105 protein-coding genes and 1 pseudogene (1 of these 106 running past the window's edge) are annotated in these 110,230 nt (G+C 72.9%); 59 read left to right on the top strand and 47 right to left on the bottom strand.

The features are described 5' to 3' along the window. The coding region (locus tag ABD331_RS25020) for a transposase (RefSeq protein WP_344479085.1) at positions 1-487 on the bottom strand (487 nt) is incomplete at its 3' end. 156 nt (positions 488-643) lie between these two features. Between ABD331_RS25020 and ABD331_RS25015 the strand changes: the two genes are divergently transcribed. Then, positions 644-4,063, top strand: coding sequence for a BTAD domain-containing putative transcriptional regulator (locus ABD331_RS25015; RefSeq protein ID WP_344479082.1), 3,420 nt, complete (start codon positions 644-646; stop codon positions 4,061-4,063). On the opposite strand, the gene ABD331_RS25010 is transcribed toward ABD331_RS25015, so the two are convergent. From ABD331_RS25010 to ABD331_RS24975, 8 genes are read right to left on the bottom strand one after another with little or no spacing between them, the layout of a single operon-like run. Continuing rightward, complete coding sequence (locus tag ABD331_RS25010; protein ID WP_344479080.1) at positions 4,008-4,283, bottom strand: YciI family protein; 276 nt, start codon at positions 4,281-4,283, stop codon at positions 4,008-4,010. The genes ABD331_RS25015 and ABD331_RS25010 overlap by 56 nt on opposite strands. Before the next feature lies 1 nt (position 4,284). Then, positions 4,285-5,181, bottom strand: a complete 897-nt coding sequence (locus ABD331_RS25005) for an amidohydrolase family protein (protein WP_344479077.1) — start codon at positions 5,179-5,181, stop codon at positions 4,285-4,287. Positions 5,182-5,183: 2 nt separating this feature from the next. Then, on the bottom strand, positions 5,184-6,293 hold the full coding sequence (locus tag ABD331_RS25000; RefSeq protein WP_344479074.1) for a vWA domain-containing protein: 1,110 nt from the start codon (positions 6,291-6,293) through the stop codon (positions 5,184-5,186). Beyond that, entirely contained in the window at positions 6,286-7,143 is an 858-nt protein-coding gene (locus ABD331_RS24995; RefSeq protein ID WP_344479071.1) for an AAA family ATPase, read from the bottom strand. The genes ABD331_RS25000 and ABD331_RS24995 overlap by 8 nt, the downstream gene beginning before the upstream one ends. Then, positions 7,133-8,149 (bottom strand): xanthine dehydrogenase family protein molybdopterin-binding subunit, encoded by a 1,017-nt coding sequence (locus tag ABD331_RS24990; protein WP_344479068.1) that lies wholly within the window; start codon positions 8,147-8,149, stop codon positions 7,133-7,135. Before ABD331_RS24990 ends, ABD331_RS24995 begins: the two co-directional genes overlap by 11 nt. A gap of 3 nt (positions 8,150-8,152) precedes the next feature. Beyond that, complete coding sequence (locus ABD331_RS24985; RefSeq protein WP_344479066.1) at positions 8,153-9,535, bottom strand: xanthine dehydrogenase family protein molybdopterin-binding subunit; 1,383 nt, start codon at positions 9,533-9,535, stop codon at positions 8,153-8,155. Beyond that, on the bottom strand, positions 9,535-10,026 hold the full coding sequence (locus ABD331_RS24980; protein WP_344479063.1) for a (2Fe-2S)-binding protein: 492 nt from the start codon (positions 10,024-10,026) through the stop codon (positions 9,535-9,537). Before ABD331_RS24980 ends, ABD331_RS24985 begins: the two co-directional genes overlap by 1 nt. 11 nt (positions 10,027-10,037) lie before the next feature. Then, the gene (locus ABD331_RS24975) at positions 10,038-10,901 is read right to left on the bottom strand and encodes an FAD binding domain-containing protein (protein ID WP_344479060.1); all 864 of its coding nucleotides are present in this window, start codon (positions 10,899-10,901) and stop codon (positions 10,038-10,040) included. A gap of 104 nt (positions 10,902-11,005) precedes the next feature. Between ABD331_RS24975 and ABD331_RS24970 the strand changes: the two genes are divergently transcribed. The 3 genes from ABD331_RS24970 (at position 11,006) to ABD331_RS24960 (ending at position 16,969) form a co-directional block, all read left to right on the top strand. Then, positions 11,006-11,692 (top strand): GntR family transcriptional regulator, encoded by a 687-nt coding sequence (locus ABD331_RS24970; RefSeq protein WP_344479057.1) that lies wholly within the window; start codon positions 11,006-11,008, stop codon positions 11,690-11,692. Positions 11,693-11,867: 175 nt separating this feature from the next. Next, positions 11,868-15,698: a Pls/PosA family non-ribosomal peptide synthetase gene (locus tag ABD331_RS24965; RefSeq protein ID WP_344479054.1), complete on the top strand. Its 3,831-nt coding sequence runs from the start codon at positions 11,868-11,870 to the stop codon at positions 15,696-15,698. After that, positions 15,695-16,969 (top strand): M1 family metallopeptidase, encoded by a 1,275-nt coding sequence (locus tag ABD331_RS24960; protein ID WP_344479104.1) that lies wholly within the window; start codon positions 15,695-15,697, stop codon positions 16,967-16,969. Before ABD331_RS24965 ends, ABD331_RS24960 begins: the two co-directional genes overlap by 4 nt. Here the strand turns inward: ABD331_RS24960 and ABD331_RS24955 are convergent. After that, positions 16,962-18,323: an FAD-binding oxidoreductase gene (locus tag ABD331_RS24955; protein ID WP_425566032.1), complete on the bottom strand. Its 1,362-nt coding sequence runs from the start codon at positions 18,321-18,323 to the stop codon at positions 16,962-16,964. The genes ABD331_RS24960 and ABD331_RS24955 overlap by 8 nt on opposite strands. 13 nt (positions 18,324-18,336) lie before the next feature. Beyond that, the gene (locus ABD331_RS24950) at positions 18,337-18,903 is read right to left on the bottom strand and encodes a MarR family winged helix-turn-helix transcriptional regulator (RefSeq protein WP_344479051.1); all 567 of its coding nucleotides are present in this window, start codon (positions 18,901-18,903) and stop codon (positions 18,337-18,339) included. A 151-nt stretch (positions 18,904-19,054) separates the two neighbouring features. Between ABD331_RS24950 and ABD331_RS24945 the strand changes: the two genes are divergently transcribed. Both ABD331_RS24945 and ABD331_RS24940 read left to right on the top strand, forming a co-directional pair. Further along, positions 19,055-19,390, top strand: a complete 336-nt coding sequence (locus tag ABD331_RS24945) for a hypothetical protein (RefSeq protein ID WP_344479049.1) — start codon at positions 19,055-19,057, stop codon at positions 19,388-19,390. Positions 19,391-19,432: 42 nt separating this feature from the next. Continuing rightward, positions 19,433-20,011, top strand: a complete 579-nt coding sequence (locus ABD331_RS24940; RefSeq protein ID WP_344479046.1) for a TOPRIM nucleotidyl transferase/hydrolase domain-containing protein — start codon at positions 19,433-19,435, stop codon at positions 20,009-20,011. Positions 20,012-20,047: 36 nt separating this feature from the next. Here the strand turns inward: ABD331_RS24940 and ABD331_RS24935 are convergent, their stop codons facing one another. From ABD331_RS24935 to ABD331_RS24925, 3 genes are all read right to left on the bottom strand, one after another. Then, positions 20,048-20,209, bottom strand: a complete 162-nt coding sequence (locus ABD331_RS24935; RefSeq protein WP_344479043.1) for a hypothetical protein — start codon at positions 20,207-20,209, stop codon at positions 20,048-20,050. Positions 20,210-20,405: 196 nt separating this feature from the next. Further along, positions 20,406-21,371, bottom strand: a complete 966-nt coding sequence (locus tag ABD331_RS24930; RefSeq protein WP_344479041.1) for a GNAT family N-acetyltransferase — start codon at positions 21,369-21,371, stop codon at positions 20,406-20,408. Beyond that, the gene (locus ABD331_RS24925; protein ID WP_344479038.1) at positions 21,368-22,351 is read right to left on the bottom strand and encodes a DUF2804 domain-containing protein; all 984 of its coding nucleotides are present in this window, start codon (positions 22,349-22,351) and stop codon (positions 21,368-21,370) included. The genes ABD331_RS24930 and ABD331_RS24925 overlap by 4 nt, the downstream gene beginning before the upstream one ends. 101 nt (positions 22,352-22,452) lie before the next feature. Here ABD331_RS24925 and ABD331_RS24920 point away from each other — a divergent pair, with 101 nt between their 5' ends. Beyond that, a complete protein-coding gene (locus ABD331_RS24920; protein ID WP_344479035.1) occupies positions 22,453-22,974 on the top strand; it encodes a SigE family RNA polymerase sigma factor in 522 nt (173 codons plus the stop codon). Then, a complete protein-coding gene (locus ABD331_RS24915; protein WP_344479032.1) occupies positions 22,971-24,053 on the top strand; it encodes an ABC transporter substrate-binding protein in 1,083 nt (360 codons plus the stop codon). The genes ABD331_RS24920 and ABD331_RS24915 overlap by 4 nt, the downstream gene beginning before the upstream one ends. A 9-nt stretch (positions 24,054-24,062) precedes the next feature. Here ABD331_RS24915 and ABD331_RS24910 read toward each other — a convergent pair whose 3' ends face one another. After that, positions 24,063-25,520, bottom strand: a complete 1,458-nt coding sequence (locus ABD331_RS24910; RefSeq protein WP_344479029.1) for an MFS transporter — start codon at positions 25,518-25,520, stop codon at positions 24,063-24,065. Positions 25,521-25,792: 272 nt separating this feature from the next. On the opposite strand from ABD331_RS24910, the gene ABD331_RS24905 reads away from it, so the two are divergent. From ABD331_RS24905 to ABD331_RS24875, 7 genes are all read left to right on the top strand, one after another. Beyond that, the gene (locus ABD331_RS24905; protein WP_344479025.1) at positions 25,793-26,380 is read left to right on the top strand and encodes an RNA polymerase sigma factor; all 588 of its coding nucleotides are present in this window, start codon (positions 25,793-25,795) and stop codon (positions 26,378-26,380) included. Further along, positions 26,373-27,068: a hypothetical protein gene (locus ABD331_RS24900; protein ID WP_344479022.1), complete on the top strand. Its 696-nt coding sequence runs from the start codon at positions 26,373-26,375 to the stop codon at positions 27,066-27,068. Before ABD331_RS24905 ends, ABD331_RS24900 begins: the two co-directional genes overlap by 8 nt. A gap of 78 nt (positions 27,069-27,146) precedes the next feature. Further along, the gene (locus ABD331_RS24895; RefSeq protein ID WP_344479019.1) at positions 27,147-28,031 is read left to right on the top strand and encodes a cation diffusion facilitator family transporter; all 885 of its coding nucleotides are present in this window, start codon (positions 27,147-27,149) and stop codon (positions 28,029-28,031) included. Between the two features lie 125 nt (positions 28,032-28,156). Continuing rightward, positions 28,157-28,546, top strand: a complete 390-nt coding sequence (locus tag ABD331_RS24890; protein WP_344479016.1) for a hypothetical protein — start codon at positions 28,157-28,159, stop codon at positions 28,544-28,546. A 30-nt stretch (positions 28,547-28,576) separates the two neighbouring features. After that, positions 28,577-29,740 (top strand): sensor histidine kinase, encoded by a 1,164-nt coding sequence (locus tag ABD331_RS24885; protein ID WP_344479013.1) that lies wholly within the window; start codon positions 28,577-28,579, stop codon positions 29,738-29,740. Then, positions 29,737-30,414 (top strand): response regulator transcription factor, encoded by a 678-nt coding sequence (locus ABD331_RS24880; RefSeq protein ID WP_344479010.1) that lies wholly within the window; start codon positions 29,737-29,739, stop codon positions 30,412-30,414. Before ABD331_RS24885 ends, ABD331_RS24880 begins: the two co-directional genes overlap by 4 nt. A 119-nt stretch (positions 30,415-30,533) precedes the next feature. Further along, positions 30,534-33,350: a helix-turn-helix transcriptional regulator gene (locus ABD331_RS24875; RefSeq protein ID WP_344479007.1), complete on the top strand. Its 2,817-nt coding sequence runs from the start codon at positions 30,534-30,536 to the stop codon at positions 33,348-33,350. On the opposite strand, the gene ABD331_RS24870 is transcribed toward ABD331_RS24875, so the two are convergent. After that, on the bottom strand, positions 33,317-34,147 hold the full coding sequence (locus tag ABD331_RS24870) for a helix-turn-helix transcriptional regulator (RefSeq protein WP_344479004.1): 831 nt from the start codon (positions 34,145-34,147) through the stop codon (positions 33,317-33,319). The two genes, ABD331_RS24875 and ABD331_RS24870, sit on opposite strands and share 34 nt — an antisense overlap. 84 nt (positions 34,148-34,231) lie before the next feature. Between ABD331_RS24870 and ABD331_RS24865 the strand changes: the two genes are divergently transcribed. The 4 genes from ABD331_RS24865 to ABD331_RS24850 all read left to right on the top strand — a co-directional run bounded on the left by ABD331_RS24865 (position 34,232) and on the right by ABD331_RS24850 (position 38,154). Continuing rightward, positions 34,232-35,230, top strand: a complete 999-nt coding sequence (locus ABD331_RS24865; protein ID WP_344479000.1) for an ABC transporter substrate-binding protein — start codon at positions 34,232-34,234, stop codon at positions 35,228-35,230. Further along, positions 35,227-36,045, top strand: coding sequence for a siderophore-interacting protein (locus ABD331_RS24860; RefSeq protein WP_344478997.1), 819 nt, complete (start codon positions 35,227-35,229; stop codon positions 36,043-36,045). The genes ABD331_RS24865 and ABD331_RS24860 overlap by 4 nt, the downstream gene beginning before the upstream one ends. Positions 36,046-36,160: 115 nt before the next feature. Further along, positions 36,161-37,129, top strand: coding sequence for a FecCD family ABC transporter permease (locus ABD331_RS24855; RefSeq protein ID WP_344478994.1), 969 nt, complete (start codon positions 36,161-36,163; stop codon positions 37,127-37,129). Next, positions 37,126-38,154 (top strand): FecCD family ABC transporter permease, encoded by a 1,029-nt coding sequence (locus ABD331_RS24850; protein ID WP_344478992.1) that lies wholly within the window; start codon positions 37,126-37,128, stop codon positions 38,152-38,154. The genes ABD331_RS24855 and ABD331_RS24850 overlap by 4 nt, the downstream gene beginning before the upstream one ends. 209 nt (positions 38,155-38,363) lie before the next feature. Here ABD331_RS24850 and ABD331_RS24845 read toward each other — a convergent pair whose 3' ends face one another. Next, positions 38,364-41,159, bottom strand: coding sequence for a DUF7824 domain-containing protein (locus tag ABD331_RS24845; protein WP_344478989.1), 2,796 nt, complete (start codon positions 41,157-41,159; stop codon positions 38,364-38,366). Positions 41,160-41,411: 252 nt separating this feature from the next. Between ABD331_RS24845 and ABD331_RS24840 the strand changes: the two genes are divergently transcribed. Genes ABD331_RS24840 through ABD331_RS24825 form a run of 4 tightly spaced genes read left to right on the top strand, consistent with a single transcriptional unit; the run spans position 41,412 to position 44,746 of the window. Then, a complete protein-coding gene (locus ABD331_RS24840) occupies positions 41,412-42,380 on the top strand; it encodes an ABC transporter substrate-binding protein (RefSeq protein ID WP_344478987.1) in 969 nt (322 codons plus the stop codon). Beyond that, a complete protein-coding gene (locus ABD331_RS24835) occupies positions 42,377-43,147 on the top strand; it encodes an ABC transporter permease (RefSeq protein ID WP_344478985.1) in 771 nt (256 codons plus the stop codon). The genes ABD331_RS24840 and ABD331_RS24835 overlap by 4 nt, the downstream gene beginning before the upstream one ends. Beyond that, positions 43,144-43,917, top strand: a complete 774-nt coding sequence (locus ABD331_RS24830; protein WP_344478981.1) for an ABC transporter permease — start codon at positions 43,144-43,146, stop codon at positions 43,915-43,917. The genes ABD331_RS24835 and ABD331_RS24830 overlap by 4 nt, the downstream gene beginning before the upstream one ends. A gap of 22 nt (positions 43,918-43,939) precedes the next feature. Further along, complete coding sequence (locus tag ABD331_RS24825; RefSeq protein WP_344479098.1) at positions 43,940-44,746, top strand: ABC transporter ATP-binding protein; 807 nt, start codon at positions 43,940-43,942, stop codon at positions 44,744-44,746. 63 nt (positions 44,747-44,809) lie between these two features. Here the strand turns inward: ABD331_RS24825 and ABD331_RS24820 are convergent, their stop codons facing one another. Beyond that, entirely contained in the window at positions 44,810-45,985 is a 1,176-nt protein-coding gene (locus ABD331_RS24820) for a multidrug effflux MFS transporter (protein WP_344478978.1), read from the bottom strand. Between ABD331_RS24820 and ABD331_RS24815 the strand changes: the two genes are divergently transcribed. Next, positions 45,963-46,454: a MarR family winged helix-turn-helix transcriptional regulator gene (locus ABD331_RS24815; RefSeq protein WP_344478975.1), complete on the top strand. Its 492-nt coding sequence runs from the start codon at positions 45,963-45,965 to the stop codon at positions 46,452-46,454. The two genes, ABD331_RS24820 and ABD331_RS24815, sit on opposite strands and share 23 nt — an antisense overlap. On the opposite strand, the gene ABD331_RS24810 is transcribed toward ABD331_RS24815, so the two are convergent. Continuing rightward, positions 46,428-47,366, bottom strand: a complete 939-nt coding sequence (locus ABD331_RS24810; RefSeq protein WP_344478972.1) for a helix-turn-helix transcriptional regulator — start codon at positions 47,364-47,366, stop codon at positions 46,428-46,430. The two genes, ABD331_RS24815 and ABD331_RS24810, sit on opposite strands and share 27 nt — an antisense overlap. A 132-nt stretch (positions 47,367-47,498) precedes the next feature. On the opposite strand from ABD331_RS24810, the gene ABD331_RS24805 reads away from it, so the two are divergent. Then, positions 47,499-48,116, top strand: coding sequence for a short chain dehydrogenase (locus ABD331_RS24805; RefSeq protein ID WP_344478970.1), 618 nt, complete (start codon positions 47,499-47,501; stop codon positions 48,114-48,116). Here the strand turns inward: ABD331_RS24805 and phnE are convergent. From phnE to ABD331_RS24785, 4 genes are all read right to left on the bottom strand, one after another. Next, positions 48,109-48,951: a phosphonate ABC transporter, permease protein PhnE gene (phnE, locus tag ABD331_RS24800; RefSeq protein ID WP_344478968.1), complete on the bottom strand. Its 843-nt coding sequence runs from the start codon at positions 48,949-48,951 to the stop codon at positions 48,109-48,111. The two genes, ABD331_RS24805 and phnE, sit on opposite strands and share 8 nt — an antisense overlap. Beyond that, positions 48,951-49,796 (bottom strand): phosphonate ABC transporter ATP-binding protein, encoded by an 846-nt coding sequence (locus ABD331_RS24795; protein ID WP_344478964.1) that lies wholly within the window; start codon positions 49,794-49,796, stop codon positions 48,951-48,953. Before ABD331_RS24795 ends, phnE begins: the two co-directional genes overlap by 1 nt. Continuing rightward, positions 49,793-50,653 (bottom strand): phosphate/phosphite/phosphonate ABC transporter substrate-binding protein, encoded by an 861-nt coding sequence (locus ABD331_RS24790; RefSeq protein ID WP_344479095.1) that lies wholly within the window; start codon positions 50,651-50,653, stop codon positions 49,793-49,795. Before ABD331_RS24790 ends, ABD331_RS24795 begins: the two co-directional genes overlap by 4 nt. A gap of 74 nt (positions 50,654-50,727) precedes the next feature. Next, positions 50,728-51,861, bottom strand: coding sequence for a TIGR03364 family FAD-dependent oxidoreductase (locus tag ABD331_RS24785; RefSeq protein ID WP_344478961.1), 1,134 nt, complete (start codon positions 51,859-51,861; stop codon positions 50,728-50,730). Between the two features lie 155 nt (positions 51,862-52,016). Here ABD331_RS24785 and ABD331_RS24780 point away from each other — a divergent pair, with 155 nt between their 5' ends. From ABD331_RS24780 to ABD331_RS24765, 4 genes and pseudogenes are all read left to right on the top strand, one after another. Continuing rightward, entirely contained in the window at positions 52,017-52,796 is a 780-nt protein-coding gene (locus ABD331_RS24780) for a GntR family transcriptional regulator (RefSeq protein WP_344478958.1), read from the top strand. Continuing rightward, complete coding sequence (locus ABD331_RS24775; RefSeq protein ID WP_344478955.1) at positions 52,793-53,587, top strand: HAD family hydrolase; 795 nt, start codon at positions 52,793-52,795, stop codon at positions 53,585-53,587. Before ABD331_RS24780 ends, ABD331_RS24775 begins: the two co-directional genes overlap by 4 nt. Before the next feature lie 274 nt (positions 53,588-53,861). Continuing rightward, positions 53,862-54,444, top strand: a pseudogene (locus ABD331_RS24770) (IS607 family transposase). Beyond that, the gene (locus ABD331_RS24765; RefSeq protein WP_344478953.1) at positions 54,441-55,661 is read left to right on the top strand and encodes an RNA-guided endonuclease InsQ/TnpB family protein; all 1,221 of its coding nucleotides are present in this window, start codon (positions 54,441-54,443) and stop codon (positions 55,659-55,661) included. The pseudogene ABD331_RS24770 and the gene ABD331_RS24765 overlap by 4 nt, the downstream one beginning before the upstream one ends. Positions 55,662-56,137: 476 nt before the next feature. Here the strand turns inward: ABD331_RS24765 and ABD331_RS24760 are convergent, their stop codons facing one another. Beyond that, the gene (locus ABD331_RS24760) at positions 56,138-57,136 is read right to left on the bottom strand and encodes a nucleoside hydrolase (protein WP_344478951.1); all 999 of its coding nucleotides are present in this window, start codon (positions 57,134-57,136) and stop codon (positions 56,138-56,140) included. A 120-nt stretch (positions 57,137-57,256) separates the two neighbouring features. On the opposite strand from ABD331_RS24760, the gene ABD331_RS24755 reads away from it, so the two are divergent. Then, the gene (locus ABD331_RS24755; protein ID WP_344478948.1) at positions 57,257-57,808 is read left to right on the top strand and encodes a CGNR zinc finger domain-containing protein; all 552 of its coding nucleotides are present in this window, start codon (positions 57,257-57,259) and stop codon (positions 57,806-57,808) included. Positions 57,809-57,811: 3 nt separating this feature from the next. Here the strand turns inward: ABD331_RS24755 and ABD331_RS24750 are convergent, their stop codons facing one another. Together ABD331_RS24750 and ABD331_RS24745 are read right to left on the bottom strand one after the other, a co-directional pair. Beyond that, complete coding sequence (locus ABD331_RS24750) at positions 57,812-58,081, bottom strand: hypothetical protein (protein ID WP_344478945.1); 270 nt, start codon at positions 58,079-58,081, stop codon at positions 57,812-57,814. A gap of 73 nt (positions 58,082-58,154) precedes the next feature. Next, on the bottom strand, positions 58,155-58,919 hold the full coding sequence (locus ABD331_RS24745) for an IclR family transcriptional regulator (RefSeq protein WP_344478943.1): 765 nt from the start codon (positions 58,917-58,919) through the stop codon (positions 58,155-58,157). Between the two features lie 75 nt (positions 58,920-58,994). On the opposite strand from ABD331_RS24745, the gene ABD331_RS24740 reads away from it, so the two are divergent. Genes ABD331_RS24740 through ABD331_RS24725 form a run of 4 tightly spaced genes read left to right on the top strand, consistent with a single transcriptional unit; the run spans position 58,995 to position 62,976 of the window. Further along, positions 58,995-60,143 (top strand): cupin domain-containing protein, encoded by a 1,149-nt coding sequence (locus ABD331_RS24740; RefSeq protein ID WP_344478939.1) that lies wholly within the window; start codon positions 58,995-58,997, stop codon positions 60,141-60,143. Then, positions 60,140-61,012 carry a fumarylacetoacetate hydrolase family protein gene (locus ABD331_RS24735; RefSeq protein WP_344478936.1) on the top strand — a complete coding sequence of 291 codons (873 nt, stop codon included), beginning with the start codon at positions 60,140-60,142 and terminating at the stop codon, positions 61,010-61,012. The genes ABD331_RS24740 and ABD331_RS24735 overlap by 4 nt, the downstream gene beginning before the upstream one ends. Continuing rightward, positions 61,012-61,734, top strand: a complete 723-nt coding sequence (locus ABD331_RS24730; RefSeq protein WP_344478933.1) for a maleylpyruvate isomerase family mycothiol-dependent enzyme — start codon at positions 61,012-61,014, stop codon at positions 61,732-61,734. Before ABD331_RS24735 ends, ABD331_RS24730 begins: the two co-directional genes overlap by 1 nt. Positions 61,735-61,773: 39 nt before the next feature. After that, on the top strand, positions 61,774-62,976 hold the full coding sequence (locus ABD331_RS24725; protein WP_344478930.1) for an FAD-dependent oxidoreductase: 1,203 nt from the start codon (positions 61,774-61,776) through the stop codon (positions 62,974-62,976). Positions 62,977-62,996: 20 nt separating this feature from the next. Here ABD331_RS24725 and ABD331_RS24720 read toward each other — a convergent pair whose 3' ends face one another. The 5 genes from ABD331_RS24720 to ABD331_RS24700 form a co-directional block, all read right to left on the bottom strand. Continuing rightward, positions 62,997-64,166, bottom strand: a complete 1,170-nt coding sequence (locus ABD331_RS24720; protein WP_344478927.1) for a glycosyltransferase family 4 protein — start codon at positions 64,164-64,166, stop codon at positions 62,997-62,999. Continuing rightward, positions 64,163-64,861: a sulfotransferase family protein gene (locus ABD331_RS24715; RefSeq protein WP_344478924.1), complete on the bottom strand. Its 699-nt coding sequence runs from the start codon at positions 64,859-64,861 to the stop codon at positions 64,163-64,165. Before ABD331_RS24715 ends, ABD331_RS24720 begins: the two co-directional genes overlap by 4 nt. 235 nt (positions 64,862-65,096) lie before the next feature. After that, a complete protein-coding gene (locus tag ABD331_RS24710) occupies positions 65,097-66,698 on the bottom strand; it encodes a CocE/NonD family hydrolase (RefSeq protein ID WP_344478922.1) in 1,602 nt (533 codons plus the stop codon). A gap of 21 nt (positions 66,699-66,719) precedes the next feature. Beyond that, positions 66,720-67,172, bottom strand: coding sequence for a DUF3237 domain-containing protein (locus tag ABD331_RS24705; RefSeq protein WP_344478919.1), 453 nt, complete (start codon positions 67,170-67,172; stop codon positions 66,720-66,722). Beyond that, positions 67,169-68,338 carry a flavin-dependent oxidoreductase gene (locus tag ABD331_RS24700; RefSeq protein WP_344478917.1) on the bottom strand — a complete coding sequence of 390 codons (1,170 nt, stop codon included), beginning with the start codon at positions 68,336-68,338 and terminating at the stop codon, positions 67,169-67,171. Before ABD331_RS24700 ends, ABD331_RS24705 begins: the two co-directional genes overlap by 4 nt. A 72-nt stretch (positions 68,339-68,410) precedes the next feature. Between ABD331_RS24700 and ABD331_RS24695 the strand changes: the two genes are divergently transcribed. Continuing rightward, positions 68,411-69,013, top strand: a complete 603-nt coding sequence (locus ABD331_RS24695) for a MarR family winged helix-turn-helix transcriptional regulator (protein WP_344478914.1) — start codon at positions 68,411-68,413, stop codon at positions 69,011-69,013. On the opposite strand, the gene ABD331_RS24690 is transcribed toward ABD331_RS24695, so the two are convergent. The 3 genes from ABD331_RS24690 to argG form a co-directional block, all read right to left on the bottom strand. After that, a complete protein-coding gene (locus ABD331_RS24690) occupies positions 68,997-69,425 on the bottom strand; it encodes an ATP-binding protein (protein ID WP_344478911.1) in 429 nt (142 codons plus the stop codon). The two genes, ABD331_RS24695 and ABD331_RS24690, sit on opposite strands and share 17 nt — an antisense overlap. An 84-nt stretch (positions 69,426-69,509) precedes the next feature. After that, the gene (locus tag ABD331_RS24685; RefSeq protein ID WP_344478908.1) at positions 69,510-70,316 is read right to left on the bottom strand and encodes an SAM-dependent methyltransferase; all 807 of its coding nucleotides are present in this window, start codon (positions 70,314-70,316) and stop codon (positions 69,510-69,512) included. Positions 70,317-70,596: 280 nt separating this feature from the next. Next, positions 70,597-72,048 carry an argininosuccinate synthase gene (argG, locus tag ABD331_RS24680; protein WP_344478905.1) on the bottom strand — a complete coding sequence of 484 codons (1,452 nt, stop codon included), beginning with the start codon at positions 72,046-72,048 and terminating at the stop codon, positions 70,597-70,599. 184 nt (positions 72,049-72,232) lie between these two features. Here argG and ABD331_RS24675 point away from each other — a divergent pair, with 184 nt between their 5' ends. From ABD331_RS24675 to ABD331_RS24665, 3 genes are read left to right on the top strand one after another with little or no spacing between them, the layout of a single operon-like run. Beyond that, positions 72,233-72,433 carry a ferredoxin gene (locus ABD331_RS24675; RefSeq protein ID WP_344478902.1) on the top strand — a complete coding sequence of 67 codons (201 nt, stop codon included), beginning with the start codon at positions 72,233-72,235 and terminating at the stop codon, positions 72,431-72,433. After that, positions 72,430-73,626 (top strand): cytochrome P450, encoded by a 1,197-nt coding sequence (locus ABD331_RS24670; RefSeq protein ID WP_344478899.1) that lies wholly within the window; start codon positions 72,430-72,432, stop codon positions 73,624-73,626. The genes ABD331_RS24675 and ABD331_RS24670 overlap by 4 nt, the downstream gene beginning before the upstream one ends. Positions 73,627-73,678: 52 nt before the next feature. Continuing rightward, positions 73,679-74,401 (top strand): nucleoside/nucleotide kinase family protein, encoded by a 723-nt coding sequence (locus tag ABD331_RS24665; RefSeq protein WP_344478897.1) that lies wholly within the window; start codon positions 73,679-73,681, stop codon positions 74,399-74,401. A gap of 16 nt (positions 74,402-74,417) precedes the next feature. Here the strand turns inward: ABD331_RS24665 and ABD331_RS24660 are convergent, their stop codons facing one another. After that, positions 74,418-74,846 carry a hypothetical protein gene (locus ABD331_RS24660; RefSeq protein ID WP_344478896.1) on the bottom strand — a complete coding sequence of 143 codons (429 nt, stop codon included), beginning with the start codon at positions 74,844-74,846 and terminating at the stop codon, positions 74,418-74,420. Positions 74,847-75,134: 288 nt separating this feature from the next. Between ABD331_RS24660 and ABD331_RS24655 the strand changes: the two genes are divergently transcribed. Genes ABD331_RS24655 through ABD331_RS24630 form a run of 6 tightly spaced genes read left to right on the top strand, consistent with a single transcriptional unit; the run spans position 75,135 to position 79,896 of the window. Continuing rightward, positions 75,135-76,112, top strand: coding sequence for a PstS family phosphate ABC transporter substrate-binding protein (locus tag ABD331_RS24655; protein ID WP_344478893.1), 978 nt, complete (start codon positions 75,135-75,137; stop codon positions 76,110-76,112). Further along, on the top strand, positions 76,109-77,059 hold the full coding sequence (pstC, locus tag ABD331_RS24650) for a phosphate ABC transporter permease subunit PstC (RefSeq protein WP_344478891.1): 951 nt from the start codon (positions 76,109-76,111) through the stop codon (positions 77,057-77,059). Before ABD331_RS24655 ends, pstC begins: the two co-directional genes overlap by 4 nt. Next, positions 77,056-77,934: a phosphate ABC transporter permease PstA gene (gene pstA / locus ABD331_RS24645; protein WP_344478890.1), complete on the top strand. Its 879-nt coding sequence runs from the start codon at positions 77,056-77,058 to the stop codon at positions 77,932-77,934. The genes pstC and pstA overlap by 4 nt, the downstream gene beginning before the upstream one ends. Before the next feature lie 44 nt (positions 77,935-77,978). Then, positions 77,979-78,782, top strand: a complete 804-nt coding sequence (gene pstB, locus ABD331_RS24640; protein ID WP_344478889.1) for a phosphate ABC transporter ATP-binding protein PstB — start codon at positions 77,979-77,981, stop codon at positions 78,780-78,782. Between the two features lie 22 nt (positions 78,783-78,804). Then, complete coding sequence (locus ABD331_RS24635) at positions 78,805-79,548, top strand: response regulator transcription factor (protein ID WP_344478888.1); 744 nt, start codon at positions 78,805-78,807, stop codon at positions 79,546-79,548. Positions 79,549-79,557: 9 nt separating this feature from the next. Then, entirely contained in the window at positions 79,558-79,896 is a 339-nt protein-coding gene (locus tag ABD331_RS24630; RefSeq protein WP_344478887.1) for an ArsR/SmtB family transcription factor, read from the top strand. Between the two features lie 313 nt (positions 79,897-80,209). Here ABD331_RS24630 and ABD331_RS24625 read toward each other — a convergent pair whose 3' ends face one another. Together ABD331_RS24625 and ABD331_RS24620 are read right to left on the bottom strand one after the other, a co-directional pair. Next, positions 80,210-81,706, bottom strand: coding sequence for an alkaline phosphatase PhoX (locus tag ABD331_RS24625; RefSeq protein ID WP_344478885.1), 1,497 nt, complete (start codon positions 81,704-81,706; stop codon positions 80,210-80,212). A gap of 167 nt (positions 81,707-81,873) precedes the next feature. After that, a complete protein-coding gene (locus ABD331_RS24620) occupies positions 81,874-82,521 on the bottom strand; it encodes a hypothetical protein (protein WP_344478884.1) in 648 nt (215 codons plus the stop codon). A gap of 162 nt (positions 82,522-82,683) precedes the next feature. Between ABD331_RS24620 and ABD331_RS24615 the strand changes: the two genes are divergently transcribed. Both ABD331_RS24615 and ABD331_RS24610 read left to right on the top strand, forming a co-directional pair. Next, positions 82,684-83,916 carry a sensor histidine kinase gene (locus tag ABD331_RS24615; RefSeq protein WP_344478883.1) on the top strand — a complete coding sequence of 411 codons (1,233 nt, stop codon included), beginning with the start codon at positions 82,684-82,686 and terminating at the stop codon, positions 83,914-83,916. Between the two features lie 87 nt (positions 83,917-84,003). Further along, complete coding sequence (locus ABD331_RS24610) at positions 84,004-84,723, top strand: response regulator (RefSeq protein WP_344478881.1); 720 nt, start codon at positions 84,004-84,006, stop codon at positions 84,721-84,723. Here the strand turns inward: ABD331_RS24610 and ABD331_RS24605 are convergent. Then, entirely contained in the window at positions 84,712-85,464 is a 753-nt protein-coding gene (locus tag ABD331_RS24605; RefSeq protein ID WP_344478878.1) for a GNAT family N-acetyltransferase, read from the bottom strand. The two genes, ABD331_RS24610 and ABD331_RS24605, sit on opposite strands and share 12 nt — an antisense overlap. 139 nt (positions 85,465-85,603) lie before the next feature. Between ABD331_RS24605 and ABD331_RS24600 the strand changes: the two genes are divergently transcribed. From ABD331_RS24600 to ABD331_RS24570, 7 genes are all read left to right on the top strand, one after another. After that, on the top strand, positions 85,604-86,329 hold the full coding sequence (locus ABD331_RS24600) for a class I SAM-dependent methyltransferase (RefSeq protein ID WP_344478875.1): 726 nt from the start codon (positions 85,604-85,606) through the stop codon (positions 86,327-86,329). 67 nt (positions 86,330-86,396) lie between these two features. After that, the gene (locus ABD331_RS24595) at positions 86,397-86,936 is read left to right on the top strand and encodes a dihydrofolate reductase family protein (protein ID WP_344478871.1); all 540 of its coding nucleotides are present in this window, start codon (positions 86,397-86,399) and stop codon (positions 86,934-86,936) included. Between the two features lie 234 nt (positions 86,937-87,170). Continuing rightward, a complete protein-coding gene (locus tag ABD331_RS24590; protein WP_344478869.1) occupies positions 87,171-88,472 on the top strand; it encodes a BtrH N-terminal domain-containing protein in 1,302 nt (433 codons plus the stop codon). A gap of 41 nt (positions 88,473-88,513) precedes the next feature. Beyond that, positions 88,514-88,882, top strand: coding sequence for a hypothetical protein (locus tag ABD331_RS24585; protein WP_344478866.1), 369 nt, complete (start codon positions 88,514-88,516; stop codon positions 88,880-88,882). A 98-nt stretch (positions 88,883-88,980) separates the two neighbouring features. Then, complete coding sequence (gene secD / locus ABD331_RS24580; protein ID WP_344478862.1) at positions 88,981-91,170, top strand: protein translocase subunit SecD; 2,190 nt, start codon at positions 88,981-88,983, stop codon at positions 91,168-91,170. A 166-nt stretch (positions 91,171-91,336) separates the two neighbouring features. Next, positions 91,337-91,723, top strand: a complete 387-nt coding sequence (locus tag ABD331_RS24575; protein WP_344478859.1) for a VOC family protein — start codon at positions 91,337-91,339, stop codon at positions 91,721-91,723. A gap of 66 nt (positions 91,724-91,789) precedes the next feature. Next, entirely contained in the window at positions 91,790-92,482 is a 693-nt protein-coding gene (locus ABD331_RS24570; protein WP_344478856.1) for a response regulator transcription factor, read from the top strand. Here the strand turns inward: ABD331_RS24570 and ABD331_RS24565 are convergent. Next, positions 92,463-94,571 carry a GAF domain-containing SpoIIE family protein phosphatase gene (locus tag ABD331_RS24565; protein ID WP_344478854.1) on the bottom strand — a complete coding sequence of 703 codons (2,109 nt, stop codon included), beginning with the start codon at positions 94,569-94,571 and terminating at the stop codon, positions 92,463-92,465. The genes ABD331_RS24570 and ABD331_RS24565 overlap by 20 nt on opposite strands. Before the next feature lie 57 nt (positions 94,572-94,628). Beyond that, the gene (locus ABD331_RS24560) at positions 94,629-95,255 is read right to left on the bottom strand and encodes a TetR/AcrR family transcriptional regulator (RefSeq protein WP_344478852.1); all 627 of its coding nucleotides are present in this window, start codon (positions 95,253-95,255) and stop codon (positions 94,629-94,631) included. 143 nt (positions 95,256-95,398) lie between these two features. Between ABD331_RS24560 and ABD331_RS24555 the strand changes: the two genes are divergently transcribed. Continuing rightward, positions 95,399-96,586, top strand: coding sequence for an SGNH/GDSL hydrolase family protein (locus tag ABD331_RS24555; protein ID WP_344478849.1), 1,188 nt, complete (start codon positions 95,399-95,401; stop codon positions 96,584-96,586). 10 nt (positions 96,587-96,596) lie between these two features. Here the strand turns inward: ABD331_RS24555 and ABD331_RS24550 are convergent, their stop codons facing one another. The 3 genes from ABD331_RS24550 to ABD331_RS24540 all read right to left on the bottom strand — a co-directional run bounded on the left by ABD331_RS24550 (position 96,597) and on the right by ABD331_RS24540 (position 99,054). Then, positions 96,597-97,094 carry a beta-class carbonic anhydrase gene (locus ABD331_RS24550; protein WP_344478846.1) on the bottom strand — a complete coding sequence of 166 codons (498 nt, stop codon included), beginning with the start codon at positions 97,092-97,094 and terminating at the stop codon, positions 96,597-96,599. A gap of 200 nt (positions 97,095-97,294) precedes the next feature. Continuing rightward, on the bottom strand, positions 97,295-98,770 hold the full coding sequence (locus ABD331_RS24545; RefSeq protein WP_344478844.1) for a S8 family serine peptidase: 1,476 nt from the start codon (positions 98,768-98,770) through the stop codon (positions 97,295-97,297). Positions 98,771-98,805: 35 nt separating this feature from the next. Further along, positions 98,806-99,054, bottom strand: coding sequence for a hypothetical protein (locus ABD331_RS24540; RefSeq protein WP_344478842.1), 249 nt, complete (start codon positions 99,052-99,054; stop codon positions 98,806-98,808). Between the two features lie 114 nt (positions 99,055-99,168). On the opposite strand from ABD331_RS24540, the gene ABD331_RS24535 reads away from it, so the two are divergent. Further along, positions 99,169-100,953: a glycoside hydrolase family 15 protein gene (locus tag ABD331_RS24535; protein ID WP_344478840.1), complete on the top strand. Its 1,785-nt coding sequence runs from the start codon at positions 99,169-99,171 to the stop codon at positions 100,951-100,953. A 143-nt stretch (positions 100,954-101,096) separates the two neighbouring features. Next, the gene (locus ABD331_RS24530) at positions 101,097-102,425 is read left to right on the top strand and encodes a GH39 family glycosyl hydrolase (RefSeq protein ID WP_344478838.1); all 1,329 of its coding nucleotides are present in this window, start codon (positions 101,097-101,099) and stop codon (positions 102,423-102,425) included. Positions 102,426-102,475: 50 nt separating this feature from the next. Here the strand turns inward: ABD331_RS24530 and ABD331_RS24525 are convergent, their stop codons facing one another. The 3 genes from ABD331_RS24525 to ABD331_RS24515 are packed head-to-tail and all read right to left on the bottom strand — an operon-like array spanning position 102,476 to position 105,849. Next, entirely contained in the window at positions 102,476-103,612 is a 1,137-nt protein-coding gene (locus tag ABD331_RS24525; RefSeq protein ID WP_344478836.1) for a mandelate racemase/muconate lactonizing enzyme family protein, read from the bottom strand. Continuing rightward, on the bottom strand, positions 103,609-104,514 hold the full coding sequence (locus ABD331_RS24520) for a dihydrodipicolinate synthase family protein (protein ID WP_344478833.1): 906 nt from the start codon (positions 104,512-104,514) through the stop codon (positions 103,609-103,611). The genes ABD331_RS24525 and ABD331_RS24520 overlap by 4 nt, the downstream gene beginning before the upstream one ends. 3 nt (positions 104,515-104,517) lie before the next feature. Further along, the gene (locus ABD331_RS24515) at positions 104,518-105,849 is read right to left on the bottom strand and encodes an MFS transporter (protein ID WP_344478831.1); all 1,332 of its coding nucleotides are present in this window, start codon (positions 105,847-105,849) and stop codon (positions 104,518-104,520) included. A 278-nt stretch (positions 105,850-106,127) separates the two neighbouring features. Between ABD331_RS24515 and ABD331_RS24510 the strand changes: the two genes are divergently transcribed. From ABD331_RS24510 to ABD331_RS24500, 3 genes are all read left to right on the top strand, one after another. Then, complete coding sequence (locus ABD331_RS24510; RefSeq protein WP_344478828.1) at positions 106,128-106,796, top strand: GntR family transcriptional regulator; 669 nt, start codon at positions 106,128-106,130, stop codon at positions 106,794-106,796. Positions 106,797-106,878: 82 nt separating this feature from the next. Continuing rightward, positions 106,879-107,673 (top strand): ion transporter, encoded by a 795-nt coding sequence (locus tag ABD331_RS24505; protein WP_344478826.1) that lies wholly within the window; start codon positions 106,879-106,881, stop codon positions 107,671-107,673. Positions 107,674-107,723: 50 nt separating this feature from the next. Beyond that, positions 107,724-108,692: a sporulation protein gene (locus tag ABD331_RS24500; protein WP_344478824.1), complete on the top strand. Its 969-nt coding sequence runs from the start codon at positions 107,724-107,726 to the stop codon at positions 108,690-108,692. A gap of 138 nt (positions 108,693-108,830) precedes the next feature. Here ABD331_RS24500 and ABD331_RS24495 read toward each other — a convergent pair whose 3' ends face one another. Next, positions 108,831-110,230, bottom strand: the 3' portion of a protein-coding gene (locus ABD331_RS24495; protein ID WP_344478821.1) for a DUF2264 domain-containing protein. It continues 400 nt past the right edge of the window; only the last 1,400 of its 1,800 coding nucleotides appear in the window; its start codon lies off the right edge, out of view; the stop codon is at positions 108,831-108,833.

Genomic DNA, 110,230 nt, shown 5'->3' with positions numbered 1-110,230 from the left:
TCAGCGTGATGGTGTCCTGGGTGGCCACCGCGTCATAGATCGGCGCCGAGTCCAGCACCCGCCGCCGCCCGATCAACCCGGCCTGCCCGGCCACCTCCACCGTCCGCTCGAAGATCCGATCCGGCCGGTCGGAGGCGGCCAGCCGGGCCCGCATGTCCACCAGCACGGTGTGCACGAACCCGGGATGGTCGAAGTCCAGCCCGCCGGCGGCGTACTTCCACCGCACATCGAAGGCGAACCGATCCACCGCCTCGCGATCCGACAACCCCTCCAGCCGTTGCAGCACCATCACCACCGCCACGATCATCGGCGGCACCGACCTGCGGCCGTCCTCGGCGAACAGGTCGGCGAACATTCCATCCGGGAACAGGTTCCGGCATTCACGGTGCAGCACCGCGTAGATCGAGTTCGGCGCAATCCGCCCCTCGACAAAACTCACCGTGGAGGACAGCAACCCCGGCTGCATCGGAGTCTGGCCCACTGCCATCGCTTGATCTCTCCCCACGCCCGGTGACCAACACCGATCACCCTGGCACAAGAGGACAGACCAGCGTGAGAGAGATCAAAAAACACCAGTCACCTAGGATCGTCAGGTGCCCAGAAGGTCGCGGATCAGCAGTCTGGTCATCCGGCGCAGGTACGAGTGACGGAGGCAAGCTTCGGCGGGCTGCTCCGCGCCCATCGCCGCCGCACCGGCCTGACGCAACGGCAGCTCGCCGACCGGGCGGGCGTGAGCGCGGGCGCGATCCGCGACCTGGAACAGGGCAGGACGAGAAGCCCGAAGCGCGACTCGGTGCAGGCCATCGCCGCCGCGCTCGGGCTGAGCGGGCCCGACGCCGAGCGCCTGCACGCCGCCGCACAGACCCAGCGGGCGGAGCGCGCCGAAGCCGGGCCGGTGCGTGGCGGGCCGTTGCGCGTCCGCGTGCTCGGGCCGATCGAGGTCTGGCACGGCGACGTCCAGGCGTCCCTCGGGTCCGACCTGCAGCGGACGCTCCTCGCGCGCCTCGCGCTCGGGGCGGGGGCGGCGGTCGGTCAGGACGAGCTGGTCGAGCTGCTGTGGCGGCGCGGCGAGACGCGCAATCCGGTGAGCCTGCTGCACACGCACGTCGCCAGGCTGCGGCGGCTGCTGGACTCCGGCCCGGGTAACGGCGGCGTGCTGCCCGGCGGTCAGGACGGGTACCGGCTCGTCGTCGCCACCGATCAGCTCGACCTGCTGATGCTGCGCGATCTCACCGCGCGGGCGGCGTACGACGCGCCGGAGGAGGCGCTGACCCGGCTCGCAGGGGCCGTGGCGCTGTGGCGGGGTGAGATCGGCGCGGAACGGGTGGCGTCGAGCCCGCTCTACACCGCGGTGGTCACCGAGTACGCCACCACCGTCCAGACGTTCGCCGCTCTGGCGCGCGACCTCGGCAAGCCTGAGCGGGCGCTGACACCGCTGCGGGAGCTGGCGGGCCGGCGTGAGCTGGACGAGCCGCTGCACGTGGAGCTGATTCTCACCCTGGCCGCGAGCGGGCGGCAGGCGGAGGCGCTCGCGGCGTACGACCGGATCCGGTCCGCGCTCGCCGAACAGCTCGGCATCGATCCCGGCGAGGGGCTGCGCGCCGCCCAGCTCGCGGTGCTGCGGCAGCGGGAGCGCCACACCCGGCGGGCGACGGGACGGACCGCGATCCAGCAGGCGCCCGCCGCGCCGCCGGACTTCGTGGGCAGGATGGACGAGCTGGCCAGGATCGAGGCAGCACTCAACAGGACGGGCCAGGAGCCGGGGCCGGGCCGGCCCCGGACGGGCGAGGGGCCGGGATCGGTCTCGTCCGGGGCGGGCGAGGGGCCGGTCTCGTTCGGGGCGGGCGAGGGGCCGGGGCCGGTCTCGTCCAGGATCGTGTTGATCGACGGCATCGCCGGAGTCGGCAAGACCGCGCTCGCGCTCGCTGCCGCGCACCGCCTGCGCGCACGCTACCCCGACGGCCAGCTCTACGCCGACCTGCGCGGCACCACCGCGACCGCGCAGGAGCCGATGCGGGTGCTCGGCCGGTTCCTGCGCGCGCTGGGCGTGCCCGGCAGGCGGATCGGCACCGACGAGAGCGAGGCGGCCGCGTTGTTCCGCAGCGAGCTGGCCGACCGGCGGATGCTGGTGCTGCTGGACAACGCGCAGGACGCCGACCAAGTCCGGCCGCTGCTGCCGGGCGCGGGCGGCGGCGACCTGATCGTGACCAGCCGGCGCAGGATGCCCGGCCTGGCCGGGGCGAGCGCCGTCCACCTCGAACCGCTCGACAGGGAGGAGTCGATCACGCTGATCGCCGCGACCGCCGGGGCGCACCGGATCGACGCCGACCCCGGGGCGGCCGGCGCGCTGGCGGAGGCGTGCGCGCGGCTGCCGCTCGCGCTGCGCATCGCCAGCGCGCGGCTGGCCACCCGGCAGGCCTGGACGATCGGCGACCTGACCGACCGGCTGCGGGACGACAACCGCAGGCTCACCGAGCTGTCCACCGGCGAGTCGAGCGTGCTCACCAGCTTCCAGCTCGGCTACGCCGACCTCAGCGCCACGGCGCGGCGCGCGTTCCGGCTGTGCAGCCTGCACCCCGGCGACGACTTCGGCGCCGGAAGCACCGCCGTCCTGCTGGGGATGCCGGTGGCCGAGGTCGAGCGGGTGCTGGAGGACCTGCTTGAGGCGAACATGCTGATGCAGTACGCGACGGACCGCTACCGCTTCCACGACCTGCTCGGCCTGTACGCGCGGCGGCTGCTCGCCGAGGACGCCGAGCACGAGACCGCCCGCTCCCGGCTGTTCACGTGGTACGCCGACGCGGTGACGGCCGCGATGGAGTGGGTGTATCCGCAGCTCGTACGGCTCGCCACGCACGCGGGGCGGGACACCTTCTTCGCGGGGGAAGCCGAGGCGCTCGCCTGGCTGGACGCCGAGCTGCCCGCGCTGGTCGCCGTCGTCAGGCACGCGGCCGGGCAGGCGGCCGGGCGCGCTGACGACGCGCTGCCGGAGTCGGCCGGCGACCGGCTCCGCGCCGAGCGTGCGCTGGCGTGGCGGATCACCGACCAGCTTCGCGGCTACTTCCTGATCCGGCGGCACGTGGACGGCTGGCTGCCCGCCGCGCAGGCGGGCCTGGACGCGGCCGTCGGCGCGGGCGACGACGTGGCGCGGACCGCGATGCTGATCAGCCGCGGCCAGGCCCTGTGGTCGGTGGGCCGGGACGAGGAGGCGCTGTCCGACTGCCTGGCCGGCGAGCAGCTCGCCGTCACCATCGGCTGGACGACCGCCGCCGCCTACCTGTCGCACCACATCGGCTGGCTCTACCTGGAGCAGGGCAAGATCGCCGACGCGGACGAGTGGCTGCACCGCGCGCTGGAGCTGACCGGCGACGATCCGCTCGGCCACGTGCGGGCGGTCGCGCTCAACGGGCTCGGGGTGCTGCGGCTGGGCCAGGGCGAGCTGCGGGACGCCCGCGAGCTGCTCACCGCGGCGCTGGAGATCAACGAGGCCACCGGCAGGGAGACGTCGGCGCTGGCCAACCGGGGCAACCTGGCGAGCGCGTTACGCCAGCTCGGCGACGAGGAGCGGGCCGCCGCACTGCTCGCCGAGGTGCTCGCGGCGTACCGGAAGGGGGCGAACCTGCGCGGCGAGCTGTCCACGCTGGACGAGCTGAGCCGGCTGCACAGGCAGCGCGGGCACGCCGCCACCGCGCTGGAGGTGGCGGCGCGGGCGCACGACATGGCGATCGAGGTCCGCGACAGGAAGGCCACGGCCCAGACGGCGGCCACCGCGGCGGAGGCGTACCTCGCGCTCGGCGACGCGACGGCCGCCGCCCAGTGGTTCGAGCACTGCGTGACGCTCGCGCGGAGCGCCTACCCGTTCGTGGCGGCGCGGGCGCTGGTCGGCCTGGCCACGGCCCGGCTCGCCGCCGGTGACTCGGCGGCGGCGGGCCGCAGCGCCGAGGAGGCCGTGGCGATCGCCGGGTCCTGCGGGTTCCGCCTGCTCGAACGGCAGGCCGCGGCCGTGCTCAGTCGAGCGAGCCGACCGTCACCCGCCACTCCCGCAGCTCGCGATCCTTGGTGACCTGAAGCTGCGTGTACGGGTCCTGGTCGACGAGCGCCTGCGCCGCCACCTCGTCCTCCGCCCGCAAGACGATCATCCCCGCCGTCAGGTCAGTGAAGGGACCCGCGGCGACGACGCTGCCCTGCTCCCAGAGCTTGTTGAGATGGGCGAGATGATCCTCCCGCCGCTCCGCCCGCAGCGGAGTGTCGTGGTAACCGTAGGTCAGAACGAACAGTGCCATGTCAGCCTCCCAGCCCATAGATACGTCGTGCGGTGCCGGCGAAGACGGCGCGCTGATCGGCCGGCGTCAGGTGTGCCAGCGCGCCCTTCCACGTGTCCACCAGGTGCGGCATGGTGGTCCAGAGCTTCTCGACGGGGAAGTTGGTGCCGAACATGGCCCGGTCTGCGCCGAACCGGCCGATCACCTCACCGGCGACGAAGGAGATGAGATCGGGGTCCACCCGGTGGACGAAGGTGCCCTGCCCCGTGAGCTTGACGACGACGTTCGGGAGTTCGGCCAGCGCGGCCATCCCGGCCCGCCACGGCTCGGTGTACTCGGGGCCGATGAGCATGCCGGCGTGCACCAGGACGAACGTGACGTCGGGGAACGCCGCTACCAGCTCGGCCGCGTCCGCCATCTGCTCGGGGAAGACCTGCAGCTCGAACAGCCAGCCGAGGTCGGCGAGCGCGCCGAGGTTCTTGCGGAAGACCGGGTCGCGCATGCGGTCGGGCGCGTCGGCGTAGCGGAACTCCGGCCGCTCGTGCCAGTGCAGTTGCTGCCGCACGCCCCGGACGAGCGGGGTGAGCGCGGCCTGCCGCCGCATGACGTGCGGGGCGTCGTCGTCGAACAGGTCGGCCGCGCAGACGACGGCCGTCGGCCATCCTGTCTCCTGGTGGACGTCGCGCAGCCAGCGCACCTCGTCCTCGACCCGGTCGAGCGGCCAGTTCGTCTGTACGTAGACCGACTCGGCGATGCCCGAGGCCGTCGCTTCGGTCAGGTACTCGCCGATCAGGTAGTCGCGTTTGATCGGCTCGTACGGCCCGAAGATGCGCGGCACCATCGGGCCGGACAGCCAGGGCAGGTCCCGGGTCCGCCAGATGTGGTGGTGCGCGTCCACGATGTCGCCCGTGTACCTCACGATCACTCCTTGGCCAAGGTCTGGACCTGCTGGTACGCCGTCCGCAGGTCGCGTACGCCCGCGAGGGTGTCCACGTCGCCGAGCACGGCCGCCATGCCGCGGGTGACCGGCCGGTACGCGGGGTCGCAGGCGAGCGGCGTCCACCACAGCAGCCGGTGGCCGAGCAGCGACAACCGCCGGACGGCCGCCCGCATGGGCTCGCAGTCGCCGCGTTCGAGGCCGTCGGAGAGCACGATCACCAGGGCGCCGCGCGCCATGGTGACGTACCGGGCGTTGCCCAGGAACTCCTGGAGGGAGGCGCCGATGCGCGTCCCTCCCTCGGCGTCCAGGACGACCTCGCTCAGCGCCGCGACGGCGGCGTCCACCTCGCGCGCCCGCAGCGGCCCGGTGACGCGGGTCAGCCGGGTGCCGAAGGTGAACACCTCGGCGCGGTCGAGGCAGGCGACGGCGGCGTGGGCGAAGCGCAGGTAGGCGGCGCTGTGCTGCTTCATCGACCCGGACACGTCGATGAGCAGCAGCATCCGGCGCTGCCGCCGGGGACGCTCGCGCCGCCGCAGCGTCACGATCTCGCCGTGGGTGCGCCAGGACTCGCGGCAGACCCTGGCGACGTCGATCCACGGCCCCCGGCGGCCGGGACGGCGGCGGCGGGACCGTACCGTCGGCATCGCGCCGCGCAGCTCACGGCGCAGCAGGGCGAGCACGGCGCGGTCGTCGTCGCCGGCCGGGCCGAACACCGGGCGGCGCTCGCGCTCCGCGGCGCCGGCCGCCAGGCCCGCCTCGCCGCCGGACGCCGCCGCGAAGGGGGCCTCGTCCCTGTTGCCGCCCGGCGCGGGGCTCTCCTCGTCGGGCGTCTCCTGGTCGGGCCGGGCCGTGACCTCTCCGAACCAGCGCTCGAAGACGGGGGCGTAGATCTCCAGGTTCTCGCGGGAGGAGGTGAGCGTGCTCGCGCCGATCCAGTACAGGTGCGCGGCGTCGCGCGGGCCGACGGCCTCGACCGCGCGCAGGAAGAGCCGGTGCTTGGCCACCGGCACGCGCAGCCCTTGATCGCCGAGGTCCCGCAGGAAGCCCCGCACGTGGTCGCGGACGCGTGCGGCGAGGGGCGGCTCAGTCACCGAACACCTCCCTGGCATGGCGGCTGACCAGCGCCAGGTCCTCCTCGTGCTTGACGAGCAGCCCCGCGGCCCTGCGCATCGCCTCAGGACGGCTCGCGCCCTCGCGGGTCAGCGCCTGCACGCCGCGCGCCCACGTGGTGGACTCCGCGATGCCCGGCCGCTTCAGCAGGGCCAGCCCGCGGATGCGGTGCACGGCGGCCACGAGCTGGGCGGCGCTCCGCTCGTCCAGGCCGGGCGCCTGCGCCTGGATGATCGCCTGCTCCCGCTCCGCGTCGGGGAAGGGGATCCAGTGGTACAGGCAGCGGCGCTTGAGCGCGTCGTGCAGCTCGCGGGTCCGGTTCGAGGTGAGGACGACGAACGGCTCGCTCGCCGCCCTGATCGTGCCCAGCTCGGGGACGGTGATCTGGTAGTCGCCGAGGAACTCCAGCAGGAACGCCTCGAACTCGCTGTCCGCCCGGTCGATCTCGTCGATCAGCAGCACCGCGCCGGACGCCGCCCGCAACGCCCTCAGCAGCGGGCGCTGCAGCAGGAACTCCTCGCGGTACAGGTCGCCGACGCCGCGCCCCTCCACCTCGGCGGCCCGCAGCGACAGCAGCTGCTTCGGATAGTCCCACTCGTACAGGGCCTGGGAGGCGTCCAGCCCCTCGTAGCACTGCAGCCGGATCAGCTCGCGGCCGAGCACCCGGGCCAGCACGTTCGCCACCTCCGTCTTGCCGACTCCCGGCTCGCCCTCCAGCAGCAGCGGCAGCCCGAGCACGCCCGCCAGGTGGACGGCGGTGAGCAGGCCCTCGTCGGCCAGGTAGCCCTGCGCGCCCAGCTTCCTGCCGAGCGTCTCCCGGTCAGCCGGCACGGCCGGCCCGCAGCTCGTCGAGGCCGCGCAGCACCTTCTCCGGCGTGAACGGCATGCTGGTCAGCCGGACGCCGACCGCGTCGTACACCGCGTTGGCGATCGCCGGGATCGGCGCGTTCGCCGTCATCTCGCCGATCCCCTTCGCCCCGAACGGCCCGTTCTCCGCCGGCCGTTCGAGGAACGCGCTCGTCTGCTCCGGGAGGTCGGCCGGGCCAGGCATCAGGTACTCGACGAAGTCGACCGGGCCGTGCTCGCGCGAGTGCGGGTAGTACGGCTCGGTCGACTCGAACAGCGCGTGCGACACGCCCATCCAGGCGCCGCCCTCGACCTGCTGCGTCGCCATGGCCGGGTTGAGCGCCCGGCCGACCTCGTAGGTGTTGTAGAGCCGCAGCACCTCGATGACGCCGGTCTCGTCGTCCACCTGGACCTCGGCCACCGTGCACGCGTGCGCCTGGCAGGAGTCGGGGTCCATCTCGCCGGTCTCCGGCACCGGGGCGCTCGGCTCCTTGAGGTAGATGCCGCGGCCGGAGATGGTGCGGCCCTGACGGAAGTGCGCGGCCAGCGCCACGTCGCTGACGTGGATCTTCTTCTCCGCCGAGCCCTTGAGCCGGACGAAGCCCGTCCCATCGGTCTCCAGGTCGTCCGCGTCCACCTCCAGCTCGTCGGCGGCGACCTGGAGCAGCACGTCCCTGGCCTCGCGGGCCGCCATGACGACGGCGTTGCCGATCCGGTGGGTGCCGCGGCTGGCGAACGTCCCCATGCAGTGCGGGCCGGTGTCGGTGTCGGCGGTGTCCACGATGATGTTCTCCATCGGGACGCCGAGGGTTTCCGCCGCGCACTGCGCGACGACCGTCCGCAGGCCCTGGCCGAGGTCCACCGAGGAGAGGGTGACCACGAAGCCGCCCATGGTGGTGGCGTGCACGAGCGCCTGCGACGGGTCGCCGCCGAGGTTCATGCCGGTCGGGTAGTTGACGGCCGCGTATCCGCGCCCCTGCCGCAACGCCATCGCTCACACCTCCGGTCGTTCGGTCGAGGACATCGCCAGGTACTCCGGCGGCAGGTCGTGCCCCACCAGGGCGGCGGCGCTCTGGATCACCTCGACCAGCGCCGTGCCCGACGCGATCTTGCGGTGCGCCTTCATGTCGCCGTCCCGGTAGGCGTTCCTGAGCCGCAGCCGCAGCGGGTCCAGGCCCAGCTCCCTGGCGACGTGGTCCATGTGCGACTCCAGCGCGAAGTCGCCGATCGTGACGCCGAACCCGCGCATCGCGCTGGACGGCGTCCGGTTCGTGTAGACGCAGTAGCAGTCCACGTGCACGTTCGGGATCGTGTACGGGCCCGGCATGTGCGCCGCCGCCTTGGTGGTGCCGTACGGGCTGTGCCGGGAGTAGGCGCCCGCGTCCACGTAGAGGGTGACCTGGCGGGCGACGATCCGGCCGTCGGCCATGACGCCGTCCCTGATGTGGATGCGTTCTGCGGCGCGCGTGGACGACACCTGCATCTCCTCGGAGCGGCTGTAGACGTACTTGGCGGGCCGGCCGGTGAGCATGGCGGCGAGGCAGGCCAGGGGCTCGACGATGACGTCCACCTTGCCGCCGAAGCCGCCTCCTACGGTGCCGCCGACGACGCGCAGGCCGGTGGGCGGGACGCCGAGGATGAGCGCGGTGTTGTCCAGGGTGAAGAAGGCGGCCTGGGTGTTGGAGTGGATCCGCAGCCTGCCGTCGCCCTGGGGGACGACGACGCAACCGGTCGGCTCGGCCGGCGCGTGCTCGATGGGGGAGGAGCTGTAGCGGCCCTCGATGATCCGGTCGGCCTGCGCGAAGCCCCGCTCGACGTCGCCGAAGCGGATGCGGCGGCAGGGGTGCCCCTCGTAGACGAAGTGGTTGGCGCCCGCCTGCTTGATGATCGGCGCGCCCTCGGCCAGCGCCTCCTCCACGTCGAGGACGGCGGGCAGATCGGTGTAGTCGACCACGACCCGGGCCGCGCCCTCGCGGGCGGCCTCCTCGGTCTCGGCGACCACGGCGACGATCGGCTCGCCCCGGTACAGGACCCGGTCCTCGGCCAGCACCGGCTCGTCGTCGGGGCCGACCCCGATCAGGCGCAGCACGACGTACCAGTTGTTCGGCACGTCCTCGTGGGTGATGACGCGCAGCACGCCCGGCACCTCCAGGGCGCCGGAGACGTCCACCCGGTCGATGCGGGCGTGGTGCCGGGCGGACCGGTGGATCTTGACGTGCGTCAGCCCGGGCGGCGTCATGTCCTCGAAGAAGACCGTGCGGCCGGTGACGTGGCCGCGGGCGTCCGAGCGCTGGACAGGGGTGCCGATGACGGAGAAGCCGCCCGCCCGCTCGCCCTTGAAGTAGGCGGTGTCGATCGGCGTGATCCGGCCGCCCATCAGACGTCGGCCTTCGCGGCGGCGCGGCGGCGCTGCGCGGCGGACAGGACGGCGGTGATGATCGGCTCGTACCCGGTGCAGCGGCAGACGTTCCCGCAGATCGCCTCCGTGACGTCCTGGCGGGTCGGATCCGGCTCGCGGTCGAGCAGCGCCGTGGCCGACATGATCATCCCGGGGGTGCAGAAGCCGCATTGCGTGGCGAAGCCGTCGACGAACGCCTGCTGCACGTCGGTGAGCCGGTCGCCGTCGGCCAGGCCCTCGATCGTCTCCACGGCGCAGCCGTCGACGGTCACGACGGGGACGAGGCAGGCGACCACGGGGCGGCCGTCCAGCAGCACCGTGCAACTGCCGCAGCCGCCCTGCCCGCAGCCGCGCTTGGCGCCCATCAGCCCGAACGTCTCGCGCAGGGCGCCCAGCAAGGTCGTCGAGGGGCGGGCGATCAGCTCGCGTTCCGTGCCGTTCAGTGTGAGGGTGACGATGGTCGAGGGCATGCGCTCCCCTTTCATGATCCCAGCAGGGCGCGGCGCAGGTGGACGGGGTAGACACGGGCGCGGTACCAGGCGGAGGCGTAGGCGTCGTCGAACGGCTCGATCGCGTCCGCCTCCGCCGCCTGGGCGATGACCTCGGGCGTGAGCGGCGCACCCCGCAGCACCCGCTCCGCGCCGGACGCCCGCAGCAGGCGGCGCGAGAGACCGCCGAGGGCCAGCCGGACGTCGCCGACCAGGCCGTCCTCGATCGTGATCCGGGCCGCCACCGTGACGATGGAGCCCGAGTTGAGCCGCCGCCGGCTCGCCTTGTAGAAGCGGAACGTGCCCTCCGCCGGGGCGGTGAACCTGATCGCTGTCACCAGGTCGCCCGCGGGCAGGCCGTCCGCGACGACCCGGTCCAGGGGCTCGCGGCGGGCGCCGTCCGCGCCGAGCACGTCCAGCTCCGCGTCCAGGGCGAGCAGGGCCGCGGCCAGGTCGCCGTACGGCTGCGGCACGAACAGGTTGCCCGCCACGGTGGCGAGGCTGCGCACCGGCGGGGAGGCGATCGAGCGCACGCAGGGGGACAGACAGCTCAGCCGGGCGTCGTCCTCGACGTCGGCGAGCGTGGTGGCCGCCCCCAGCGTCACGATGGCGCCTTCGGCGAGCGTGGTGGCCGCTCCCAGCGTCACGGTGGCGCCTTCGGCGAGCGTGGCGGCAGTCCCCGGCGAAGCGTCGCCGCCCTCGACGCGGATGCCGCTCAGCCCGGCCTTGCGCAGGCTGACGAGCCGCAGGTCGCCGGTGGCCGCGTCGTTCAGCCTGGTCATCAGGTGGGTGCCGCCGCCCAGGGGGAGTGCCCCGGTGCGCAGGCCCGCGTGCGCGGCCTCGGCACTGTCTGGCATCTCAACCGATATCAGCATTTGCGCTCCCATTATCGATATCGATAATGGGAGAGTAAATGGCATGATCCAAGAGTCAAGGCCCCTTCTGAGGCGCGGGAGGCTTGTTGTCCGAACCCACGGTGAACCCGCGCGTCGCCCGGCCGACCCTCAGCCGGCAGATCCGCGACGGCCTGCTGCACCGCATCGTCGCCGGTGAGCTGGGCGAGGGCGACCGCCTGATCGAGACGAAGATCGCCCAGGAGTTCGGCACCAGCCAGGCTCCGGTCAGGGAGGCGCTCCGGCAGCTCGAAGGGCTCGGCCTCATCGAGAGCCAGCCCCGCCACGGCAGCCGGGTGCTGCCGTTCGCCGAGCAGACGATCCGGGAGGCGTACATCATGCGGGCGGCGCTGGAGGAGACGGCGACGCGGCTCGCGATGCTCGCCGGGACCCTGCCGTTCGACCTGCTGGGGGAGGCTGTGGAGGAGATGCACCGCTGCGCGCGCGACGGCGACGTGCCGGGCATCGGCCTGGCCAGCGCCCGCTTCCACCGGCACGTCGTGCAGGCCGGCGGCAACGGGCTGCTGACCCGCGCGTGGGAGGCGCTGCAGATCGAGGCGCGCACGGCCATCGCGCTGATGGTCATCGGGCCGGAGCTCGGGCGGGTCGCCGAGGAACACCGCGAGCTGCTGGACGTCATGCGCGCCGGGGACGTCGAGACGGCCTGCCGGCACGCCCGCGACCACCAGTGGGCCTACGCCGACACGCCGCACGACCCGTACGGGATGCCGAGACGCCGGGACGGCGACGCGTGAGGTCACACACCTTCCCCGTTGCCGGACCGCCGCGAGCTTACGGTCAGGCGGAATAGCCGCGACCGCGGCAGCCGTTGGGCTTTGGGTGGCGCGAACGCCACGACAGTGGCGGATGATACGGCTACCGTGGCAGGTGTCTGCACGGGCATCGACCGCCTGACTCAGGGAGCAGCGTTTGCGTAGCGACTCGGTCGATGTACGTCCCAAGGCCGCCACGGCGGTCTACCCCGCCGGCGTGCTGGCGCCGCCCCCGCGCACCCTGGTGGACGTCCTCGACGCGACCGCCCGCCTGCACCCCGACGCGCCCGCGCTGGACGACGGCACGGTGTGCCTTACCTACCGCGAGCTGCGCGAGCAGGTGGACCGGATGGCCGCGGAGCTGGCGGAGGCGGGGATCGGGCGCGGCGCCAGGGTCGGCGTGCGCGTGGTGTCGGGGACGGCCGAGTTGTACCTGTCCATCCTGGCCGTGCTCGCCGCCGGCGCCGCGTACGTGCCGGTGGACGCCGACGACCCGGACGAGCGCGCCGAGCTGGTCTTCACCGAGGCGGGCGTGCACGCGGTCATCACCGACAAGCTCACGGTGCACGAGACCAGGGACGACGGCGGCCCGCCCGCCCCGGGCGACGACGCGTGGATCATCTTCACCTCCGGCTCCACCGGCAAGCCGAAGGGCGTCGCCGTGACGCACCGGTCGGCGGCGGCGTTCGTGGACGCGGAGGCGGGCCTGTTCCTGCGGGAGCGCCCGCTGGGCCCCGGCGACCGGGTGCTGGCCGGGCTGTCGGTGGCCTTCGACGCCTCGTGCGAGGAGATGTGGCTGGCCTGGCGGCACGGCGCCTGCCTGGTGCCCGCGCCGAGGTCGCTGGTGCGCACGGGCATGGACCTCGGCCCGTGGCTGGCGGACAAGGGCATCACGGTCGTCTCGACCGTGCCGACGCTGGCCGCGCTCTGGCCGGTCGAGCACCTCGCCGGCATCCGGCTGCTGATCTTCGGCGGGGAGGCGTGCCCGCCCGAGCTGGCCGAGCGGCTGGCCTTACCGGAGCGGGAGGTGTGGAACACCTACGGGCCCACCGAGGCGACGGTGGTGGCGTCGGCGGCGCCGCTCACCGGCGAGCAGCCGGTCCGCATCGGGCTGCCGCTCGACGGGTGGGACCTCGCCGTGGTCGGCGACGGCGGCGAGCCGGTCGCCATGGGGGAGACCGGCGAACTGGTGATCGGCGGCGTCGGGCTGGCCCGCTACCTCGACCCGGTCAAGGACGCCGAGAAGTACGCGCCGCTGCCGTCGCTCGGCTGGACGCGCGCCTACCGCAGCGGCGACCTGGTCCGGGCCGACCCCGAAGGCCTGGTGTTCGTCGGCCGGGCCGACGACCAGGTGAAGCTGGGCGGGCGCAGGATCGAGCTGGGCGAGGTGGACGCCGCGTTGCAGGCGCTGCCCGGCGTCACCGGAGCAGCCGCCGCCGTGCGCACCGCGGGCGGCGGCCACCAGATCCTCGTCGGGTACGTCGTCACAGGCCCCGGCTTCGACGCCGGAGAGGCCCGCGAGCTGCTCGCCGACTCGCTGCCCGCCGCCCTGGTGCCGCGCCTGGCCCCGGTGGACGCGCTGCCGACCAGGACCTCGGGCAAGATCGACCGCGACGCGCTGCCCTGGCCGCTGACCGGCCAGGGCGCGACCGCCGCCGGGCTGAGCCCGGCCGAGACGCTGCTGGCCGAACGGTGGACCGCCATCCTCGGGGTGGCGCCGGAGGGGCCCGGCGAGGACTTCTTCGCCAACGGCGGCACCAGCCTCGCGGCGGCCAGACTGGTGTCCGTGCTGCGCCCCGACTACCCCGACGTGGCCGTGGGCGACGTGTACGCGCAGCCGACGCTGGCCGGGCTGGCCGCGCTCCTGACCGGCAGGGGCGAGGCCGAGCCCGCCAGGCCGCCCGTGACGCCCATGCCCCGGCGGGCCGCGCTGCTCCAGACGCTGCTCATGGTGCCGCTGCTCACCGCCGGCGCGATGCGCTGGATCGTCCCGCTGGCCGCGCTCGGCAACGTGCTGGCGGCGCCGTGGGTTCCGGCGGTGTCGTGGTGGTGGGTGGCGCTGGGCGCGCTGGCGTTCCTCACCCCGATGGGCAGGATCGGCCTGTCGGCGGCGCTCGCCCGGCTGCTGCTGCGCGGCGTGCGGCCGGGCAGCCATCCGCGCGGCGGCGCCGTCCATCTCAGGCTGTGGTTCGCGGAGCAGTTCGCGGCCAGGCTCGGCGTGCCCGACCTGGCCAGCGCGCCCTGGATGACCTGGTACGCCCGGCTGCTCGGCGCCCAGGTGGGCGCGGACGCCGACCTGCACTCGCCGCCGCCCGTCACGGGCCTGCTCAAGGTGGGCAGGGGCGCGTCGGTCGAGCAGGAGGTGGACCTCAGCGGCCACTGGTACGACGGCGACGTCCTGCACGTCGGCGAGATCAGGATCGGCGCCGGAGCCACCGTCGGCTCCCGCTCGACGCTGCTGCCGGGCGCGAAGATCGGCAAGAACTCGCAGGTCGCGCCCGGGTCGGCGGTCGTCGGCGGCGTGCCGTCGGGCGAGCTGTGGGCCGGCGTGCCCGCGTTCCGCCAGGGCAAGTCGCGCAAGCCGGGCGAGCGGGCCGCCCGCTCACCCTGGTGGACGGCCGTGTACGGGGTGACCGCCTTCGCGCTCAGCCTGCTCCCCGTCGCCGCCGCGGCGGCCGCCTTCGCGGTGCTGGCCTGGTTCGCCCGCGGGACGCGCACGCTCGGCGACGCGCTCACCGCCGCCCTGGCCGGCGTGCCGCTCGCGACGATCACCGGCATGGCCGCGTTCGCGCTGCTCACGCTGATCAGCGTGCGGCTGCTCGGCCTGGGCCTGCACGCCGGGCAACATCCGGTGCACAGCCGCCAGGCCTGGCAGGCCTGGGCGACCGGGCGGCTGATGGCCGCGGCCCGCGTCTGGCTGTTTCCCCTGTACGCCAGCGTCCTGACCCCCGCCTGGCTGCGGGCGCTCGGCATGAAGGTGGGCAGGGGCGTCGAGCTGTCCACGGTGCTGGCGCTGCCCACGATGACGTCGGTGGGCGACGGGGCCTTCCTGGCCGACGACACGATGGTCGCCCCGTACGAGCTGGACGGCGGCTGGATGCGCATCGCGGAGGCCCGGATCGGCAAGCGGGCCTTCCTCGGCAACTCGGGCATGACCGCGCCCGGCCGCAAGGTGCCCAAGGACGGGCTGGTCGGGGTGCTGTCGGCGACGCCGAAGAAGGCCAAGTCCGGCACCTCGTACGTCGGCATGCCGCCCATGAAGCTGCGCCGCACCGCCGAGGAGGGCGACAGGAACCGCACCTACGACCCGCCCGCCAGGTACAAGGCGGCCAGGGCCGTCGTCGAGGCGTTCCGCGTGGTGCCCGCCATGGGCGCGGTCGCGCTCGCCGTCCTGGCCGCCGCCGCGTTCGAGGCCCTCGCCGCCCGCTACGGCTTCGCCGCGGCGACCGCGCTGAGCGGCCTGGTCCTGATGGCTGCCGGGGTGGCCGCGGCGGCGGTCGCGACGGCCGCCAAGTGGCTGCTCGTCGGCCGGATCAGGACCTCCAACCGGCCGCTGTGGAGCTCGTTCGTGTGGCGCAACGAGCTGGCGGACAACTTCGTCGAGGTGCTGGCCGCCCCCTGGTTCGCGCAGCCGTGGCTGGGAACCGCGCCGCTGAACGTGTGGCTGCGCTCGCTCGGGGCACGCATTGGACATGGGGTCACGTGTGACACGTACTGGCTGCCCGAGGCGGACCTGGTGACCCTGGGCGACGGCGCGTGCGTCAACCGGGGCTGCGTCCTGCAGACACATCTCTTCCACGACCGTGTCATGAGCATGGACACGGTGACACTGGAGGCCGGCGCGACGCTCGGCCCGCACGGCGTGGTGCTGCCCGCCGCGCGGGTGGGCGCCGACACCACGGTCGGCCCGGCCTCCCTCGTCATGCGGGGCGAGCACGTGCCCGGCCGCACCCGCTGGTTCGGCAACCCCATCTCGGCGTGGCGATGACGCCGTACTTCTCCGGGCACGGCGACCACCGCTACGGCGTCTCGTACTACGACCTGAGGCTGGCCTACCGGGTGCCGGCCAACCGGCTCGACGGCACGGCCCTGCTGACCGTGTCGGCCGCCGAGCACCTCGGCGCGCTGGAGCTGGACTTCGGCAAGCTGAGGGTCGCGGCCGTCACCGTGGACGGCGTGCCCGCCCGGTACACGCACGCCCGCGGCAAGCTGCGCGTGACGCTGCCCCGGCCGCTGCCGGCGGGGGAGCGGGCCGTCGTGGAGGTGCGCTACTCGGGCAAGCCCGCGCCGGTGCCCAGCCCCTGGGGCGGGCTCGGCTGGGAGGAGCTGAGCGACGGCGCGCTCGTCGCCGGCCAGCCGATCGGCGCGCCGTCCTGGTTCCCGTGCAACGACCGGCCGGACGACAAGGCGTCGTACCGCATCTCCGTGACGACGGCGTCGGCGTACCAGGTGATCGCGAACGGGGTGCTCCTCGACAGGCGGCGCGGCGCGGGCACCACGACGTGGATCTACGACCAGGCCGAGCCGATGGCGAGCTACCTGGCGAGCGTGCAGATCGGCCGCTACCAGATCACCGAGCACGACGGCTCCCGGCTGGCCCACCCGCCCCGGCTGGCCGCCCGCGTGCGGCACGACTTCGGCCGGCAGGGGCAGATGATGACGCTGTTCCGCGGCCTGTTCGGGCCCTACCCGTTCGCCGGCTACACCGTCGTGGTGACCGACGACGACCTGGAGATCCCGGTCGAGGCGCAGGGCATGTCGATCTTCGGCAGGAACCACGTGGACGGCGTGCGCGGCAGCGAGCGGCTGGTCGCTCACGAGCTGGCGCACCAGTGGTTCGGCAACAGCCTCACCGTGGCCTGCTGGGGCGACATCTGGCTGCAGGAGGGGTTCGCCGCCTACGCCGAGTGGCTGTGGTCGGAGGCGTCGGGCGGCCCGCCCGCCGGCGAGCACGCCCAGCGGTGGCGGCAGCGCCTCACCCTGCAGCCGCAGAACTTCATCCTGGCCGACCCCGGCGAGCCGGCGCTGTTCGACGACCGCGTCTACAAGCGGGGCGCGCTGACCCTGCACGCGTTGCGCGAGGCCATGGGCGACGAGGCGTTCTTCACCGCGCTGCGGGCTTGGACCACCGAGCACCAGCACGGGACCGTCACCACCCGCGAGTTCGCCGCGCACGTCCAGCGGCACAGCCCGCAACCGGTCGGCACGCTGCTGTCCGCGTGGCTGCACGAGAAGCCGCTGCCCCAGCTCGTCAGATGATCTTGCCGGGGTTGAAGATCCCGGCCGGGTCCAGGGCCGACTTGATCGCGCGGTGCAGGCCCAGCACGCTCTCGCCCAGCTCGTGGTGCATGCCGCGCTTCTTCAGCAGCCCCACGCCGTGCTCGCCGGTGACTGTGCCGCCGAGCGCGATCGCGTCGTCCAGGATCGACTCGAACGCCTGCTGCGCCCGCTCCCTCGCCTCCTCGTCGCCCGCCGGGACGACGATCAGCGGGTGCAGGTTGCCGTCGCCCGCGTGCGCGATGTTGGCGATGTGCACGCCGTGCGCCGACGCGTGCGCCTCGATGCGGGCGAGCATCTCCGGTACGAGGCCGCGCGGCACGCACACGTCCTCCGTCAGCACCGGCCCGAGCCGCTCCAGCGCCGGATAGGCCAGCCTGCGGGCCGAGAACAGCGCCTCGGCCTCCTCCGGATCCGTCGAACGGGTGCTCCAGGTGGCCCCCGCCCGGTCGAAGCACTCCTGCAGCGCGGCGGCCTCCCGCTCGTCGCCGGTGTCGACGCGGCCCAGCAGCAGGACGTCGCCGAGGTCGGCCAGGCCCATGTTCTTCCACTCGTCCACGGCCCGCAGGCAGTAGCGGTCCACCAGCTCCAGCGCCGACGGCGTGATGCCCGCCGCGGCCGTCGCCGCGACCGCCTCGCCCGCGGTCACCAGCGAGTCGAAGGCGCCGACGACGGTCTTCGGCGGGCTGTCCGGCAGCCGCAGCAGCCGCACGGTGATCTCGGTGATCACGCCCAGCGTGCCCTCCGAGCCCACGAACAGGCCCGCCAGGTCGTAGCCCGCCACGCCCTTCCTGGTGCGGCGGCCCAGCGTGACCAGCTCTCCCCGGCCGGTGACGACCTTCATGCCGAGCACGTAGTCGCGGGTCACGCCGTACTTGACGCAGCACACGCCGCCCGCGTTCGTGGCCGCGTTGCCGCCGATCGTCGACCAGGGCGAGCTGGCCGGGTCGGGCGGATACCACAGGCCGTGCTCGGCGACGGCGGCCCGCAGATGGTCGTTGACCACGCCCGGCTGGACGACGGCGAGCTGCTCGGCCGCGTCGATCTCCAGGATCCGGTCCATGCCGTCGAGCGCCAGCAGCACGCAGCCGTCCACGGCGTTGGCCCCGCCGGACAGGCCCGTCCCCGCGCCGCGCGGCACGATCGGCACGCCGTGCTCGGCGCAGACCGCCACGAGCGCGCGGACCTGCTCGGCGTCGCGCGCCTTGACCAGCGCGACCGGGGCGCCCGCCGGGGCCCAGGCGGCCTGGTCGCGGGCGTAGGCGTGCACCACGTCGGGGTCGAGGACGATCCGGTCCGCGGGCAGGGCGGCGGACAGGGCGTCGAGGAACAGCACAGCGACAAGTGTGTCACTCAGGCCAGCCGAGCGGGTGGCGCGGGTCCGCCGGCGGCTCGCCGCCCGCCTCGTTGAACGCGGTCATCGCGGTGATCAGCGCCTGGCACTCCACCGGCGTCAGGCGTGAGACGACCTTGGCGATCTCCTCGCGGCGGCGCGCGGTGACGTCGTCCACCAGGCGGCGGCCCTCCTCGGTGAGCCGCATCAGGGTCTCGCGGCGGTTGAGCGGGTTGACCTCGCGGGTGACCAGCCCGGCGGCCACCAGCCGGTCGGCCATCCGCATGGCGGTGGAGCTGTTGACCGCCAGCAGCTCGGCCATGGTGACGAGCTTGGTCTCGCCGTGCGCGGCCAGCACGACCAGCATGCGGAACTGGGCGAGCGTCACCCGCTCCTGCGCCGCCGCCAGGGAGCGGGCGGCGATGGCGACCAGCAGCCGGGATCCGGTGAGTACGGCCGAGACGACGGCGTGCAGGTCCGCGGTGTCCGCCCGGCTCGGCGAAGGCTCTTCCACGCTGTTCAGTTCTACACCGTCGCGAGAGCCGCCGAGCGCGCCGTCGCCGAGGACGAACGCGGCCGGCACCGCGCCCACCATGACAGGGGGACCCAGCGGCGTGATCGCCCGCTGAAGCTATTGCATAGGAAGCTTTCCTATTTAATACTGCGATCAACGCAGCGTGCCCGCATACCGCGCTGCTCTCGCCGACTCGGCGTCCTACTGTTCGGAGGCCCTCGTGACCCGTCGTGTCCTCACCCTGTCCGCCGCCGCGATCGCCTGCCTCGGGGCGTTCGCGATCTCCGCCCCGGCCGCGCAGGCGGCCGAGGTGGAGGTGGTGCACAGCCCCATCTCGCTCGGCGACTACTGCTCCGCCCAGGTCAACTCCTCCTCCACCATCGGCTTCTACAACGGCAGCCTGGCCTGCCACCGCTGGAGCACCACCGGAACGGGCACCGTCCACGTCGGCACCGGCAGCGCCTCCGCCGCCTGCGCCTACCTCTATCCAGGCGCCACCTACCTCAGCCACGCCCAGGCCACGGGGCAGGCCCTGCTCTGCAGGTACTCGGTCTGACCCGCCAGCCACGGCGGCCCGGCCGGGTGCGAGGCTGTCATCATGAACGACACGCACACCGTGGTCCTGGTCGAGGGGGCCAGCGACCTGTCGGCCGTAGAAGCGCTGGCCGGGCGCCGTGGCCTGGACCTGGCCGCCGAGGGCATCTCCCTGGTGGCGATGGGCGGTGCCTCGAACATCGCGACCTACATCCGCAGGTTCGGCCCCTCAGGCCACGGCCTGCGGCTGGCCGGCCTGTGCGACGCGGGGGAGGAGGGCGACTTCCGCAGGGCCGTCGAGCGCGCCGGGCTCGGGGCCGCCGTGAGCAGGAGCGGGCTGGAGGCGCTCGGGTTCTTCGTGTGCGTCGCCGACCTGGAGGACGAGCTGATCCGCGCCCTCGGCACCGACGCCGTCGAGCAGGTCGTCGAGGCCGGGGGCGAGCTGGGCTCGTTCCGCACGTTGCAGAAACAGCCCGCGTGGCGGGGCAGCAGCACACACGCGCAGCTCCGCCGGTTCATGGGCGCGGGCAGCGGCCGGAAGATCCGCTACTCCGGAATGCTCGTCGAGGCGCTCGACCTCGATCGGGTGCCGCGACCGCTGGACCTGCTGCTGGCCTACCTGCTGGGCAGCCGGAGCCGGTGAGCGGCGGCGGGTGGCGCCGCCGGTCACCGGGCTCCGTCAGCCGACCGTGAGGCGGCCGAGGGTGAGGAGGCCGGAGTGCACGTCCTGCGTCGCGTTGGCGAAGCGCAGGTCCGCGCCGCCCGGCAGCGGGCTGGCGACCCGTAGCGTCAGGTTGTAATCGCCGCGGCTCAGGCCCGCCAGCTTGAGCTGGGCGGACATCTCGGACGGAGCCGCGCCCGGCTGGATGCCGGTGACCTTCCACGGAGGCCACCCTGCGCTCGGGGCGGCGCACCTGCGGGAGCGTGGCGGGGTGCCTGCTCGGCAACCTGTCGCTGGAGCTGACCACCTGGTACGCGAGCAGGCCGGAGACGAGCCGGCCACCACCCGAGCGCCGGTTTCCACAACGAGATGCCGGTCAGGGCAGGTGACCAGACGGGGTGGCCAGGCGTCCCCAGGTCGTGACCAGCGGCCGGTAGCCCTGGCGGGACCAGAAGGGCACGGACAGCGGGTTCGCGGCCACGTAATGCACCAGCACGGTCTCGACACCCGCCGCCGCCACCACGGCGTGGGCGTGGTCGGCGAGTGCGGCGCCGGTGCCCCGGCCCCGGCTGCCGGGCCGGGCGTAGAGGGAGCCCACATAGGCCACGGGTGAGGCCCGTACAGCGGACGCGATCCGTCCGGCGTGGGAGGGGTGGTGGATGGCGAGCAGGCCGGTGACCTCGCCGTCCCGTTCGGCCAGCCAGCACCAGCCGTCGCCTCGGGTGAGCTTCTCCGCCAGCTCGGCCCGTGCGGCGGCGGCCGTCGAGGGCAGCGGCGGCGGCACCCAGCCGAACTGGGCCTCGTAGTCGATCAGCTCCAGGTAGAGGCGGCACATGGCGTCGAGGTCGTCCGCCACGGCCCGCCGCACGCCAGGGGGCGGCGGGACGGCGGTCTCGCGGGGCGGCTGACCGGAGGGGGAGACGCGGACGGCGAGGATGGTGCGCGGCGCGAACCCCCGCCTGACGAGGGCGGCGACCGGCGCGGTGTCACGGCTCGGCCAGTTCACGACAAGCCCGGCGTCCGGCTCGGCTTCGAGTTCGAAAGGCGACCGGTCAGGGGCGGAGGTCCGCCGGTCGAGGTGGGAAGGCCGCAGGTCGAGGTCGGAGATCCACCGGTCGAGGAGGCGGCCGAGGGCGCTCGCCGGATCGTCACCCGACACCCTGGCCTCCAGCGCATGGCTGACCACCGGCCCCCACCGCACAGCATCCGCTCGGGTCACGGCCATCGAGGGCGCCCCGACGGCGTCCGGCACCTCGACGAGATCGCCGTCGAGAGACGCGACAGTGACGAGCGGATCGGCGGCCCGCACTCGCGCGAGATGCCCCTCGACCACCCCGCTCACCAGCGCTGCCGAGCCTCCTCCGCCCACCCGGTCAGGCCGTCGAGGTCGATCCAGGCGCCGTCGTCGGCCTGCGCACGTCCGCTGAAATGCCCGAAGCACTGGTGCGTCTCAGAGCCGACCAACCCCAGCTCCGTGCGGGAGATCTTCTCGTGGAACGGCGTGAACACCGCCTCCACCCGCGTGCCCGTGATCCGCCACGGCTTGAGCCAGTCGCCGCGGTCGTAGTGCCACGCCAGCTCCTCGCCGATCTTGTGCAGCCGCCCGTCGACGAACAGGGCGTTCTCCGTCATCCCGGTGCCGTCGGTCCACTTGCCGCCGAGCTGGACGGCCCGCCCCGGCGCGCTGCCCGCCGCCCAGTTCCACACGACGGAGTACGGCCACCGCCCGCGCCCGTGGTCGAGCACGGCGAAGGAGTCGCGTTCGCTCACCTCGTGCTCGGCCTGCCCGAGCCGCAGCCGGCCGCGTACGGGACGCCCGACGTCCTTGACCGTGTACTGGAAGCGGCCGGGACCCCAGGGCACCACGACGCCGAGCGACTCGTGCCCGTCGGGCAGCGGGATGTCCAGCTCGACCTCGACGCCGGGCGCCGCCGCGCGCAGCGTGCTGCCTCCGGGGCGCTGGTCGATGTCGATGGCCAGCCCGTTCGCGCGGGCCGACGCGGCGCCCTCGCCGCTGCGCTCGGGCATCACGGTGCCGCGCGCCAGGGGCACCACCACGTCCTTGGACGTCTCCTCGCCGGTCGCCCGGTCCAGCACGTACAGGCCGTGCACGCCGGCGTAGTCGAGCGACGACGCCACCAGCCCGATCACGTGATCGGGCGTGACGACGCCCCAGTACTCCCAGCGTTTGGTGCGGCCCCAGCCGCGCAGGTTGGCGCGGTGCAGCGGGCGCCGCGTCCAGCCCACCGCCTCCGGGTTGAGCCGCCCGCCTGGCAGGCACAGGTCGACGGGCGCCGTGATCTCCCGCTCGTGCGTCACCATGGCTGAAGGGTAGCGGCTCGCGTTCCACGGTGATCGATCCCCGGCTCCAACCTTTCTGTGCTCCGGCAGCGTCTGGAGATTGACCGAAATGAGGAGAGACGTTGGATCGCAATGCCGGCTTCCGGGCGTTCGTCGATGCGCACCAGCGCTCGTTGCTGCGGCTGGCCTACCTGCTCACCGGCGAGGAGCATCTCGCCGAGGATCTCGTGCAGAGCGTGCTGGTCCGGATGATCGCGCGCTGGCCGAGGTTACGCCACATCGACAAGCTGGACCTGTACGCGCGCAAGGCCATGATGAACCAGTACATCTCGTGGCGCAGGAAACGTTCCTCCGATGAGGTGCCGACCGCGGATCCGCCCGAACGCTCCCACTGGCCTGAAGACTCGGCCGTGCTGCGGATCGCCCTGCGTCAGGCGCTGATGCGGCTCACGCCCAAGCAGCGCGCGGTGCTGGTGCTGCGCTTCTTCGAGGACAGGACCGAGCGCGACGTCGCCGACCTGCTGGGCTGCTCGGTCGGCACCGTGAAGAGCCAGACGCACCACGCCCTGGCGCGGCTGCGCGCGCTGGCGCCGGAGCTGGCGCCCAACCTTCCCGTCATGGGTCTGAAGGAGACGCATCGATGACCTGGCTGAAGGACGCCTTCGAGCGCATCGCGGACGACATGCCGGAGCGGGACCTGGCCGCCCGCGCGATGGCGGTCCACCAGCGCAGGCGGCGTAACCGCACGGCGTTCGCCGCCGCGGCGGCCGTGGTCGTGGTCACGGCGCTGGCCGCCACGCTCGGCGTCCGCCTGCTGCCGCAGACGCCGCGGGAGCCGGCCGCTCCTGTCAAGCCGCCCGAGCGGGCCACGATCGAGGTCGGAGTCGTGCCGAGCACGGCGTCGGCGCCGCTGTTCGTGGCCGCCGCCAAGGGCTACTTCGAGCAGGAGGGGCTGACCGTGACGCCGCGGACCATCATCAGCGGCGCCCACGCCGTGCCCAAAGTGTCCGCGGACGCTCTGGATCTCGCGCAGGCCGATCACCTGGCGGCGCTGCGGGCGATCAGGGCCGGACAGCCACTCAAGATCGTCTCTGGCCTGTACGAGCCGGGGCCCGGCACCACCGCGCTCGTCGTCAAGGCCAAGTCCGCGATCAGGAGCGTGGCCGATCTCAAGGGAAAGAAGATCGGGGTCTCCTACCTGCGGAGCATGGAGGAGCTCGCGCTCGCCGGCCTGCTGAAGAAGGCCGGGCTGAGCCTGGACGACGTCAAGCTGATCGAGTGCCCGCTGCCCGACATGACCGCGGCGATGGCGCGCGGCCGGTTCGACGCCGCCCTGACGGTCGAGCCGTTCGTCAGCATGGGGGCCGGGCAGCAGCGGTGGCGCGTGCTGGCGGACCTGCTGACCGGCGACTTCGCCGACCTGCCAGGGCAGGCGTGGATCGCCTCGGAGGAGTGGATCGCGGACAACCCCGCCACGCTGGCGGCCTTCCAGCGCGCGCTGGCCAAGGCGCAGCGCCTGATCGCGAGCGACCCCGGCGAAGCCGAGGCCATCCTGCCGCGCTACATCAGGATGACCCGCGAGGAGTCCGCCGCGATCAAGCGTGGCGCCTACACCACCGCGATCGACCTGCCGGGGCTGCGGCGGCTGGACGAGCTGGGGCGCCGGTACGGGTTCATGAAGGGCCGGTTCGACGTGCAGGAGGCCGTCCTGACCTCCCGGTAGCCGTGCGGTTCAGCGGTGGCGGGCCTCGTCGAGGACGCGGGCGGCCTCCCGTTCGTACGAGCCGCGCGAGGCCAGCACCACCAGGCCGCCCGCCACCATGGGCACGATCAGCGCGTACATGGCGGCGAGGAGTGAGCCGGAGGCGTCGGAGGCCATGCCGACGATGAGGGGGCCGAAGGCGGCGCCGATCGTCAGCAGGAACTGCAGGACGGCGAAGCCGACGCCCCTCGACCTGGCCCCCACGACGTCGGCGATGCACGCCGTGCAGGTGGGGATGGCGGTGGAGGAGATCGTCACGGCGAACAGCAGGAGGATCACCAGCGCCACGGGGGAGTCCATCAGCAGGGCCGCGCCGAGGAGGGTCGAGCCGATGGTGATGCCGGAGCCGCCGACGAGCAGCCTGCCGCCCCGGTAGCGGCCGTGCGCCCGCTTGCCGATGGCGGAGCCGATCACGGTGCCGCTGAGCACGCCCACGATGGTGACGCCGCCGCTGATGCTGCTGGCCACGCCGGTCGCCATGCCGAAGTCGCGGACCATGAGGGACGGCAGCCAGAAGTAGACGCCGCCGAGGCCCAGGGTCAGGATCATCACGCCGAGCGCTACGAGGACCAGGGTACGGGTGGCCAGCACCTGGCGGACCTGCGGCCAGAAGGGCGGCTTCACGGTGCCGATGGGGGCCGGGTCGGCCTGCGGCGGACCGGCCTGCGGCGGCTCCAGCGCCCCGGGCGGCGGCGCCTGCCTGGGCACGGCGGGAACCGCAGCCCCGCCCGCCCCCGCGCCTGCGCCCGCCTTCGCACCTGCGCCCGCGCCCGCGGCGGCCATGATTTTGTCGATCTGGCCGCGTTCCGGCTCGCGCAGCCGCCACACGAGGATGGCGGTCAGCGCCCCCGGGATCGCCATCAGCAGGAACGCGGCCCGCCACCCGAACGCCTGCCCGATGACGCCGCCCAGCAGGGTGCCGACGCCGCCCAGGTAGGTGGTCATCCGGGTCCACCCGTACACCTGCATGCGGGTCGCGGCCGGGTAGAAGTCGGCGAGCAGGCTGCCGACGGCGGGGTTGTCGATGTTCTCGCCGGCCGCGAGCAGCACCCGCATGACGTAGAAGGCGGCGAACCCGGTGGCCAGGCCGGAGCCGAGGGTGGCCAGCGCCCAGCACAGCACCACGACGGCGATGATCCTGGTGCGGCTGTAGCGGTCGGCGAGGTAGCCGGCGGGCAGCGCGACGGCGGCGGCGGCCAGCGCGGCGGCGGTCGGGATGGATCCGGCGGCGGTGTCGCTGAAGCCCCATTCGGCCTGTACGAGGGGCAGCACCCCGGACATCAGGTTGGCCTCGATGCGATCGACCATGCCGACGATGAACAGAACGATGAACGGTCCCCAGCCGTAGGGGTTGGGGTCGGTGGCGGTGATGCCGCCTCGCGGCGGGGATCCGAGTTTGCGGCGTTCGCGGGTGACGGCCTTCACCATGACTTTCTCCTCGCGTCGGTGTCCCCCGTGGAGCATCGGACGTGGGGAAACAACCCCCGAACTCCGTTCTGGAACAGAGTTCTAGGAAGAGTGTCGTACATCACACTGCGTTTCACCAGTGTTAAGGCGCGTCATGTGAAACTTCTGGCGCGACCACATCGGACGCGGTCAGCCGCCCCGATGCCGCCATGACCCCCGTGAACATTTGCGGCTCTCGCGACAAGACACACATGACATCTCGAAGGGGGTCACATGCTGAAAAAAGATCATCTATGGTGACGGACACCTCGCCGATCACGGTGGATTCCGAGATCATCGCAGGCTCGCTCGATGATCCGGAGCGCTTCTCCACCCTGTTCGACCGCTACTCCGGCCTGCTCTACAGGTACATCTCCTTCCGCCTCGGCCCCGAGCTGGCCGAGGACCTCGTCGGGGAGACGTTCCTGATCGCCTTCCGCCGCCGCGACGCCTACGACGTCGCCTACCGCGACGCCCGGCCCTGGCTGCTGGGCATCGCGACCAACCTCATCACCGGCCACCGCCGTACGGAGGTCAGCCGCTACCGCGCCATGGAGCGGCAGGGCCCGGCGGCGGCCGTGGAGGGGCCGGAAGAGGCGATCACCCGTGAGCTGGCCGCGCAGGGCACCAGGACGGCGCTGCTGAGCGCGCTCGCGCTGCTGCCGCGAGGCGACAGGGACGTGCTGCTCCTGGTCGCCTGGAGCGACATGAGCTACGAGGAGGCGGCCCGCGCGCTCGGCATCCCCGTCGGCACGGTCAAGTCACGGCTCAACCGGGCCAGGCGCAAGGTCCGCCAGGCGCTGGGCGGAGTGAACCCGTTGGAGGAGGAAGATCATGAATGAACTGAGGACGCTCATCAAGGAGCTGGAGCACGAGCCGCCACAGTCCCTGGCCAGGCAGCGGCAGCGGCTCGTCCAGGCGATGACCGAACCACCCGCGCGTCGGCGGTGGCTGAGCGGGCGGCGGCTCGTGCTGGCCGGCGCCGTCGCGGCGGCCGTCGCGGCGGCCGTGGCCGTGCCGTCCGTGCTCGGCTCCGCCACCCCGGCGTACGCGCTGACGGAACGCCAGGACGGGACGATCAACCTCAAGATCTACGAGTTCCGCGACCCGGAGGCGCTCGAAGGGGAGCTGGCCGGGCTGGGGGTGACGGCCGACATCACCTACCTGCCCCTCGGCAAGCGCTGCGGCAACGACCGCGTTCCCGTCCTGGCGGGCGACGACTTCGGGGAGGGCCTGTCGAGCACCGACCCCGCCGTAAAGGCGGAGCTGCGGGAGAGACTGCGGCGCTCGCCCTCCTACCAGGCGATACGCCCGCAGGACGGCATCACCATCTACCCGCGCCACATCCGGCCGGGCCAGATCGCGGTGATCGAGGTCAGCGAGAACCCGGTCACGCCCACCGCCGGGCGTCCAGGGGTCGCCTGGCAGTTCAGCGGACGGCTGACGACCGGGCCCGTCGCGCCCTGCCAGGTCGTGGACGATCCCTCGGCCGGCGACATCGGCGACGCCACCCCGCCGCCCGGTAGCTGACCCCAGCCCCGGCGTTCGGGGCTTGTGCCCGCCTCTTCCGGGTACTGGCCAGTTTTCGATGGAAGGGGCGGGACGAGGGTGAGCGGTTCTCAGGAGGCGACGCTGGCGGCGCTGGCGGCCAACGTCGGCATCGCGGTGACGAAGTTCGTGGCGTACGTCTTCACCGGGTCGTCGTCGATGCTCGCCGAGAGCATCCACTCCGTCGCCGACTCGGGCAACCAGGGGCTGCTGCTGTTCGGGCGGACGCGGGCCGCCCGCGAGCCCACCCCGGACCATCCCTTCGGCTTCGGCAGGGAACGATATTTCTACGCGTTCCTGGTCTCGGTGGTGCTGTTCTTCGGCGGCGGGCTGTTCGCGCTTTATGAGGGGTACGAGAAGGTCGTCCACCCGCATCCGCTGGAGAGCTGGCCGTGGGCGGTGGGGGTGCTGGTGGCGGCCATCGTCATGGAGGGGCTGTCCCTGCGCACCGCCGTCCGCAACGCGGGACGGCTGCGCCGTGGCCGGTCGTGGGCCAGGTACATCCGCGAGGCCAAGGCGCCCGAGCTGCCCGTGGTCCTGCTGGAGGACACCGCCGCCCTCGCCGGGCTGGCGTTCGCCCTCGTCGGCGTGACGCTGGCGCTGCTCACCGGCAACCCGCTCTTCGACGGCCTCGGCTCCATCGCCATCGGCCTGCTGCTGATCATCGTGGCGGTGACGCTCGCCAGGGAGACCAAGAGCATGATCATCGGTGAGTCGGCGGCGCCCGAGATCCAGCAGGCCATCGAGGACGTGCTGCGGGACGACGCCGCCGTCAGCGGGTTCACCCAGCTCCGCACCCTGCACCTGGGGCCCGAGGAACTGCTCGTCGCGGCCCGCGTCACGGTCGCGGGGAACGGGCAGGTGGCCGAGGCCCTGCGCGGGACGGAGCAGCGCATCCGCGAGCGCGTCCCGCTCACGACCGTCGTCTACCTGCAGCCGGACTGAGTACTCCCGTTGGTGCAGGCGTACGGCGAACGGTGTCGACCCGGTTGACGGTGGATGGACGACGCGGCGGCAGGGCTCTCACGCCTAGCGTTTCCCGCATCGATCCGTCATCGGGAGGAAACACCATGATCAAGAGAGTCGTCGCCACGGTCGCCGGGCTGAGCCTGACCGTGGGGCTGACCGCCGGCGCCCAGGTCGTCCACGCGGAGACGGCCGCGCCCAAGCCGCCGAAGGGCGCCAGGGCGGTCGTCCACGTCAGCCCCAACCCCACCGCCGAGCGCGGCCAGGAGGTGACGATCACCGGCCACTGCGGCGGCGGCAAGGGCCTCAAGGCCGTGATCGCCGGCATCGACAGGGAGCACCCGGTGCTGGAGAACGTCCGCATCGTCAAGGACGACCCCAAGGGCTTCGTGGCGAAGGGCACCCTGGCGTCCAGGATCGGCAACGGCGTCGGCCCCGTCTTCGTCGACTGCGGCGGCGAGGCGGGCGTGACCCTCCTGGTCACCCACGTCTGACGCCCGGCCCCTCGTCCAGGAAGAACGCACATGCCACGACGCGACCCCGCGCCCGTCCGGCACCTCGCCAGGATCACCGACGTCGCACTGGCCGCCGCCACCCTCGTCTTCTTCGTCACGGTAGCCCTCGCCACCGGCGTCCACACCCGCACGCTGACACCCGCCGGCCCTTGGCACGGGCCGATCCAGCTCGGCCTGTTCCTGGGCGCGATCCTGCTGGTCAGACGCCGCTGGCCGATGACCGTGCTGCTGCTGTCGGTCTGCGGGATGCTCGCCTACCACAGCGTCGCGGGGCTGTGGTCTCCCGCCGGCTGGATCTGGCCCATCGCGGTGGCGTACTTCACCGCCGCCACCACGCGCCACGTGCGCTGGGTGGCGCTCATCGGCGTGGCGCAGCTCGTCCACTCCGCGATCGACGCCCGCTTCATCCTGGAACAGAACCTCTTCCGCTACCTGATCCACGTCGTGGGGGAGGGGCTGCTGCTGGCGCTCCTCATCGTCGCGGGCCTCACGTACGCCGCCGCGATGCGCTGGCGGGAACGGCTGCGCGAGACCGACGGCCGGGCGCGCGCCGCCGAGGAACGCCTGCGCGTGTCGCACGAGGTGCACGACGTCATCGCGCACACGCTGGCCCTCGTCGGCGTCCAGCTCAACGTCGCCGCCGACGCCCTCGACGAGGAGGACCCCGCGGCGGCGGCCGAGGCGCTGCGGCTGGCGAAGGACGTACGGAACCGGGCCATGAACGACCTGCGCTCCCTCATCGCGACGCTGCGCGACGACCCCGGCGGCAACACCCGCCCGCAGCCGGACCTGGACGGGCTGCGCGTCCTCGTCGCCGACGCCCGCGCCGCCGGCCTGGAGGTGACGCTGGACGAACGCGGCGACCCCGCCGCCGTCCCCGCCATGCCCGCCATCGCCATCCACCGCGTCGTCCAGGAGTCGCTCGCCAACACCCTCAAGCACGCGAACGCGAGCAAGGCGCGGGTGACGATCGACTACCGGCCCGGCTCGGTCACCGTCGAGGTCACCGACGACGGGCGCGGCTCAACCGGCGCCACCGGCGTCACCGAAGGCCACGGTCTGGCCGGCATGCGCGAACGGGTGAGCGCGCTCGGGGGCACGCTCACCGCCGGGCCGGTCCCCGGAGGCTTCACGGTGCGGGCCGAGGTTCCTGTGGCAGGCTCGTCAGCATGACGATCAAGGTGCTCCTCGCCGACGACCAGGCGCTCGTCCGGGCGGGCTTCCGCAGCCTGCTGGCGCGCTCCAAGGCCATCACGGTCGTCGGCGAGGCCCAGGACGGCGACGAGGCCGTCCGGCTGGCCGCGAGCACCAGGCCGGACGTCGTCCTCATGGACATCCGCATGCCGGGCACCGACGGGATCACCGCCACCCGCCGCATCGTCGCCGGCCAGGCCGTCCCTGGCTGCCGGGTGATCATCCTGACCACGTTCGACAGCGACGAGCACGTCTTCGCCGCCCTGCGCGCCGGCGCCAGCGGCTTCCTCACCAAGGAGGTCGAACCCGCCGAGCTGCGCCGCGCCGTTCTCGCCGTCGCCGCAGGGGACGCGCTGCTGTCGCCAGGGGTGACCCGCCGCGTCGTCGAACAGTTCGCCCACCGGCAGGACCTCTCGCCCGGCGCGGGGCAGCGGCTGGCGGGGCTGACGTCGCGGGAGCTGGAGGCGGTCGAGCTCGTGGCGCTGGGCCTGTCCAACAACGAGATCGCCGAACGCCTGGTCATCAGCCCGCTCACCGCCAAGACCCACATCACCAGGGCCATCGCCAAGCTGGACGTCCGGGATCGGGTGCAGCTCGTCATCCTGGCCTACGAGAGCGGGCTGGTGCGGCCGGGCGGGCGGCCGTCCTCCTGACGTCACGTTGACGTGCGCCGCTCAGCTCCGGCCGGGGCCCAGGCGGCGGGCCGGCCGGGGGGTGCCGGGCGGCCGTAGACTCGAAGGCCGTTGATCGAATCGGTGGGAAGCGGAAGCCCATGGTGAGCAGGGAGGCCAGGTCGCGGCTTCGTGGCCGGCAGGCCGAGTGCGAGGCGCTGGACCGGCTGGTGGCGACCGTGCAGGGCGGCCGCAGCTCGATGCTGGTTCTGCGGGGCGAGGCGGGCATCGGCAAGTCGGCGCTGCTGGAGTACGCCCGCGACAGCGCGGCGGGCTGCCGGATCGCCAAGGCGGCGGGCGTGGAGTCGGAGATGGAGCTGGCCTACGGCGGCCTGCACCAGTTGTGCGCGCCGTTCCTCGACCGGCTCGACCGGCTGCCCGAGCCGCAGCGCGCGGCGCTGGGCACGGCGTTCGGCCTGTGCGCGGGCACGCCGCCGGACCGGTTCCTGGTGGGGCTGGCGGTGCTCAGCCTGCTCGCCGACGCCTCTGACCGGGAGCCGCTGGTCTGCCTGGTCGACGACGCGCAGTGGCTGGACCGGGTCTCCGCGCAGACGCTGGCGTTCGTGGCGCGGCGGCTGCTCGCCGAGCGGGTCGGGCTGGTGCTGGCGGTACGCGAGCCGTCCGCGGACAGCGAGCCGACCGGGCTGACGCACGCGGAGCTGACCGGGCTGCCGCAGACAGAGGTGGGGCGGCTGGGCGACGGCGACGCCCGCGCCCTGCTCGACTCGGTGACCCCCGGCAGGCTGGACGAGCGCGTCAGGGACCGCATCGTGGCCGAGGCGCAGGGCAACCCCCTCGCCCTGCTGGAGCTGCCGCGCGGGTTGACGCCGGCGGAGCTGGCGGGCGGGTTCGGGCGGCCGGACGCGCGCCCGCCGGCCGGGCAGATCGAGCAGAGCTTCCTGCGGCGCGTCGAGCCGCTGCCGCATGACACGCGGCTCCTGCTGCTGGTCGCGGCGGCCGAGCCGGTGGGCGACGTGACGCTGCTGACCAGGGCGGCGGAGCTGCTCGGCATCGAGACGTCCGCCGCCGCCGCGCCGGCCGAGGCGGCCGGGCTGATCATGATCGGCACGCGCGTACGGTTCCGCCACCCTCTCGTCCGGTCGATGGCCTACCGGGCGGCGGCGCTGGAGGACCGGCACCGGGTGCACCGCGCGCTGGCCGACGCGACCGACCCGGAGGCCGATCCCGACCGGCGGGCGTGGCATCTGGCCGGCGCCGCGGCCTTCGCCGACGAGGAGGTGGCCGCTGAGCTGGAGCGTTCGGCCGGCCGGGCACAGGCGCGGGGCGGCGTGGCGGCGGCGGCCGCGTTCCTGGAGCGGGCGGCCGAGCTGTCGCCCGATCCCGGACGGCGCGGCGTCAGGGGGCTGGCGGCGGCCAGGGCCAAGTACCGCGCGGGCGGCTACGACGCCGCGTTCGAGCTGCTGGACGCGGCGGAGCTGAGCCCGCTCGACGACCGCGACCGCGCCCAGGCCGACCTGCTGCGCGGCCAGATCACGTTCGCCGCCACCAGCGCGGGGGCCGCCCTGCCGCTGCTGCTCAAGGCCGCCGGACGGCTGGAGCCGCTGGACGCGGGCCTGGCCCGCGAGACCTACCGCGACGCGCTGAACGCCGCCATGACGGCGGGCCACCTGCCCAGCGGCGCCCAGGCGGCGGACATCGCCAGGGCGGCACTCGGCGCGCCGCCCGGCCCGCCGCCCAGGCGCAACGACCTGCTGCTGGACGGCGTCGCCCGAGCGGCCGTCGAGGGGTACGCGGCGGGCGTGCCGCTGGTGCGCCAGGCCCTGGAGGCCTTCCGTGCCGACGGGGTGTCCAGGGAGGAGGGCCTCGGGTGGCTGCCGTTCGCCTGCCGGATGGCCCACAACGTGTGGGACTTCGAGACCTGGTCGGAGCTGTCGTCCAGGCTGGTCGAGCTGGCCCGCGAGACGGGGTCGCTGGCGGTGCTGCCGTCGGCGCTGCACATGCTGGTGGCGAACCGGGTCCTGGCGGGCGAGCTGGCCCCCGCCGGCGCGCTGGTCGCCGAGGCGGTGACGATCGGCGAGGTGACGGGCAGCCGCTCCATGGCGCAGTACGCGGCCCTGGTGCTGGCGGCGTGGACGGGCCGGGAGGCGGCCACCCGCGAGGCGATCGAGGCGATCACCCGCGACCCGGCCATCCAGGGCGAGGGCAAGGTGCTGACCGCCACCCAGTGGGCGGGCGCGGTGCTGGGCAACGGCCTCGGCCGTTACGAGGAGGCCTACGTCGCGGCCGAGCGCGGCGTGGAGCACCCCCAGGAGCTGGGCGGCACGTACCTGCGCTCGATGATCGAGCTGGTCGAGGCCGCCGCCAGGAGCGGACGGCCGGCCCGCGCCGCCGAGACCGCCGCGAAGCTCGCCGAGACGGCCGCGGCCACCGGCACGGACTGGGCGCTCGGCACCTCGGCGATGGTGCGGGCCCAGGTGAGCGCGGGAGCGTCCGCCGAGGAGCTGTACCGGGAGGCCATCGAGCGGCTGGGCCGCACGGAGGTGCGCACGTCGCTGGCCCGCGCCCGGCTGCTCTACGGCGAGTGGCTGCGCAGGGAGAACCGCCGCGTGGACGCGCGCGAGCAGCTCGGCGTCGCCTACGAGGCGCTCAGCGGGATGGGCGCGGAGGCGTTCGCGGAGCGCGCCAGACGCGAGCTGCAGGCCACGGGCGAGACGGTGCGCAGGCGCGGCGCGGAGGAGCGGGCCGCGCTCACCGCGCAGGAGGCGCAGATCGCCCGCCTGGCCGGCGACGGGCTGACCAACCCGGAGATCGGCGCGCAGCTCTTCATCAGCCCGCACACCGTCGAGTGGCATCTGCGCAAGGTGTTCGCCAAGCTCGGCATCGTCTCCCGCAAGCAGATCACCGCCAAGCTGCTGCGGGCGGCTCAGCCCTCGCCGTCGTACCCGCGCTCGGCGTAGCGGCCGGGCGTGCAGCCGTACTCCCTGGTGAAGGCGGTGATGAACGCCGACGGGCTGGAGTAGCCGACGCGGTGCGCCACCTCGGCCACCGGGCGGGTCTCCAGCAGCACCCGCGACGTGCTGAGCCGCAGCTTGGTGCGCACCTTCGAGTACGGCATGCCGAACTCCCGCTCGAAGTCGCGCTGCAGCGTCTTGACGCTGACGTGCAGCCGCTCGGCCCACTCCGCCAGCCCGGCCTCGTCGCCGGGGTCGTGCGACAACGCCCGCGCAACGGTGAGCGCGAACCCGGTGCCGTTCGCGTGGTGGCCGACGAAGTCGGAGGTGGCCGGGCCGAGCCCGGCCATGATGCGCGCCCGGGCGGCGAACGCCTCGGCCTCCCCGCAGGACGGACGGGCGATCGTCTCGATCAGCCTGGCCGCCTCCGGGGCCATGGAGACGGCGCCGGCCCGCAGCCCGGTGAGCACCTGGGGCGTCTCGCGCAGGCAGATGCGGTAGACGGTCTGCCGGTCGGCCGCCCGCACCTCGTGGGTGACGGCCCGGTGCGCCCAGAACGCCTCGCGGTGGCCCACGAACTGGGTGCGCGCGCCGTAACTGGTCGAGAGCATGCCGTCGGGGGACCAGTAGAGCTGGTGCAGGAAGTCCTGGCGGCTCTCGCCGAACTCCAGCACGGCCGCGGAGCGGTACTTGAGCACCAGGATGCCCTCGACCCGGCCGAGGCCGTAGCCGTACTCCTCGCAGGAGAACGGGTCCGTGCCGACGGGCTCGGTGACCGTCACGGAGTGGCGTCTCGGCGACATCGGTTGGCCTCCCAGAGACATCAGCGGCAACTTTGGTAAGGGTAACCTAAGTTCGTTCTCAAGGCTGTCGAAGGAAGCCCGTCCATGCACTCAGTTCAGCTCCGGCGCGCCGCCGGAGCCTCCGTCCTCACGCTCGCCCTGGTGGCAGGCTGCGGCTCGGCCGGCTCCGCGGAGCAGCCGGCGGCCGCCGCCGCGACCCGCGTCTTCACCGCGGACAACGGCCAGATCACCATCCCGGCCGACCCCAAGCGGGTCGTCGCCACGGGCTACGCGGTCCCCGCGCTCATCGAGGCCGACGCCGCGCTGGTCGGCATCTCCTCCTGGCAGCGCGGCCTGCCGCTGATGTCGGAGGAGGACCGGGCCACCTACGACCGGCTGGAGAAGGTCGCGGGCGAGGCCGCGGCCGAGACCAACTACGAGGCCATCGCCAAGGTCAAGCCCGACCTCATCGTCATCGGCGTCCCCGCCCCCGTGCTGGCCGACGTGGACGTGGAGCGGCTGAAGTCCATCGCGCCCGTCGTCGCGATCGGCCCCACCATCCCGTCCGCGTGGCGCGAGCTGTCCCAGCGGCAGTCCGACGCCGCCAGCCGGGCCGCCAACTTCGGCGAGGCCAAGGCCGCCTACGAGAAGAAGGCGGCCGAGCTGGCGGCCAAGTACAAGGACGCGCTGGCCGGCCTGAAGTTCGGCCACGTCGGCGCGTACGGGGAGGTCGCCAAGGGCACCTTCCAGCGCGAGTTCGCCGGATCCTGGGGCACCAACATCGCCCAGGACGTCGGCGTCACCTACTACGGCCAGGTCAAGGTGAAGGGCGGCGGCAGCAAGGACGTCTCCGAGTACCCCTCGATCGAGGAGCTGACCGCGAGCCTCGGCGAGGCCGACGCGATCACGTACTCGGTGCAGCCCGACGGCACCCCCAACGAGTCCGTCAAGTACGTGCTCGACTCCGAGCTGTGGAAGAACCTGCCCGCCGTCAAGGCCGGCAAGACCTTCCCCATCCGCTACACGGAGGCGGCCACCTACAGCGCCGCGATCAAGACTCTGGACGCCGTCGACCAGGCGCTCGCGCCGCTGGGAGAGAAATGAGCATCGACCGCGGCGACCCGGGCCCCAAGGTGGCCGCCCACCACGCCACCGGGACCGGCCTGACGCGCATCCCGTACCCGATCGAGATCCGCACCGTCACCGTCGGCAGGAGGGAGCTCGTCACCCCGCGCATGCTCCGCCTCACCCTGACCGGGCCCGGGCTCGACGGCTTCCACAGCTACGTGTGCGACGACCACATCAGGATCGTCTTCCCCGACCCCGACGGCACCCGCCGCCTCCCGGTGCCCAACGACCAGCAACTGCTGGACTGGCCCAAGCCGTTCCCCACGACGCGCAAGTACACCGTGCGCCGCTACGACGCCGCTGCGCGCGAGCTGGACCTCGACATCGTGCTGCACGAGGGCGGCGTGGCGTCCGCGTGGGCGCAGACCGCCGGGATCGGCGAGGAGGTGGCGGTCGCCGGGCCTCCTGGGACCAAGACCTTCGCGCCGTCCTACGGGCACTACGTGTTCGCCGTCGACACCACCGCGCTGCCCGCGGCGGCCCGGTGGCTGGAGGAGGCACCGGCCGACGTGTCGGCGCACCTGGTGATCGACGCCGACGATCCCGTCGAGCACGCCTACCCGCTGGAGAAGCGGGACGGCGTGGAGGTGATCTGGCTCGTGCGCGACGGCGAGAAGTCGTCGCTGGCCGAGACCGTGCAGGGGCTGCGGCTGCCGGACGTGGCCACGTTCCTGTTCGCGGCGGGCGAGGCGAACGACATCAAGCCGCTGCGCGCGTGGAGCGCCGGGCGGATGGAGTCGCTGTTCACCGGCTACTGGAAGCGCGGAGTCGCCGATCTTGACGACGACTGACCGCGCGGGGCGGCCAGGGGCGGGCGAGCCAACCGGCCCGTCCCCTGCGCCGTCCACCGGGCCGCCCGTTGGCGCGACCGCTGGGCCGCCCGGTGGGCGGGCTCGCCGTCCGCTCGTGCTCGCCGCCTGTGTGGTGCTGCTGCTCGGCGCGGTGGTCGCGAGCCTGTGCGTCGGGGCGCAGGCCATCGCGCCCGCCGAGGTGTGGCAGGCGCTCACCGGATCGGGAGGCGGCACGGGCGGTGAGGCGTACCTGATCGTGCACGACGTGCGGGGGCCGCGCACGCTGCTCGGCATCTGCGTAGGCGCCGCGCTCGCCACCGCCGGCATGCTGGTCCAGACGCTGACCCGCAACCCGCTGGCGGAGCCCGGCATCCTGGGCGTCACCGCCGGCGCGGGCTTCGCGATCAACATCGGCGGCGTGCTGGGGCTGGCGGGCGGCCAGGTGGCGCAGCTCGTGCTGGCCTCGCTCGGCGCCGTGCTGGCCGCCGTCCTGGTCTACGCGGTCGGCTCCGACGCGCCGCTGCGCCTGGTGCTGACCGGCGTCGCGCTCAGCTCCGTGCTCGCCGGCATCTCACTCGGCCTGCGCCTGATGCTGCCGGACGTGTTCGACCGCTACCGCTTCTGGTCGATGGGGTCGCTGGCCGGGCACGAGCAGGTGCCGCTCCTGCTGCCCGCCGTGACCATCGTGGTCGCGCTGGTGTGCGCGGCCCTGGTCGCCCGCCCGCTCAACGCGCTCATGCTCGGGGACGACGTCGCGCAGTCGCTCGGCGGCCACGTGCTGCGCACCAGGGTGATCGTCCTGGTGCTCGTCACCGTGCTCTGCGGGGCCGCCACCGCCGTCGCGGGGCCGATCGCGTTCCTGGGGCTCATGGTGCCACACCTGGCCAGGCGGCCGGCGGGGGCGTCGATCCCGTGGCTGATGGCGTACACGATGGTGCTCGGCCCTGTGCTGCTGCTGGCCTCGGACGTCGGCGCGCGCGTGCTGCTGCCGACCGGCGAGGTGCCGGTGGCCGTGGTGACGGCGTTCGCAGGCGCGCCCGTGCTCATCTGGGCGGTACGGCGGCGCGGGCGGGTGCCCGCGTGAACCGCCACCTGGTGGTGCGCTTCGGCGCCTACTCGATCAGGGCCGACCGCAGGACGCTGACGGTGTGCGGCGCGCTGCTGATCGCCGCGCTCGGCCTGGGCCTGCTGGGCCTCTGCCTCGGCGGCTCCTGGACGCCGCCGGGCGACGTGCTGGCCGCGCTGGCCGGGCATGGCGACGACGTCGTGGTGGTGCAGGAGTGGCGGCTGCCCCGGGTGCTGGCCGCGCTGGTGTTCGGCGCTGCGCTGGGCCTGGCGGGCGCGGTCTTCCAGAGCCTGACCCGCAACCCGCTCGGCAGCCCCGACATCGTCGGCCTGGACGCGGGCGCCTACACCGGAGCGCTGTTCGCGATCACCGTCCTGGGCGGCGGCCCCGCCTACCTGGCGACCGGCTCCATCGTCGGCGGCCTGTTCACGGCGGCGGCCGTCTACGCCCTGTCACTCGGCTCGGGCCTCGGCGGCCTGCGCCTGATCGTCGTCGGGATCGCCGTGAACGCCATGCTGACGGCGGTCAACTCCTGGATCGTGCTGCGCGCGGAGATGGAGGTGGCCCTGGCCGCCACCGGCTGGAGCGCCGGCTCGCTGAACGGCCTGGACTGGCACGAGGTCGTCCTGCCGTTCGCGGTCATCGCCGCCTTCACCCTGCTGCTGGCCGCGCTCGCGCCCGCCATGCGCCAGGCGGCGCTCGGCGACGAGCAGGCACTCGCCTCCGGCGTGCGCCTGGACCGGCTGCGGCTGCTCATGGTGCTGGCGGGCGTCGGCTGCACGGCGACGGTGACGGCGGTGGCCGGGCCCATCGTGTTCATCGCGCTGGCCGCGCCGCAGATCGGCCGCCTGCTGACGCGCGCGCCCGGCGTGGCCCTGGCCCCGGCGGCGCTCTCGGGCGCGGTGCTCCTGCTGGCCGCCGACCTGGCCGCGCAGCTCCTGCTGGCGCCGGTCGCCCTGCCCGTGGGGGTGGTCACTACGGTGATCGGCGGCTGCTACCTCGCCGCGCTGCTCGCCCGCCGCCGGACCCGCCAGGCGACGTAGACGCGTCCTTGCGGACGCCTACGGAACGCAGGACGCGCAAGGCGCCGCGCGCTACGACGCTGCTTAGGCAAGGCGGCGACGCGAGCAGCGCCCGGCGTTCGCAGCGCCCCGCGTCCGCAGGACGGCGCCGACGCGAGTGGCGCGGTGCGGGCGCAGGGCAGTCGCGGCGCGGGTGGCGTAGTGCGGGTGCCCCGTCCTCGCCGAGATGGTCAGCCGTCGGCCTGGTCGTCCGCGATGCCCCCGTCGCTGAGGCGCTCGTGGAGGCGGCGGGCTTCGCGGACGAGCCCGCTCGACCCCTTGCGCGCCGCGATCGCCGCGACCTCGGGGATCGGGCCCCGCGCCCCCGCCCAGCGGCAGGCGTTCACCGCGAACTCCAGGGCACGGGTGTGACTGCCGCGAGCCCGTTCGTCACCCCCCGGCAGGAACACCGGCAGCAACCCGCGCATGATCTCCCAGACCTCGCGATGCGCCCCCTTCCGCGCGGCTTCCTCCAGCCCCGCCGCCACCTCCTTCCACCCGGCCGCGCCCCCGCGCAGGCACCGGCCGAGCTGTCGGCCGCACTCCTCGGCGGGCAGGTATCCGGTGTCGGCCGCGCGCAGCAGCAGTTCCTGGCAGCCCTCGGCGTGCCAGCCGCGTTCCGCCAGGAGCATGCCGAGCACCAGCGCCGTCCCCTCGCCCACGGGCCCGTCCTGGTGACATAGCGGCGTGACGAACCCGTGCACGTGACCAGGGCTTCCCCAGGTGGTGAACACCTGCGAGAGCAGCCGGGTGGCCACCACCTCGCGATCGGAGGGCAGCATCAGCCGCCACAGGTTCGGATCGCAGGTCGGGGCGGCGCCCAGCACCGAGGGCGGCGGCGGGTCGGACAGCAGCGCGTCCACCAGCGGCATCCCCGTCGGCTCCGCCAGCCGCACGCGCCCGCGCGGCAGGCTGCGGGAGGTGGCGTCGCGGGGCCACTCCACGCACGTCTCAGGCTCGGGACGCCGTCGCAGCCAGCGTTCCAGAACGGCGCCCGTCTCGCTCGTCCGGGCCAGCCGACCGGCCCTGGCCAGCACGTCGGGGTGCACCTCGCGCGGCAGCCGCAGCAGCGCCTGCTCCAGGTCGGCGGGCAGGTGGTGGACGCCGGCCCGCTCGTAGCCCTCGATCCTGGCGACCAGCTCGGCCGGGTCGATGTGGCCCGAGGTGAGGGTGGGGGTGGCCAGGAGGTACGGGGGCAGCGTTCCGCGCCGCAGCGCGTTCAGAATTTCGGCGCAGCGCAGGAGCATGGTCCACAGCGGCGGGCGGCCACCGTGGTGCTCGGGGAGCCGCCAGCCGGCCAGTTGCAGGTCGGGCTGCCATCGGCGGGGAGCGCGCAGGCCGGTGCCGGTGGCCTCGCGCAGCAGCGCCTCGGTCCACTGGCTGAGGCTGGACCACTCGTCCAGGTCGTACAGGTCCGTCGTGCGGACGGGAGGCCTTCTCGCGGACGGGTCGCGGACGAAGCCGTCGAGCCAGCGTTCGAAGGAGAACTCGTGGTAGAGCCGGTCGAAGGTCTCGGCGAGGTTCGCGATGGGGGCGGGGAACGGGAGACGGGCGGGCGGCTCGAACGCGGGCAGCGCGACGGGCTGGAAGCCGCTGGGCTCCGATCCACCGGCTGCGGTGCCGTAGGGGCCGGTCAGGTGCGCTGCCAGTTCCGGTGGCAGGATGCCCGCCGCCTCACGCACCGCCTCGGCCCCGGCCGGGGTGAACCGGGCCGCGTGCTTGACGGCCACCCGGACCGCCCTCTCCTTGACCTCGTACGACTCGCACAGGAACGCCGACGCCAGCGCGGGCGCGAGCTCGTCGAGCGGGCCCTCGGTGTCGCGGGCGGACTGGTCGAGCAGGGTGAGGCCGGCCCGCACGAGCTTGCCCTCGGGACGGAACAGCAGCGCGGTCACCGCCTCGCTGACCTCCTCCCCGCTCAGCGTGACCTTTGCGTGCGTCCCTCCCGGTGTGGTCGCGGCTCCGTCGCGCGGGCGTAACTGCCGCAGGGACAGCTCGGCCACCGGGCCGGGCGCGGTGGGCAGGAGCCGCAGGTAGTCGCGGACCCGATCCGGGGTGGGGGCGGGGTCGAGCAGGTCGTGCAGGCGGACGAAGAAGCGCAGGTCAACGGCGCTACCGCCGCGCAGGAAGCGGCGCACGCACCCGTCGATCAGCGACTCCCGCTCCACCCGCCCGGCGTCGGCCAGGTCCCGCAGCGCACCCAGCCAGGACCCCCGGCCCCGCCCTCCGCCATCGCCCCCGAAGCGCCCATCGCGGCCGAGGCGCCCATCGCGGCGGAGCCGTCCGTCGCGCCCGAGCCGTCCATCGTGGTCGAGCCGTTCGTCGTGGTCGAGCCGATCATCGCGCAGCACCCGCCCCGCCCCCTCCGCCTCGAACAGCCGCGGAATCAGGTGCGGAGCCAGCGGGTCCTGGTCAAGGTCGGGCGGGGTGGACACCCAGGCGGCCACGATCGGCTCATGCGAGGGAGGCGGCCCCCCGGCGCGCCGCAGCAGCTCCAGCGCCAGCGCGACGGTGCCGTCAGCCAGTTGCCGCCGGGTGCCGCGCAGCCGCCCCGCCACCCGTACGGCGAGGTCGGCCTGCCACTCGGCGGGACGCGCGGCGACGACCCGCAGCAGCGCCCCCACGGGAAGCCGCTCCTCCTCGCCCCGGCTCGTGAAGTCACGCCGGAAGATCCAGGCGGCGACGGCGGCCGGGCCTCCCATCGTGCCCGCGCCCGCGACCCGCATGGCCGCGACCCAGCTTCCGGCCACCGGCCTGTCGGCTTCGCCGAATGCCAAGGGGAGCTGCGCGGTGTTCCTGGCCGGGCCGATGTGGCCGGGCAGCCGGCGGGCCACCTCGCGGCGTCCGGCCGCGTCGAGCCGCAGCACCTCGTCGGCCGCCAGGGACGCGTCGCCCGCCGCCACGGCCCGCGCCACGCCCTGCCACGCGCTCACGCGCCCGCCCGCGCCGCCGGGCTCCGCCTCCGCCTTCGGCATGGTCATCGTCATGGGGCAGACGATAGAGATCCGCTCCGACAGAACCGCCGGGCCCGCCTGCTGACGGACCGAAGACGCCATAAGGGATTGTCGTCAATCTTGCGCATGATCTTTGCCAACCGGCATCTCATCCTTGCCCAAGATGGGTTGTGACGTCCGATAGTAGGCGATATTGTCAACAATCTCGTCGCCTACCGCGTAGAGAGGCGACCGCCCACGTAGTGGCCGATCTCCATCCCCCTGACCGCCCCCTGGAGAAGCTCCGTGATCAGAACCCGCGCAGCCCTGGCCGCCGCCGCGTCCGTGTTAATGCTCGCCGCGTGCGGCGGCGGGCAGACTCCCGCCCCCGCCGGCACGTCCGCAGCGGCAGGCGCCACCCCGGTGAAGGTCAGCGTCATCCCCATCCTCGACGTGGCGCCCATCTACCTGGGCGACCAGCAGGGCTTCTTCAAGGAGGAGGGCCTGAAGCTGGAGCTCGTGACCGCGCAGGGCGGCGCCGCGATCGTGCCGGCCGTCGTCAGCGGCCAGGTGGACTTCGGGTTCAGCAACTTCACGTCGCTGATCGTCGCCGCCTCCAAGGGCCTGCCGCTCAAGGTGGTGGCCCCCGGCGCGGCCTCCACCGGCGAGCAGGACAAGGACTTCGGCGGCGTGGTCGTCAAGGCCGACAGCCCGATCAAGACCGCCAAGGACCTGGCCGGCAAGCGCGTCGCGGTCAACACCCTGAACAACATCAACGACACCACCGTGCGGGCCTCGATCAGGGCCGCCGGCGGCGACGCGAAGAACGTCAGCTTCACCGAGTTGGCCTTCCCCGACATGCTCGCCGCCCTCGACAAGGGCAACGTGGACGCCGTCCAGGTCGTCGAGCCGTTCCTGGCGACCGCCAAGAAGAACGGCGACCGGGTGATCGCCTCCAACTACGTCGACACCGCGCCCAACCTGGCCATCGCCGGCTACTTCACCTCCCAGCAGACCGCCGCCGCCAAGGCCGACCTGGTCAAGCGCTTCAGCGCGGCGATGCAGAAGTCGCTGAAGTACGCCACCGAGAACCCGGACGCCGTGCGCAAGGTCCTGGGCACGTACACGAAGATCGACCCGGCGCTGACCGAGTCGCTCACGCTGCCCACGTACCCGGCTGAGGTCGACGCCGCCTCGCTGGAGACGCTGTCGAAGCTCGCCCTCCAGGACGGCCTCATCGACAAGGCCCCCGACCTCGCGGGGCTGCGCCCATGAGGCTGCCCTCCTGGCTCCTCGGCCTGATCGGCCTGGCCGGGCTGGTCGCGGTGGTGGAAGTGGCGCCCAGGGCCGGGCTGGTGGACGAGCGGTACCTGCCGCCGTTCTCCGCCATGGTCGCGGCCCTGGCGGAGCAGGCGGCGACGGCCGAGTTCTGGCAGTCGCTGCTGGAGACGCTGCGCGGCTGGGCGATCGGCCTGGCCGTCGCGATGGCCGCGGGCGTCGTGCTGGGCATCGTCATCGGCGGCCTGCCGCTGGTGCGGGCGGCGCTGAACTCGACGATCGAGTTCCTGCGGCCGATCCCGTCGGTGGCGCTGATCCCGCTGGCCGTGCTGCTGTTCGGCACGGACATGCGCTCGACGCTCCTGCTGGTCGTGTACGCCTCGTTCTGGCAGGTGCTGGTCCAGGTCCTGTACGGGGTGCGCGACGTGGACCCGGTAGCCAGGGAGACGGCCCGCTCGTACCGGTTCCGCCCGCTGACCCAGGTGCGCACGGTGGTGTGGCCGACCGCGCTGCCGTACGTGATGACCGGGTTCCGGCTGGGCGCGGCGGTGGCGCTGATCCTGGAGATCACCGGCGAGCTGATCATCGGCTCGCCGGGCCTCGGCAAGCAGATCGCGGTGTCGCAGACGTCCGGAGCGGTGGCCTCGATGTACGCGCTGGTCATCGTCGTCGGCCTGATCGGCGTGGCCGTGAACGTGATCGCGCGGGCCACCGAGCGCCGGGCGCTGCGCTGGCACCCCTCGGTACGTCTGGAGGTGTCGTGAACGCGGCACGGCGGATCCTGCTCGTGCTGGCCGTCCCGGTGCTGCTCATCGCGGCGTGGTGGGTGGCGACGGCGGGCAGTCTCAACTTCTTCTGGCCGCCGCTGAGCCAGATCGCAGGCGCGTTCGGCGAGACCTGGTTCACCGGCCGGTTCACCGCCGACGTGCTGCCCAGCCTGGCCAGGCTGCTGGCGGGTTTCCTGGCGGCGGTGCTGCTCGGCGTGGGCCTGGGCGTCGCGATCGGCTCGTCGCGCACGCTGCGCGGCCTGCTGGAGCCGGTCCTGGAGTTCTTCAGGGCCATCCCGTCGCCCGTGCTGGTGCCGATCCTGATGTTGTTCGCCGGCATCGGGAACGGCATGAAGGTCCTGGTGATCGTCTCAGGGTGCGTGTGGCCGGTGCTGCTGAACACGGTGGAGGGGGTGCGCGCGGTGGACGAGGTGCTGCGCGACACCGCCCGAAGCTACCGGTTCAGCCGCCGCTCGCGGCTGCTGCACCTGGTGCTGCGGGGAGCCAGCCCGCAGATCGCGGCGGGCGCCAGGCAGGCGCTGTCCATCGGGATCATCCTCATGGTCATCAGCGAGATGTTCGCCGCCAGCAACGGCCTGGGCTTCACCATCATCCAATTCCAGCGCAGCTTCGCGATCCCGCAGATGTGGACCGGCATCATCCTGCTCGGACTGATCGGCATCGTGTTGTCGATGCTGTTCCGGCTGGCCGAGGCCCGGATGCTGAGCTGGTACACCGGTCTGCGCACGTCACAGCGAGAGGGCTGAGATGACCATCACACCCGCGGCGATGCTGGACGTCCGCGGCCTGCAGAAGGTCTACGAGGGACGGGGCCGCCGCGTCGAGGCCGTCCGCGACCTGACCTTCACCGTCGGCGCAGGCGAGCTGGTCTGCATCGTCGGGCCGTCGGGAGCGGGCAAGACCACCCTGCTCAAGTGCATCGCCGGGCTGCTGGACAGCACCGGCGGCGCGGTGGTGCTGGAGGGCGAGCGGGTCACCGGCCCGCCGCCCGGCATGGCCGTGGTCTTCCAGGAGTACGGCCGCAGCCTGTTCCCCTGGATGACCGTGCGGCAGAACGTCGAGCTGCCGCTGAAGGAGAAGCGGGTGCCCAGGGCGCGGCGGCGGGAGCTCGTCGCCGACGCGCTGGAGGCCGTCGGCCTGGCCGACGCGCACGACGCGCACCCGTGGCAGCTCTCCGGCGGCATGCAGCAGCGCGTGGCGATCGCCCGCGCGGTCGCCTACGAGCCGCACCTGCTGCTGATGGACGAGCCGTTCGCCGCCGTGGACGCCCAGACGCGCGCCGACCTGGAGGACCTCGTCCGCTCCCTGTGGCGGCGGCTCGGCGTCACCGTGCTGTTCGTCACCCACGACATCGACGAGTCGGTGTATCTGGGGCAGCGGGTGATCGTGCTGTCGAACTCGCCCACGGTGGTGCTCGAAGAGGTCGCCATCGACCTGCCCGACGAGCGTGACCAGCTCACCACCCGGTCGCTGCCGCGGTTCGCGCAGCTCAGGGGGCACATCTACGAGCTGGTGCAGCAGGCCAAGAGCGGCCACCGCCCGGCGTCGCCCGCCCCCAGCGACGCCGGCCACTAACCTGCGGGCCGCGGTCAGGTGGGGACGGTCACTGACCTGCGGGCCGCAGTCAGGTGGGGACGGTCACTGGCCGGCGGTCGCTGTGGTGCCGGCGGGTGCGTCGCGGTGGCCGGGTGCGGGCGGGGCGCCCCTGGTGAGGCGGGTGGCGCCGATGCCGAGCACCGCCGCGACGACCAGCGTGCCGCCCATGGGGATCGCGGTGTCCTCGCCGCCCAGCCCGACCAGCGGCGAGACCACCGCCCCGAGCGTGAACTGCAGCGACCCCATCAGCGCGGACGCGGTGCCGGACGCGTCGGGGGCCCGGCCGATGGCCAGCGCGGAGGCCGTACCGAGCACGAAGGTGAACGAGCTGACCAGCAGGAACAGCGCGGGCAGCACCACGGCGGCGGGCGCGCCCGCGACGAGCAGCGCCAGCAGGACGGCGGACATCACCAGGATGACGAGCTGCCCGCGCCCCAGCAGCTTGCGCGGGCTGACCCGGCCGACCAGCCGGGCGGTGAGCAGCCCGGCGCACAGCAGGCCGAGCGCGTTGACCGCGAAGGTGACGGTGTAGGCGGCGGTGGACAGGCCCAGGACGTTCTGGATGACGAACGGCGAGGCGGAGATGTAGCCCATCAGGCCGGTGAAGCCGAGGGCGAAGGCGCAGGTGTAGCCGACGTAGCCGCGGTCGCCGAGCAGCCGCCGCATGGTGCGGCCGGTGGCGGCCAGGCCGCCGGTGTGGCGGCGCTCGGGCGGCAGCGACTCGGGCACCACCAGCAGCGACCCGATCAGCATCAGCGCGGAGATGCCCGTCAGCGCCCAGAACTCGCTGCGCCAGCCCAGCGGCGCCAGCGCCCCGCCGGCGAGCGGGGCGACGACGGGCGCGATGCCGCCGATGCTGGCCAGCAGCGAGAAGATCTTGGCCACGGCCGGCCCGGACACCCGGTCGGCGGCCACGGCCCGGCCGATGACGATGCCGGCCGCCCCGGAGAAGCCTTGCAGGAAGCGCGCGCCGACCAGGAACCAGATGTTCGGGGTCAGCGCGCACAACACCCCGGCGAGGGTGGCCACGGCGGCGGCCAGCAGGAGGGGGCCGCGGCGGCCGAACCGGTCGGACAGCGGGCCGATGACGAGCTGACCGGCGGCCAGCCCGAACAGGAACGTGGTCAGCGTGAGCTGCACGCTGGACGCGCCGGTGCCGAGGTCGGCGGCCAGGTCGGTGAAGGCGGGCAGGTACATGTCCGTCGCGAACGGCGCCATCGCGGACAGCAGGGCGAGCACGAGCAGCAGCGGCCCGGACACCCCAGGGCTTTTCGGGGGCACTGGCCGGGCCGTCCGGCGCGGCGCCGCGCGCGAGCCCGCCGTCGAGCCGCTGCCCGCCACGGAGGTGGAGCTGCTGCGGATCATCGTGCACCGGCCCGGCGTCAGCCCGGGGCGGCTCGCGGTGGAGACCGGGATGAAGCCGAGCAACGTGAGCGCGGCTCTGCGGCATCTGTCCGAGCTGGGGCTGGTCGTGCGGGAGAGCGACCCGGACGATCGGCGGGCCGCGCGGTTGCGGCCCACGGCGAAGGCGCTGGAGAACGCGCGGCTGATCGAGGAGGGCCGGGCCCGCTTCCTGGACGAGACGCTCGCCGGGCTCTCGGGCGAGCACCAGGAGGCCCTGGTACGGGCCGTTCCTGCGCTGCGGGCCCTGGAGCGGGCGCTACGCGAGCGAGCCGGGGGCCGCTGACGGCTCGCCGTGCCCTGGGCCGGTGGCCGACGGCGGCTCGCCGTGCGCCGCCGGCAGCCTGCCCGCCGCGGTGAGGGTGGCCAGCAGTTGCAGCGCGGCCTCCGACGGCGAGCCTGGCTCGGCGTTGTAGACGGCCACCCGCTGCCCCTCGTCGTCCGGCAGCGTCATGAACTCGGTGAGCAGCGCCATGGAGCCCACCACCGGATGGTGGTAGCCGCGCACCCCGGTGCCGCAGTCGCCCACCGCGTGCGCCGCCCACAGCTTCGCGAACTCCGGGCTGCGCACCGTCAGCTCGCCCACCAGCGCGGTCAGGCCGGGCGCGCCGGGATGGCGGTCAGCGATGAGCCGCAGGTCGGCCACGGTGGAGCGGGCCTTGCGCGGCCAGTCGTCGTACAGCTCGCGCAGGTGCGGGTCGAGGAACAACATCCGGGCGACGTTGGGCCGGTCGGCGGGCCGGTCGGGCGCGTCGAGAGCGAGGTGCCCGGCCAGCAGCGCGTGCCCCATCGGGTTCCAGGCCAGCACGTCGAGGAAGCGGCCCAGGACGAGCGCGGGCACGTCCCCGAAGGAGTCGAGCATGATGCGCACGCCGGGACGCACCCGCTCGGGCCTGGCCGCGCGGCGGCGCGCGGTCGCCTTCGGGCGGGCCAGCGCGTACAGGTGCACCCGCTCGGCCTCGTCCAGGCGCAGGACGCGGGCGACGGCGTCGAGCACGGCGTCCGAGGCGTTGGGGCTCTGCCCCTGTTCGAGCCGCGTGTAGTAGCCCGCGCTCACCCCTGCGAGCTGGGCCAGCTCCTCGCGCCGCAGCCCTGGCACCCGGCGCCGGCCGCCGAACGTGGGCAGCCCGGCGTCCTCGGGACGCAGCCGCGCCCGCCTCGACCGGAGAAATTCGCCCAGTTCGCCGTGTTTGTCCATGGGGCCAGTATCGCGGGCCCGCGGCCGTCCAGCCTGCACCTGTCAGGTGTAGTCACAGCGGATGGCTGGCTGCGGCGCGCAGTCCGGACGCAGGCTGTTCCGCGAGACCTCCGAACGGAACGGAAGACAGCAGTGAAGATCATCGTGATCGGTGCGACGGGAACCATCGGCAGCGCGGTCGCGCGGGCGCTGGAGCCGCGCCACGACGTGGTGCTCGGATTGCGCCGCGGCCCCGTACGCGTGGACCTGGACGACCCCGAATCCCTCGACGCCCTGTTCGCCGCGACCGGGCCGGTGGACGCGGTGGTGTGCTGCGCGGTGAGCGGCGGGCTGAGCCCGCTGGACACGCCGTCGGACGAGGAGTACTGGCGCGGGATGCGCGGCAAGCTCGTCGGGCAGGTGAACCTGGTCCGCAGGGCGCTCCCGCACGTACGCGACAGCGGATCGATCACGATCACCAGCGGGCGCTTCGCCGAGCCGGTCCCGGGCAGCTCGCTGGGCCACCTGGTGAACGCGGGGCTGGAGGCGTTCGTCCGGTCCGCCGCGATCGAGACGCCGCGCGGCGTGCGCCTGAACGCGGTCAGCCCAGGCTGGGTCCGTGAGACCCTGCTCGCCCTGGGCATGGACCCCTCCGGCGGCACCCCGGTGGCCGACGTCGCCCGCGCCTACCTGGCCGCCGTGGAGGGCGGCGCGCACGGCGAGACCCTCCCATGCCCGGAGTCCCGCGACATCTCCTCATGGGTCACGTGACCCGGCCCTGACCGCCGATCCGGCGGCGCACGTACGCGGAAAGCTGATCCACCGCGACCACCAGCACCATCACGATCGCCAGATGGGTGACCATCTCGTCGAACCTGAACAGCTTGATCGACTGGTTCACCAGGAAGCCGATGCCGCCGGCCCCCACCAGCCCGAGCACCAGCGACGAGCGCACGTTCACGTCGAAGCGGTAGAGCAGCAGCCCGACGAACTGCGGCACCACGGCGGGCAGCACCGCGTGCGAGGCCGCCTGCACGCCGGACGCGCCGCCCACGCGCAGCGCGTCACGCGGGCCCAGGTCGATCTCCTCCATCGCCTCGGCCCACAGCTTGCCCATCACGCCCGTATTGTGGAAGATCAGCGCCAGCACGCCCGCGAACGGGCCGAGGCCCACGGCGGTGACGAAGACCAGCGCGAAGACGACGTCGGGCACGGCGCGCAGGAACGACAGCACCGAGCGGGCCGCCTGGTACGCCCAGCGTCCCGGCGTTGTTGCCCGGGCGGCCAGCAGCGCCAGGACCAGCGCGAAGGGCACCGAGAAGGTGGTGCCCAGCAGGCCGATGCCCAGCGTGACCAGCGCCGCCCGCAAGCCCGGCAGCAGGACCCCGTCCCAGGACAGGTCCGGGGGGAGTGCCTGGCCGACGAAGTCCGCCATGCCGCGCCAGCCCTGCACGAGGGCCGACGGGGAGAACTCGGTGCCGTTCCAGGCCAGCACGTGGGCGATCACGACGGCCGCCGTGATGGTGGCGGTCGCCGTGGTGACGGGGCGGCGGCGGGGCGGGGTGAGGCGGGTGTCCGGGGGCAGCGCGCCCGCGGTGGTGCTCATCAGGGCTCCTGATCGGCGTGAGAGGCGGCCGCGTGAGAGGCGGCGGTGCCGGAATCCGGGCCGGCGTGAGGGACGGTGGCGTGACGGTGGTCCGGGGTGTACAGGGGGGTGAGGGCGTCGGCGGTGAGGGCCGCGGCCGGGATGTCGAGCAGGACGCGCCCGCGCAGCAGCCCCGCCACGCGATCGGCGTGCCGGCGGGCGAGGTCGGGCTGGTGGAGCACGGCGGCGACGGCCAGCCCCTGGTCGTGCGCGAGGTCGGCCAGCAGCGCGACCACCTGCTCGGCCGCCGCCGGGTCGAGCGCGGAGACCGGCTCGTCGGCCAGGATGATCTCCGCCCGCTGGCACAGGGCCCGCGCGATGGCGACCCGCTGCCGCTGCCCGCCCGACAGCCGCCCGGCCGGTTCGGCGGCCCGGTCCGCCATCCCGACCCGGTCCAGGCAGAGCATGGCCTCCTCGCGCAGCTCGCGGGGGAACAGGATCGGGGTGAGCGAGCGGCGCAGCGGCAGCCGTCCAAGAGCCCCCGCGCAGACGTTGTCGAGTGCGCTGCGGCGGTGCACGAGGTGGATCTGCTGGAAGATCATCGCCATCCGCCTGCGCAGCGGGGCCGTGTCGGCGGGCCGGCCGTGGAGGAGGATCTCGCCCCCGTCGGGGCTCTCCAGCCCGACGACGCAGCGCAGCGCGGTGGACTTGCCGCTGCCGTTCGCGCCGAGCAGGGCCAGGAACTCGCCGGGCGCCAGGCTCAGGTCGAGCCCGTCCAGCACCGTACGGCCGGAGAACGACTTGCGCAGCCCGCGCACGGCCAGCGCGGGCACCGCGCGGACGCCCGCCTCCGTGGTCATCGTCATACGTCCTTCTCGGTCAGGCCGAGCGCGGTGGCCAGGTCGAACAGCGGCTTGTAGGTGTCCTTGGTCACGGCCACGAGCGGCCCCGGCGGGTTCACGTCGAGGAACGCGCCGACCTTGGCGACGTCCGACGCGCCCAGCTTCAGCAGCCCCGAGGCGATCGCGGTGCGCAGCGCGGGGTCGAGCTTGCCGGAGACGGTGATGGGGTCGTTCGGGATGGGGTCGGAGGTCCAGACCTGGCGGTACTCGGCGGGGTCGAAGGTGCCTTCGGCCTGGGCGGTGGCGAGCTGCTGGCTGTTGATCTCGGCCGCGTCCACCTTGCCGTTGGCCAGGGCCAGCAGCGCCTCCGGATGGCCGCCCGCGTAGTCGATCCGCACGTCGGTCTCGGCCAGGCCCTGCGTCTTGAGCGCGTAGCGGGGGAGCGCGTCGCCCGAGGTCGAGCCGGGGCTCGACAGCGCCAGCGACCTGCCCTTGAGTTCCTTGATCGAGGTGATCGGAGAGTCCACGGGCACCCAGATGCCGGCGGTGTAGGTGGTCAGTGCGCCCTTGGCGTCGGCGAAGGAGGCGACGGGCTGGGCGTCGGCCTTGGTGCTGGCGAAGACATAGCCGAGCGGGCCGAACTGGGCCATTTCGAGTTGGCCGTTGCGCATGGCCAGCACCTCGGCCGAGTAGTCCTCGACGATCTTCAGCTCGACGGGGCAGTTGAGGGTCTTCTGCAGGGCGGCGGCGAGGGTCTCGTAGGCCGGTTTGAGCTTGGCCGGGTCCTCGTACGGCTCGACGCCGAAGCGGATCTTCCCGTTCGGGCAGGTGGCGGCGGCCGGGCCGGTCGCCTCCGTGTCACCGCCGCCGCAGCCGGTCAGCAGCAGCGCCGGGCACGGCCAGGGCGGCCAGGGCAGGTCGTGCGCGCATGGATTTCTCCTAGAAAGGGGTGGTTTCAGGCCAGCAGGTCGTCGAGGACCTCGGGGGCCAGGCCCAGGGCGGTGGTCATGCCGATGCCGGACGTGACCGACACGACGCGCACGCCCGGCACGGGGGCGGCGACCAGGAACGGCTCCGGCGCCGAGGCGTAGACGCCGCGCCACCGCTCCCGCACCGTCAGCCGCTCCGCGCCGAGCAGGCGGGCGCTCTCGGCCAGGATGTGCCGGTCGAGCGCGTCGTCGCCGAACGGCTCGGGCGTGACGGCGTAGGCGTGGGTGTCGCCGATGGTCAGGTCGCCGTCGGGGCGCTGGGTGAACATCAGGTTCAGGCCGATGCCGGTCAGCTCCGGCCGCTCGCTCTCCAGGCGGGCGCGCAGGGCGGGCGACGTCGGGCAGGCCGCGAAGCCGCCGTAACGCAGCAGCGAGAAGCCGGACAGCACGGCCGGGTCGATCCGGCGCCCGTGCGGGTCGGCCACCCGCAGCATGCGCAGCACACAGCGGCGCAGCCCTGCCTGCTCGGCCAGGCCGGGGAAGTGCCGGTCGACGTCGTGGCCGACGGCCATCACGACGTGCCCGGCCCTGATCCGGCCCCGGCTGGTGGTCACCAGGCCCGGCTCGACGAGGTGCGCGGCGGTGGCCCAGTGGAAGCGCACCCCCTGCCCGGCCAGCCAGGCGGCGATGGCGTGCACGGCCTGGCGCGGGTCCACCCGGATGTCCAGCGGCAGCCAGGCGCCGCCGACCACGCCGGGGCCGACCGGCACGCGTTCGGCAACCTCGCGGCCGTCGAGCAGCACGGCCTGGCCGTCGCGGGCGGCGGCGAACTCGCGCAGCACCGCGTACTCGTCGTCGGCGCGGGCCACCACGACGGTGCCGCTCTCGTCCAGCCGGAGCCCGGCCTCCCTGGCCAGGCGCAGCCAGGCGGTCCTGGCGGCCAGCGCGTACCGCAGGGACCGGCCGTCCTGGGCGGTGAAGCAGCCGTGCCCGAAGTTGCGCACCGAGGCGCCGACGGCGCGCTCGTCGCGCTCCACGACCACGACGGACAGCCCGCGGGACACGGCGTCCACGGCGTGGGCCAGCCCCACGATGCCGGCGCCGACGACCACCAGATCGGCCGCGTCGAGAGACGGGTCCCACGGCGAATGACTTGTCATGATAAGTACGCTGCCGCTCGCGGACAGGCGACGTCAATCCCGATCCCGACATGTCATCTCGCGTTTGCCGTCACGTCATTTACGCAGGTGAGCCGGTTAATAGGGGGAACGAGAGGCTTCCGCGGGATGTCCCGACTCCTGTATGGTCAAGTCACATGGACGCCCCTCTCCACGAACGCGTCGCCTCGGATCTGCGCCGCCGCATCAGCTCGGGCGAGCTGCCGGTCGGCGCGGCCATCCCCTCCGAGTCCCACCTGTGCGAGCAGTGGGGCATCTCGCGGGGCCCGATCCGCCAGGCGCTGGCCACGCTGCGCGCCGAAGGCCTCATCGGCGGCGGGCGCGGCAAGCCGCCCGTGGTCCGCAGCCAGAGCATGCCCCAGCCGTTCGAGACCTTCCTGTCCTTCTCGCGCTGGGTGGAGCTGATGGGCCGCACGCCCGGCCAGCGCACACTCGAGATCGCCCGCCGCCCGGCCTCCCCCGAGGCGGCCGACGCGCTCGGACTGGAGGAGGGCGAGCCCGTCGTGCAGATGCTGCGGCTGCGGCTGATGGACGACCTGCCCGCCATGGTCGAGCGCACCACGTTCGTCTGGCCGGTCGGGCGGCTGCTGTTCGACTTCGACTGCGACTCCGGGTCGGTCTTCGCCCACCTGAGCCGCTGCGGCGTCGACCTCAGCAGGGCCCGCCACGTCATCGACGCGGTCGGCGCCGACGAGAGCGACGCCGGGCTGCTGGGCATCCCGCGCGGCGCGCCTCTGCTGCGCGAGCGCCGCCAGACCTCCTCCGCCGCCGGCGAGCCCGTCGAGTTCTCCGACGACCGCTACCGGCCCGACCTCGTCTCCTTCACCATCGACAACTCGCAGCAGGCCCATCCGGCGCTGCTGCGCAGCCCCAACGACCTGCTTCCCGCCCGAGCCCCGCAAGGAGTCACCCCGTGATCGAACTGGCGGTCCTGGACATCGCCGGCACCACCGTGGAAGAGCACGGCGCCGTCTACCTCGCGCTGGAGGAGGCGGTGCGGGCGGCGGGCGGCGACCCGTCGGGCGCCGACATCGAACGGTGGATGGGCGCCGACAAGCGCGAGGCCATCACCGCGCTGCTGACCGGCTCGCTGAAGGGCGGGCCGTCGGGTGGGAACGCGGGGGCCGCGTCCGGTGGCGGGCCGTCGGGTGGGAACGCCGGGGCCGCGTCCGGTGGCGGGACGTCCGCTGAGAGCGTCGATGCCGCGTTCGGTGGCGGGCCGTCCGTTGAGAGCGTCGATGCGGCATTCGCCGACTTCCGCGCCAGGCTGAGCGCCGCCTACGCGGCCCGGCCGCCCGCGCCGCTGCCCGGCGTTCCCGAGGCGATCGCCGAGCTGCGGACCATGGGCGTCAAGGTAGCGCTCACCACGGGGTTCGACCGCGAGGTCACCACGGCGCTGCTGGCCGCGATCGGCTGGGAGCACGGCGTCCTGGACGCGGTGATCTGCGTGGACGACGTGACAGCGGGCCGCCCGGCACCGTACATGATCTTCCGGGCGATGGAGGCGACCGGCGTGCACGACGTCGGCAGCGTCCTGACCGCCGGCGACACCGTCCGCGACCTCCAGGCCGGCACCAACGCCGGCGCCCGCATCGTGGCGGGCGTCCTCACGGGCAGCCAGGACGCCGCCACCCTGGGCGCCGTCCGCCACACTCACCTCCTACCGGGCGTGGCGGACATCCCCGCCCTGCTCGGCGCCCCGCTCTGATCAGGCGGAGCCGCGGGGCGGCCGAGGCCGAAGTTCCGGTACGCGTCCGCCGGCCCGCGCAGCACCACCTCGTGCGTGCCCTTGCTCAGCCGGCGGCGCTCCAGGGGCTGGAGCGTCAGCGCGTCGCCAGCAACGGTGATCTTGTGGAGGCCGCGGCAAGGGGCATTCCGCGCGCCGCGTGTCGAGACCGCACCTTCCTGCCGCGCGGGCGGGGGTTGTTAGCTGTCGGCGAAACCATCAGTGTTCTTCAGTTTCTACCTGAGATTATTGATGTGTGAAGCTCTCCGAATTGGGCGAGGCGGAACGGCGTCCACTACCAGACCGCCTGGCAGTGGGCGCGGGACGGCAAGATGCCCGTCCCTGTCATCAAGACCGCGACCGGCCGGTACCTCGTGCTTGAGCACGCCACCGAGACAGACGGCCGTACGGTGGCGTATTGCCGGGTCTCGAGTGCCGGCCAGAAGGCCGACCTCGAACGGCAGGCCGGGCGCGTCGTAACAGCCGCGACCGGCATGGGGCTGGCCATGGCCGAAGTCGTGACCGAAGTCGTGACCGAGGTCGGATCCGGGCTGAACGGCAAGCGGCCGAAGCTTGCTCGTCTGCTGCGCGACCCCTCGGCGAGCGTGATCGTGGTGGAGCATCGTGACCGCCTCGCGCGGTTCGGGCTCGAGCACCTGTCGGCCGCGCTCGAGGCGACCGGCCGCCGCATCGTCGTGGCGGACGAAGCCGGGGTCGATGACGATCTGGTGCGGGACATGACCGAGGTCCTGACCTCGTTCTGCGCCCGCCTGTACGGCCGCCGCTCCGCCGCCCGCCGGGCGAAGGCCGCGCTCGACGCGGCCGGGACTGCGGCGTGACGACCCGCCAGGGCTTGCGGGTGGAACTCGCGCCCACGGTCGAGCAGAGGTCCCGGCTCGGGCGGCACGCCGGCCTGTCACGGGTGGTGGAGAACTTCTGCCTGGAGAAGGTGAGGGCAGCGCTCGAGCAGCGCGAGGCGGAGAAGACCTACGGCGTTTGCGAAACGGACCTGACGCCGGTGCCGTGGTCGGCTCCCGCGCTTGAGCGGTTGTGGCGGCGTCAGCACCGCGACCGCTACCCGTGGTTCACCGCAGAGGGCTTGTCCTCCAGAGTGCCGAAGGAGGCGTGCCGGGTCCGGGCGGCGGGGTTCAAGAACTTCTTCGACTCAAGATCCGGCAAGCGCACGGGGCACAAGGTCGGATTCCCTGCCTGGCGCAAGCGCAAGCATGGCTCCCGGTTCCGCTACGACGCGGCAACAGCTCGCCCGCACACCCCGAGGTCGGTACACCTGCCGATGATCGGCAAGGTGCGCACCCGTGAGGACATGTCGTGGCTGACAGAGCGCCTGTCGGACGCTCGCGCTCGAGTGATCGGGGCCACCGTCCGCGAGCTGGCGGGCCGCTGGTGGGTGTCGTTCCAGCTCGAGATCGACCGGACCGACATCAACGAGCGGCACGCGGTGCCGCAGGATTTGCCGGCCTGCGGGATCGACGTCGGCGTGAAGACGTTCGCCACCATCGTGGACGACGACGGCACCGTGACTGAACTCCATGCCCCCAAGCCGCTCAAGTCCGCGCTCCGCAAGTTGCGGCGGGCGGGCAAGGCGGTATCGCGGAAGCAGTCCGGCTCGAGCAACCGGGCCAAGGCCGTGCAGCGGCTCGCCAGGGTCCACCTTGACGTGGCCCACCAGCGGGCGGACTTCCTGCACAAGACGACGACGATGCTCGCGAGATCCAAGCGGGCCATCGCCGTCGAAACCCTGAACGTGACCGGCATGGTCGCCAATCACCGTCTCGCCCGTGCGCTCTGCGATCTCGGGTTCGGGGAGTTCTTCCGCCAACTCGCCTACAAGGCCGAGTGGTACGGCTCGAGCGTGTGGGCGGCCGACCGCTGGTTCCCGTCCTCACGACTGTGTGGCGGCTGCGGCGCGATCAATCGCGATCTCACGCTCGGGGATCGGGTGTGGAGGTGCGGGTGCGGTCTCGAGCACGACCGGGATGTCAACGCTGCCCACAACCTGCTCAACGCGATGACGCTCGAGCGGCAAGCGGCCTAGCTCCACGTCGCCGGGCAGTTCCCCGGAGACGCTAAACGCCTGTGGAGGCGACGTAAGACCTCGAGCAATCGAGGCAGATGCCAGTGAAGCAGGCAAGAGAATCACTGAGATTCTCCGAACGGCTTTGTGGCTTCGCAGCGAGTTCGAGAGACCGCGTTCCGTGCAACACATTCAATATGACGGTAAAGACGAAGAAATCCTGCTCATGCGGACACGGATCCTCCTGCTCCTGCGCCAGCGGCTGTAGCTGCGGCTGCAACTCCTGATCCCGCGCCCGGTACGCGGCCCGGCAGGTGACGCACAGCGCCGTGCGCGCCGCTGATCGGCCGGGCGGCACACGCGTACGCGGGAGACTCCGGGTCGGCCGCCGCGGGACCGACACGGCGAGCCCCGGCGCCGGTGGACCGGCTTCGCGGAAGAAGGCCGCGAACCGGTCGCCGGCGCCAGGGGTGCGACAACCCCGCGGGTCGATACGTCTAGGGCCGGCCGTTGAGGGTGTCGAGGAAGCGCTGCTCGAAGGCGGCGGTGCCGGCGGCCGTGCCGTACCGGATGAGGCCGCCCGACGGCGACAGGACGGTGCGTCCCGCTGACGGGCCGTTCAGCACCACGTCCACGCGCCCGTACGTGAACTCCACGTGCCCGGGGCGGACGGCGCTCATCGCGGCGAGCGGGTCCCACCAGTAGAGCAGGTTCTGCTCGATGAGCGGCAGCACCTCGGGGTGGGTGACGATCTCCAGGACGGTGTCCGCGGCCGGGGTGCCGTGGTCGGCGGCCAGCCGGTCCAGGAAGGCGGCGGTGATCGGGACCTCGTTGGCGGCGTCCAGCGACACCATGCGGACGGCGCCCCGGCTGCCGGTGAGCACGGCCCGCGCGGCGGCGGGGTCGAGCCAGTAGTTGAACTCCTGCGTGCCGTCGAACTCGGCCGGAGTGCCGCAGCACAGGTTCCCCGGGACGTGCACGGCGCCGCCCATCGAGGTCAGCACGGCGGCGGAGTGCGGCAGCGCGGCGGCCGGGTTGGTGAGCGGCCCGGTGACGATGATCCGGGTGGCGGGGTCGTCGCGCAGCAGCTTCCTGATCAGGTCGGGCGCGCGGACCGCCGACGGCGTATCGTCGCCCGCGCAGCCGGGGGTGGCGGCGGTGAGCACCCGGTCGAAGAGCTGCCGCAGGTCGGCGGGGAAGGAGTTCGGGCCGGTGCCCGAGCCGTCGGCGATGCGCACGCCGCGCAGGCCGAGCCGCTCGGCCAGGCAGCGGGCGTGCCTGATGGCCCGGCCGGGTAAGCCGGCGCCGCCGTTGGTCACGGTGATGGCGCGCAGGTCGATGCGGCCCGCCCGGTGCTCCTGGGCGAGGTAGGCGAGGGTGGCGGCGTCGTCGAAGTCCATGTCGGTGTCGAAGATGACCGCGGGAGGACGGGCGTGGGCCGCGGTCGCGGGGAGGGCGGCCAGGGCGAGGAGGAGGGCCAGCAGGAGTCTTCTCATGGGAGTCCCGGGAGGATTGGGATGATCCGGACGGGCTCCAGTCAAACGCGAAGCTGTTTCATTTCGCCCTCATCGCCCCGGCGTTTGCGCGAACATGACGTCACCTGTCAGACTGGTGATGTGAAACATGTCTTCCTGTGTGGCAACCCCGCGCTCGACTTCGCCTGCACGATGCGCGCCCGCCGTACGGCGCGCTTCGAGACGCTGGACGCCCCCGCCACGCTCGACGCGTGGTACGTGGAGTGCGGCCTCGTCAACGCGGCGCCCTCCTGCCAGGAGGGCGACCTCGCGCGGGCCGTGTCGGTGCGGGAGGCTATCTACTCGCTGGTCACCGCCAGGCTCGCCGGCGACGGCTACGACGACCAGGCGCTCGCGCTGGTGAACGAGGCCGCCCGCACCCCGCCCGCGACGCCCCAGCTCACCGGTGGCGGACGCTGGACCGAGGCCACTCCGGAGCAGGCGCTGTCCACGGTGGCGCGGCACGCCATCGAGCTGCTCAGCGGGCCCGACGTGCCGCTGATGAAGGAGTGCGCGAACCCCGAGTGCACCAAGGTCTTCATCGACCGGTCGCGCGGCGGGCGGCGCGAGTGGTGCGGCATGGAGTCGTGCGGCAACAAGATCAAGGCGGCGGCGTACCGGGCGCGCAAGAAGCAGGCGGCCGACGCGCACTGACCCTCACGCGGGGCGGCACCGGTTGCCGGTCAGGGTGCCGTTCCAGGAGAAGACGTTCGCGCAGAAGTGCGCGCCCTGGGCCTCGCCGACCCTGACGATCACGGTCACCTGGTAGTAGCCCGCCCCCGCGCAGCCCGAGGCGGACAGGGTGTAGTACTCGCCGTCCCAGGTGCGGACGCCGGAGAAGCACTCGTGCGACCCGTCCGCCCAGGCGGGCGCGGCGGTGAAAGAGATGGCCAGCAGTCCGGTGGCGGCGATGCGGCTGAGAGACATACCCCGACCGTAGGAGCGGGCGCGGGGACCATCCAGGTGCGGTTTGTCATCGGATGATGTGAATAATCCATCGTCAAGCGGGGCCGCGCATCTCCTCCTCGATGTCGCGGGCCGTCACGGCCAGCGCGCCGACCAGGCCGGGCAGCCGGTCCCGGGAGAAGCGCGTGGCGGGCATCGACACCGACACCGCCGCCTGCGCCGTGCCGTCCGGGCCGCGCACGGCCCGGCCGATGGCGGTGACGCCCGCCTCCGTACGGCCCGCGTTGATCGCGAACCCCCGCTCCCGCGTCGTACGCAGCTCGCGCCGCAACGCCACCAGGTTGGGCCGCTGCTCGGGCCGGTCGGCCCACTTCTCCTCGCTGTAGAGCACGTCGAGCCGCTCGGACGGCAGGTCGGCGAGCAGCACCTTGCCCCCGGACGCCAGGTGGGCGGGGAACACCATGCCCTCGCGATTGCCCACCCGCAGCGCCTGGCTGCACTCCACCGTGCCGATGAACCGTACGTGATCACCGGACAGGATCACCAGGTTGGCGCTCTCACGCACCCGCTCCACCAGCGCCGACAGGTGCGGCATGGCGACCGCGCGCAGCCGCGAGGTGTGCGACAGGGAGCTGGCGCCCAGCGAGAGCACGGGACCGGCCGCGTACCGGCGATCCTCGAGCTGCACCGCGAAGTCGCGGTACACCAGCATGGCCAGCAGCCGGTGCGCGGTGGACGGGGCCACGCCGAGCCGTTCGGCGGCCTCGCCGACGCTGAGCGGGCCCTCCACCTGGAGCAGCACAGCGAGGTGCAGCGCGTGGTCGACGCTGCGGATGGCGTAGTTGGGCGGATTCTTCACAGCAGAATGTCCTGTTCTTCTGGTACGCCCAGGCTACAAGCTGGCAACGCGTGTCACCGAGAAGGAGCCAGAAGAATGACCGAGACCGCGAACCATCCCGTGCGCCTCGCCGTGGTCGACGCCCCCGACCAGCCGCCGCCGTCGCCCGCGCTGGAGGAGCTCTACCGCGGCTTCGAGCAGGAGCTGCTGATCCCGCTCTGGACCGAGATCGGCGACCTGATGCCCCCGCATCCGCGCTCCAAGGCCGTCCCGCACCTGTGGCGCTGGCAGAGCCTGCTGACCCTCGCCGACCAGGCAGGACACCTGGTGCCCGTCGGCCGCGGCGGCGAGCGGCGGGCGATCGCGCTGGCCAACCCGTCACTCGGCGGCCGGCCCTTCGCCACGCCCACGCTGTGGGCCGCGATCCAGTACCTGATGCCGGGCGAGGACGCCCCCGAGCACCGCCACACCCAGCACGCGTTCCGGTTCGTCGTCGAGGGCGAGGGCGTGTGGACCGTCGTCGGACGCGACCCGGTGCCGATGCGGCGCGGCGACTTCCTGCCGCAGGCCGGCTGGGCCTGGCACGCGCACCACAACGGCGCCGCCGAGCCGATGGCCTGGATCGACGGCCTCGACATCCCGTTCCAGTACGCCGTGGACGCCCAGTTCTTCGAGTTCGGCAGGGACCGCATCTCCGACGCCGAGCGCATCACCCCGGACCGTTCCCGTTCTGAACGGCTGTGGGGGCACCCGGGCCTGCGCCCCGTCTGCGCGCCAGGACCGCGGCCCGGCACCCCGCTGCTGGCCTACCGCTGGGCCGACACGGACCGCGCCCTGGCCGACCAGCTCGACCTGGAGTCGGAGGGGTACGCGGGGACGGTCGAGCCCGGCCACGCCGCCGTCCGCTACACCAACCCCACCACCGGCGGCGACGTGCTGCCCACCATCAGGGCCGAGATGCACCGCGTCAGGTCCGGCGCGGAGACCGCGCCCCGCCGCGAGGCCGGCTCCTCGGTCTACCAGGTCTTCGACGGCAGCGGACGCGTCACGGTCGGCGACACCTCGTGGTCGGTGACCCGCGGCGACCTGTTCGTGGTGCCGTCCTGGCAGCCGTTCTCCGCCAGGTCGCAGGCCTCGGCGTCCGACTCCGACTCGGGCGCCCTCGATCTGTTCAGGTTCAGCGACGGGCCGGTCTTCGAGGCACTGCACCTCGACCGCGTCGCAGTGGAAGGGAACAACGCATGAAGCTCGCCACCATCCGCACCGCCGACGGCCGTACCAGGGCCGTGCGCGTGGACGGGGACACCCTCGTCGACCTCGGCCTCGCCGACGTGGGCGAGCTGCTCGCCCAGCCGGACTGGGCGCAGCGCGCCGCCCGCGCGGCTGGCGAGGCGGTCGGCAGCGCCGGGTTCGCGCCCGTCGTGCCCCGGCCCGGCAAGATCGTCTGCATCGGGCTGAACTACCGCAAGCACATCCTGGAGATGGGACGGGAGCTGCCCGCGCACCCGACGCTGTTCGCCAAGTACCCCGAGGCGCTCATCGGCGCGTACGACGAGATCCTGCTGCCGCCCGAGTCCGATCAGGTGGACTGGGAGGCCGAGCTGGCCGTCGTCATCGGCGCGCGCGTCCGCCGCGCCGACGAGGCCGCTGCCGAGGCGGCCATCGCGGGGTTCGCCGTGCTGAACGACGTCACCATGCGCGACTGGCAGTACCGGTCGCCGGTGTGGCTGCAGGGCAAGACGTGGGAGGCGAGCACGCCGTTCGGGCCCTACCTGGTCACGCCCGACGAGCTGCCCGGGGGCGTCCGGCCGTCGCTCACCCTCACCGGGGAGGTGGACGGGGAGGTGGTGCAGCGGGCCGACACCTCGGACCTGGTCTTCGATCCGGTCGCGCTGGTCCGCTACGTCTCCACGATCCTCACGCTGAACCCGGGCGACGTCATCGCGACCGGTACGCCGGGTGGGGTGGGGCATGCTCGCAAGCCCGCCCGGTACCTCGCCGAGGGCAGCGTCCTGGCCACCGAGATCACCGGCCTGGGCCGCTCGGAGTCCAAGGCCGTGGCCGAACCGGTCACCCAGTTCGGCGCTCAGGCCGTTTCTGGGAACGCCCCCTGATGGCCGGTCAGCGGAGCCTGGCCGACAGCCTGCGCTGGATGGCCGAGGGCGGGAAGACGTTCTCCGCCGCGCTGGCGGGCCTGCCGGACGACCGGCTGGACCGGCCCACGGCGCTCACCGGCTGGACGGGCCGGCACCTCGTCGCGCACGTCGCCGCCAACGCCGACGCGCTGGTCAACCTGGCGCACTGGGCGCGCACCGGCGAGGAACGCCCGATGTACACCTCGTTCGAGCAGCGCGACGCCGACATCCAGGCCGGCGCGGTGCGCTCCCCGGCCGAGCTGCGGTCCTGGGCCGCCGCCTCCGCCGAGCAGCTCGACCGGCGGCTGTCGGAGCTGGACGAGCGGCAGTGGAGCCGGCCGGTCCGCACCGCGCAGGGCCGTACCGTGCCGGCGACGGAGATCGCCTGGCTGCGGGCGCGTGAGGTCATGGTGCACGCCGTCGATCTCGGGGCCGGGGTGGGGTTCGGCGACCTGCCCGCCGACTTCCTGACCGCCCTGATCGACGACATCACCGCCAAGCGGTCGGGCGCGGGCGACGGCCCGGCACTCACCCTCACGGCGACCGACGCGCGTGACACCTGGACCGTCGCCGGTGCCAGCGAGCGTGCCGGTGACCCCGCCGAGGTCACCGGCACGCTCGCCGAACTGGCGGCCTACCTCTCCGGCCGCGCCCCAGGACCGGGCGACCGCCCCGCACCCCCGCTGCCCCGATGGCTCTAGCGGCCACCCGTCGCCGCGACACGATGAAAGGAGCACCTCATGGTGACCAGTAACGACGCCGACGTGGTCGTCGTGGGCGGCGGCATCGGCGGCCTGTCCAACGCCCTCGCGCTCACCCGCAAGGGCCTGCGCGTACGGGTGCTGGAGCGGGCGCAGGAGTTCGGCGAGGTCGGCGCGGGCCTGCAGATCGCGCCCAACTGCACCCGCATCCTCGACCGCTGGGGCCTGCTCGACGAGATCACCTCGCTGGGCGTGCTCCCGGAGAACATCGTCATGAAGGACGCCCTCGACGGCAGCGTCCTGACCAGGCTGGACCTGCACGACGTGGAGCGGCGCTACGGCTTCCCGTACATGGTGATCCACCGCAGCGACCTGCACGGCACGCTGTTGCGCGCCTGCCGGGAGGCGGGCGTGGACCTGGTCACCGACGTCGCGGTGACGGGGTACGAGCAGGCCGCGGGCGGCGCGGTCGCCGTGCACGCCGGGGGGCGGGAGTACGGCGCGGTGGTCATCGCGGCGGACGGCCTGCACTCGGTGGCCCGCCGGATCCTCAGCGACGACGAGCCGGTCAACTCCGCGTACGTCGCCTACCGGGGCGCCGTGCCGATCGACCGGGTCGTCGACCTCGACGTGCACACCAAGGACGTGGTCGTCCACGTCGGCCCCCGCTGCCACTTCGTGCAGTACCCCCTGCGCCAGGGCGAGATGTTCAACCAGGTCGCGGTGTTCGAGTCGCCGAAGGCGCTGGCGGGGGAGGCCGACTGGGGCACCCCCGACGAGCTGGACGCGGCCTTCGAGCGGACCTGCGGGCAGGTGCGCGCCGGGCTGCCGCTGATGTGGCGGGACCGCTGGTGGCGGATGTTCGACCGGGACCCGATCATGAACTGGGTCACCGGCAGGATCGCCCTTACCGGGGACGCGGCGCACCCGCCGCTGCAGTACCTCGCGCAGGGGGCGGTCATGGCCATCGAGGACGCCTGGGTGCTGTCGGAGCACGTGAGCGGCGGTGACTGGGACGCGGCGCTGGCCGCGTACAACGCGGTGCGTCCCGAGCACTGCCGCCGCGTGCTGACGACCGCGCGCGCGTGGGGCGACCTGTGGCACCACGACGGCGAGAAGCGGTTGTGGCGCAACGGGGTGCTGCGTGAGCGCGAGGTGCACGACTACAGCTACGTGGACTGGCTCTTCGGGCCGACCGCGCTCACCCCCGATCAGGAGCCGCCGATGTTCCCGGCGGCCTGAGCGGGGGAGGCGCGTCCGCCTTAGCGGGCGTTGGTGTCGAGCGGCTCGCCGTTGGCCAGCGCGGTGAACAGCTTCTCCCACAGCGGCATCACGACGTGCGGCGTGTACCCGTACGCCGTCTCGGCCGCGGTGGCTCCCAGGCGCAGCCGCAGCTCACGGTCGGCCATCACCCGGTCCAGCGCCTCGGTCATGGCGGGCACGTTGCGCGGCGGCACGAGCAGCCCGTCCTTGCCGGGGGTGAGCACGTCGGCGGGCCCGGTCGGGCAGTCGAAGGCGACGATCGGCAGCGCGTGCCCCATCGCCTCGATCATGGCCATCGGCAGCCCCTCGATCCGGGAGCTGAGCGCGTAGACCGACGCCTTGGCCAGCTCCTCGTGGATGCGGTTGCTGCGGCCCATCAGCTTGATCCGGTCGCCCGCGCCGGCCTCGTCGATGCGCTTCTGCAGCCGTTCCTTGGACGGCCCTGTGCCGAAGATGCGCAGCTTCCACTCCGGGTGTTCCTCCGCGGTGGCGGCGAAGGCCGGGATGAGCATGTCGAAGCCCTTCTGCGGCACCAGCCTCCCCACGGCGATCACGATCTTGTTGCTCTGGTCGGAGTGCTTGCGCTCGTCCATGTGCACCGCGTTGGGGATGCGCACGACGGGCGTGTCCTTCAGCAGCTTGCGGTACTCGCGGCGGCTGGTCTCCGTCAGCACCGCCACCGCGTCGAAGCGGTCGTAGTGGCGGACGATCTGCTCGCGGACCCGCTCGTGGTAGGAGGCCAGGTTCATGTGCTCCTGGGCGACGCGGATCACGCTGGAGGAGGCGCGGCGGGCCGCGATCAGGTTGAGCGCGGGGCGGGTGGTGACCAGGATGCCGTCACGCAGCCCGGAGACGTACTCGATGACCGCCGCCTCGACGCGCTCGGTGAAGTACTCGGCCGCGAACTCGCCGTACGGGACGATCTTGCCGCGCGCCCGGCGCCACACCTTGCGGGCCAGGGAGTCGGCGGTGACGCCCTCGCGCTGGTCCACCAGCGTCGACAGGCGCACCAGCGGGTCGATCGCGAACTGTGGCTCGTTCCTGCGCCGGACGACGCTGACGATCTCGACGTCGTGGCCGGCCGCGGCCATCGCGTTGGCCTGGTTGACCACGGTGCGGATGGTGCCGCCCATGCCGTAGGCGTGCAGCAGCATGTAGCGGATTCTCACGTCAGGTACTCCCAGTGCCTGCACATGTCCTTCAGCACATCAGGGATCTCCTCGGCGCGGGGCAGGTCCCGTCCGCGTTGTACCGTTCCTGAGCGGATCTTGTCCTTCCAGTCACCGAGGCCCTTGGTCACGACGTCGGGCGTGCCGTAGGACAGCAGCTCGGGCGCCCACGGGATCTCCAGGAACTCGCAGATGCCGCGGCCGATGCGCTCGGGGTCCTCGGTCAGCTCCTCGTAGCGGACGGTCAGGCCGGGCAGGGCCTTGCGGGCCCGCTGCACCGCCTTCATGTACCGCAGCGCGTCGGCGGCGGCCTCCTCCGGGGTCCGCTTGCCGGGGCTGGCCTCGTACCAGGAGGACGCGATCGAGGCGGGGTGGCGCAGCAGGAAGATGAACCGGGCGGCCGGCCAGCACGCGGCCAGGCGCTCGTAGGCGAACGCGTTGGCGGGCGTCTTCTCGACGATGTACCGCTTGCCGCTGCGTACCAGCTCCCGGTGGAGCACCCGGTCCCAGAGCAGGTGCTCCAGGTCGGCCTTGTCGTGGCCGAGTGCCTCCATGGCCTTCTCCGCCAGCGAGGTGTCGAATTCCACTCTCAACCGGCGTACGTGCAGCTCGTGCGGAGCATGCAGGTCCGGGTGAGCGTTGAGCATCGCCCGCAGCAGCGTCGAGCCCGATCGGACCGGGGAGATGATGAACACCGGCGCCTGCACGAGGCGATCGGTCTTCGGATCCGCCGGCGGCCGGAAAGGCGATTCCGGTCGTTTGACCGCAGCCTTTTCCGGCGCTTTCGTCGTAGCCGCTTGCCCTGCTTTACCTACTCGGTTGAACTGGAATCCTGTGTACCTCGCCAGCGCCCCGTTTATTGTGCGCTGCCACTTCATGCCCGGGAGAGTACCCGTCCTACCTGGAGATTGCCTGAAGAAGAACGACCGTCTAACGCGGCACCACGGGCAGGGTGATCCACGAGTCCGGGAACACCCGCTGGTGCTGGACGACCAGATCGGCCTCCGTGGCCGACGCCGCGGGGCGGCCGGTACCCGGGTTGCGGTCGAAGCGGGGGAAGTTGGAGCTGGAGATCTGCACCCGGACGCGATGGCCCGCCTTGAAGACCTGGCTGGTGGCCACCAGGTCGATCGTGTACGTCCCGGACGACGTCGAGGTGCGCACGATGCCGTCGGTCACGCTCAGCGCCCGCCCGTCCGGATGCACGTTCACCAGTTTGGCCGTCCAGTCGGTGGCGGCGGCCGAGGTCTGCGCGCGCAGCGTCACCGTCACAGGGCCGGTCACCTCCAGGTCGGACTCGAGCACCTCGGAGGTGTAACAGAGCACGTCGGCGCGGCGCTCCACGTCGCGCTGGTCCTGCGGGCCCACGTTCGTGGGGTCGGCCAGCAGGGTCGGGCCGCCGACAGTGGGCACCGGGTCGCGCGGGTCGAACGTGAACGCCGCCGGCTCCGCGCCCGGCGCGGGCGGCTCAGGAGAGAGCAGGCCGCCGGAGTGCAGGTGGTAGCGGGTCTCGACGGCGCGGGCCAGCGGCCAGGACTCCTCGTCGCGCCACACGTCGTCGCCCATCACGAAGATCTTCACGGCCGGCCCCGTGTCGCGCCCCCGCAGGAAGGCGAGCTGCCGCTGCTCCAGTTGGACCGCCGGCGCCGAGGCGGCGAACCCGAAGTCCAGCCGGCCCGTGCCGGACGAGGCCGCCGTCAGATGCGACCACGGGCCGATCACCAGCGGGCCGCCCAGCCGGCGGTGATTCTCCAGCGTGCCGGACAGGAACAGGTCGAACCAGCCCGCCACGTGCATGACCGGCGCCTCGATCCGGTCGTGGCGCAGCGTCTCGGCCAGGCCCTCCCAGAACGCGTCGCGCTCGGGGTGGGAGATCCAGTCGTGCCACCACGGGATGCCACGGACCGCCTCCAGCGGCAGCGTCCGCACCGCCGCGGCCTGGTCCGTCATGGCGGGCAGCAGCTCGCCGAACGCCGCGCCGACGTCCTCGCCCGCCTCGGCGGCGTGCATCAGGCCGAGCGCCGCCTGCATCGCGCCCCAGTTGAGCGCCGAGCCCAGGGCCAGCGCACCGCCGTGGTACTTCAGCCCGTCGTGGAAGTCGTGCGGGGTCATCGCCGCGTACACCGCCTTGAGTCCCGGCGGGCGGGTGGCCGCCGCCTGGAGGGCACAGCCCGCCAGGTACGACATGCCGGTCATCACGACCTCGCCGTTCGACCACGGCTGCGACCTGATCCAGGCGATCGTGTCGTAACCGTCGTCGCCCTCGTCCAGCCACGGCCGGAACTCGCCGTCGCTGGTGCCGCGCCCCCGGCAGTGCTGCAGCACCACCGCGAACCCCGCCTCCAGCGCCGCCGTCAGCGGGACCGCCCGGAACGGCCCCTCGCCGTACGGGCTGCGCGCCAGCAGCACGGGGAACGGCCCGCCCTCGGCGCGGCGGTGCACCGAGCCGCGCAGCACGGTGCCGTCGCGCATCGGCATCGGGGTGTCGTACTCGGCGGTGACGCGCATCGGCGAGCGGTCGAGCTTCGGCATCGGGGGGCCTCTCCGGTCGGGTCAGGTCAGGGTGTAGGCGTCGTAACGGACCGCGGAGGCGGCGCGGGCCGCCGAGGCCACCGCCAGCGTACGGTTCAGCCAGCCGTACCGCTCGTCGCCGGTCTCGAAACGGCAGAACAGCCGGAAGTAGTACTCCGACGGGTCCACCTCCTCGCCCCGCGCGAGCCGGCCGAGCACCTCGGGCGGGCCGTGCCGCACGCCGCTGGTGGAGATGTAGAGCAGCGCGCCGTCGTGGGTGCGCAGCGTGTAGCGGGTGTCGACGCTGATCGCGCCGTCGGCGTGGACGACCTGCCAGTCGGCGCCGCCGGGCAGCACGACGCCCGACAGGCGGGGCCCGTCGAACGAGCCGCCCACGATGTTGATCACCCGGCGGCGGCCCCACGGCGAGTCGCCCAGGTCGAGGATGGGGTCCAGCTCGACATGGAAGCTGGCCAGCGGTTCGAGGCCCATCATGGGGTGACGCTCCAGGACGGCCGCGCGCTCAGCGAGGCCGGGTCGAAGCCCGCCGTGCGCTTGTAGGAGGCCGCGATCTCGGCCCGTTCCGCGAGCGGCACGACCTGCTCGACGTCGTCGAACCCGCCGGGCGCGCGCTCGTGCGCCAGCTTCATCACCACCTCGGGGCCCATCTGCCTGTTCGACAGTTGCAGCGCCGTCGTGGCGGGCCGCCGCAGCCGCTCGTACTCGGACAGGTCGCCGCGGGCCAGCGCGTACGCCAGCACCCGGGCGTCGATGATGGCCTGGGACGCGCCGTTCGAGCCGATCGGGTACATCGCGTGGGCCGCGTCGCCGAGCAGCGTGACCTTCCCGCTCGTCCAGCTCGGCAGCGGGTCGCGGTCCACCATCGGGTACTCGTAGGCCGTCTCGGCCCCGGCGATGATGCCCGGCACGTCCAGCCAGTCGAAGTGCCAGTCCGCGAAGTGCCTGCCCACCTCGGCCAGGTCGCAGGGGCGGTTCCAGTTGCCGCGCTCGGGCGGCTCGCCGTCGAGCGGGCGCTCGGCGATCCAGTTGATCAGAGTGCGCTCGCCGGTCTCGATGGGGTACGCGACGAACTTCTGCGTCCCGTCGCCCGCCATGATCATCGACCGGCCGGTCAGGAACGGCTCGCCGTACGTGGTGCCGCGCCACAACACCAGGCCGTTCCACGGCGGCGGGCCCTCGCCGGGGTACAGGTGCGCGCGCACGGCCGAGTTGATGCCGTCGGCGCCGATCAGCAGGTCCTCCCCGCCGGGCCCGGTGATCCTGCTCCCGGTCCGTACGCTGTCCGCGCCCAGCCGCTCCACCACCGCCTCCAGCAGGAGCAGTTGCAGGCGGCCCCGGTGCACGGAGTACTGCGGCCAGGCGTACCCGGCGTCGAGGCCGCGCGGCTCGGACCAGATCGGCGTGCCGTAGCGGTTGAAGTAGGCCAGCTCGGCCGTGGCGACGCCGATCCCGGCCAGCCTGTCGGCCAGGCCCAGTTCGGTCAGCTCGCGTACGGCGTGGGGGAGCAGATTGATGCCGACGCCGAGCGGCTTGAGCTCGCGGGCCGCCTCGTGCACGGTCACGTCGGAGAAGCCCGCCGCGTGCAGGCTGAGTGCGGCGGTCAGGCCGCCGATGCCGGCTCCGGCGATGACGATGCGCACTGGCCCTCCCCTGAGATTGTTATGGCCGAAACAATATCTCGGGTACGTGTCCGGCTACGCAAGACTTGACCGGTGAACCGTTCCCAAGCCGACCCGCCCGACCTGCCGCACGCCGCCCCGCCCGACCTCCCGCAGGCCGTCTCGCCCGGCCTGCGTCAAGCCGCGCCGGCCGATCTCGAGTACGCCGCGTACGCGCGGGAGCGGCTGGCCGCGATGCCCGCCCCCGCCGACCCGGAGGCGTTCGCGCTGGCCTACCACCTGCTCCAGCTCGCCTACCTGCTCGTGACGGACCTGGAGACCCGCATCCACCGCCCGCGCGGCTGGACGCTGCCTGGCTTTCGGCTGATGTTCAAGCTGTGGCTGCTGGGCCCCACCCAGCCGGTCCGCCTCGCGGAGATCTCGGCGATGTCCCGCTCCGCCGTCACGAACGCGGTCAACACGCTGGAGCGGGCAGGGCTGGTGGAGCGCGGGCCGGTGCCGGGCGACGGCCGGGCGGTGGTGGTGGCGCTGACCGGGGCGGGGGAGGAGGCCGTGCGAGAGGCGTTCGCGGAGCAGGCCAGGCGGGAGGGGGAGTGGTTCGCGCCGCTCGGCGAGGCCGAGCGCGAGCAGTTGACCGGCCTGCTCATCCGCATCCTGCGAGAACGCCCCGCGATGGGTTTCAGCCGGTGCGGCTGACCGTGAACCACACGAACTTGCCGTTGGCCGCCCGCGCGACCCCCCATTCGTCGGCGATGGCCCCGACGATCTGCAGCCCCCGCCCGGAGAGAGCGTCCACACCGGGGGAACGCTGGAACGGCACCCCGTCGCCCGGGTCGAACACCTCCCCGTACAGCCGGTCGGCCCTGTCCTCCAGCCGCAGTGTGTAGGCGGAGCCGCCGTGCCGGATGACGTTGGTGACGAGCTCGCTGACGATGATCAGGCAGTCGTCGGTGAGGTGGGTGAGGTCCCAGTGGGTGAGCTGCGCCCGGACCAGGGAGCGGGTCTCGGCGACTCCGGCGGGTGCGGACGGCAGCAGGTACTCCACCGCGCGGGCCTGCGAGGCGGTCGCGGAACCGCCATGAGCGGCCAGGTGGGGGGCCATACGCATCACGTCTCTCGGAATTGGGAGCGCTCCCACACCCACGATAAGCGCTCGCCTTCAGTTTTGTGAATGCGTGGCAGAGAAGTTTCCTCAAGGGATGCGAGCGACGGCGCCGTAGTTGCCCGACGTGGTGGGCTCCTCGCGGCAGGCGAGGTCGTCGTCACAGGGGCGCCAGTCGGGGACCCAGACGAGCCCGGGCGCCAGCAGGTCGAGCCCTTCGAGCAGGGCCGCGACCTCGTCCTTCGACCGGATCGCCAGGTGCGGCAGGGTCATGGCGAGCAGGTCGCGGATGGCCGGCAGCAGCTCGGCGGGGATGCCGTCGAACGTGGTGTGCAGCAGGCCGAGGAAGCTCCCGCCCGCCGCCGTGTGGCGCAGCCGCTTGACGACGTAGTGGGCGTACTCGTCGTCGTTGAGGCTGTAGGTCGACAGCAGCAGCACGGCCACGGGACGGTCCCAGTCGATGAACGTCCTGACCACGCGGTCCCTGAGCACCTCGTCGATCTCGCGGATGTCGCCCTCGACCACTCGCACCAGGTCGGTGAAGGGCTCGATGGTGGCCTGCGCCATGGTGACGACCATCGGGTTGTTCTCGACGTACAGGACGCGCGGCTGGGCCTCGCAGCCCTGGCGGGCCGCGTCGTGCAGCGCCTGCCCGGCGGCCGGGCCGGTGGGAATGCCGCTGCCCACGATCAGATATTGGTCGACGCCTTCGGCCGACAGATGGCGGATCACCCGGGTGAGGAAGTCGAGCACCGCGCGGGCCGCCGTGGTCAGGGCGGGGGCTGCTTGATCGAAATGGCGTACCGTGTCCTTGTCGGCCAGGAAATGGTTCTTCCCGCCCGCCGCCGCGTCGAAGATGCGGGTGATTCTGGCCTGCGTGGTTTCGAGGCTGGCCAAGTTCCGGACGGCACGCTGGTGCATGAGCGTTGCCCCTTTCCCCTCGCCGCTACCTTCATTCCGGTAAGCGATCTTTGGACCTCACTCGATGACTCGAACCATATGTTCCAACAATTCCAGTCAATGACAACACGCTAGACCGGTTGTCTTGGAAATGTTTGGCCGGTGCATCGTTGTGGCAAGGCACCTCTGCCGGGCGGGACATACCCGGCAGAGGTGATTGTTACTCGTGCGTCAGTCGGTACTGGCCTCGATCGTCAGTCGGTGCCGACCTGGATCGTCAGTCGGTGCCGACCTCGATCGCCGCCTGGTCCACGAGGTGGTCGTCGTCGGGCACCTCGGCGTCCTCGCCGCGCTCGGCGATCGCCTCGGCCCCGCCCTCCGGCATCGCGCCGATCAGCCCGGTCGCCGCGACCTGCGTGGTGCCCAGCAGCGTCTGGTGCCCGACCATGCCGAGCCCGGCGTACTGCTCCAGCTTGGCGCGCGAGTCGGCGATGTCGAGGTTGCGCATGGTGAGCTGGCCGATGCGGTCGAGCGGGCCGAACGCGGCGTCCTCGGTGCGCTCCATCGACAGCTTGTCGGGGTGGTAGCTGAACGCCGGGCCCGTCGTCTCCAGGACCGAGTAGTCCTCGCCGCGACGCAACCGCAGCGTCACCTCGCCGGTGATCGCCATGCCGACCCAGCGCTGCAGCGACTCGCGCAGCATCAGCGACTGCGGGTCCAGCCAGCGGCCCTCGTACAGCAGCCGGCCCAGCTTCCTGCCCTCGGTGTGGTAGCTGGCCAGGGTGTCCTCGTTGTGGATGGCGCTGACCAGCCGCTCGTAGGCCGCGTGCAGCAGCGCCATGCCCGGCGCCTCGTAGATGCCCCGGCTCTTGGCCTCGATGACGCGGTTCTCGATCTGGTCGGACATGCCGAGGCCGTGGCGTCCGCCGATGGCGTTGGCCTCCAGCACCAGATCGACGGCCGAGGCGAACTCCTTGCCGTTGACGGTGACGGGACGGCCCCGCTCGAACCCGATCGTGACGTCCTCGGCCAGGATCTCCACCTCGGGGTCCCAGAACCGCACGCCCATGATCGGCTCGACGATCTCGATGCCGGCGTCCAGGTGCTCCAGCCTCTTGGCCTCGTGGGTGGCGCCCCAGATGTTCGCGTCGGTGGAGTAGGCCTTCTCCGTGCTCGCCCGGTAGGGCAGGTCACGGGCCAGCAGCCACTCCGACATCTCCTTGCGCCCGCCCAGCTCGGCGACGAAGTCGGCGTCCAGCCACGGCTTGTAGATGCGCAGGGACGGGTTGGCGAGCAGCCCGTAGCGGTAGAACCGCTCGATGTCGTTGCCCTTGAACGTGGAGCCGTCTCCCCAGATCAGCACGCCGTCGTCGAGCATCGCGCGCACCAGCAGGGTGCCGGTGACGGCGCGGCCGAGCGGGGTCGTGTTGAAGTAGGTGCGGCCGCCGGAGCGGATGTGGAACGCCCCGCAGGCCAGCGCCGCCAGACCCTCCTCCACGAGGGCCTCCCGGCAGTCGACCAGCCGGGCGATCTCCGCGCCGTACGCCGAGGCGCGGCCCGGCACCGAGGCGATGTCGGGCTCGTCGTACTGGCCGATGTCGGCGGTGTAGGTGCAGGGCACCGCACCCTTCTCGCGCATCCACGCGACCGCCACGGAGGTGTCGAGGCCGCCGGAGAAGGCGATCCCGACGCGTTCGCCTACAGGGAGGGAGGTGAGCATCTTGGACACGAGTAGAAGTATATACACATGAATGCATGACCATTCAATCCACCCCCTCGACGGCGCGTCGCCCTCTCCGACGGGCCTGGCAAAATTTAAATCAACTGCTTGACTGAAGCGGAGCCGCCTGGTTGGCTGGGGCCGACCAGAGGGGTCATGCCGGGTCAGACCAGATGTCAGAGGATGGAACACCATGAAGGTCACCGTCGACGAGGACAAGTGCTGCGGCGCGGGCAACTGCGTGCTGCTCGCTCCGGAGGTGTTCGACCAGCGTGAGGACGACGGCATCGTGATCCTCCTGGACGCCGAGCCGGGCGAGGACCAGCACGCGCAGGTCCGCGAGGCCGCCGCCGTCTGCCCCGCGGGCGCGATCGAGGCCGGCGAGCGGGCATGACCGACACGCTGCCCGAGTTCCCCGGCGTCAGGGCGGAGCGGTGCCCGTTCGACCCGCCGCCGCGCATCCAGGCCCTCCAGCAGGACGGGCCGCTCACCAAGGTGCAGCTGTGGGACGGCAGCACCCCGTGGCTCGTCACCACGCACGCCGAGCAGAAGGCGCTGCTCGGCCATCCCCAGGTCAGCGCCGACGTCACCCGGCCCGGCTACCCGCTGTCCGCGCCCAGGGCCGAGGGCGGGTCACTGAGCTTCATCCTCATGGACGACCCCGAGCACCACCGGCAGCGCCGCATGGTGCAGGGCGCTTTCACGGTGCGGCGGGTGGAGGGCATGCGGCCGGCCGTCCAGCGGATCGTGGACGAGCTGATCGACGACCTGCTGGCCGGGCCCAAGCCGGTGGACCTGGTGGAGGCGTTCGCCCTGCCGGTGCCCTCGCTGGTGATCTGCGAGCTGCTCGGCGTCCCGTACGCCGACCACGACTTCTTCCAGGACAACAGCAAGACGATCATCAAGCGGAACGTGACCGCCGAGGAGCGGGCCGCCGCCGGCGGCCGGCTGTTCGAGTACCTGGACACGCTCGTCGGCGCCAAGCTCGACCACCCGGGCGACGACCTGCTGTCCCAGGTGGCCGGGCGGGTCAAGGCGGGCGAGCTGACCCGCTCGCAGGCCGCCCAGATGGGCGTGCTGCTGCTCATCGCCGGCCACGAGACCACCGCGAACATGATCGCGCTCGGCACCCTGGCCCTGCTCCAGAACCCCGCCCAGCTCGCCCTCCTGCGCGACGCCGACGACCCCAAGGTGGTCGCGGGGGCCGTCGAGGAGCTGCTGCGCTACCTGAACATCACCCACAGCGGGCGCCGCCGGGTGGCGCTGGCCGACATCGAGATCGCCGGCCAGGTCATCCGCGCGGGCGAGGGCATGATCATGGCCAACGACATCGCCAACCGCGACCCCGGCGTCTTCCCCTCTCCCGACGAGCTCGACCTGACCCGCGACGCCCGCCGCCACGTCGCGTTCGGCTTCGGCGTGCACCAGTGCCTCGGCCAGCCGCTGGCCCGGCTGGAGCTGCAGGTCGTGTACGGCACCCTGTACCGGCGCATCCCCACCCTGGCCCTGGCCACCGGCCTGGACCGGGTCCCGTTCAAGCACGACGGGCAGGTGTACGGGGTCTACGAGCTGCCCGTCACCTGGTGACCCCGGCCCTCGCACGCCGTTAAGGTGCTTGCGTGCGTCAAGGGGAAGCCCCGTGAACGATGGGGCGCGGCTGATTGAGCGCGTGCGCGCCCTGGCCGCCGGGGGAGAACCGCCCGCTGAGGGCGAGTGCGGGCTTGGGCCGGGCGCCGGTGGCGAGCGCGGGCTTGGGCCGGACGGTGTGGGCGAGCGGGTGGTGATCGGCATCGCGGGCTGTCCTGGCGCGGGCAAGTCGACGCTGGCGGGCTGGCTCGCCACGGCGCTCACCGCGGCCGGGCTGCCCGCCGTCTGGGTCCCGATGGACGGCTTCCACCTGGCCGACGTCGCCCTCGACCGCCTCGGACGGCTCGGCCGCAAGGGCGCCATCGACACCTTCGACGGCCACGGCTACCTGGCCCTGCTGCGCCGCATCCGCACCGAGACCGGCACCACCGTGTACGCCCCGTCCTTCGACCGCGACCTCGAGCAGCCGATCGCCGGCGCCATCCCGGTGCCGCCGGACGCCCGGGTGGTCGTCAGCGAGGGCAACTACCTGCTCTCCACGCAGGACCCCTGGCGGCAGGTGCGGGCCGCCATGACCGAGGTCTGGTACGCCGACCTCGACGACCGCGTCCGCCTGGACCGCCTGACCCGGCGGCACGTCGAGTTCGGCAAGAGCCCCGAACAGGCGGTCCGCTGGGTGGCGGAGGTGGACGAGCCCAACGCCGCCGCCATCCGCGCCACCCGCGCCTGCGCCGACCTCCACGTCGACATCGACGCCCTGGCCCTGGCCCCCTGAGCCCGCCTGTGAGACCTCAGTGGTGCGGGACGGCGGGCCCCAGCACGTACTGGTAGAGCTCGTACCCCACGAACGCGACCACCGGCAGCCCGACCGCGATGAGCAGGCGGCGCGGCAGCGGCGCGCGGATGGCGGCCGGCAGGTCGATCTCGTTGACGGGCACCACCGGCACCTTCGCCAGCGGCACCGGGTCGGGCGCCGCCGTCAGCTCGGGGTGGCGGGCCAGGTAGCCGGTGGGGAACGAGGTGAGGTGGTAGGCGCCGCACGCCGGGCAGCTCGCCCCTGACCAGGGGGGCTGCACGGGCACGCCGGAGGTGAGCCAGATGTCCACCTCGTTGCCGTGGTCGTCGGTCAGGTGACGGACGACGTAGTCCTCCTCCCATACGTACAGGCACCGCAGGCACTCGAAAGGCCATGATTCACGGGATTCGAACCCGTCGTGCACAGGGAATCACCCCCTGGCCGGGTATGTGGGTGTTCCCTCCGAGTGTCCGCCTCTGCCCGTACCCCTGCGCAAGAAGGCAGTTGTGACACTCGCCGCCACAAAAGGCTTGCCCACTGTGATGTTAGGCGCCCGAGATTCCCGAATGGATCAAATAGACGGTCATCGATGAATTCAGCGCACGCTCAAGCGCCGTTTCCCGGACGTTCACATTGACGTTCTTCGATGCGAATGCGGGGGATACGGAAGCCTGGTCCCAGGCCGGGCTCGTGACGAGCCGAAGGATGCATCGTGAGCAATCGAATGCGGACGGCGCTGACCGCGACGGCCTGCGTCTTCGTGCTCGCCGCCTGCGGCGGCGGGAACCAGACGCCCGCCCGGCAAGGGGAGGACTCGGGGCAGCCGGCCCGGGAGCTGGCGGGCGACGTGAAGGTGGACGGCTCCAGCACGGTGGCGCCGCTGGCCACCGCCGCGGCCGAGCTGTTCGCCGAGCAGCAGGCCAAGGTACGGGTCACGGTCGGCACGTCCGGCACCGGCGGCGGCTTCGAGAAGTTCTGCAACGGCGAGACCGACATCTCCAACGCCTCACGGCAGATCGAGGCAGAGGAGGTGGCGGCGTGCAAGGCCAAGGGCGTCTCCTACGCGGAGTTCACGGTCGCCAACGACGCGCTGACGGTGGTCGTGCACAAGGACAACACCTGGGCGACCTGCCTCACCGTGGACCAGCTCAAGAAGATGTGGTCACCCGGCTCGAAGGTGACGAGCTGGGACCAGATCGACGCCAAGTTCCCGGACGAGCCGCTGAAGCTGTTCGGCCCCGGCACGGACTCGGGCACGTTCGACTACTTCACCGACGTGATCGTCGGTGAGGAGGGCAGGAGCCGCACCGACTACAGCCCGAGCGAGGACGACAACGTCGTCGTGCAGGGCGTGGCGGGCACCAAGGGCGGCCTGGGCTACTTCGGCTACACCTACTTCGAGGAGAACGCCGACAAGCTCAAGGCCGTGCAGATCGACAGCGGCGGCGGCTGCGTGGGCCCGAGCGCCCAGACGGCGCAGGACGGGACGTACAAGCCGCTGTCCCGGCCGCTGTTCATCTATCCGAAGGCCGCCTCCCTCAAGCGGCCCGAGGTGCTGGCCTTCGTCGAGTACTTCGTGGCCAACCACAAGCGGATCGCCGAGGACGCCAAGTTCATCCCGCTCAACCCCGAGCAGGAGGGCCTGCTCCAGGGCGCACTGACCAAGCTGAAGGCCGCGGCCGGCGGATGAGCGCGACCGGCGGCACGACGCCCTCCCCGACCGGCTCGCCAGGGCCGCTGGGGAGGGCGCGCACGCGCTACGGCGAGAACGCGGTGCGGGTGGTGCTGGTGGCCGCCGCGCTGGTCTCGGTGGCCACCACCGTCGGCATCGTGGTCTCGCTGGTGCCGCCCACGGTGGAGTTCTTCGAGGCCGTGAGCCCGGTGGAGTTCTTCACCGGCACCGAGTGGGCGCCGCTCTTCGAGCCGGCCGCCTACGGCGTGCTCCCGCTGGTCGGCGCGACGTTGCTGATCACGCTCATCGCCGTCGTGGTGGCGATCCCGCTGGGGCTGGGCGCGGCGCTCTACCTCAGCGAGTACGCCCACGCCCGCACCCGCGGCGTCTTCAAGCCGGTCCTGGAGGTGCTGGCGGGCGTGCCGACCGTCGTGTACGGCTTCTTCGCGCTCCGCTTCGTCACCCCGGCCCTTCAGGCGTACCTGCCCCCCGGCCTGCAACCGGACATCTTCAACGCCCTGGCGGCGGGCCTGGTCATGGGCGTCATGATCGTCCCCACGGTGGCGTCGCTGTCGGAGGACGCCATGGCGGCGGTGCCGGGCGGCCTGCGCGACGGCGCGTACGCGCTGGGCTCCTCCACCCGCCTGGTCGCCGTCCGCGTGGTGGTGCCGGCCGCGCTGTCGGGCATCGTGGCCTCGTTCGTGCTGGCCGTCTCCCGCGCCATCGGCGAGACGATGATCGTGGCGATCGCGTCGGGCAACAAGCCCGCGCTGTCGCTCAACCCGCTGGACGCCATGCAGACGATGACCGGCTTCATCGCCCAGGCCGGCTCGGGCGACCTGCCGACCGGCTCGCTGGACTACAAGACCATCTTCGCGGTCGGGGCCCTGCTGTTCCTCATCACGCTCGTCATGAACGTCATCAGCGCCCGCCTGGTCCGCCGGTACCGGGAGGTGTACGAATGACCGCCACCCAGCGGCGCCTGCTGGCCCGGCGCGGGGTGAACTGGGGCGACCTGGCCTTCAAGCTGCTGCTGCGGCTGTGCCTGGCCGTCGCGGTGGCGTTCCTGGTGACGCTGCTCGGCTACGTCGTCCACAAGGGCTGGTCCCGCCTCGACCCCCGGCTGTGGGAGAACTTCCCGTCGATCAGGCGGCCTGAGCGGGCGGGCGCGAGATCGGCGCTGTTCGGCAGCCTGTGGGTGATCGGGCTGACGGCGGTGATCTGCCTGCCGGTGGGCATCCTCGGCGCGATCTACCTGGAGGAGTACGCCGACCACCGCCGCTGGTACAACCGGCTGATCGAGCTGAACATCGCCAACCTGGCCGCCATCCCGTCCATCGTCTACGGCATCCTCGGCCTGGGCGTCATCGCCAGGGGGTTCGGGCTCGGCACCACCGTGCTGACCGCGTCGATCACGCTGTCGCTGCTCGTCCTGCCGATCGTGATCATCGCCTCGCGGGAGGCGATCAGGGCCGTGCCGGGCGAGATCAGGAACGCCTCGTACGGGCTGGGCGCCACCAAGTGGCAGACGATCTGGCGTCAGGTGCTGCCCTCGGCCGTCCCCGGCATGGCGACCGGCTCGATCCTGGCCCTGTCCAGGGCGGCGGGCGAGGCGGCGCCGCTGCTGCTGCTCGGCGGCCTGACCTACGTGGCGTACGTCCCGGACGGCCTGCTCAGCGGCTACACCGTGCTGCCGATCCAGATCTACGGCTGGATCAGCCAGTCCCGCGAGGCGTTCCACGACCTGGCCTCGGCGGCGATCGTGCTGCTGCTCCTCGTGATCATCACGATGAACTCGATCGCCATCTACGTCCGCAATCGCTCACAGAAGCGGTGGTGAACCCTGCCGTGTCCGCGCACCTGACCACAGGATCCGAGAAGCACATGGCTCCGTCGCAACTGCCCGATCTGTTCGACCCGGTCTTCACGCTGGAGGACCTGTCGGTCTTCTACGGCGCCTACGAGGCCGTGCGCGGCGTCGACATGCGCATCGCGCCGCGCGAGATCACCGCGCTGATCGGCCCGTCCGGCTGCGGCAAGAGCACGGTGCTGCGCTGCCTCAACCGGATGAACGACCTCATCCTGGACGCCCGCATCGCCGGCAAGATCCTCTACTACACGGAGGACCTGTACGGCGACGAGGTGGACCCGATCGAGGTGCGCCGCAGGATCGGGATGGTCTTCCAGAAGCCGAACCCGTTCCCCAAGTCCATCTACGACAACATCGCCTACGGGCCGCGCGTCAACGGCCGCCGCAAGGGGCTCGACGACGTGGTCGAGGAGGCCCTGCAACGCGCGGCCCTGTGGGACGAGGTCAAGGACAAGCTCAAGCAGAACGCCCTGGCCCTGTCAGGCGGCCAGCAGCAGCGGCTGTGCATCGCCCGCGCCATCGCGGTCAAGCCGGACGTCATCCTCATGGACGAGCCGTGCTCCGCGCTCGACCCCATCGCCACCACCAAGATCGAGGACCTCATGCAGGTCCTGTCCAGGGACTACACGATCGTCATCGTCACCCACAACATGCAGCAGGCGGCCCGCGTCTCCGAGCGCACCGCCTTCTTCACCGCGGAGGTGGACGAGCGCGGGGAGCGGCACGGGCGCCTCGTCGAGTTCGACGCCACCGCGCGGATCTTCAGCAACCCGGCGGACAAGCGTACCGAGGGCTACATCACCGGGCGGTTCGGCTGACCGGGGAAGGGAGCGACCAGCCTTGACCCATGCCACGGCGGCACCACGACCGGACCCGCCCGGCGCGTCCTGCGACGCGCCGGTGCTCCTCGTCGCCGACCCCGACGAGGACCTGCGCGAGCTGGCCGCCCACGGCATCACCGTCGTCCGCGCCGCCGACGGCCCCAGCGCGCTCATCAGCGTCGGAGCGCGCCCGCCCGACGTGCTCGTGGTCAGCGCGCGCCTGCCGGGCGTCGACCCGGTGACGCTCATCAACAGCGTGCGGCGCACGCTGCCCGTCCTGCCGATCATCCTCGGCACCGGGACGGAGGACGCCGACATCGCCATGCGGGCCCTGGCCGCCGGCGCCACCGCCTGCGTGGCCAGGCCCTACCGGGTGCGGGCGCTGCTCACCCTGATCCGGGCCGCGCACGGCGGCGCCGCCGTGCCGCTGCTGCGGGTCGGCGACATCGAGCTCGACCAGGTCGCGCACGTCGTACGCGTCGGCGGCGAGCCCGTGCACGTGCCGCTGCGCGAGTTCGAGCTGCTGCGCTTCCTCATGCAGAACGCCGACCGCGCGGTGACCAAGCACGAGATCACCCGGCAGGTGTGGCGCAGCGACGGCAGACCGCCGAACAACACCATCGTCGTGCACGTCAAGCGGCTGCGGCGGCGCCTGGGCGACGACGAGAAGCACCCCGCGATCCTGCTCACGGTGCGCGGCATCGGCTACCGCATCACGGCGGGCGGGCGCGGGCCTCACTCGCCGCCGCCGATCGCTCACTAAACTGGGCCGGTGCAGCCCGACGAGATCCCGCCGACCGACCAGCACCAGCCGAGCGACGTGATCCCCGGGCCGCTGACGCGATCAGCGGCCGAGCAACTGGCGGGCGCGCTCAAGGCCGTCGCCGACCCGACCCGGCTGCAGCTCATCAGCCTGATCATCGGCAGCCCCGCGGGGGAGGCCTGCGTCAACGACCTCACCGCGCCGCTCGGGCTGAGCCAGCCCACGGTCAGCCACCACCTGAAGATCCTCGTCGATGCCGGGCTGCTGACCAGGCAGAAGCGCGGCAAGTGGGCGTGGTACGCGGTGGTCCCCGAGCGGCTCGACGGGCTGCGCGGGCTGATCGCCTGACGTCTCCGCCAGGCGCGTCAGCAGGGGGAACAGCTCCCTGGCCGCCCGCGTGGCGCGGTAGCCGGTCCCGTACGGCTCGATGAGGTTCTCCGCGCGCAGGACGGCGAGGTGGCGGCCCAGGGAGCGGCCGAACGCGCGGCCGTCCTCGTCGCAGAGCAGGACGCTGAGCAGGCGCAGTCGTACGGGGTCCGCCACGGCCCGCAGCCGCCGGGCGCGCCGCACGGCGGCGGCCCGGGAGAGAGGCGGCCTTCCGCCCATCGGCATGCGTCCATCCTCGACGGGCCGGAAGGGGATGTCCACCCGTGGGGGCGCGTCAGAGCGGGCCGCGGTGCCAGGGGCCGCGGATCGCGTACGTGCGGCCCGGCGGGTCCAGCGAGACCGAGTCGCCGAAGTTGTTGACGAACAGCACCGAGCCGTCCGGGCTGAAGCACGCCCCCGCGAACTCGCTGTCGTCGGCCACGTTCACCGCGAACTCGAACGGCTGCCCCTTACGCGGGTCCAGCCCGATCAGCCGGTTCACGTTGGCCAGGCCGGGGGCCAGCGGGTGCGGGTCGGCGTCGGCCGAGCTGGCGTCGTCCTCGCACAGCACGATGCCGCCCCTGGGGGTGAACAGGAGGTTGTCGGGCGAGTCGAGCTCCCTGCGCCCCGGCGACTCGTAGACCAGCACCAGCGTGCCGCCGTCGCGGCGGCCGGGGACGTACTGCCAGACCTGGCCGTAGCCCTCCAGGTAGCCGTCCGCGTTGGGCGGGTCGCCGTTCTTGGCGTCGCCGCCGCTGGTGGAGTTGAAGAAGACGCTGCCGTCGCCGTACCAGCAGCCTTCCAGGCGGTTGAACTTGGCGCCGCCCTTGGCCAGGCCCTGGAGGGTGCACGGGGTGGCGCCGTTCTCCAGGTCGGGGTCGGGGTCGTCGATGCGGACCCACTCCACGGGCAGGCGGGCGCCCATGGTCTGGCCCTCGCGGCAGTCGTAGCCGTCCACGCCCCTGATCTTGAGCATCTCCAGCACGCCGCCGGCGGCCAGGTCGCGCGGGTTCCTGGGGCGGAAGCGGTAGAAGCCGTCGGCTCTGCCCGACTCGTCCTCGGTCTCGTAGACGTACCCGGTGCGCGGGTCCACCGCGACGGCCTCGTGCGAGAAGCGGCCCATCGCCGTGAGGGGCTGCGAGGGCGCGGGCGTGCCGGGGCGGGGGCCGTCGAGCGGCACCTCGAAGATGTAGCCGTGCTTGCGCTGCCAGCCCTGCACCGTGCCCGCGGTGGTCTCCTCGCAGGTCAGCCAGCCACGGTCGTGCAGCATGCGGCCGCCCGCGCAGTTGACGATCGTGCCGTTGAGGCTGACGAAGTGGCGCAGCACCTCGCCGCTGCGCAGGTCCGCCTCCAGCGTGGTGGTGCCGCCCACGCCCAGCTCGTCGTAGCGCTGCGAGCCCTCGACGTGCACGCGGCCGACCGGGGAGCCGGGGGTGGTGCGCACCTCGTGGTTGCGGATCAGGCGGACGGTGTGGCGGCGGGTCCCGGGGAAGGCGGCCATGCCGTCGTGCGCGATGGGGGTGGCGACGCCGTCGGTCATGGGGTCGCCGCTCCTGCTCAGCACGACGTAGGAGAAGCCCGCGGGTAACGCGAGGAACTCCTCGCCGGTGTTCCTGGCGGGCGTGCGGCGCAGCGGCCCGTATCCCGTCTCGCCGGGATGGGTGGCGGGGCGGCCCGCGTCCGCCCACGCGGCGTGGGCCGTGAGGGTCTCGATGGCGATGCCGCTGGCCAGCACCCCGCCGGTGGTGGCCAGGCCGCGGCCGAGGAAGGAACGGCGGTCGAGCTCGGTCATGGTGCTCCCCTCGGGACAAGGGCAGAAGCGTTCGATGAACGAGTGCTGCCGTCAGAGTAAACGGAGGGTTGCGTGCCGAGAGGGCCCATTTATGCCGTTCGTCCCAGGGCTGGTGGTGGCACGCCGTCGATCCCGTACGGGCTCACCAGCGGCCCCCACCCTGACGATCAGTGGCGCAGCCTGGCCAGCGGCACCAGCACCGTCGCCAAGGAGACGGCCCCGGCGGCGAAGGCGGCAGCCACCGACACGAACATGGGCGGCAGGAAGAACGCGCCGACGACACAGCACCCGCCCACCGCGATCAGGCCGTGCCCGCCGAAGTGCCTGGCCCGCTCCACGCCCGGCACGAACCGCAGCGGATCGAACAGGGGCCGCGCCTTGCCCAGGCCCGCGATCAGCAGCCCGAGCGCCACGGTGACGCTCACCTCCAGCGGGAAGTCGTGCCCGGCGGTCCTCAGCAGCAGCCCGCCGTGGACGACGACGAAGAACGGCGGCAGCACCACCAGGACCAGGCTCGTCGAGCGGGACGGCGACAGGAGCGCCGGCGGCACCAGCCGGCGCAGGCGGTGTGCGGCCACGGTCAGACCGGCCATGAGCGTGCCGAGCAGGACCATCGTCACCGGGATCGCCGTCGCCAGGACGATCCTCGGCACCTGGGTGCCTGTCTGCCCCGGCCGCGGCTCCCGGGTCGTGACCAGCTCCGGGAGGGAGTCGTACACGGCACGGGAGATCGCGACCATGGCGAGCACGCTGAGCACGGTCACCAGGACGCCGACCCACGGCATTCCGCTCGTTCGCCGCTCCACCGCCTGCATGCCTGCCCCTCTTCCTCGATGTGGTGTGCTGCGATCGTAGGTTCGGGCGATCGGCGCGGACATCCAGCGTGCGGCACCTGCCGGTCATGTCTTGATATGACCAGCGATACATGACCATCGGCACGCTGCCCCGCGCGCGGACGGCTGGTTATGCTCCGACATATGCGCCAGGCGCGATCGATCCGGGACCTGGACGGCTGGGTGCGGTTCACCGACGACCGGCCGCCCCTCGTGTTCAGCGTGTTCTTCTGGGGCTCCGCCGGGCTGCTCGCCGTCAACTTCGTCGCCGCCCTGCGCTCACTCGACGTCGTGACGGCGCGCTGGCCGCTGCTGGAGGCGCTCTTCTACACGGCGGGCGCCGCCCTGCTGCCGGTGATCGCCCTGTGGCCGCTGCTGCCCTGGCAGCGCGGCGCGCCCGCGCGGCGCAAGGCGGCGACCGTGGCGTTCCTGGGCATGACGCTGCTGGTCGCCACCGGGGGAGGGCTCGCCGGCCTGCTGATGGTCGGCATCGCCGTGGCGAACGCGCGGGTCGTGCTCGGGGTGCGCGGCGCCCTCTGCTACTCCGCCGTCACCGGCGGGCTCGGCCTCCTCACCGGGCTGCTCAACCCCGCCCATGACGTGCTCGGCGCCGTCGTCAACGGCGTACTCACCACCTGCCTGTGCCTCGTGCTGCTCGTCCTGGTCACCGCGCTGCTGCAGTACAGCTCGCGCGCCGAGGAGACCCGCCGCCTGCTCGCCGACCTGGAGAAGGCCCACGCCGAGCTGGCCAAGTACGCGGCCCGCTCCCGCGAGCTGGCCGTCGCCGAGGAACGCGCCCGGATGGCCCGCGACATGCACGACTCCGTCGGCCACTACCTGACCGTCATCAACGTCGGCCTGCAGAACGCCCAGCGCTACCGCACCGCCCGGCCCGACGACGCCTGGGAGGAGGTACGCCAGGCCCAGGCGCTCACCCTGGAGGCGCTGACCGACACCCGCCGCTGGGTGCGCGCGCTCAAGCCCCTGCGCATGGACGGCCGCACCGGCCCCGACGCCCTGCGGGCCCTGGCCGAGTCGTTCGGCTCGGCGGGCACCGGCGTCGCCTTCACCCTCCACGGCACCTGGCCCGACGTGGACGAGGGCCGCGAGCTGGTCTGCTACCGGGTCGTCCAGGAAGGGCTCACCAACGCCCTGCGCCACTCGGGCGCGCGGCACGTCCAGGTCGCGCTCGACTGCACCGACGAACGCGTCGAGGTGACGGTCTCCGACGACGGCTCCGGCGCGCGACCGGAGGCCACGTCGAACGGCTCCGGCCTGCACGGCCTGCGCGAACGCCTGCGCGGCGTCGGCGGCGAGCTGGACGTGAGCGCCGGCTCAGGCCGCGGCTTCACCCTGCGCGCGACGGTGCCGGTGTGATGGGCGCGAACACGGCCGGCGCCGGTGCGACGCCCGAGGACGCGGCGGTGCCGGTGCGATGCCCGAGGACGCGGCGGTGCCGAAGTGATGAGTGAGGACGCGGCGGTGATCCGGGTCATGCTGGTGGACGACCAGATCCTCATGCGCGAGGGCCTGCGCAAGCTGCTGGAGATCGAGCCCGGCATCGAGATCGCCGTCAGCGCCGCCGGCGGCGAGGAGGCGCTGACCTGGCTGGCGAGCACCGCGGACGGCGGGCGGCCCCAGGTGGCGCTCGTGGACGCCCGCATGCCCGGCATGGACGGCGTCGAGCTGGTGGCCCGGCTGCGCGCGCGGTTCCCCGAGGTCGCGCCGGTCATCCTGACCACGTTCGACGACGACGACTACATCTTCGGCGGCCTGCGCGCGGGCGCGAAGGGCTACCTGCTGAAGGACATCCCGCCGGACGAGCTGGTCGCGGCCATCCGGCGGGCCGCGCGCGGCGAGACCGTGCTCGGCGGCGCCGCCAGCGAGCGGCTCGTCGCCCTGCTGCGCGCCGCCCCCGCCCCGACGGCCGCCCAGCTGCCCGCCCCGATGCCCGTGACGCCGCCCCACGAGCCGCCCGGCGGGCTGTCGGACCGCGAGTACGAGATCGCGCTGCTCATTGGCGCGGGGGCGTCCAACCGGGAGATCGCGCGCGGCCTGCACATCACGGAGGGCACCGCCAAGAACCACATCTCCAGTTGCCTGCGCAAGCTCGGGCTGCGCGACCGCACCCAGCTCGCGGTCTGGGTGTCCAGGCGCACCTCCCCGAACGGCTCAGGGGAGTGAGATGTGCAGGACCTCGCCCGTCCGCTGGTAGCCGACGCGGGCGTACACGCGGGCCGCCGCGTCGTCGCCCGGCGTGAGGAACGGCATGCCGACCCCGGCCCCGGCCGCCTCCCGGGTGAGCAGCGCGGTGACCGCGCCCGCGATGCCGCGCCGCCGGTACGGCGGGAGCACCGCGATGCCCGCCACCTCGGCGACCCCCTCGTGCGGCCGGCCGAGCTGCCCGCTGCCCACCACCTCGCCGCCGTTCTCCCCATCCTGTACGGCGGCGGCCACCAGCCCCCCGCCGTCGAGGACGCGCCGCAGCCGCGCCACGTCGTGCTCGCTCGCCTCCGGCGCCCCGAACGCCTCGTTCATGACCCGCGCCACCTCCCACAACGCCGCGTCGTCACTCACCAGCCGCACCTCCACCCGCGCGGACACGGGCGCGCCCACCACCGCCTCGGGCGGGCACACGAGCAGCGGGTAACGCCCCTCGGCCACGAACCCGGCGGCCAGCAGCGCGGCCTCCACGCCGGGCGAGGTCTGCGGCACGTACTCCAGCCGCGGCACGCGGGAACGTTCCCTGAACGCCGCCACCAGCGCGGCCACCTCGTCCGCCGTCGGTGAGAGGCCGTCGTCCGGCACGGCGTAGTTGAACGGCGGCGCGTCGTCGTGCTCGTCGAACCGGATCAGGAACGGCCCGGCCCGCCGCGCGCCCGGCTCGGCCGCCGCCCTGAGGTAGGCGTGCACCGCGGCGCTCATCGGGCTGCACCCGGCGTGAAGTGGGACGGTGCGTCGGTCATCGTGAAGCTCATGATCGAAGGAGGATAGCCGCCCAGCGCCCCGCCCACGTCGCTTTATCTGGTCGCGCCGCCCCCGCCGGGCCGCCTATCGTGACCGCATGCCTGACGCGATCTTCGAGCACGTACGCCTGGCCGCCGTCTACGACCCGCTCGACCCCGACCGCGGCGACCTGGACGTCTACGCCGCCATCGCCGGGGAGCTGGGCGCGCGCCGGGTGCTCGACGTCGGCTGCGGCACGGGCACGCTCGCGCTGCTGCTGTCCGCCCGCGGCGTCGAGGTGACGGGCGTCGACCCGGCCGCGGCCTCGCTCGACGTGGCCAGGGCCAAGCCGGGCGGCGAGCGCGTGCACTGGATCCACGGCTACGCCACGGACGTGCCGCCGCTGCGGGCCGACCTCGCCACCATCACCGGCAACGCCGCCCAGGCCATCGTCGAGCCGGAGGGCTGGCGGGCCACGCTGGACGCCGTGCACGCGGCGCTGCGCCCCGGCGGGCACCTGGTGTTCGAGACGCGCGACCCGGCCAGGCGGGCCTGGCTCGGCTGGACCAGGCAGGAGACGTACCAGGCGGTCGAGATCCCCGGCGTCGGCAAGGTCGAGCAGTGGCACGACCTGCTCGACGTCAGCGGCCCGCTGGTGACCTTCCGCACCACCGTCGTCTTCGCCTCCGACGGTGAGGTGCTGACCTCGCACTCCACGCTGCGCTTCCGCGAACGCGAGGAGGTCGAGGCGGACCTGGCCGCGAGCGGCTACGTGCTGCGCGAGGTCAGGGACGCGCCCGACCGGCCGGGCATGGAGTTCGTGTTCCTCGCCGAGCGGCCGTAAGAAAATCGTAAGCGGCTCCCGCCACACTTTACTCATCGGCAACAAGAGACGACCTGAGGAGCACCCGATGAGGAAGCTTGTCGAATCGACTTTCGTCACGCTGGACGGCGTCATCAGCGACCCGCACGTGTGGGGCCAGCCGTACTGGGACGAGGAGCACAACGGCTACTCCGCGAAGCTGCTGTTCGGCGCGGACGCGCTGCTGCTGGGCCGCGAGACGTACGAAGGGTTCGCCGAGGCGTGGGGCGCCCGCTCCGGCGACGAGTACACCGACCGGATCAACGGCCTGCCCAAGTACGTGGCCTCCACCACGCTCAAGGAGGCCACCGCGTGGAACGGCAACCTGATCGAGGGCGACGTGGCCGCCGCCGTCACGGCGCTGAAGCAGCAGGAGGGGCAGAGCATCCTCAAGTACGGCACCGGCACGCTCGACCGCACCCTGATCGAGCACAAGCTGATCGACGAGCTGCACCTGTGGATGTTCCCCGTCGTCGCGGGCGGCGGCGAGCGGCTGCTCGACGGCCTCGACCTCACCCACTTCGACCTGCTGGAGACGACCCGCTTCAAGTCGGGCATCGTCGTCCTGACCTACGGGCCCAAGGCGTAGCCGAGCCCGCGGGGATTCCGTCCTGGGCCGCCGTGTACTAGCATCCGCTGCACCGGCGGCACTCTCCCGCCGAACCTCCAGAGCGGGTCCCCACGCGGCCCGCCGGACGCGGAGGCAAAGGGGACTCCACGCGCCTCGGGAGCCCGCAGTCGAACGGCCGGCGATCCCTTCGCGGCCGCCACGGGCCGCGGGCGTGGGCCGGGCCGGTGGCGAAGGCCGCGGGAAGAGCCGTACATGACCAGCAAGAAGCAGCTCAAGGCGCGCGTCAGGGCGCGCATGGCCAAGACGGGCGAGAGCTACACCGCGGCCCGCCAGCACGTCGCCGGCCCCGCCGCCGCGCGGGACGGGCAGGCGGCGGACGGCGGCTGGCGCTTCACCGGCGGGCGGCACCCGTCCAGCGCGGCCATCGCCGCCGTGCTCGCCAACCAGGGCGTGGACGTCGGAGAGCCGCTGGTGTTCCTGGCCGGTGGCGGGATCGGCGCCGGATACATCCTGTGGGAGTTCCAGCACGACGGGTCCCGTTGCGTGGTGCTCGGGTTCCGCAACCAGTGGCAGTACCACGATCGGTGGATGGCCAAGACGCTCGGCCGGCTCGGGGTGCCGTACCAGGAGCACCGCACGTCCGGCGTGCGCGGCGCGAGCGACCGGCTGGCGGCCGAGCTGGCGGCGGGCCGGCCGTGCGTGGTCCTGCCCGACCGCTACCACGCGGGCTACTGGCACCTGCCCGCCGCGATGGACGGGCACGGCGGCCACCCGATGGTCGCCTACCGGCTGGACGAGGACCAGGACGCGGTGCTCGTGGACGACCGCGGCCGGGCGCCGATCCGCGTCCCCCGCGAGAGGTTCGACGCCGCGCGGGCCAGGGTGGGCTCCTACCGCAACGTGCTGCACGTTCTCGGCGACGCCGAGCCGGACGAGGCGACGCTCGCCGCCGCGGCCCTCGACGGGCTGCGTGACTGCGCCGCCCACCTGTCGGCCGCCTCCGACTCCTTCTCGCTGCCCGCCTGGCGCAAGTGGGCGCGGCTGCTGGTGGACACCCGCAACGCGAAGGCGTGGCCGAAGGTGTTCGCCGACCGGCGCGGGCTGGCGGACGCCCTCCTGTCCGTCTGGGAGGGGGCCGAGCCGGTGGGCGTGGACGGCGGGAACCTGCGCGACCTGTTCGCCGACGGGCTCGACGAGGCCGCCGCCCTGCTCGACCGTCCCGCGCTGGCGGGGCTGGCCGGGCGGTTCAGGGAGATCCACGGGCTGTGGCACGACCTGGCCGAGGCGGCGCTGCCCGCGGACGTGCCGGAGCTGGGCAGGGTGCGCGAGCTGACCGCCGCTGTCAAGGAGAGCGTCATGGCGGACGGGAGCGCCGGCGGGCAGGAGGCGGCCCAGGTGGCGCGGGAGCTGGCGGTGGCGCGTGCCGCCGCGAACGACGTCCTGGAGGCGGCTGGTGACACGGGGCCGCTGTTCGGGGCGCTCAGCGCTCGGGTGGCCGCCATTCACGAGGCAGAACGGGAGTCGATCGCCAGGCTGGCCGCGCTCGTCGCCTGATCGGGCGCGTTAGGGTTGGAGGCTCCGGAGGAGGGGGGCACATGCGCGAGAGGCTGCCCGCCGTCCTGCTCCTCCTCCTGTCGTGGTTCCTGCCCGCGACCACGCACGCGCAGGTCACCCAGCAGGTCACTCAGCAGGTCACCCAGCAGATCACCACTGTCACCGCCGCTGCCTGGCGGGCCGAGCAGCAGCACTCCGGCGCGCGGCAGCTCCCGCACCCCGCTCCGGAGCTGCGCGCCTGGCCCGGCCAGGGCGGCACGACGGGAAGCCCGGCCGGCACACTCGCGGCCGGCCTCCCCGGCGTGCGCCCCGGCTGGGCCGCCGTCGTCCCGCAGCGGCCCCAGGACGTCCCCACGGCACGCCGCCCGCAGGCCGCGGCGGCCAGGGCGCCTCCCTCCACAGGGCACTGACGACCCTCACCCCTGATCGATCAGAGCCTGTGGAGGCTTCCATGTTCCGTGCGCCGTTCTGGCGTGCGGTGACGGCGTGCGCCGTCATCGTCATCTCCTTGGCAGTCACTCTCGCCGGCACCCCGCGCCTGGGCCTGGACCTGCGCGGCGGCACCCAGCTCGTCTTCGAGTCCAGGAGCTCGCCCACCGTCCAGGCCGACGCCGCCGCCACCGACCGCGCGCTCGACGTGCTGCGCCAGCGGGCGGACGCGCTCGGCGTCGTCGATCCCACCCTGGTCCGCTCCGGCGAGCGGCGGATCATCGTCGAGCTGCCCGGCGTGCTCGACCCGCGCCAGGCCGCCGAGGTCATCGGCCGCACCGCGCAGCTCGCCTTCCATCCCGTGCTCGGCGCTGCCGAGCCCGGCGACGCGTCGGCCGTGCGCGACGAGAACGGCGGGCTGCTCAAGCTCGGCCCCGCCGCCATCACCGGCGACGGCGTGCGGGACGCCGCCGAGCAGAGCGACCCCCAGCGCGGCCCCGGCTGGTGGGTGGGCCTGGAGTTCCGCGAGGAGGCGGCCTGGCGGGAGCTCACCGGGGAGGCGGCCTGCCAGCCGCGGGACGACCCCCGGCGGCGCATCGCCATCGTGCTCGACCGGGAGGTCATCTCCTCGCCGCCGCTCGACGCGTCGATCGCGTGCGGCGCCGGGATCCCGGGCGGCAGCGCCCAGATCACCGGCTCCTTCACCCACGAGGAGGCGCGCGACCTGGCCGTGCTCATCAAGGGCGGCGCGCTGCCCGTCCCGCTCGACCTGGTCGAGCAGCGCACGGTCGGCCCGACGCTCGGCGCGGCGGCCATCGACGCCAGCGCCCGGGCCGCGATCGCGGGCCTGGTACTGACCGCCGTGTTCATCGTGGCCGTCTACCGGCTGGCCGGGCTGCTGTCCGTGGCCGCCCTGCTCTGCTACGGGGTGATCTCGTACGCGGCGCTGGTGGCGATGGGGGCGACCTTCACGCTGCCGGGGCTGGCCGGGTTCGTGCTGGCCATCGGCATGGCCATCGACGCGAACGTGCTCGTCTTCGAGCGGGCCAGGGAGGAGTACCAGCAGGCGCCGGGGCGTGGCCTGCGCAAGGCGCTCGACCGGGGGTTCCAGAACGCGTGGAGCGCGATCGCCGACTCCAACGTCACCACCCTGATCGCCGCCGGGCTGCTGTTCTGGCTGGCGTCGGGACCCGTCAAGGGGTTCGGGGTGACGCTGGCCGTCGGCGTGCTCGCCTCGCTCGTCTCCGCCATGCTGATCACCCGCGTCCTCACCCAGGCCGTGATGGGCCGCGTCGGGCCGCGCCTGTCCGGGCTCGGCACCGCCGGCTCCGTCAGGACCTGGCTGACCGGCAGGAACCCGCGGCTGATGCGCCGCCCGAAGCTGTGGCTGGCCGTCGCGGGCGGGCTGGTGGCGGTCGCCGTCGCCGGGCTCGCGCTGCGCGGGCTGAACTTCGGCGTCGAGTTCACCGGAGGCAGGCTCGTCGAGTTCGCCACCTCCCGGCCGATCCCGGCCGACGTCGCGGGGGAGGCGGTCGCGCGGGCCGGGTTCCCCACGGCGGTGGTGCAGGCCGGCGACGACGGCGTCTCCGTCCGCGCCGCGCGGCTCGGCCTCGACGACGTCGCCAGGATCGAGCAGGCCCTGGAGGCGCGGGCGGGCGAGGTGACCAAGCGGAGCGAGGAGTTCATCGGGCCCAGCCTGGGCGAGGAGCTGCGCCGCAACGCCCTCGTCGCGCTCGGCGTGGCCGTGGCCCTGCAGCTCGGCTACCTCGCCGTCAGGTTCCGCTGGACGTTCGGCGCCGCCGCCGTCCTGGCGCTGCTGGTGGACGTGCTCGTCGTGGCGGGCCTGTTCGCCTGGCTGAGCAAACCGATCGACGGCGTGTTCCTGGCGGCGGCGCTGACCATCGTCGGGTACTCCGTGAACGACAAGGTGGTGGTGTTCGACCGGGTCAGGGAGCTGTGGGCGGCCCGCCGCGGTGAGCCGCTCGCCGAGGCGGTGAACGGGGCGATCCTGCAGACCATGCCGCGGACCGTCAACACCGGGCTCGGCGCGCTGTTCAGCCTGCTCGCGCTGATGGCGTTCGGCGGGGACTCGCTGCGGGACTTCGCGATCGCGCTGGTCGTGGGGATCGTGACGGGCACGCTGTCGTCCGCCTTCGTGGCCGGGCCGGCGGCGATCTGGCTCGGCCGCTTCGACCGGCGTCCGGCGCCCGAGCCCGCCAAGCCGCGGCGAGCGGCGCGCGAGGCCCGGGGGTCGGGAGCGGTGGTGTAAGGGACGCTCTGCGGCCGGCCGCCGCCACCCCCGCGTGGATCGGGGCGGCGGCGGTCGGCCGGGCGGTGCGGCGGCGGCCGGGCGGTGTAGCGGCGGCTGATCTTCCGGATTCCGGGCTTTCCCGATCCGAGGGCTTCCGCGACCCGGCGCGGGGAACAGGTTCGGCATGGAGGTGCTGAGCAGTCGCGTGCTGTTGCGTCCCCGCGACCCCACGCGCAGCCGCCGTTTCTACGCGGAGACCCTCGGCCTGGCCGTCTACCGCGAGTTCGGCCCGCCCGACCACCCTGGCGTGGTCTTCTTCCTGGGGCAGGGGTTCCTGGAGCTGTCCGGGTCCTCGCAGGAGGCGGGCACGACGGGGATGCAGCTCTGGCTGCAGGTGCGCGACGCGGCGCAGGAGGAGAAGCGGCTGCGCGAGGGGGGCGTCACCGTGCTGCGCGAGGCCCGCCAGGAGCCGTGGGGGCTGATCGAGGCGTGGATCGCCGACCCCGACGGCCACCGCATCGCACTGGTCCAGGTCCCGGACGACCACCCGCTGCGCCGCGACCCCCGGTGACCCGCCGCGCCGCGACCCCCTCTGGCCATCCGCCGCGCCGCGACCCTCGCCGACCGGAGCCCGCACATGACCGTGTACCGCATCCTCGCCGTGGACGACGACTGGGCGATCCTGCGAGCCCTCTGGCGCGGCCTGCGCCTGGAGGGCTTCGCCGTGGACACCGTCGACACCGGGCCGCTCGCGCTGGACCGGGTGGACAAGGCCCCGCCGGACGCCATCGTCCTGGACGTCTCCATGCCGGGCATGCCGGGCGTCGAGGTGTGCGCCCGCCTGCGCGCCTCGGGCACGCGCGTCCCCGTCCTGCTGTTATCCGGCAGGGACGAGGTGGACCACCGGGCGGCCGGGCTCGCGGCCGGCGCGGACGACTGCGTGCTCAAACCGTTCGACCTGTACGAGCTGGCGCTGCGCCTGCGCGCCCTCCTGCGCCACGTCGCCCCCTACACCGGCGCCGCCTCGCGCGCGACGGTCAGGGCGGGCCCGCTGGCCCTCGACCCGGCCGCCCGCCGGGTCACCCTCCATGGGCGGGAGGTGGAGGTGACGCGGCGCGCGTTCGACCTGCTGGAGGTGCTGGCGCGCAACGCCGGCATCCCCATGTCCCGCGCCCTGCTCCTGGAACGCGTCTGGGGGTACGACTTCGCGGTGGACGCCGGCCCGCTCGACACGCTCGTCGGCTACCTGCGCCGCAAGCTGGAGGCGGACGGCGGCCCGCGCCTGCTGCACACCGTGCGCGGGTCGGGGTTCATGCTGCGGGAGCCGTAGCGCCATTCGTGCTTCGCACGTCGCGCAGGAGCAGGACGGCGATGTCGTCGGTGCGCCGTTCGATCGTGGCCGGTTCGATGAGCGTCTCCGCCAGGTCGTGCAGGGGCTGACCGGGTGCGGGGGCGAAGCGGGCGGCCAGGGCGGCGATGGCGTCGCCGAGGTCGAGGCCCGGCTCCTCGATGAGGCCGTCGGTGTAGAGGGCGAGCACCGCGCCGGGCTCCATGGGCAGGTCGGTGGTGGCGTACTCGGCGTCGGGGTCGATGCCGAGCAGCAGGCCGGGCGAGGTGTCCACGACCTGGGCCGGGGCGCCGGGCCTGCCCAGCACGGGCGGCAGGTGACCGGCGCTGGCCAGGCAGGCGGTGTGACTGCGCAGGTCGAAGCTGACGTACAGGCAGCTCGTGAAGCGGTCGGGCGCCAGCTCGGCGAGCAGCCGGTTGGTGTGCGCGAGCACGTCGCCGGCGCTGCCGCCGGTCGCGGCGTGCGCGCGGATGGCGGTGCGGACCTGGCCCATGAGCGCGGCGGCGGTCACGTCGTGGCCCTGGACGTCGCCGATGACGGCCGCGGCCCTGGTGTCGCCGAGGCGGATCAGGTCGTAGAAGTCGCCGCCGATGTCCATGCCGGGGGTGGCGGGCACGTATCTGGCGGCCACGTCCAGGCCGGGGATGCGCGGGAGCCGGTGCGGCAGCAGGCTCGACTGCAGGCACTGGGCGAGCTGGTGCTTGACGTCGTAGAGGCGGGCGCGTTCGAAGGCCTGGGCGATCAGGCCGGTGAGCGCGGTGAGCGTGGCCCGCTCGTCGGTGCTGAAGCGGTGCGGCCGGTCGTAGGCCAGGATGCAGGTGCCGATGGGCTGCCCCGAGGTGACCAGCGGCAGGAACGCCCAGGCGGACATGCCGTCGGAGCGGATCGCGTCCGGGTAGGTGGCGCGCAACTGGTCCCAGGTGGAGAAGAACGCCGGCTGGGCCGCGTCGAACGGCTGGCCGGCGGGCGCGGCCGGGATGACGGGGCGGCCGTCGAACTCGTCCACGGCCTGACGGCTGTAGCCGCGTGAGGCGGCCACCCGCAGCCGCCCGCCCTTGGCGGTGAGTATGGCCAGCGCCTGCACGTCGTAGACGGGCATGACGTGGTCGGCGACCAGGTCGAGCACCTCCTGCGCGGTGACCGCCCTGGCGAGCGCGGTGGCCAGGTGCAGGATCTCGTGCACCGCGATGACGCGCAGCGTCCGGTCGCCGCCGGTGACGGGGTCGGGCGCGGGGCCGCGCGACACGGCGCCGGGCGTGATGCGCAGGGTGATGCCGGTCAGCCCTGGATAGAGCCAGAACGACAGCCGCCGCCCGGCCGGGTTGCGGCCGACGAACTGGGTGATCTGCCGGCCGATGACGGCGGCGCGGTAGCGGTCCTCGTACGCCGGGTCGGCCAGCCACGGCAGCACCTCCCACAGGCGCTTGCCGAGCAGCGCGGACGGCGCCACCCCCAGCAGGTCGGCGGCCGGGGCGCTGACCAGCGTGGCGCGGCCCTCGATGTCGAGCACGCAGTAGCCCTCGGGCAGCCGGTTGAGGCACTCCAGGGCGACGAAGTCGGCCTGCGGGTCGCTCGGGCGCACGGGCCGCGGGCCGAGCAGCCGCGGCTGGTCACCGGCCCTGACCGGCCGCCCCCGCAGGGCCGCTTCGCGCAGCAGCTCGCCGATCGCGGCGCACGTCCTGTCGATGAGGCCGCGCCGGCGGCCGTCGAGGTCGGGCGTGCGCCCGGCGGGCCACAGCAGCATGAACCCGCCGCGCACCTCGCCGTCGGAGCAGATCGGTGACAGGGCGGCGGCGAACGGGTACGGCAGCGCGAGCGCCGCCGCGGGGAACTCGCGGGCCAGGTGCTCGCGCCCGCTGATCCAGATGAGCCGCCGCTCGCGGACCGCCACGGCGATCGGCACAGGGTCCTTGGTCCTGATCCTGGCCCACGCGCGGGCGATCGGCGCGGGCAGGCCCACCTCGGCGACCATCTGCAGGACCTGGCCGCTGTCGTCCAGGAGGTAGGCGGCGCCGATGTGCGCGCCCGTGGCGGAGACGGTTTCGATCAGCAGCTCGTCGAAACCCCCCATATGGGCACATTACACGCAGAAGCGTAGGGATTTGGTTACGTTCCGCCAATATCGCGATCAGGCCCCCGGTAGGGGCAGCCCCAGCGCGCGGCCGAGAAGCTGGTGCATGTGGGCGCGGAAACGCCGCAACTGGCGCTGGTCGTCGGCGCCGCGCCGGTGCGCGCTGCCGTCCAGCACCCCGCTGAGCACGAAGCCGTGAATGCACCAGATCATCGTGTACGTGGTGTGCAGCGGATCCGCGCCGGCCGGTTCCGTCAGCGTGCTGACGCCCTCCACGATGTACTGCGTCAGCGGCTGGGCGTTCTCGGCCTCCAGGTCGACGATGTCGCTGGCGTCGGACAGCCAGCGGTGCATCCACAGCGCGGGCATCTCCGGATGGGCCACGCACAGGTCGATGTAGCCGTCGATGAAGCCGTGCAGCACCGGCGCGTGCCCTTCCGCCGGGGCCGTCATCAGCGCGTCCACGTGCGGGGTGACGACCTCCGCCAGCAGGTTGCGGGCCTGCTCCATGACCGCCAGGTAGAGCTCGCGCTTGCTGGCGAAGTAGGTGCTCAGCTCCTCCTGGCTCACCCCGGCCGCCTCGGCGACCTGCGCGACGGAGGAGCTGTCGTAGCCGAGCGCGGCGAACAGCCTGGTGGCGGTCCGCAGTATCAGCTCCCGCCCGTCGCCGTCTGCAGAGTCCATGGTGGCGACCCTAGGCGTGATGGGCCGCGACACCTATGACTTGATCGACAAGTGCCGGTAAAAACCGCGACCCGGTCGATAGGGGCGGACGAAACGTTCGCTATCGTGCCGAAAGTTTCGCACTCTTCAGGGGAGCCGCTCTCATGCCCGCATCCAGCCTTCCGACCGGCCGCTGGGTCACCACGTGGACGGCGATGCCGCAGCTCACCGAGCCGGACAACATGCCGCCCCCGCCGTACGCCAAGGAGGGGCTGAGCCTGGCGGACACCACGCTGCGGCAGACGCTGCGCGTGTCGCTCGGCGGCGAGCGGCTGCGGCTGCGCCTGTCCAACGCGTTCGGCGGCGCGCCGCTCCCGATCACCAGCGTGGCCGTGGCCCTGCCGAGCGGCGGGGCGGCGGGCGTGAGCGGCATCCGGCCGGAGACCTCCAGGCCCGTGACGTTCTCCGGCCGCGCCCGCGCCACCGTTCCCGCCGGGGCGCACGTCGTCTCCGACCCGCTGGAGCTGGCCGTGGCCCCCGGCACGGTGCTGGCCGTGACCGTGCACCTCGCCGAGGGCCTGGCCTCCTCCGCCCTCACCTCGCACCCCGGCTCCAGGACCACCTCCCACCTGGCCACCGGCGACCACGTGCACGCCGCCGACCTGCCCGCCGCCACCCCGGTCGACCACTGGTACCTGCTCAGCGGCGTCGAGGTGGAGGCCGGGGCGGACGCGGCGACGGTCGTCCTGCTGGGCGACTCGCTGACCGACGGCCGGGGCTCCACCACCAACGGCAACGACCGCTGGCCCGACCGGCTCTTCGACCGGCTGCCGCCCGGCGTCGCCGTCGCCAACCAGGGCGCGGGCGGCAACCGGGTGCTCAACGACGGGCTCGGCCCGAGCGCCCTGGCCCGGCTGGACCGGGACGTGCTGGCCCAGAGCGCCGCCCGCTGGCTCGTCGTCTTCGAGGGCGTCAACGACCTCGGCACCGCCCCGGCCACCCGTGAGGCCCAGCGGCAGGTGGTGGAGGAGCTGATCGCCGCGTACGAGCAGATCGCCGTCCGCGCCCGTGCCCGTGACCTGCTCGTGTACGGGGCCACGCTGACGCCGTTCGGCGGGAGCGACCCCTACGACGATCCCGAGGGGTGCCGGGAGGAGGCGCGGCAGGCGGTCAACGCGTGGATCCGCGAGGCGGGGGCGTACGACGCGGTGATCGACTTCGACGTCGCGGTCCGTGACCCGGCCGCGCCCCGGCGGCTGGCGGCGGCCTACGACGAGGGCGACCACCTGCACCTGAGCCCGGCCGGTTACCGCGCGCTGGCCGAGGCCGTCCCGCTCACCCTGTTCGGCTGAACCGCGGGGGTCAGCGGCTGACGGGGCGCAGCCGTCCCGTCTTGACCTCCCACACGAAACCCCGCACCCGCTCCCGGTGCGGGATCAGCTCGTCGGCCCTGATCCGCGCGATCGACTGCACCACGTCGAGATCCGCGTTCTTGGGGAACGCCTCGGCCGCCCAGTCGGGTCTGATGCCCGTGTCGCGGTAGACGCACTCGCGGAACGCATCCTCGGTGATCTTCGTGGAGCCGCAGTCGGTGTGGTGGATGAGCATGATCTCGGTGGTGTCCAGCAGGCGCTGGCTGATCGCCAGGCTGCGCCTGGTGTCGGCGGTGACGACGCCGCCGGCGTTGCGGATGACGTGCGCGTCGCCCTCCTCCAGGCCGAGCACCCGCCACACGTCGAGGCGCGCGTCCATGCAGGTCACGATCGCCAGCCGGAGCCGGGGCTCGGGCGGGAGCCAGCCGTTGGGGTAGCACTCGGCGTAACGCTCGGCGTTGGTGACCAGCTCGTCGATGACACTCATCGGATCCCCCCGTTTCTCCGAGGGAGATCGTCCCGCGCCGCGGCGGGCGCGTGCGGGAGTACCAGGTAAAGATCTACCTAGGACGCCGCGACCCGTGCGGGCCGCGGCGCCGAAAGCGTTCAGCGAGGCGGCGGGACGGCCTCGCGGGCGTTTGGGCGAGGTGGCGGGGACGTGTGCGGCCCCGCCGCCTCATGGGCGGGTCAGCGGCCCGGCGGGAAGGCGTGACGGCCGCGGGGCCGGGCCGAGCGGGCCAGCCGGAACGCCGCCTCGGCGTTCACCAGCCCCGCCCCCGTCGGCCCGTCGTAGCCGTCGCCGGCCACCTGCCCCATCGCGCTCTTGCCCTCCGACACGTCCCGCGCCGACGCCTTCAGTATGGACTTGACCTGGTCGGGCGACAGCCCGGGCTGGGCCTGGATGAGCAGCGCGCACACCCCGGCGACCTGCGGGGACGCCGCGCTGGTGCCGCTGATGACGCTCCACCCGTCGTCGGCCGCCGTGCCGTCCTTGGCCGGGTAGCCGGGCCCCGCCAGGCTGGAGTCGATCTCGTCGCCCGGCTCGACGGGCAGCATGATGTACAGCGCCCGGGGCGCCTTGCCGACCAGGCCGCACACGTCGGGCACGTGCCGGCCGGCGTAGATGAGGCTGTCGAAGCTGCTGGCGTAGTCGGAGGCCTCCAGCTTGAATTCGCCGTTGACCTGCGTCTCGTCCACGAAGACCCCGCCGGCGGAGATCACGTCGGGCATCATGCCGGGGAAGGCGACGTGCCCGTTGCCCGCGGAGAAGCAGACGGTGATGCCGCGCTCGCGTACCGCCTCGACGACCGCCAGCTCCAGCGGGCGCAGGAAGTTCGGCAGCGTGTCCAGGCCGGGCAGGTGGTAGCCCCAGCTGTTGGTCATGACGGCGGGCGACAGGTCGGAGGCCGCCTTGAACGCGAGCGTGGCGTTGGCGCCCATCTTCACCCCGACGAAGTCGACGTCGCGGGCGCTGGCGAAGATGTTGGCCGCCTCGGCGGTGCCGTGCCCGTGCTCGTCGTGCTGCACGCGGGTCGCGTCGGGGGCGAGGGTGGCGTTGTAGTTGTAGCCGTGGTGGTCGTAGAAGGGGTGCCGGTAGAAGCCGGTGTCCGGCATCGCGACGAGCACGCCCCTGCCGGTGACGCCGCGGTCGTGCACGGGGTGCGAGCGCAGCAGGAGCGCGACGTCGTCGGGCACCCGCAGGTGGTGGTAGCTGACGCGCGGCGGGATGGGGGAGGCGAAGAAGCGCGGCGGCGGCTGCGGGTAGGCGCGCTCGATGAACGGCTCCAGGTCCTGCGGCATCGTGAACGGCTCGCTGCTGACGTGCGCCAGGTACGGCACCTGGGCGCCCGCGGTGGCGGTCACGTCGGGCGGGCGGCCCTCCAGCTCGGCCTGGCGGACCTCGACGTGCGTGTGGAACGTGCTCTCCCACAGCGATCGCGGGCCCTCCCCGCTGATGGAGAAGGTCCCGATGTGGCGGACGGTGAAGCCCTTGGCCTGCAGCGCGTTCGCGGTGCGCTCGGCGAGGCCCGGCGCCGGCTTGAGCTCGTCCAGGTCGGCGCTCTGCGAGGCGGAGGATTCGGCGAACATCGAGGCCCCGGTGTCCGGCCGCAAGGCCGCCTCGAAGTAGACGGTGTCCTCCCGGCGCTCGGTCATCGTGGTCATGTCGCTCCTTTGCGAGTCGAGACCGGAGGTGGACGTCAAGGGGCGTGGAGATCCGGCGGCTCCGCGAAGTGCACGCCGACCACGAGGTCACCCAGCTCCCCCGGAACCTCCACCTGGGGCAGGCCGAACGCCCGCTCCCAGACCTCCCTGGGCGCGTTCACGCTGATCGTCGTCCCGATGTGGAGCACCTTGAAGCCGAGGCGCGTCAGGGCGGTGGCCACCTGGCGTTGCCGGCCGGGCACCGCTTCCACCTCGGCCGAAAGAAGGTCACCCTCAGCGGCCATGACTCCAGGGTTCACCCCTTCTCCGCGCCCGCGACACCGGGAGCGACCCAGGGATATCCCCTGCGTTCCATCGGGCGGCCCTGGGGCACTAATCGGAGTCAAGGGGGTGGATCGATGCGGATCGAGGACTACGCGCTGATCGGCGACATGCAGACCGCCGCCCTCGTGGGCAGGAACGGCTCCATCGACTGGCTGTGCCTGCCCCGCTTCGACTCGGCGGCCTGCTTCGCCGCGCTGCTCGACGAGCCGCGCGCCGGGCGCTGGCTGCTCGCCCCGGCCGACGGCCGCGCCACGGCCACGCGCCGCTACCGGGACGACACGCTCGTCCTGGAGACCACCTGGGAGGCGGACGGCGGGTGCGTGCGGGTGCTCGACTTCATGCCGCCGCGCGTCGAGGCGCCCGACGTCGTCCGCATCGTCGAGGGTGTGCGCGGCCGGGTCGACATGCGCACTGAGCTGGCGTTGCGCTTCGACTACGGCAGCATCGTCCCCTGGACCCGCCAGGACGGCGGCGAGCTGGCGGCGGTCGCCGGCCCCGACTCGGCCTGGCTCGACGCGCCCGTGCCGCTCGACGAGCACGACGGCACCGGCACGGCCCGGTTCACCGTCGCGCAGGGCGACCGGCTGCCGTTCGTGCTGACCTGGCAGCAGTCCTGGCTGCCGCGCCCCGCCAGGGTGGACGCGTTCACCGCGCTGGACGACACCGAGCGCACCTGGACCGGCTGGCTGCGCGACTGCGCGTACCAGGGCGGCAGGTACCGCGAGGCCGTGCGGCGCAGCCTGCTCACCCTCAAGGCGCTCACCTACGCGCCCACCGGCGGCCTGGTCGCCGCGCCCACCACGTCGCTGCCCGAGCAGATCGGCGGCGGCCGCAACTGGGACTACCGCTACAGCTGGCTGCGCGACGCCTCCTTCACGCTGCGCGCCATGCTGAAGGCCGGCTTCGAGGAGGAGGCCAGGGCCTGGCGCGACTGGCTGCTGCGCGCCGTCGCGGGCGACCCCGCCGACCTGCAGATCATGTACACGCTCGACGGCACCCGCCGCATCCCCGAATGGCGGGCCGACTGGCTGTGCGGCTACGAGGGCTCCCGCCCGGTGCGCATCGGCAACGCCGCGTACGCGCAGGTGCAGCTCGACGTCTACGGCGAGGTGCTCGACTGTCTCTACCAGGGCAGGAAGGCCGGCCTGCAGCACGACGACGCGGCCTGGGACCTGCAGCGCTCGCTGATGGACTACCTGGAGGGGCACTGGCGCGACCCCGACCACAGCCTGTGGGAGATCCGCGGCCCCCGCCGCGACTTCACCCACTCCAAGATCCTCGCCTGGGTGGCCGCCGACCGGATGGTGCGCACGGTCGAGTCGGGCGATCACGGCGGCCCCGCCGACCGGTGGAAGGCGCTGCGCGAGGAGATCCACCGCGAGGTGTGCGAGCGCGGCTACGACGCTGACCACAACACCTTCACCCAGTTCTACGGCTCGCGCGGGGTGGACGCGGCGCTGCTGCTCATCCCCAGGCTGGGCTTCCTGCCGCCGTCCGACCCGCGCGTGGCCGGCACCGTCGAGGCCGTGCGGCGCGAGCTGGGCAGGGACGGCCTGGTGCTGCGGCACCGCCACGACCTCGACAACCTCGACGAGCTGACCGGCGGCGAGGGCACGTTCCTGGCCTGCTCGTTCTGGTTGGCCGACGCGCTGGCACTGCTCGGCAGGGAGGAGGAGGCGCGCGAGCTGTTCGAGCGGCTGCTGGGCCTGCGCAACGACGTCGGGCTGCTGGCGGAGGAGTACGACACCGCCGTCGGCCGCCAGGTCGGCAACTTCCCGCAGGCCTACAGCCACCTGGCCGTCGTCAACACCGCCGCCGCCCTGGAGGCAGCCAAAACGGTCCCGAACACCGAACGGTAACGATTACCTGTGAAAGTCGTCCCCCGATATGCCCGCCTTAGCCCATGCATGGAACGCTACGAGCGGCATGCACAGAGTAGGGATCGGGTGAGAACCGGGTGGCAACGACTAGCGGGGGATCGTTCTGGCGCAGACTCGGCCTGGTGACGGGGGTCACCGCCATGGCCGTGATCGTGGCCGGATGCGGCACGATGGGCGGCACCGAGCAGGGGCCGCCGGCGCCGCGGGAGAGCAGCGCCGCGCCGCGGACGCAGGAGGCGAGTCCGGCGGCGGCGCCGCCGAAGGTGGAGGAGGGCTGGCCCCGCTGGGGCTTCACCCACACGGGCGTCAGCGCCAACAACATCACCCAGGAGTTCGAGCAGGTCGTGGCAGGCCGGCTCGGCGAGACGCCGATGCTGCAGAACCAGCACATCATGGGCTTCGGCGCGCTCAACCCCGAGCCCTACCCCGGGCAGTACTACTGGGAGGACCTCGACAGCCGGATGAACCTCATGCGGCAGTCCAAGGCCACGCCCGTCATCACGCTCTGCTGCGCGCCCGACTGGATGAAGGGCGGCCCCGAGGGCCCCACCGAGGACTCGGCCTGGGGCGAGCACCTGGAGGACGCCCCCTACCCCGAGCACTTCGACGACTTCGCCAAGCTGGCGGCGGCGGTGGCCACCCGCTACAAGGACGTCAAGTACTTCATGGTGTGGAACGAGTTCAAGGGCTTCTGGAAGGACCACGCCAAGCCCGCCGACTACAAGGGCTACACCGAGATGTACAACAAGGTCTACGACGCGGTGAAGAAGGCGCGGCCCGACGCCCAGATCGGCGGCCCGTACCTCGGCTTCGACAGCAACGCGGGCGGCGACACCGAACTGCGCGGCGACTGGGGGGTCGTCAACCAGAACGTGCTCGACGCCTTCGACTACTGGTACGAGAACAAGAAGGGCGCCGACTTCATCGTCGTGGACGGCGCCTCCGTCACCGACGCGCACGAGATGCTGCCGGACGAGTTCAACGCGGTCGACAAGTTCGCCGACGTCACCAAGTGGCTGCGGGAGAAGACCGGCGACATGCCGATCTGGTGGTCGGAGTGGTACTACGAGCCCGAGGACGGCAGCACCAACTGGGCGGAGCCCAAGCGCCTGGCCGTCCAGGCCGCCTCCATGATCACGTTCGTGTCCAGCGGGGCCGCCACCGCGCTCTACTGGAACCCGCAGGCCAAGGACGGCGCGTGCCGGGGCTGCCTGTGGGGGCCCGAGGACGGCGCCGAGACCAAGACCGGGCAGCTCCTGACGAACTTCGTCAAGTGGTTCCCCGCCGGGGTGCAGGTGGACGAGGTGACCTCGTCCGAGCCGTCGGTCAAGGTGCTGGCGCAGCCCGAGCAACTGCTGCTGGTCAACACCGGCGACGGGGACGTGACCACGACGGTGGACGGCAAGGAGTACACGCTCAAGGGCTACGAGATCAAGTGGAGCGCCCGCTGACCGCCCCGGCCGGGCCGGATGCGTTCAGCGAGCGCTTCGCGCGGTGAGGATCACACGTACCCGGTCGAGCCGTCCGGCCTGATCGGCAGCACGCGTTCCCAGCGCACGTAGTCGTCGCTGCCCAGCACCGACTCGTCGATCTCCACCCCCCAGCCGGGACGGTCGGGCCGCAGCTCCAGGTACCCGTCCACCGGCAGGTAAGGGTCGGGGCACCAGGTGGTCTCGCACGGCTTGTACTCGACCAGCTTGAGCCCGTGGTGCGCGGCGGCGAAGTGCACGTTCACCGCCGTCGCCAGCGGGCCCATCGGGTTGTGCGGGGCCACGCTCGCGTAGTGGGCCTCCGCGATCGTGGCGATCCTGCGCATCTGCGCCAGCCCGCCGACCACGCACACGTCCGGCTGGACGATGTCGGCGCCGCCCGCCGTCAGCAGGGCCAGGAAGTCCTGCGGCAGGAACAGCGACTCGCCCGTGGCCAGCGGCACGTCGAGGCGCCCGCGCAGGTGCCCCCAGGCGGGGATGTACTCGGGCCTGATCGGCTCCTCGAACCACAGCGGGTCGTACGGGGCCAGCGCGTTGCCGAGCTGGATGGCCTGGCGCGGCTCGAAGATGCGGGCGTGCGCCTCGAAGGCGAACTCCCACTCCACCGGATGGATCGAGCGGATCTCGGCGAAGTAGTCGGCAGCCTCCTTGACCACGTTGCCCCAGCGGCCCGCGTACAGGTCGCGGCGGTAGGGGCTGAGCTTGAAGGCGGTGAAGCCGTACCGTTCGTGCAGCTCGTGGGTGAGGTCGCGGCAGACGGCCGGGTCGGGCGCGGTGTAGACGCCGCAGTAGACGGGCACGCGGTCGCGGACGTTGCCGCCGAGCAGCATGTAGACCGGCAGCCCAGCCGCCTTGCCTGAGATGTCCCACAACGCCTGGTCGATGGCCGCGATGGCGGCCAGCCCGATCGCGCCGGGCGGGAAGCGCGCCTCCTGCAGCAGCCGCCGCACGACGTACTCCACCCGGCGCGGGTCCACGCCCTCGATCTGCTGGAACATGTACTCCAGGACCGGGATCAGCGCGTGGTCGGGGCCGTGGTTGTAGGCCTCGCCCCAGCCGGACACCCCCTCGTCGGTCTCCACCTTCACCAGCAGGCGGGGGCGGACGTCCACCCGCTGCATGTACGTCCGCAGTGCGGTGATCTTCACTTGGCGTCCTCCTGCCAGGTGGCCAGGATCGCGGCCACCTCCTCCCGTACGGCGGCCGGCAGCGCCCGGCTCGGCGGGCGCACGTCACGGCGGCACAGCCCGAGCTGCGCCAGGGCCTCCTTGACCACCGCCACGTTGTCCGCCGAGGAGTCGGCGCCGCGCAGCTCCTCGAACCTCCTTATCAGCTCCCACACCCGCATCGCCCCGGCCTGGTCGCCGGCCCGCAGCGCGTCGCGCATGCGCAGCGTCAGCGCGGGCGCCGCGGTGACCAGCCCGGAGGTGAAGCCCCGGGCGCCGACCGCCCAGTACGCCGGCGTGTACGGCTCCGCCAGCCCGCACAGCCAGGCGAACCGCTCAAGCCCGGCATCCCGCGCCACCGACGCGAACCTCACCGGGTCGGGCACCGCGTACTTGACGCCGACCACGTTCGGGCAGGCCTCGCCCAGCCGCGCCACCTCCTCGCCGGTGATCCGCGGGCTGCGCAGGTACGGCACGACCCCCAGGCCGGGCACGGCCTCGGCGATCTGCCGGTGGTAGTCCACCCACCCCTCGGCCGCGATGTACGGGTGCACCGGCTGGTGCACCATCACCATGCGGGCGCCGAGGTCGCGTGCCTGCCTGGCGGACTCGGCCGCCGAGAACGCGTCCAGCCCCACCCCGGCCAGCACGGCCGCGTCGTCGCCGGCCGCCGACACGGTCGACTCCAGCACCTGGCGGCGCTCGTCCGGGGTCAGCGCGTAGAACTCGCCGGTGTTGCCGTTGGGCGTGATCACTCGCACGCCCGCGTCGATCAGCCTGCGCACCAGCTTGGCGTTCGCGTCGAGATCGACGGCGCCATCGGCGTCGAAGGGCGTCACGGTGACGGCCGCGACGTCGTTCAGCAGTTCGGTCAGGTCACGCATCGATCAACCTCTGCTCTCTGCGGGCACGTTCTCGTTCAGCGGCCGGACCTTCACCACGAAGCCGTAGATCAGCGTCCCCAGGATGGCCATCGCCCCGGCGAACAACATGGGGCCCGTGTAGGAGTCGCCGCTCATCGTCAGGAAGAACCCGATGAGGATCGGGCTGATGATGTTGCCGATCTGCGAGCCGAAGTTCTGGAAGCCCGCGACCGACCCGACCACCGACGGGGCGGGGGCCACCTCGGCGGGCAGGCTGAGGATGGCGGCGCCGGCGAAGGAGTGGGCGCAGTTGCTGATCGACAGCAGCACCATCACGGCCACGTTCCCGTCGACGAACGTGGTCAGCGCGATCGTGGAGGCCAGCAGCATGCCGGTGATGATGGGCAGCTTGCGGGCGCGGGAGATGGGCACGCCGCGGCGTACCAGCCAGTCGGAGAACGCGCCGCCCGCGATCGTGGCGCCCACGGCGAGCAGGGACGGGATCGAGCCGAACACGCCCAGCTCCAGGATCGTGAAGCCGCGGTCCTCGACCAGGTAGCTCGGGTACCAGGTGAGGAAGAACGCGCCGGTCGCCGAACGGCAGATGTAGCCGAGCACCAGGCCCCAGACGGTGGGGTAGCGCAGCAGCTCCACCCAGCGCATGCGCGGCCCGGTCTCGGGCACGGCGGCGTCGCCGCCCTCGATGTAGTCGAGCTCGGCCTGGGAGATGCGGGGGTGGTCCTGCGGCGAGCGGTAGATCTTCCACCAGCCGATCACCCACACCATGCCGACCACGCCGATCACCACGAACGCCGCGCGCCACCCGAAGGCCGCGATCAGCGCGGTGACGACCGGCACGGACAGGGCCACGCCGACCTGCTGCCCGGTGTCGAACAGGCTGGAGGCCAGCGCCCGTTCCCTGCGCGGGAACCAGGCGGAGACCACCTTGATGTTGGCGGGCTGCACCGGCGCCTCGCCGATGCCGAGGCCGAGCCGGGTCACCAGCAGCGTGCCGACGCCGTGGGCCAGGGCCGTCGCGGCCGTCCACAGCGACCACCACACGACGGCGATCGGATAGATGAGGCGGGGGCCGAAACGGTCGAGCAGCCACCCGGAGGGGAGCTGGAAGATCGCGTACGTCCAGAAGAACGAGCTGAGCAGGATCCCCTTCGTGGTCTGGTCGAAGCCCAGTTCGTCCTGCATGTAGGTGCTGGCGACGCTGAGGGCGGAGCGGTCGAGGTAGGCGATGGTCAGGCCGAGGCCCGACAGCGTGATGATCGTCCAGCGGAGTCGGGACCGTGCGCGTCGCGCTGTCGCGGGCACGGCCGGGGCGGGTGTTGCGGAGTTAGACTGCATTCGAGCTCCAGGCTGCAGGTCAGTGCAGTGGTCACGCCGGACCGCCGGCTCGTGAGCCCGCCGGTCGCCGCGCCAACGGCGTCCGGGCGGGGATCCGTCCGGTCCGGGTGTCCAAGTGAACGGAGCCGTCTTTGCCGGTGTGGTCCGTGTCCGCGGGCCACACCGGACGGCCGGGTTTCGGGTCTCCTGTCGGTGAGGTTTCTTCAAGTCCTAATTCACGCGACTGTAACTCAAAGAGCGGTCATATACGAGATGCGATGTACGATATCTTTCATCTCATGAGTGAGGTCATGGCGTCTCCGGTCTTCTCCGGGCAGCCCAGGTCGCTGTCCTCGCGCGGCACGGTCGTCCTGGAGGCGATCAAGCACGCGATCCTGACCGGCGCGCTCCCGCCCGGCCGCCAGCTCGTCGAGACCGAGCTGGCCCAGCAGCTCGGCGTCTCCAAGACCCCCGTGCGCGAGGCGCTCAAGACGCTCGCGGGCGCGGGGCTGGTGACGATGAGCGAGTACAAGGGCGCCACCGTCCGCACCGTGGACGACGCGCTGATGGAATGGGTCTACGACCTGCGCCTGCTGCTGGAGCCCGAGGCGGTCACCCGCACGGTCGAGCGCGGCGCCGACCTGGCCCCGGCCGCAGAGGCGCTGCGCCGCGCCGACACCGCCGCCGACCGCGCCGACCGCAGCCTGGCCAACCGCGACTTCCACCGCGCCCTGTACGCCGGCTGCGGCAACCCGCTGCTCGTCAGCACCCTCGACTCGCTGCGCGACCAGACCGCGCTCATCTCCGCGGCGGCCTGGGAACGCGTCCCCACCTGGGAGGCCGAGGCCGAAGAGCACCGCGAGATCCTGCGGGCCGCCCAGGCAGGCTCCGCCGCCGAGGCGGCGGAGCTGCTGCGGGCGCACGTGTGCGGGTTCGTCGAACGGGTCAGGCGGAGCGGCGGCCTGTGATCCACGTCTCAGCCTGACCTTTGCCAGGAGCCGGGCCCGCGCGCGTCCCTACGATGATCAACGATCATTGGGAGGGAGCACGTTGTCAGGGCAGGAACGCGTTCGGGCCATCCTGGAGAGCCGTCACGCGCAGCGGGCGGTCATCCTGGTCATCGTCGTCAACGCGATCACCATCGGCTGCGAGACCAGCGTCTACCTGATGGCGCGGGCCGGCGGCCTGCTGCACGCCATCGACCGGGTCGCGCTGGCCGTCTTCACGGTGGAGCTGGCCGCCCGCCTCTACGCCTACCGCAGGGCGTTCTTCAAGGACCCGTGGAACTGGTTCGACGCGATCATCGTCGTGGTCGCGCTCGTGCCGTCGTCAGGACCCACGTCCGTGCTGCGCGCCCTGCGCATCCTGCGGGCGCTGCGGCTGGTCTCGGCCGTGCCCAGCATGCGCCGCGTGGTCGGCGCGCTGCTCGCCGCGGTGCCCGGCATGGCCTCCATCATCGGCCTGCTGGTGCTGATGATCTACATCGCGGCCGTCATCGCCACCAAGCTCTTCGGCGACATCGTGCCGGAACGCTTCGACGAGCTGCCCCGCTCGCTGTTCACGCTGTTCCAGATCATGACCGGCGACGACTGGGGCAACGTCGCCCAGGAGGTCATGGAGCAGAAGCCGTGGGCGTGGATCTTCTTCATCGTCTACATCCTCATGTCCACCTTTGTGGCGCTGAACCTGTTCATCGCGGTCGTCGTCAACGCCATGAACGAGGAGGGCGAGACCCCGCCGGAGCTGGCCGCCGTCAAGGAGGAGCTGGCCGCCGTGAACGCCAAGCTGGATCAGCTTCTGATGCGTGAGCGCCAGGAGGAACTCCGCCCCGCGGCCGATCGTTGACGCGGGCGTCACACGTTTCCGATCTTCGGCCGACAGGGAGAACAAGAGCCGTGGTCTTCAAGAGGATGCTGGGTGCGTTCGGAGTGGGCGCGCCGACGGTGGACACCGTGCTGTCCACACCGCGTACCCGGCCGGGCGGCACGCTGGAGGGCGAGGTGCGGCTCAAGGGCGGCGACTTCGACGCCGAGATCGAGCACATCACCCTCGGCCTGGTCGCGCGGGTCGAGATCGAGCACGGGGACGGCGAGAGCGCCGGGCTCAGCGAGTTCGGCAGCGTCCGCGTCTCCGGCCCCTTCACCCTGCGCAAGGGCGAGGACCGCACCGTCGGCTTCCAGATCTCCGTCCCGTGGGAGGCCCCGATCAGCGAGATCGCCGGCCAGCCGCTGCGGGGCATGGCCGTCGGCGTGCGCACCGAGCTGGCCATCGCCAAGGCCGTCGACAAGGGCGACCTCGACATGGTGGCCGTCGAGCCGCTGCCCTCCCAGCTCCGCATCCTGGAGTCGTTCCTCCAGCTCGGCTTCGCCTTCAAGTCCGCCGACCTGGAGGCCGGCCACCTGTACGGGGTGCGGCAGGAGCTGCCGTTCTACCAGGAGATCGAGTTCTACCCCACCGGGCACTACGCGGGCCGGGTGGGCGAGATCGAGGTCACCTTCGTCGCCGACCCGGCGGGGCTGCAGGTGGTGCTGGAGGCCGACAAGCGCACCGGCCGCTACTCCTCCAGCGACGCCATCGGCCGCTTCCACGTCAGCCATGAGGACGCTTTGCGTACGGACTGGGCGGGGGAGCTGGGGCGGTGGCTCGACAGCCTGTCCCAGTACGGCGGGCACGCGCCCTTCGGCGGCGGCCACCACGACGGCCATCACGACGAGCATCACGGCGGGCACCACGGCGGGCCCGGTATGGGCATGGTGGTCGCCGCGGGTGCTGCCGGTGTGGTCGGCGGGCTCGTGGCCGGTGAGGTCGTCGAGGAGGTCGTGGAGGAGTTCTTCGAGGGGGATGACGAGGGCGGCGACTGGTGACGCGCCGCTGACCCGGCTTCCCAGCCGCTGACCTGGCTGTCCGCTCAGCCGATCTGGCTTTCCGGCCGCAGATCGGGTTTTCCGGCCACGGGCCCGGTTTTCCGGCCACGGGACCGTCCGTGGCCGGGAAGCCGGGCGTCACTTCGACAGGACCGGGATCGTCGTGAAGTCGTCGATGGTCCCGTCCGGCCAGGTGATCTTCCGGTCGCCGATCGCGGGCGGCTCCCCGCCGTCGCCCAGCAGGAGCGCGGCGGCGTACCAGCGGCCGGGTCTCACCTCCCCAGGCGTCGCACACCACGGCACCAGCGTGCGCTCACCCAGCGGCGTCCCCGCCACCTCCACGCCGGACGCGCTCAGCCCCGCCCCACCGATCACCCGCGTGGCGGGGCCGTGCTCCGGCGCGGGCCAGCCGCCCACCCGCAGCCCCCGCGCCCGCCCGTCCACCCGGGTCAGCCGAACCTCCCAGGCCCCCCGCACGAGCGACACGACCTCCACCTCAGGCCCGTGCCGCATCTCCGCGCCCGCCCTGGAGTAACCGTGATCGGGCCCAGGACCCTGCTCCCCCCAGTGCGCCCGCCAGCGCGACGACCCCACCACGGTGCCCGACGGCAGCACGTCCAAGGCCCCGGCCGTGAACCCGGTCCGGTGACTGGCCCGCCCCTCCTCGTCCAGCACCACCACCGACTGGTCCAGCGGATCACCCGCGAGCAGCGGGAAGGTGGCCGTCGAGTACCCCAGCCGCGCGTACAGCGGCGCGTCGGCCAGGTCGGAGCCCGGATACGAATGGTCGGTGCCGTGGTTGACGACGCGCACCACACCGTCCGCCCGCGTGCCGCTCACCAGCCATCCGGGAGCCCGCACGACCCGCGTGAAGTCGCCCCGCTCCACCGGCAGCGGCTCCTCCACGGCCGTCCACACCGGATGGCCGGCCGGCAACGCCAGCCCGTACAGGCCCTTGGCGGCCCAGTACGGCGAGCCGGGGCCGGAGTAGTCCTGCGCGATCGCCCGGTGGGGGCCGTGCCAGCCCAGCGTGAGTATCCCGTCCTCGCCGGGCGCGCCGTGCCCGGCGAAGTGCCGCACGATGCCGGACGCGGCCCTGCGCAGCAGCCCAGGCGAGCCGACCCCGGCCCTGGCGCCCACCCAGAACGGCGTGGCGGCGGCGAAGCGGTAGGCGAGGCTGCGGCCCTGGATCAGCGGCGAGCCGTCGGCGCCGACCAGGTGCACAGCGTGGTCCAGGAACCGTTCGAGGCGCGCCAGGTGGCGGGGGTCGGGCGGCAGGCCCGCCATCTCGCGCCACAGCGGCGGGTAGAAGTGCAGCGCCCAGCCGGCGTAGTGGTCGTAGGCGCGTTCCGAGCCGTCGGCGTACCAGCCGTCCGCACGTTCGAAGCTCTCCGACAGCGCCAGGCCGGCGTCGATGTCCTCCTGCTCGTACGGGCCGCCGACCGAGGCCAGGAACTGCTCCACGACGATCTGGAACCACACCCAGTTGATCGGCGGGTAGCCGGACCCGACGGCCGGCGCCAGGTAGTCCACCACCT

The sequence above is a fragment of the Nonomuraea monospora genome (assembly GCF_039531895.1).
Lineage (GTDB): Bacteria > Actinomycetota > Actinomycetes > Streptosporangiales > Streptosporangiaceae > Nonomuraea > Nonomuraea monospora.
The sequence above is the reverse complement of the archived record's forward strand: the minus strand, read 5'-3'. Positions and strand labels throughout refer to the sequence as shown.

Bases quoted from the DNA above. Each gene is read 5' to 3' on its own strand.
- phnE (WP_344478968.1), bottom strand. From the start codon at position 48,951: ATGAGCACCACCGCGGGCGCGCTGCCCCCGGACACCCGCCTCACCCCG.
- ABD331_RS24885 (WP_344479013.1), top strand. From the start codon at position 28,577: ATGCCACGACGCGACCCCGCGCCCGTCCGGCACCTCGCCAGGATCACC.
- ABD331_RS24825 (WP_344479098.1), top strand. From the start codon at position 43,940: ATGCTGGACGTCCGCGGCCTGCAGAAGGTCTACGAGGGACGGGGCCGC.
- ABD331_RS24570 (WP_344478856.1), top strand. From the start codon at position 91,790: ATGACCGTGTACCGCATCCTCGCCGTGGACGACGACTGGGCGATCCTG.
- ABD331_RS24975 (WP_344479060.1), bottom strand. From the start codon at position 10,901: ATGCCAGACAGTGCCGAGGCCGCGCACGCGGGCCTGCGCACCGGGGCA.
- ABD331_RS24835 (WP_344478985.1), top strand. From the start codon at position 42,377: ATGAGGCTGCCCTCCTGGCTCCTCGGCCTGATCGGCCTGGCCGGGCTG.
- ABD331_RS24615 (WP_344478883.1), top strand. From the start codon at position 82,684: ATGCGCCAGGCGCGATCGATCCGGGACCTGGACGGCTGGGTGCGGTTC.
- ABD331_RS25010 (WP_344479080.1), bottom strand. From the start codon at position 4,283: ATGGCACTGTTCGTTCTGACCTACGGTTACCACGACACTCCGCTGCGG.
- ABD331_RS24925 (WP_344479038.1), bottom strand. From the start codon at position 22,351: ATGGTGACGCACGAGCGGGAGATCACGGCGCCCGTCGACCTGTGCCTG.
- ABD331_RS24595 (WP_344478871.1), top strand. From the start codon at position 86,397: ATGAGGAAGCTTGTCGAATCGACTTTCGTCACGCTGGACGGCGTCATC.
- ABD331_RS24620 (WP_344478884.1), bottom strand. From the start codon at position 82,521: ATGCAGGCGGTGGAGCGGCGAACGAGCGGAATGCCGTGGGTCGGCGTC.
- ABD331_RS24735 (WP_344478936.1), top strand. From the start codon at position 60,140: ATGAAGCTCGCCACCATCCGCACCGCCGACGGCCGTACCAGGGCCGTG.
- ABD331_RS24590 (WP_344478869.1), top strand. From the start codon at position 87,171: ATGACCAGCAAGAAGCAGCTCAAGGCGCGCGTCAGGGCGCGCATGGCC.
- ABD331_RS24585 (WP_344478866.1), top strand. From the start codon at position 88,514: ATGCGCGAGAGGCTGCCCGCCGTCCTGCTCCTCCTCCTGTCGTGGTTC.
- ABD331_RS24515 (WP_344478831.1), bottom strand. From the start codon at position 105,849: ATGCAGTCTAACTCCGCAACACCCGCCCCGGCCGTGCCCGCGACAGCG.
- ABD331_RS24560 (WP_344478852.1), bottom strand. From the start codon at position 95,255: ATGGACTCTGCAGACGGCGACGGGCGGGAGCTGATACTGCGGACCGCC.
- ABD331_RS24915 (WP_344479032.1), top strand. From the start codon at position 22,971: ATGACCTGGCTGAAGGACGCCTTCGAGCGCATCGCGGACGACATGCCG.
- ABD331_RS24875 (WP_344479007.1), top strand. From the start codon at position 30,534: ATGGTGAGCAGGGAGGCCAGGTCGCGGCTTCGTGGCCGGCAGGCCGAG.
- ABD331_RS24990 (WP_344479068.1), bottom strand. From the start codon at position 8,149: ATGGCGTTGCGGCAGGGGCGCGGATACGCGGCCGTCAACTACCCGACC.
- ABD331_RS24815 (WP_344478975.1), top strand. From the start codon at position 45,963: ATGTCCGTCGCGAACGGCGCCATCGCGGACAGCAGGGCGAGCACGAGC.
- ABD331_RS24905 (WP_344479025.1), top strand. From the start codon at position 25,793: ATGGTGACGGACACCTCGCCGATCACGGTGGATTCCGAGATCATCGCA.
- ABD331_RS24520 (WP_344478833.1), bottom strand. From the start codon at position 104,514: ATGCGTGACCTGACCGAACTGCTGAACGACGTCGCGGCCGTCACCGTG.
- ABD331_RS24860 (WP_344478997.1), top strand. From the start codon at position 35,227: ATGAGCATCGACCGCGGCGACCCGGGCCCCAAGGTGGCCGCCCACCAC.
- ABD331_RS24705 (WP_344478919.1), bottom strand. From the start codon at position 67,172: ATGATGGGCCTCGAACCGCTGGCCAGCTTCCATGTCGAGCTGGACCCC.
- ABD331_RS24880 (WP_344479010.1), top strand. From the start codon at position 29,737: ATGACGATCAAGGTGCTCCTCGCCGACGACCAGGCGCTCGTCCGGGCG.
- ABD331_RS24575 (WP_344478859.1), top strand. From the start codon at position 91,337: ATGGAGGTGCTGAGCAGTCGCGTGCTGTTGCGTCCCCGCGACCCCACG.
- ABD331_RS24600 (WP_344478875.1), top strand. From the start codon at position 85,604: ATGCCTGACGCGATCTTCGAGCACGTACGCCTGGCCGCCGTCTACGAC.
- ABD331_RS24730 (WP_344478933.1), top strand. From the start codon at position 61,012: ATGGCCGGTCAGCGGAGCCTGGCCGACAGCCTGCGCTGGATGGCCGAG.
- pstC (WP_344478891.1), top strand. From the start codon at position 76,109: ATGAGCGCGACCGGCGGCACGACGCCCTCCCCGACCGGCTCGCCAGGG.
- ABD331_RS24940 (WP_344479046.1), top strand. From the start codon at position 19,433: ATGAACGACACGCACACCGTGGTCCTGGTCGAGGGGGCCAGCGACCTG.
- ABD331_RS24675 (WP_344478902.1), top strand. From the start codon at position 72,233: ATGAAGGTCACCGTCGACGAGGACAAGTGCTGCGGCGCGGGCAACTGC.
- ABD331_RS24725 (WP_344478930.1), top strand. From the start codon at position 61,774: ATGGTGACCAGTAACGACGCCGACGTGGTCGTCGTGGGCGGCGGCATC.
- ABD331_RS24740 (WP_344478939.1), top strand. From the start codon at position 58,995: ATGACCGAGACCGCGAACCATCCCGTGCGCCTCGCCGTGGTCGACGCC.
- ABD331_RS24810 (WP_344478972.1), bottom strand. From the start codon at position 47,366: ATGGACAAACACGGCGAACTGGGCGAATTTCTCCGGTCGAGGCGGGCG.
- ABD331_RS24710 (WP_344478922.1), bottom strand. From the start codon at position 66,698: ATGCCGAAGCTCGACCGCTCGCCGATGCGCGTCACCGCCGAGTACGAC.
- ABD331_RS24820 (WP_344478978.1), bottom strand. From the start codon at position 45,985: ATGGCGCCGTTCGCGACGGACATGTACCTGCCCGCCTTCACCGACCTG.
- ABD331_RS24985 (WP_344479066.1), bottom strand. From the start codon at position 9,535: ATGGGCGGCCGGATCACGCCGATCGACACCGCCTACTTCAAGGGCGAG.
- ABD331_RS24535 (WP_344478840.1), top strand. From the start codon at position 99,169: ATGCGGATCGAGGACTACGCGCTGATCGGCGACATGCAGACCGCCGCC.
- ABD331_RS24910 (WP_344479029.1), bottom strand. From the start codon at position 25,520: ATGGTGAAGGCCGTCACCCGCGAACGCCGCAAACTCGGATCCCCGCCG.
- ABD331_RS24690 (WP_344478911.1), bottom strand. From the start codon at position 69,425: ATGCGTATGGCCCCCCACCTGGCCGCTCATGGCGGTTCCGCGACCGCC.
- ABD331_RS24890 (WP_344479016.1), top strand. From the start codon at position 28,157: ATGATCAAGAGAGTCGTCGCCACGGTCGCCGGGCTGAGCCTGACCGTG.
- ABD331_RS24750 (WP_344478945.1), bottom strand. From the start codon at position 58,081: ATGTCTCTCAGCCGCATCGCCGCCACCGGACTGCTGGCCATCTCTTTC.
- ABD331_RS24935 (WP_344479043.1), bottom strand. From the start codon at position 20,209: ATGTCCGCCCAGCTCAAGCTGGCGGGCCTGAGCCGCGGCGATTACAAC.
- ABD331_RS24545 (WP_344478844.1), bottom strand. From the start codon at position 98,770: ATGACCACGATGACCGAGCGCCGGGAGGACACCGTCTACTTCGAGGCG.
- ABD331_RS24565 (WP_344478854.1), bottom strand. From the start codon at position 94,571: ATGGGGGGTTTCGACGAGCTGCTGATCGAAACCGTCTCCGCCACGGGC.
- ABD331_RS24785 (WP_344478961.1), bottom strand. From the start codon at position 51,861: ATGACAAGTCATTCGCCGTGGGACCCGTCTCTCGACGCGGCCGATCTG.
- ABD331_RS24900 (WP_344479022.1), top strand. From the start codon at position 26,373: ATGAATGAACTGAGGACGCTCATCAAGGAGCTGGAGCACGAGCCGCCA.
- ABD331_RS24510 (WP_344478828.1), top strand. From the start codon at position 106,128: ATGAGTGAGGTCATGGCGTCTCCGGTCTTCTCCGGGCAGCCCAGGTCG.
- ABD331_RS24980 (WP_344479063.1), bottom strand. From the start codon at position 10,026: ATGCCCTCGACCATCGTCACCCTCACACTGAACGGCACGGAACGCGAG.
- ABD331_RS24865 (WP_344479000.1), top strand. From the start codon at position 34,232: ATGCACTCAGTTCAGCTCCGGCGCGCCGCCGGAGCCTCCGTCCTCACG.
- ABD331_RS24555 (WP_344478849.1), top strand. From the start codon at position 95,399: ATGCCCGCATCCAGCCTTCCGACCGGCCGCTGGGTCACCACGTGGACG.
- ABD331_RS24625 (WP_344478885.1), bottom strand. From the start codon at position 81,706: ATGACCGAGCTCGACCGCCGTTCCTTCCTCGGCCGCGGCCTGGCCACC.
- ABD331_RS24670 (WP_344478899.1), top strand. From the start codon at position 72,430: ATGACCGACACGCTGCCCGAGTTCCCCGGCGTCAGGGCGGAGCGGTGC.
- ABD331_RS24795 (WP_344478964.1), bottom strand. From the start codon at position 49,796: ATGACGATGACCACGGAGGCGGGCGTCCGCGCGGTGCCCGCGCTGGCC.
- ABD331_RS24780 (WP_344478958.1), top strand. From the start codon at position 52,017: ATGGACGCCCCTCTCCACGAACGCGTCGCCTCGGATCTGCGCCGCCGC.
- ABD331_RS24540 (WP_344478842.1), bottom strand. From the start codon at position 99,054: ATGGCCGCTGAGGGTGACCTTCTTTCGGCCGAGGTGGAAGCGGTGCCC.
- ABD331_RS24550 (WP_344478846.1), bottom strand. From the start codon at position 97,094: ATGAGTGTCATCGACGAGCTGGTCACCAACGCCGAGCGTTACGCCGAG.
- ABD331_RS24610 (WP_344478881.1), top strand. From the start codon at position 84,004: ATGAGTGAGGACGCGGCGGTGATCCGGGTCATGCTGGTGGACGACCAG.
- ABD331_RS24605 (WP_344478878.1), bottom strand. From the start codon at position 85,464: ATGAGCGCCGCGGTGCACGCCTACCTCAGGGCGGCGGCCGAGCCGGGC.
- ABD331_RS24845 (WP_344478989.1), bottom strand. From the start codon at position 41,159: ATGACGATGACCATGCCGAAGGCGGAGGCGGAGCCCGGCGGCGCGGGC.
- ABD331_RS24760 (WP_344478951.1), bottom strand. From the start codon at position 57,136: ATGAGAAGACTCCTGCTGGCCCTCCTCCTCGCCCTGGCCGCCCTCCCC.
- pstA (WP_344478890.1), top strand. From the start codon at position 77,056: ATGACCGCCACCCAGCGGCGCCTGCTGGCCCGGCGCGGGGTGAACTGG.
- ABD331_RS24960 (WP_344479104.1), top strand. From the start codon at position 15,695: ATGACGCCGTACTTCTCCGGGCACGGCGACCACCGCTACGGCGTCTCG.
- pstB (WP_344478889.1), top strand. From the start codon at position 77,979: ATGGCTCCGTCGCAACTGCCCGATCTGTTCGACCCGGTCTTCACGCTG.
- ABD331_RS24870 (WP_344479004.1), bottom strand. From the start codon at position 34,147: ATGTCGCCGAGACGCCACTCCGTGACGGTCACCGAGCCCGTCGGCACG.